Here is a 115,343-nt window from a genome sequence, read left to right as displayed (position 1 = left end):
CGCACCGACCTCGATGCGAAGGATCAGGCGCGTGTCACCGCCATCACCAGGCCGACCGCGGATTTCTCCAAGCCCGAGCGGTTCGAGTTGATGCAGGGTGGCGCCGGAACCTCGGAGAAGGACGTCAACCGCGACGCCTTCTCGCAATCGTCGGCCAACATCACCTTCGAGGAAGAAGGCACCTTCAAGCTCGGCAATGCGCTGTTCCGCAAGAACTGGGTGTCGTCGCCATCCTCGACGCAGGCCTCGGACGGGCTTGGCCCGCTGTTCAACGAACGCGCCTGCCAGAATTGCCATCTGAAGGATGGCCGCGGCCGCCCGCCGCAAGGCGACCTTGGCAGCACCTCGATGTTCCTGCGCTTGGCCCGAGACGCCAGCAGCGCGGAAGAGAAGGCCGCCCTTGCCGACCACCAGGTGCTCAACTTCCCCGACCCGGTCTACGGCACGCAGCTGCAGGAACTAGCGGTGCCCGGCCTGCGCGGCGAAGGCAGGATGCATGTCGACTATCAGGAACGTAAAGTAGAGCTGACGGATGGCACCGTGGTTTCCCTGCGCAAGCCCAGCTATTCGGTCACCGATCCCGCCTATGGGCCGCTTGATCCGCGCACGACATTGTCGCCGCGCCTGACGCCGCCGATGATCGGGCTTGGCCTGATCGAGCAGATCGCGCCGGCCGACATTCTGGCCCATGCCGATCCGCAAGACCATGACGGCGACGGCATTTCCGGCAGGCCGAACATCGTGCGCGACGGCCAGGGCGGGGAACTGACGCTTGGCCGTTTCGGCTGGAAGGCGCAGACCGCATCGATCCGCCAGCAGGCGGCCGATGCCTTTGCCGGTGACATCGGCATCTCGACGCCTGAAGAATCGAAACACTGGGGTGACTGCACTATAGCGCAGGCAAAATGCCTTGCTATGCCGAACGGCGTCCAGCAGCGTCTTGGTTCCGCCGAAGCGCCGCCACCGGTGATGGATCTCGTCACCTTCTATTCGCGGAACCTGGCCGTGCCCGCACGCCGCGACCGCGACGCGCCCGATGTGCTCGCCGGCAAGAAGGTCTTCTACGACATCGGCTGCGTTTCCTGTCACGCGCCGAAATTCGTCACCCGCCGTGATGCCCCTGACAAGGCGCAGGCCTTCCAGCTGATCTGGCCCTATTCCGACTTCCTGCTGCACGACATGGGGCCTGATCTTGCCGACGGACAGGCCGTGGGTGAGGCCACGGGCAACGAATGGCGCACCCCGCCGCTGTGGGGCATCGGCCTTACCGGGACCGTCAACGGCAATTCCTTCTTTCTGCATGACGGACGCGCGCGCAGCCTGACCGAGGCGATCCTGTGGCATGGTGGCGAGGGCCAGAAGGCGCGCGACCGTTTTGCCGCCGCCAACGCCGCTGAGCGCAGTGCGCTGCTCAAATTCCTGGAGTCACTTTGATGCTGAAGCGTTCCGCGCTGTTTCTCGTTCTTCCGCTAGCCCTGCTGGGGGCCTTGCCCGCATCGGCGGCGGTGAAGGCCTCCGATGTCATCCAACGCGCGATCGACGGCTTTGTCCGCCCGGCCTACGCCGGCCTGCATGAGCGCACGCAAACCCTGGCGAAGGCGATGCACAAGCTGTGCGAAGCGCCTTCGCCAGGGGAACTCGACGCGGCGCGGACCGAATTTTCGGCCACGGTCTATGCCTGGTCCTCGGCCGAGATCATTGGGTTGGGGCCGATCAAGGAAAACAACCGCCTGGAGCGCATGCTGTTCTGGCCGGACCGCAAGAGCATCGGGCTGAAGCAGGTGCAGGCGGCATTGTCGGCCAAGGATCCGACCGCGACCGATCCGGCACAGCTGGCCGGCAAGAGTGTTGCGATGCAAGGGTTGGGCGCGCTGGAATTTGTGCTTTTCGGCGACGGCGCCGACGTGTTGGCGGGCAAGGATGATCCCTACCGCTGCGCCTACGGCGCGGCGGTAGCGGGCAACATCGAGACCATGGCCGGAGACGTCAGCGCCGCCTGGAGCAAGCCGGACGGCTTTGCCGCGCTTTGGGCCAATCCAGGGCCGCAAAACCCGCTCTACCGCGACGGCAACGAAGCCGTGACCGAACTGGTCGGCGTCTTCATCAACGAGCTGGAAATGGTTCGCGATGTCCGCCTGAAGGGGTTTCTGGGTGGCAAGCCCGAGGCCGACAAGCCGAAACAGGCGATCTACTGGCGCTCGCAAAACACCGGCAATTCGCTGGCCGGAAACCTGGACGGCATCGATCGGCTGTTCCAGGTCTCGAAGCTTGGCGACGCATTGCCTGAAGATGCGCGCTGGATGGCGGAATCGATCCACATCCAGCTCGTCAACGGCGTCGCCACCGCGAAGTCGGTCCAGGGGCCGATCGACAAGGCGCTCGCCGATCCGGCGCTGCGCGGCAAGCTCGAGCATTTCGCGCTGATCACCTCCAGCCTGTCGACACTGATCGGCACCCGGCTGACCGCCGAATTCGGCCTGACCGCCGGCTTCTCGTCGCTGGATGGAGACTGATCCTTGAAAACGCCACTCATCGATCGCCGGGATTTCCTCAGGGCCGCGGGCATCGGCTTTGCCGCGGCGATGGCGCCGTCGGCGTGGGCCAGGACGCTTGCTGCGGACGCCGTCTTCGCCACCGCCTTCGTCAAGCGTGACGGCAGTTTTGGCGCCGCCGTCCTGTCCGAGGCCGGCAAGGTTCTGCACGCGATCGACCTGCCTGATCGCGGCCATGACGTCACCTTCGACCCGATGTCGAAGCGTTCGGTTGTCTTCGCCCGCCAGCCCGGCACCTTCGCTGTCGTCTTCGATCACACCGGGCGCGACGCCCCGCTGACCATCGCCAGCATCCCTGGCCGGCATTTCTTCGGCCATGGCGTGTTCTCGCCCGACGGCGCCTTGCTCTACGCCACCGAGAACGACTTCGACAACGCCGCCGGGGTCGTCGGCGTCTATGATGCGCGCGCGAAATTCAACCGTGTCGGCGAATTCCCGACTTATGGGATGGGGCCGCACGAGCTTCTGCTGCTGGACGACGGCCGGACGATCGCGGTTGCCAATGGCGGCATCGAGACCCATCCGGATTACGGCCGTGCCGAGCTCAACATCGCCACAATGAAGCCGTCCTATGTGCTGATCGATCGCGTCACCGGCGATCTCATCGAAAAGCACGAACTGCCGGCGGCTCTGCACCAGCTGTCGATCCGACATATGGACACCGACCAGGCCGGCACCGTCTGGTTCGGTTGCCAGTATAGGGGGGCGAGCACGGATCGTCCGCTGCTGGTCGGCCGTGCCACGCGCGGCAAGGACTTGCAGTTGCTCGACATGCCGGGGGACGTGCTGGCCGGCTTCCGCAACTATATCGGCTCGGTCGCCGCCAATCCTGGATCCGGCACCGTTGCCGTATCGTCGCCGGAAGGCAATTCGTTGGTCGTGATCGATGCTGCCAGCGGCCAGGTCCTCTCGAACAACGCGCTGGTCGAGGTCTGCGGCGTGGCGCCGGATGGGACTGGCTTCATGGCCACCACGGGTGCGGGCGAGATCATCGAAGGCAGCGGTGCGATGCGGTCCGAGCCGGACTATGTCTGGGACAACCACATGCTGCGCATCGAACAGGTCGCATAGCTCGCCCTTCGAAGCGAAGCCGCTTAACAAATTATGCTTGCGGTGGCGCGCCTTGGCGGGCACAGGGAGGTGTTTCTCGGAACCGGTTGTTTCATGAAAGTGCTTGCCATCGACTGTGCCGCCAGCCTCTGCGCCGCCTGCGTCTACGACGCGGCGGCTGGGCTGGAGCTTGGCCGCTCGGTGCTCGATCTCGGCAAAGGCCATGCCGAGCATCTGATGGCGGTCATCGCCGAGGCGCTGAAGGCGGGCGCGACCGACTATGCCGGTCTTGGCGCCATTGCCGTCTCCGTCGGCCCAGGTTCCTTCACCGGCCTGCGCGTCGGCGTCTCGACCGCGCGTGGTCTGGCGCTGGCGCTTAAGATTCCCGCGATCGGTGTGACGACGCTCGAGGCGCTGGCGGCTGAAGCAGCAGCGGCATTTCCTGGCCGCGCCGTGCTGGCGGCGCTCGATGCCGGGCGTGAAGAGATCCATGCCGCTCTCTATGATCAAATGTCAGTTTTGACTTACGGTCCGGCCGTGATCACGCTGGCTGAGGCCACTGGAATGGCGATCGAAAGCGCTGCGGTGCTGGCCGGCACCGCGGCAGCACAGATCGCCGCATCGGCCGGTCGTGGTTTCGATATCGGGCCTCGGACGGCCACCGCCGACATCCTCACCTACGCCCGGCTGGCCGCCGTCAAGGGCGCGGGCGAGAGGCCGAAACCGCTTTATCTGCGCGGTGCGGACGCCAAGCCGCAGGCCGGGTTCATTTTATCAAGGCAACAAAATTAATGCGCATTCCTTTCCTTCAGCCGCGCCGCCGGGACTATGCGCTCGAGCCGCTCAGGATCACCGACAGCCCGGCCGTCTCGCTGCTGCATCGCGAGGACTTCGTCCGCCCGTGGACCGATGGCGAGTTCGCCGCCTTGCTCGAACAGGACACCGTGTTCGGTTACGCCGCACGCGAAACCGGGCAGGGCGCCAAGCCGCCGGTCGGCTTCGTGCTGGCCCGGCTGGCCGCCGGCGAGGGCGAGATCCTGACAGTTGCGGTGGGGCGATCGCATCGTCGCCAGGGGCTTGGCTGGCAGTTGATGGATGCGGTGCTGCGTGAGCTGCACGCCCAGCGCGCCGAAGCGCTGTTCCTCGAGGTCGACGAGACGAATGTCGCCGCGATCGCCCTCTACCGGCGGCTGGGCTTCCGCGAGGTCGGCAAGCGCCCGGACTACTACAAGTCGCCCGATCGCGGACCCACCGGCGCGCTTGTCATGCGCCGCGATCTTCGCTAGCCAGAAGACCGGGGTAGGGCGATGATCAAGAAAATCAGGATTTTCCTGGCCCTGGGCCTCGTCGTCGCCGGTTCGCTGATCCTCGTGCCGTTGCAGATGCTGTCGATGAAAACCGGCTGGTGGCCGGAAACATTCATCCTCAAGATCTGGCATCGGCTGATCCTCAGGGCGCTCGGCATGCGCGTCCATGTCAAGGGGACGCTGGCCGACAAACGGCCCTTGCTGGTTGCTTCGAACCACATTTCCTGGACCGACATCATGGTTCTGGGCTCTTCTGCCGATGTAAAATTCATCGCCAGGGCCGATATGGAAGGCTGGCCGCTGATCGGCATGCTGTCGAAGCTGCAGCGCACCGTCTTCATCGAGCGCGAACGCAAGCGCTCCTCGGGCGACCAGGCGAGCGAGATCGCCAATCGCATGGCCAAGGGCGACGCCATGGTGCTGTTCGCCGAGGGCTCGACCGGTGACGGCAATGCCATCCTGCCCTTCAAGAGCACCCTGTTCGGCGCCGCCTCGATGGCGATTTCGGAGGGCGCTGCCGAGCAGGTCTTCATCCAGCCGGTGGCGATCGCCTATACCCGCCTGCACGGCGTGCCGCTCGGCCGCCGCCACCGGCCAATCTCGGCCTGGATCGGTGACGAGGATTTGATGCCGCATCTCAAGGTGCTGATGGCGGAAGGCGCACTCGATGTCGAAGTGCATTTCGGCGAGCCGATCGCGTTTTCCAAGGGTTCGAACCGCAAGGAAACGGCGAAGCTGATGGAAAGCCAGGTGCGCGAGATGATGATGGCGGCACTCGCCGATCCGCGCCCGAGCCGCTAATCCCGGCCCCGCGTCTGCGGGCGCAGGGCGAGAATCGTCTGTTTTTTGTCACGGAAAGGCGTTAGAAGCCGCCGGATGGACTTGAACACAATCGAAAGCGACGACATCGGCACGCTGGCTGGACAGCCGGCGGTGCACGCCGTGGCAACAAAAAAGGTCTTCATCAAGACCTATGGCTGCCAGATGAACGTCTATGATTCACAGCGCATGGCCGACGCGCTGGCCGCTGACGGCTATACCGCGACCGATGCTATCGGCGAGGCCGATCTGGTGCTGCTCAACACCTGCCATATCAGGGAAAAAGCCGCCGAGAAGGTCTATTCCGAACTCGGCCGCATCCGCGACATGAAGGCGGAGCGCGCCAGCGTCGGCCGCGAGATGTTGATCGGCGTTGCCGGCTGCGTGGCGCAGGCCGAAGGCGCCGAGATCATCCGCCGTTCGCCCGCCGTCGATCTGGTCATCGGGCCGCAGACCTATCATCGCCTGCCTGACGTGTTGGCGAGAGTGCGCGGCGGCGAGAAGATCGTCGAGACCGACTATGCCATCGAGGACAAGTTCGAGCATCTGCCGCAGCCGAAGCGCGCCGAGGTCATCAAGCGCGGCGTGACCGCCTTCCTCACCGTGCAGGAAGGCTGCGACAAGTTCTGCACCTTCTGCGTCGTGCCCTATACGAGAGGCTCCGAAGTCTCGCGGCCGGTGGCGCAGATCGTCGCCGAGGCCGAGCGCCTGGCCGAGGCCGGGGTGCGCGAGGTGACGCTGCTTGGCCAGAACGTCAATGCCTGGCACGGCCAGGGCGACACCAAGGGGGGCAGGACCGAGGAATGGGGCCTTGGCCGGCTGCTGCATCGGCTGGCCGAAATCCCGGGGCTGGCGCGGCTGCGCTACACCACCAGCCACCCGCGCGACATGGACGACGAACTGATCGCCGCCCACCGCGATCTGCCCTCGCTGATGCCTTATTTGCATCTGCCCGTGCAGTCCGGATCGGACCGCATCCTCAAGGCGATGAACCGCAGGCACACGGCCAGGGATTATCTGGCGCTGCTCGACCGCATCCGCGCTGCCCGGCCCGACATCGCGCTATCAGGCGATTTCATCGTCGGTTTCCCCGGCGAGACGGAAGCCGATTTCGAGGCGACCATGGAACTGGTGCGCAAGGTGAACTATGCCTCGGCCTTTTCGTTCAAATATTCGCCGCGTCCGGGCACGCCGGGCGCCGAAATGGCCGATCACGTGCCGGAAACGGTCAAGGACGAGCGCCTGCAGCGTCTGCAGGCACTGCTTCTCAAGCAGCAGCAGGATTTCGGTCTGAGCCTGATTGGCAGTACAATCGACACGCTGATCGAGAAGCCTGGCCGGCAGGCTGGCCAGAAGGTTGGCCGCTCGCCCTGGCTGCAGCCGGTTATTGTTGATGAAAAGGCCGGCGAAATCGGTGACATTATCCAGGTGCGAATCACGAAGACGGGCTACAACAGCCTGTTCGCCGAATTGGCCTGAGGGTCTCGGCAGATGAGGAGAGACGGTTGAGCGCAGCAGAGCTGAAGAACCTGCCCCCGGTACCGGCATCTGGGGCTTCTGATATGGCGCACATCGTTCTGACTTTCGACAACAACAAGCTTGCCAGCGCCCTTTACGGCCAGTTCGATGAAAACCTTGCCCGGCTCGAGCAAAAGCTCGGCGTCGACATACGCTCGCGCGGCAACCAGCTGACCATCAAGGGATCCGCTTCGGCCGCCGAGCAGGCACGCCGTGCCTTGGACAATCTCTACGGGATCCTCCAGAAGGGCGTCGATATCGGCCAGTCCGACGTCGATGGCGCCGTGCGCATGGCGGTCGCCGCCGACGATCAGCTGACGCTGCCGACGCTGGAGCGCAAGGGCAAGGTTTCCGCCGCCCAGATCGCCACCCGCAAGAAGACGATCTATGCCCGCTCGCTCAACCAGGACGCCTATATGCGGGCGCTGGAGCGGTCGGAACTGGTGTTCGGCATCGGTCCGGCCGGCACCGGCAAGACCTATCTGGCGGTGGCGCACGCGGCGATGCTGCTCGAACGCGGCATGGTCGAACGCATCATCCTGTCGCGGCCGGCCGTCGAGGCCGGCGAACGGCTGGGCTTCCTGCCGGGCGACATGAAGGAGAAGGTCGATCCCTATCTGCGGCCGCTCTATGACGCGCTCTACGACATGATGCCGGCCGACAAGGTCGAGCGTGCGATTGCCGCCGAAGTCATCGAAATCGCGCCGCTCGCCTTCATGCGCGGTCGCACGCTGGCGCATGCCGCCGTCATCCTCGACGAGGCGCAGAACACCACGCCGATGCAGATGAAGATGTTTCTCACCCGTCTCGGCGAGAACTCGCGCATGATCGTCACCGGCGATCCCACCCAGATCGACCTGCCACCGAGCACCAAATCGGGCCTGGTCGAGGCCTTGCGTGTGCTCGACGGCGTGGCCGGCGCGGTAACCGTGCGCTTCAACGATATCGACGTCGTTCGCCATCCGCTGGTGGCGGAAATCGTCAGGGCCTATGACCGCGACGCCAAGCTGGCGCGCGGCCTCGGTGCCGAGAATTGATCTGACGATGCGGCCTCATGCCTGAGGACAGCACATCCGTCGACGGGAGCCTTCCCGTCGAGATCGATATATCGATTGAAGCAGGCGACTGGCCCGCTGAGGCAAGCCTGGCGCGATTGGTCGATCGCGCTGTCACGGCTGCTTTCGCCGAAGCTGGTGCGGCAGGACATTCCGAACTCAGCATCGTTTTTTCCGACGATGCTCATATCCGCACCTTGAATGCGGACTGGCGCGGCAAGGACAAACCCACCAACGTCTTGTCTTTCCCGGCTTTTCCGCATGTGAAGGATGGTCCGCTGCCGCCGATGCTGGGCGACATCGTGCTCGCCGCCGAAACCGTGGCGCGCGAGGCGGCACTGGAAGACAAGCCCTTGGAGAACCATATCACCCATCTCGTGATCCACGGCCTGCTGCACCTCATGGGCTACGACCACGAGACCGACACCGAGGCCGAGGCGATGGAAGCCGTCGAACGCGCAGCGCTTGCAAGGCTTGCCATTCCCGATCCCTACGCGTAACTACAAAAGACCAATTGACCGGACGAAGATGAACGACAAACCAGAGACTGCCGCCCGCCCCGACGCCGGCAGTGCACCCAAGGCTTCCGATACGTCGGAAGAGGGATCAAGTCCGAGTACAGTTACCGGCAGCGTTGCCAGCGAAACTTCGCCTGCCGGCCCCTCCCTGTTCGAACGCGTGCTGGGTCTGTTCCGGCAACGCAACGGCACCAGCCTGCGCGAGGAAATCGCCGGCGCGCTGGCCGAGACGGCGAGTGATGCCGGCGCCTTTTCGCCTGGCGAACGCGCCATGCTCAACAACATCTTGCGCCTGCGCGAGGTGCGGGTCGAGGACGTCATGGTGCCGCGCACCGACATCCAGGGGGTCGAGATCACGACGACGCTCGGCGACCTCCTGGGCACGTTCGAACAATCCGGCCATTCCCGCATGCCGGTCTATTCCGAGACGCTCGACGACCCGCGCGGCATGGTGCATATCCGCGACGTGCTGGCCCACATCACGAAGCTCGCGCGCGTCAAGAAGGGCCGCACGACCAGGAAGACGCCCATCGCCACGCAGCTCGATCTTGCCCAGGTCGACCTTTCGCGCACCATCGGCGAGCTCAACCTGATCCGCCAGGTTCTGTTTGTGCCGCCATCGATGCTTGCCTCCGACCTGATGGGCCGCATGCAGACGACGCGCACGCAAATGGCGCTGGTCATTGACGAATATGGCGGCACGGATGGCCTTGTCTCGCTCGAGGACATCGTCGAAATGGTCGTCGGCGACATCGAGGACGAGCATGACGACGACGAGCCGATGATCACCCAGGCCGGTGACGGCGTGTTCGTCGTCGACGGCAAGGCCGAGATCGACGAAGTCGCCAAGATGATCGGCGAGGGTTTCGCCGCCGGCGAACATGGCGAATATGTCGACACCATCGGCGGCATGATCTTCAACACGCTCGGCCGCGTGCCGGCGCGCGGCGAGGTGGTGCAGGCCATCCCCGGTTTCGAGTTCCATGTGCTCGATGCCGATCCGCGCCGCGTCAAGCGCGTGCGCATCGTGCAGAGCCAGAAGGGCGAGCGCCGCCGGCGCGCCACGGCGCGCACCGAGCAGGCGTGAGCGTTTCGCGCGCTCGATGACGATCGACGACCCGTTCAAGCATGCGAGCCTGGGTTCCGGTGTCTTCTACAGGGATCCGCGTGCCGCGCTGGACTGGCTCGAAGCGGCTTTCGGCTTCGAGCGCAGCATGGTGGTCAGCGATGCCGAGGGCAAGCTCGTCCACGCCGAGATGCGGTTCGGCGATTGCACCATCATCGTCGATTCCGAATGGAGCGATTATGTCGCCAGCCCGGCTTCGGTCTCGGGCAAGAACACGCAGTCGGTCTATGTCAGGTTGAAGGACGGACTGGATGGCCATTGCGAGCAGGCGCGGGCGGCCGGTGCTGTAATAATCCAGGAGCCGGCGGACCAGTTCTACGGCGAACGCCAGTATCGGGCGCGCGATCCCGAAGGCCACGTCTGGACTTTCTCGCAGACCATCCGCGTCGTGTCCCGCGAGGAGGCCGAACGGCTTGGTGGCATGCGGATAGAGGGCTGGCACCGGTAGCCGCTTCGGTGGGAAACCATAGTCGACCGGCCAGCGTTTGGAGCGCGGACCGCGGCCTGTTAAATCTTCCTTCCTGATTCGCACGACTCGGAAGTATGCATGGTGCGCCTTGCCGGCCGGATAATTCTGCTTTGGGGTTGGCGGCGCGCGCTCGTGGCCTTTCTCGCAGGCGCCCTGGCGGTGCTTGGCCAGGCGCCATACGATTTCTTCGCCGCTTGCTTCATCTCGTTTCCGGTGCTGGTCTGGTTGCTCGACGGCGCGACCGGCGAAGCCTCCGGCAGCCTGTTTCGGCGCCTGCGGCCGGCTTTTGCCGTCGGCTGGTGGTTCGGCTTCGGCTATTTCCTCGCCGGTCTCTGGTGGATAGGTTCGGCGCTGCTGGTCGAGGCCGACAGCTTTGCCTGGGCGCTTCCGTTCGCGGTGATCGGCATTCCCTTCGCGCTCGCCTTTTTCTATGGCTTTGCAACAGTGATCGCCCGGCTCTTGTGGAGCAGCGATATCGGCCGCATCGCGGCACTCGCCTTCGGCTTCGCGCTGGCCGAGTGGCTGCGCGGCTTCCTGTTCACAGGTTTTCCCTGGAATGCGATCGGCTACGCGGCGATGCCCGTGCCCCTTCTGATGCAGAGCGTCTCGGTGACCGGCATGGTCGGCATGAACGCGCTCGCCGTGTTCCTCTTCGCGCTGCCGGCGCTGCTGGCGGCGCGCCGGCACCTGCGCCTTGGCGCGGCGCTGTTTGTCGCCCTCGCCGCCGCCCATGTCGGCTTCGGCTATGTCAGGCTCGCCGCTCCCGAAAAACCGGCGGAGCGCAGTTTGAATGTCCGCATCGTTCAGCCGGCCGTGGACCTGTCGGAGAAGTGGGACGCCTCGGTGCGCGATCGCATCTTCGCCACCTTGCTGGGCCTGTCCGCCAAGGCGCCGGACCCCGGTCACGACAGGCCGCAGCTGATCTTGTGGCCAGAAACCTCGGTGCCGTTCCTTTTCACCGAGCGCCCTGACGCGTTGACGGCGCTGGACGACATGCTGGGCGACGGCCAGATGCTGATCGCCGGCGTCGTTCGCGAGGAAGGCAGCTCGGCCGCCGGTGCCGACAGCCGCTACTATAATTCGGTGGTGGCGATCGACGACAAGGGCGAAATCGCCGACGCCGTCGACAAGGTCCATCTGGTGCCGTTTGGCGAATATCTGCCTTTCGCCGATCTGCTCAGCCGTTTCGGCATCGAACAACTCGTCGCCGGGCCGATGACGTTCACGGCCGGCAACGAGCGCCACGCCATCACGCTGCCGGGCGGCCTTCGTGCCCTGCCATTTATCTGCTACGAGGTGATCTTTCCCGACCTGGTGGCAGTTGACGCTACGTCAGCACAGCTTATTGTGAACGTTACCAATGATGCCTGGTTCGGCGACACGCCGGGGCCGTATCAGCATTTCAGGCAGGCTCAGATTCGCGCTGTGGAGAACGGGTTGCCCTTGTTGCGTGCCGCCAACAATGGCATCTCGGCCGTTGTCGACCCACGTGGCCGCATCGTCGATGCGCTGGCGATCGACGCGCGCGGGGCCATCGATGTGAAGGTGCCTATTGCCGAACAGGCAGTCGTTTCCGAGGGGCAGCGACGCATTAACGGAATGCTGATCATGTTGCTGTTTGCGCTGTGTGGGGCACTGTTGAACGTAAGGCAAAGGCTACGGGTGAATTGACAGTTGGCACATTAGAAACTCATACTGTACCGCCTGAAATTTCTCGAAGCCGGTGGATCATACTGTTGGGGCAGTCGCCTCCGGCTTTGTTTGGGCGAGAAAAAAATCACAAAGCCGAAAAAATTCGGCGAGGAAAAAATGACAGAAGAAAACAAGAAAAAGCCGAATCCCATAGACATCCACGTTGGAAGCCGCATCCGGCTTCGCCGCAATATGCTCGGAATGAGCCAGGAAAAGCTGGGCGAGAATCTCGGCATCACATTTCAACAGATCCAGAAATATGAAAAGGGCACCAACCGCGTCGGCGCCAGCCGCCTGCAGGCGATTGCTTCCATACTCGGCGTGCCCGTCGCCTTCTTTTTCGAGGATGCGCCAGGCCAGGAATCCTCAGCCAACCGCGGCTTTGCCGAGGATGCGTCGATGGCTTTCGCCGTCGAATTCTGCGGCAGTCCAGAAGGACTCCAGCTCAACCGTGCCTTTGTCAAGATCGCCGACGTCAAGGTGCGCCGCAGGATCATCGACCTTGTGAAGTCGCTCGCCGCCGACGATCTCGACTGATCCGCAATGCGCTTCGAACCGGCGGCACCGCGCCGCCGGTGGCATAAAATATCGGCTCCGACATTCATGCCAGGACGGCGGCGACGCTTGACGAGCGGCGCTTTGCCCCGCTAACACGTGGCGCGCCAAAATCGGCAGCCTGCCGATCGTTTTTCAAGAGGGGACACCCGTGACGCGGCAGAACTACTTCTTTACCTCGGAATCCGTTGCCGAGGGCCATCCCGACAAAGTCTGTGACCGAATCTCCGACGAGATTGTCGATCTGGTCTACCGTGAAGCCAAGAAGACCGGCATGGACCCATGGAAAGTCCGCGTCGCGTGCGAGACCCTGGCGACCACCAACCGCGTCGTCATCGCCGGCGAGGTGCGCGTTCCCGAGACGCTGCTGAAGAAGGACAAGGCCGGCAACGTCCTCATGGACGCGGCGGGCCACCCCGTCGTGAACCCGGCGAAGTTCAAATCTGTCGCCCGCAAGGCTATCCGCGAGATCGGCTACGAACAGGCCGGTTTCCACTGGAAGACGGCGAAGATCGAAGTCCTGCTGCATGGCCAGTCGCCTGACATCGGCCAGGGCGTCGACAACGCCGCCGATCGCCAGGGCGAAGAAGGTGCCGGCGACCAGGGCATCATGTTCGGCTATGCTTGCCGCGAAACGCCGGACCTGATGCCGGCGCCGATCTACTACAGCCACAAGATCCTCGAACTTCTGGCCGCCGCCCGTCACCAGAATAATGGCGAGGCCGGTAAGCTCGGGCCGGACGCCAAGAGCCAGGTCACCGTCCGCTACGTGGACGGCAAGGCCGCCGAGGCCACGCAGATCGTGCTGTCGACCCAGCATCTGGATTCAAGCTGGGATTCCAAGAAGGTCCGCAAGGTCGTCGAACCCTACATCCGCGAGGCGCTCGGCGACCTCAAGATCGCCGACGACTGCATGTGGTACATCAACCCTACCGGCAAGTTCGTCATTGGCGGACCGGACGGCGATGCCGGGCTGACCGGCCGCAAGATCATTGTCGATACCTATGGCGGTGCGGCACCGCACGGCGGCGGCGCCTTCTCCGGCAAGGACACCACCAAGGTCGACCGTTCGGCGGCCTACGCGGCGCGCTACCTGGCCAAGAATGTCGTGGCGGCCAAGCTTGCCGACCGCTGCACCATCCAGCTTTCCTACGCCATCGGCGTCGCCCAGCCCTTGTCGGTCTATGTCGACCTGCACGGCACCGGCAAGGTCGACGAGGCAAAGCTCGAGGATGCGCTGCGCACCGTGATGGACCTGTCGCCATCAGGCATCCGCCGTCATCTCGATCTCAACAAGCCGATCTATGCCAAGACGTCGTCTTACGGCCATTTCGGCCGCAAGGCTGGCCGTGACGGGTCCTTCTCCTGGGAGAAGACCGATCTCGCCAAGGCGCTCAAGGATGCTGTCGCGGCCTGAGCGCCCGACAGATCCTGCGGCACCAGATGAGCCCCGACGACAGGCCAAGCCGTGCGACCGAAGCCTTCTTCGGCCGTCGGCGTGGCAAGCCGGTCCGCCCGCAGCAGGCGGCTGCCCTGGAAAGCGGTCTCGGCATCTACCGACTCGATCTGACGGCTGAAGCGCCGTCAGAGCTGCGCACCCTGTTCGAAGCCGACGTCTCGGCCGTTCGCCTTGAGATCGGCTTTGGCGGCGGCGAACATCTTCTGCACCGCGCCATCGAGGCGCCGACAACCGGATTTGTCGGCGTCGAGCCCTTCGTCAACGGCATGGCCAAGATGATGATGGCGGTTAGGCAGCGGCCGCTGGCCAATCTGCGTGTCTTCGATGACGATGCCACCCGGCTGCTCGATTGGCTGCCGCCGGCCTCGCTCGACGGCATCGATCTTCTCTATCCGGACCCCTGGCCGAAGAAGAAGCACTGGAAACGGCGCTTCGTCAGTGCAGTCAATCTCGATCGCTTCGCGCGCGTTCTGAAGCCGGGCTCAAAGTTCCGCTTCGCGTCCGACATCGACACTTATGTGAATTGGACCTTGCTGCATTGCCGGGCGCATGGCGCCTTCGCATGGCAGGCGGCGGATGCCGGCGACTGGAACAACCCCTACGAGGGCTGGCCGGGTACGCGTTACGAGGCGAAGGCCATTCGCGAGGGCCGGCGGCCGGCTTATCTGACCTTTGTCAGGACATAGGCGCCCTCACGGCGCCTCTCGTCGGATTTTCAAAAACGGCCGATCCTGTTGAAGATAGCCGGGTCCATGTCCAGCTTGCGCAGGTCGTCGGCACGCGGCTTGCGGCCGGCTTCCACGGCGCGCGAGGCGGCGACCGCGCCGCCGAATGCGGTGAAGAGGTCGCCCAAGGCGGAAAGTAGTCTGCGGTTGCCCATGATTTTGTCCTTTCGCGCGCCACAGCGCCGCGTCCATTCGTGTCGTGGCTAATAAATAAGGACACCCTGCCGCCTTTCGCAGGGGGGTTGCCGCATGGGCGCCATGCGCCTGGAGCAATGCTGACGCCGTCAGGGCTTTTGCCGGCCTTGCACGGCGGGTTGTCACGGCGGGCTTGAAACACAGGCGGTGTTCGTTTATATCAGCCTCAAATTCTTGGTCGGTATGACGAAGAGTGGGTCCACCCGGTCCCGCTCTTTTTTATTACCTGCCGGGTGAATCGGACCGAAAAGTGCGAAGCGGTTTTCGGATGGTTCCGATGCGCAAACTAAAGAACTTGCGAAACGAACGACAGGCAATTGATGACTGCAATGACAAGCGAAGGTGACGACCGCATCATCCGCGAAAGCGGTATCGATGCGCGCATCGCGCTGATCATCCAGCCGGTGCTGCGCGGCATCGGCTTTCGCCTCGTGCGCGTGCATCTGTCCGGCCAGAACGGGCTGACGCTGCAGATCATGGCCGAGCGCGAGGACGGCACCATGACCGTCGAGGATTGCGAAGAGGTCAGCCGCGCGGTGTCGCCGGCGCTCGATGTCGACGATCCGATCGAGAAGGCGTACCATCTCGAAGTCTCTTCGCCCGGCATCGATCGGCCGCTGGTGCGCAAATCGGATTTCGTGACCTGGACCGGCCATTTGGTGAAGATGGAAACATCGGTCGTCGTCGCCGATCGCAAGCGTTTCAAGGGCAAGATCGCCGAGGCTGGTGAGAACGATGTGCTCATCGAGCGCGACAAGGCGGCCTATGGCGAGGAGCCGACGGTGCGCGTACCCTACGACGCCATTTCCGAGACCCGGTTGATCCTGACCGACGACCTCATCCGCGATGCGTTGTCGAAGGACAACAGGGCGCGCAAGGAAGCCAAGAAACGCCGCGGCGAGCCGGACGACGACGTGCCCGAGGGTACGGAAGCCGACGCCACGGAAGAACACGAACAGGAAAGTTGATTGAGCTGCCGGGCGTAAAAGCCCGGCTGACAGGCTCGGGAGAAAAAACATGGTTGTAAGCGCCAACAGACTTGAACTGCTGCAGATTGCCGACGCCGTCGCGCGTGAAAAGTCGATCGACAAGTCGATCGTCATCGCCGCCATGGCCGATGCGATCCAGAAGGCGGCGCGCTCGCGTTACGGCCAGGAGACCAACATCCGCGCCGACATCAATCCCAACACCGGTGAGATGAAGCTGCAGCGGCTGATGGAAGTGGTCGAGAAAGTCGATGACTACGCCACCCAGATCGCCATTTCCTCGGCGCGCGAGCGCAATCCCGATGCCCAGCTTGGCGACTTCATCGCCGAACAGCTGCCGCCGATGGATTTCGGCCGCATCGCGGCCCAGTCGGCCAAGCAGGTCATCGTGCAGAAGGTGCGCGAGGCCGAGCGCGACCGCCAGTATGACGAATACAAGGACCGCATCGGCGAGATCGTCAACGGTACCGTCAAGCGCGTCGAGTATGGCAACGTCATCGTCGATCTCGGCCGTGGCGAGGCGATCATCCGCCGCGACGAGCTGATCCCGCGCGAAAACTACAAATATGGCGACCGCGTCCGCGCCTATGTCTACGACGTGCGTCGCGAGCAGCGCGGCCCGCAGATCTTCCTGTCGCGCACCCATCCGCAGTTCATGGCCAAGCTCTTCACCATGGAAGTGCCGGAAATCTACGACGGCATCATCGAGATCAAGTCGGTCGCCCGCGACCCGGGCTCGCGCGCCAAGATCGCCGTCATCTCGCGTGACAGCTCGATCGATCCGGTCGGCGCCTGCGTCGGTATGCGCGGCAGCCGCGTCCAGGCCGTCGTCGGCGAACTGCAGGGCGAGAAGATCGACATCATTCCGTGGTCGCCCTCGGCCGCCTCCTTCATCGTCAACGCGCTGCAGCCGGCCGAAGTCGCCAAGGTCGTGCTCGACGAGGACGCGGAGCGCATCGAGGTGGTGGTTCCCGACGATCAGCTGTCGCTGGCCATCGGCCGCCGCGGCCAGAACGTGCGTCTCGCCTCGCAGCTCACCGGCTGGGATATCGACATCCTGACCGAGGCCGAGGAGTCCGAACGCCGCCAGAAGGAATTCGTCGAGCGCTCGGCGCTGTTCATGGAAGCTCTCGACGTCGACGAGATGGTCGGCCAGGTGTTGGCCTCGGAAGGCTTCACCAGCGTCGAGGAAGTCGCCTATGTCGATGCCGGCGAAATCGCCTCGATCGACGGCTTCGATGAGGACACCGCGTCGGAAATCCAGACCCGTGCCCGCGAATATCTCGAGAAGATCGAGGCCGAGCATGACGACAAGCGCAAGGCGCTGGGCGTCTCGGACGAGCTGCGTGAAATCCCCGGCATCACCACCGCCATGATGGTGACGCTCGGCGAGGACGGCGTGAAGACGATCGAGGATTTCGCCGGCTATGCCGCCGACGACCTGACAGGCTGGAAGGAACGCAAGGACGGCGAGACCAAGGTGTATCCCGGCGTTCTGGCCAATCATGGCGTTTCGCGCGCCGATGCCGAGCAGATGGTGCTGAATGCCCGTCTCAAGGCCGGCTGGATCACCGAAGACGAGCTTGCAGCCGAAGAAGCACCGGCTGACGAAGCCGTTGGTGCGTGAGGTGAAACCGCATCGCACACAACCCGCCCTTGGACGAGATGAACGATCGCACCTGCATCGTCACCCGCAAGCAGGCCGAACCGGATGAATTGATCCGGTTCGTCGTCGGCCCGGATTCGGCCGTCGTTCCGGATCTCAAGAGAAATCTGCCCGGCCGTGGTTGCTGGGTGAGCGCTGACCGCCTACATATCGAGAAGGCGGCGGCAAAGAACCTCTTTGCCCGCGCCTTTAAGGCACAGGTGGTCGTGCCGCCCGATCTGGGCGGCATGGTCGACGGGCTGCTTTCCAGATCCGCTCTGGGTATGCTGGGCCTCGCCCGCAAAGCAGGCGCGATTTCTCTTGGTGCCACCAAGGTCGAGAGCGCAGTGCGCGGTGGACTGGCACTTTTCGTGCTCCACGCGACCGAGGCGTCCGACGACGGCGTACGCAAGATCAGCCAGGCGCGGCGGGCGACCGTCCATATCGGCGGCCCCTCCATCCTTGCCTACAAACTTTTCTCCGAGGCCGAGTTGAGCTTGGCATTGGGGGGTACAAATGTGATACATGCTGCCGTCCTCGCGGGAGACGCGGGTAAGGCGGTCCAGAAGCGCATGGTTGCGCTTGACCGATATCGGGGCGGTACCCCGGACGATCTGGCAATGCTTGCGGCCGTTGCTGACGAAGATGATGCTGCAGAGGATATGGAATGAGCGATACGAAATCGGGCGACGACAAGACGTTGAGCGTTACGCCGAAGAAGACCTTGACGTTGAAGCGCCCCGGCATGGAACAGGGCACCGTGCGCCAGAACTTCTCGCATGGCCGTACCAAGTCGGTCGTGGTCGAGACCAAGAAGCGCAAGTTCTCGCTGCCCGGTGACAAGCCGGAGCCGGTTGCTGCTGCCCCTGCGCCCGTCTTCACGCCGAAGCCCGCGGCGGTCGTGGCCGCCCCACCCGTGGTGCAGGAAGCGCCCAAGGCGCCTCCGCCCCCGCCGCCTCCGGTCGAGCGCAGCGGCATGGTGCTGAACGAACTGTCGCGCTCCGAAATGGAAGCGCGTCGCAGGGCGCTTGAAGGCTCCAAGGTCCGCGAGGTCGAGGACCGTCAGCGCGCCGCCGAGGAAGCCAAGCGCCGCGCCGAGGACGAAGAGCGCCGCAAGCGTGAGCGTGAGGAATCCGCGCGCCGTCAGGCCGAGGAAGAGGCACGCCTGCAGACGGAAGCCGAATCCCGCCGTCGTGCCGAGGAAGAGGCGCGCCGCCGCGCGCCGCTGGCAGCCGAGTTGGCGACCGCCGACGAGGAGGAAGAGGTCAAGCCGAAGCGGACAGGTGCCGGTGCGCCGGTGCGCCGCCCGGTCACGCCCGAAGTGGCGCGGCCGGCCAAGCCGACCAAGGGCGAGGAAGACCGCCGCCGTGGCAAGCTGACGCTGAACTCCGCGCTTACCGACGAGGATGCGCGGGCCCGTTCGCTGTCGTCGATGCGCCGCCGCCAGGAAAAGTTCAAGCGCGCGATGCACAATGAGCCGCGCGAGAAAGTCATGCGCGAAGTGATCCTGCCCGAGACCATCACCATTCAGGAACTGGCGCAGCGCATGTCCGAACGTGCGGTCGATGTGGTCAAGTTCTTCATGAAGCAGGGCCAGATCCTGAAGCCCGGCGACGTCATCGACGCCGACACGGCCGAACTGGTCGCCACCGAATTCGGCCACACGGTCCGCCGCGTCGCCGAGTCCGACATCGAGGAAGGCCTGTTCAACATCGCCGACAATGCCGAGGACCTAGTGTCGCGTCCGCCGGTCGTGACCATCATGGGCCACGTCGATCACGGCAAGACCTCGCTGCTCGATGCCATCCGCAATGCCAATGTCGTCTCCGGCGAGGCCGGCGGCATCACCCAGCATATCGGCGCCTATCAGGTCGAGAAGAATGGTCAGAAGATCACCTTCATCGACACGCCCGGCCACGCCGCCTTCACGGCAATGCGCGCTCGCGGCGCCCAGGCCACCGACATCGCCATCCTGGTGGTGGCGGCCGACGACAGCGTGATGCCGCAGACGATCGAATCGATCAGCCATGCCAAGGCGGCCGGCGTTCCGATCATCGTGGCGATCAACAAGATCGACAAGCATGACGCCGATCCGCAGAAGGTTCGCTCCGAACTGCTGCGCCATGAGGTCTTCGTCGAATCCATGGGCGGTGAAGTGCTGGACGTCGAAGTGTCGGCGACCAAGGGCACCAATCTCGACAAGCTGCTCGAGGCGATCCTGCTGCAGGCCGAAATCCTCGACCTGAAGGCCAATCCGGACCGCACCGCCGAGGGCGTGGTCATCGAGGCGCAGCTCGACAAGGGCCGTGGTCCCGTCGCCACCGTTCTGGTGCAGACCGGCACCTTGATGCCGGGCGACATCCTCGTCGCCGGCAACGAATGGGGCCGGGTGCGCGCGCTGGTCAACGATCGCGGCGAGCAGATCAAGGAAGCGCCGCCGGCAATGCCGGTCGAGGTGCTCGGCCTTCAGGGCACGCCGCAGGCCGGCGACCGCTTCGCCGTGGTCAACAACGAGGCCCGCGCCCGCGAGATCACCGAGTATCGCCAGCGTCTGGCCCGCGAGAAGGCGGTCGCCAGGCATGCCGGCCAGCGCGGCTCGCTCGAACAGATGATGTCGCAGTTGCAGACAAGCGGGCTGAAGGAATTCCCGCTGGTCATCAAGGGCGACGTGCAGGGTTCGATCGAGGCGATCAACGCGGCATTGGACAAGCTCGGCACCGACGAGGTGCGTGCGCGCATCGTCCACGCCGGCGCCGGCGCCATCACCGAAAGCGACGTCTCGCTGGCGGAAACGTCGGGTGCGGCGATCATCGGCTTCAACGTCCGCGCCAATGTGCAGGCACGTGCCGCCGCCGCGGCCGCTGGCATCGAGATCCGCTACTACTCGATCATCTACAACCTCGTGGATGACGTGAAGGCGGCTCTGTCGGGTCTGCTGTCGCCGGAGCGCCGCGAAACTTTCATCGGCAATGCCGAGATCCTCGAGATCTTCGACATCACCAAGGTCGGCAAGATCGCCGGCTGCCGTGTCACCGAAGGCAAGGTCGAGCGCGGTGCGGGCGTGCGCCTGATCCGCGACAACGTCGTCATCCACGAAGGCACGCTGAAGACCCTCAAGCGCTTCAAGGACGAGGTTTCGGAAGTCCCAGGCGGCCAGGAATGCGGCATGGCCTTCCAGAACTACGAGGACATGCGGGTCGGCGATGTCATCGAGTGCTTCCGCGTCGAGATGGTGACCCGGACGCTCTGAGTTCGAGTGGCTTGTTAATATCGGGCGGTGGTCGAAAGGCCGCCGCCCTCAAGCCTGTTGAGATTGCCTGTTGAGAATGACTGTTGAGACATGAGGCACGGTCCTATCCCGAGCCTCACGCTTTCAGGATTGAGAAAAATGCCCCGTTCCACCACATCCGGCCCATCCCAGCGCATGCTGCGCGTCGGCGAGCAGGTACGCCATGCGCTCTCCGAAACGTTGCAGCGCGGCGACATCATCGACCCGCTGATCGAGAATTCGGTCGTTTCGGTCTCCGAAGTGCGTATGTCGCCCGATCTCAAGATCGCCACTGCCTTTGTTTCTCCGCTCGGCGCCAAGGATGCCGAGGCCGTGATCGAGGCGCTCAACAAGCATGCGAAATTTGTCCGCGGCCGTGTCTCCGGCGCGCTTCGGCAAATGAAATACATGCCGGAGTTCCGCTTCAGGCTGGACACCTCCTTCGACAATTTCGCCAGGATCAACGACCTGCTGAAGTCGCCCGAAGTGGCGCGTGATCTCGACGCGGACGACGACAAGGCCCAAGAAGACAAGGCCCAAGAAGACAGGGCCAAAGACGACAAGGCCAAAGAAGGCAAGGACAGCGAATAATGGCGCGCCGCGGCAAGAAGAAGGGCCGGCCGGTCTCCGGCTGGGTGGTGCTGGACAAGCCCGTCGGCATGGGCTCGACCGAGGCCGTCTCCAAGATCAAATGGCTGTTCCAGGCCGAAAAGGCCGGCCATGCCGGCACGCTGGACCCGCTGGCGTCCGGCATGCTGCCGATCGCGCTCGGCGAAGCCACCAAGACCGTTCCCTACGTGCAGGACGGCGCCAAGGTCTATCGCTTCACCGTGGCCTGGGGGCAGGAGCGCTCGACCGACGACCTCGAAGGGCCGGTGACGAAAGAGGCTGACCAGCGACCGTCGGAAGCCGAGGTCAGGGCGCTACTTTCCAAATACACCGGCGTCATCATGCAGACGCCGCCGCAATTCTCGGCCATCAAGATTGCGGGCGAACGCGCCTATGACCTTGCCCGCGAAGGCGAGACGGTCGATATTCCGGCCCGCGAAATCGAGATCGGCCGTCTCGACATCGTCGAGCACGGTGCCGATCAGACTGTTTTCGAAGTCGAATGCGGCAAGGGCACCTATGTGCGCTCGCTGGCCCGTGACATGGGCCGCGATCTCGGCTGCTTCGGCCATATCAGCGAATTGCGCCGGGTCGAGGTCGAGCCGTTCACACAGGAGGATTTCGTCACCGTCGCGGAACTCGAGGCGGCCCGCTTCGGTGTGCGGGGCGAAGACATGCTGGGCAAAGGCAAGTCGGAAGCGGCCGATGCCGTCGACGTTGTGGAAGCGCCGGTCGATTTCGGGGCGATCGATGCGCTTCTGGTCGATACGTCCGCCGCGCTCGATTGTCTGCCGCAGATCGCCATCAGCGACGACGCGGCGACCAAGATCCGCCTTGGCAATCCGGTCATCATCCGTGGCCGCGACGCGCCTGTCGAAGCCGAGGAAGCTTGCGCCACGGCACGCGGCAAGCTGGTCGCCATCGGCGCCATCGAGCAAGGCATGTTCAAGCCCAAGCGGGTCTTTGCCGGGTGACGGCTGTCGTCTAATCTCGGTTTCACTCTACGCTCGAGGGGCATATGGCAAAGGCCGAGGCGGTGAAAAAGCGGACGCCGGTGAAGACGCGGCGGCCACCGGTCGGGGCCTCGCCAGGCACGCTGATCGCCGATCCGGCGGCGCGCCGTTCGGAACTGCGGCTGACGATGATCTCGCCGCAGAAGTACAAGACCATCGAAAACGCCAGCATCGACGATGTCGAGGCCAATTGCCACAAATGGCCTGTCATCTGGCTCGACTGCACCGGTCTCGCCAACATCCAGCTGATCGAGGAGATCGGCCGCATCTTCAATCTGCATCCGCTGGCGCTGGAGGACGTCGTCAACACCGGCCAGCGGCCAAAGGTCGACTTCTTCGAGGACCATGCCTTCGTCGTCGTCCGCATGATCGACGATGTCACCTCGCACCGCTATGAACAGATTGGCCTCTTCGTCGGCGAGAACTTCGTCGTCACCTTCCAGGAGCGCGAGGGCGACCCGTTCGATCCCGTGCGCAAGCGCATCGAGAGTTCGGCGCCCAACCGGTTGCGGGCGCGCGGCGCCGATTATCTCGCCTATGCGCTGATCGACGCCATCGTCGACAGCTATTTCCCGCCGATCGAGGCGGCCGGCGATCTGGTCGACAGCATCGAGGATGAGATGCTGCACTCACCGCACAAGCATCAGATGCGGCAGCTGCACGAATTGCGGCGCGACGCCAATGTCCTCAAAGGCGTGCTGTGGCCGATGCGCGATGCGCTGGCGACGCTGATCCGCAACGACGTGCCTTATGTAAAGGCCGAAACCAAGGTTTTCCTCAACGATACGCTCGACCATTCGCTCAGGCTGATCGAGCTGGTCGAGACCCAGCGCGACATGCTGACCGGACTGATCGAGATGCATCTGTCGCTGAGCCAGGCCCGCACCAACGACGTCATCAGCTATCTCACCATCGTCTCGGTCATCTTCATGCCGCTCACCTTCCTGGTCGGCGTCTGGGGCATGAATTTCGATCCTGAATCCTCGCCATGGAACATGCCGGAGCTGAAGTCCTACTACGGCTATCCCGTATCGCTGCTGTTCATGGCAGTTGTGGCGGTCGGGTTGATTGCCTTCTTCAAATGGAAGAAATGGCTTTAGCAGCGACAAACTTGGCATTTGGGCTGGAAAAGCCGGCTTGTGAATTGGGCTGGTGTTTTCCGGGGAATTGCACTATATGCGCCGCAGCATAGCGCCACGACGCTTTGCTTGCACCGGCCCCGGCTGGACGACATCCCGGCTGAGGGCGACCCGTTTCCTCGAACAGATAAGGAAAAGCACGATGTCGATTACTGCCGAGCGCAAACAGGAATTGATGGGTGAATTCGCAACCGCCAAGGGCGATACCGGTTCGCCGGAAGTCCAGGTGGCCATCCTTTCCGAGCGCATCAAGAACCTGACCGACCACTTCAAGGACCACAAGAAGGATAACCATTCCCGCCGTGGTCTGCTCGCTCTCGTCTCCCAGCGCCGCAGCCTGCTTGATTATCTCAAGCGCAAGGACGACGCGCGCTACCAGACGTTGATCGAGAAGCTCGGTCTGCGCCGTTGACGAATTGACTGGCGGGCTTTCCTCGGAAAGCCCGCCAGTCGCGCATTCTGCCAGTCTTATAGATTGGCCAGACCCGGTTTCGAGCGCGCAGAGGGCCACTCGAAACCGCCCATGGACGGTCATGGGGCAGGATTGCAGGACGCTCGCGCGCTCACCGCGCTGAAACCACCCGAGCTTCCCGTTGTCTTGCCCGTGGCTGCCCGAGAAAGGAAGCCAGGGAAAGGGCATCCGCGCACCGTGAAACGGCGCGGCCCTTTCCGCTTATTAAGGACAAGATATGTTCAACCACCACAAAGTGGAAATCGAATGGGGCGGCCGTCCGCTCATCCTCGAAACCGGCAAGATCGCGCGCCAGGCTGATGGCGCCGTGCTCGCCACCTACGGCGAGACCAAGGTGCTGGCCACCGTCGTTTCGATGAAGGAGCCGAAGCCCGGCCTCGACTTCTTCCCGCTGACCGTCAACTACCAGGAAAAGACCTATGCCGCCGGCAAGATTCCGGGCGGCTATTTCAAGCGTGAGGGCCGTCCGAGCGAGAAGGAAACGCTGGTTTCCCGCCTCATCGATCGCCCGATCCGCCCGCTCTTCGCCGACGGTTACAAGAACGACACGCAGATCGTCGTCACCGTGGTCCAGCATGACCTCGAGAACGATCCGGACATCCTGTCCATCGTCGCCACCTCGGCCGCGCTGACCCTGTCGGGCGTTCCCTTCATGGGACCGGTTGGCGGTGCCCGTGTTGGTTACATCAACGGCGAATACGTTCTCAACCCGCACATCGACGAGATGCAGGAATCCAAGCTCGACCTCGTCGTCGCCGGCACTGCCGACGCCGTGCTGATGGTTGAGTCCGAAGCCAAGGAACTTGGCGAAGAGCTGATGCTCGGCGCCGTCATGTTCGGTCACAGGGGCTTCCAGCCGGTCATCGACGCCATCATCAAGCTGGCCGAGGTCGCCGCCAAGGAGCCGCGCGATTTCACGGCGCCGGACTATTCCGTGCTCGAAGCCGAGATGCTGAAGATCGTTGGTGACGAGCTCAGCAACGCCTACAAGAACGTCGACAAGCAGAAGCGCTACGCCGCCGTCGACGCCGTCAAGGCAAAGGTCAAGGCAGCCTTCGCTCCGGCCGAAGGCGACGAGGCCAAGTACACGTCCGAGCAGATCGGTTCGGTGTTCAAGGAACTGCAGGCCAAGGTCGTGCGCTGGAACATCCTCGACACCGGCTCGCGCATCGATGGCCGTGACTTGAAGACGGTTCGCAAGATCGTTTCCGAAGTCGGCGTGCTGCCGCGCACCCACGGTTCGGCGCTGTTCACCCGCGGCGAGACCCAGGCGCTGGTCGTTGCCACGCTCGGCACCGGCGAAGACGAGCAGTATGTCGATTCGCTGACCGGCATGTACAAGGAGAAGTTCCTCCTTCACTACAACTTCCCTCCCTATTCCGTCGGTGAGACCGGCCGCATGGGTTCGCCGGGCCGCCGTGAAATCGGCCACGGCAAGCTCGCCTGGCGCGCCATCCGCCCGATGCTGCCGAGCGCCGACCAGTTCCCCTACACGCTGCGCGTCGTCTCCGAGATCACCGAGTCCAACGGCTCGTCCTCGATGGCCACTGTCTGCGGCACCTCGCTGGCGCTGATGGATGCCGGCGTTCCGCTGGCCAAGCCCGTCGCCGGCATCGCCATGGGCCTGATCAAGGAAGGCGAGCGCTTCGCCGTTCTGTCCGACATCCTGGGTGACGAAGATCATCTCGGCGACATGGATTTCAAGGTCGCCGGCACCACCAGCGGCATCACCTCGCTGCAGATGGATATCAAGATCGAAGGCATCACCGAGGAGATCATGAAGATCGCGCTGGACCAGGCCAAGGATGGCCGCCAGCACATTCTCGGCGAAATGGCTCATGCCCTGACCGGTGCCCGTCCCGAACTCGGTGAGTTCGCGCCGCGCATCGAGGTCATGCACATCCCGACCGACAAGATCCGCGACGTCATCGGCTCGGGCGGCAAGGTCATCCGCGAGATCGTCGAGAAGACCGGCGCCAAGATCAACATCGAGGACGACGGCACGGTCAAGATCGCTTCCTCGAACGCCAAGGAGATCGAGGCGGCGAAGAAGTGGATCCACACCATCGTCGCCGAGCCGGAAGTCGGCGAGATCTACGAAGGCACGGTCGTCAAGACCGCTGACTTCGGCGCCTTCGTCAACTTCTTCGGTCCCCGCGACGGCCTGGTCCACATCTCGCAGCTCGCCAACGAGCGCGTTGCCAAGACCTCCGACGTCGTCAAGGAAGGCGACAAGGTCTGGGTCAAGCTGATGGGCTTCGACGAGCGCGGCAAGGTCCGCCTGTCGATGAAGGTCGTCGACCAGGCCTCCGGCAAGGAAATTGTCCGCGACAAGAAGTCCGAAGGCGAAGAAGACGCCGCCTGAGCGGTCTGACAGGAAATCGAAGCGGGCGCGGCTTATGTCGCGCCCGCTTTCGTTTATGGAGCAAAGGCATGTCCACTGAGGCGCTGAAGACGCTGTTCCATCCGTTCGAGGCCGAGGCTCTTCCCTTGCCGCGAAAGGATGAGCGCATGCTCTTTCTCGGCGCCGAGCCTGGCCTGCGGCTGCCGCAGGGTTTCGAGGCCGCGCTGCATGTCGTGCAGGGCTTCCGCCCGCATTTCCGCGCGTTGCAGGCGGCGAAATTCACGGTTACGCCGCAACCGGAGGGGGACCGTTTCGATGCCGCGCTGGTGCTCGCCGGCCGCCATCGCGGGCAGAACGAGTTGCGCATCGCGGAAGCGCTGGAGCGCGTGGTGCCGGGCGGATTGATCGTCGTTGCCGGCGGCAAGGATGACGGCATCGCCAGCCTGCGCAAGCGCATCGACGAGCTTGTGCCGCTCGACGGCCATATGCCGAAATATCACGGCATTGCCTTCTGGCTGCGCCGTCCTGCCGATCCGGCGGCCGCACAAGAGTTGCGTGCCGCCAATCCCGTCTTGCTGGTCGAAGGCCGGTTCCACACCGCGCCCGGCATGTTCTCCTTTGATCGGATCGACGCCGGCTCGAAACTGTTGGTGGATAACTTGCCCGGCGATCTGCGTGGCAACATCGCCGATTTCTGTGCCGGCTGGGGTTATGTGGCGGCGGAAGTCGCCTCACGGTCCCCTGGCATAACGGCGCTTGACCTCTATGAAGCGGATTTCGCGGGGCTGGAGGCGGCCAAGCGCAATCTCGGCGCGGCGGCCCTGGTGCCGGGCTTCTTCTGGCTCGATCTGCTCGCCGAACCTGTCGAGCGCCGTTATGACGCCGTCGTCATGAACCCGCCATTCCATCGCGCCCGCGCGGCTGAGCCGGAAATCGGCGCCGGCATGATCCACGCGGCAGGCAAGGCGTTGAAGCCGGGCGGGCGGCTGTTCATGGTCGCCAACCGTCAGTTGCCCTACGAGCCGGTTCTCAAGGCCGCCTTCTCAAGCCACGCGGAACTTGCCCGCGATGGCATGTTCAAGGTGTTGTCCGCGCGTCGCTGAGGTGATGCGTTCAATGCAGATTGGCGACGCGCCGGACTTCATCGGTGGCGTGGGCGTCAGTCACGCTGAACTTGAGCGGAGCCGGCCGGCCGAACAGGTAACCCTGCACCACTTCGCAGCCAGCCGCCCGCAGCAGCGTCGCCTGGCTCTCGGTCTCGACGCCTTCGGCGATGATGCTGACGCCGAGTGCACGCGAGAGCCCGACAATGGTCGAGACGACCGCGCCCGAGCTGGAATCGGTGTCGATGCGGCTGACGAAGGAACGGTCGATCTTGAGCTTGCCGAACGAGAAGTCGATGAGGTAGCTGAGGTTCGAATAGCCGGTGCCGAAATCATCGACGGCGACCGAGATGCCCATTTCGGCAAGCTCTTTCAGGATGGCGGCCGCACGGTCGCGATCCTGCATCATCGCCGTCTCGGTGACTTCCAGTTCCAGCCGTGACGGCTTGATGCCGGTGGCCCTCATCGCGTCGCGGACGATGCCGACGAAGTCCTTGGTCATGAACTGGACCGGCGAGATGTTGACGGCGACGAAGCAATCGTCCGGCAGATGGCGGGCGTCGCTGCAGGCTTTGCGCAGAACCCACTCGCCGATCGGATTGATCATCCCGGTTTCTTCGGCGATCTGGATGAACTCCATGGGCGGGATCATGCCGCGTTCGGGGTGGTTCCAGCGGATCAGGGCTTCATAGCCGACGATGCGGTCGGTCGGCAGGTCGAGCTGCGGCTGATAGTGAAGGTCGAAATCCCCGCGTTCGAAAGCAGTGTGCAACTCGGATTCGACCCATTGGCGATAATCGGCGACTCGCCCCATCTCGCTGTCGAAGACCGACCAGTTGCCGACGCCGCTGGCGCGCGCATTCTGCAGCGCCAGGTTGGAGCGGCGCAGGATAAGCACCGGATCGACGCCATCCTTGGGCATGGCCACGATACCCACCGACAGGCTCACCGATTGCTGATGGCTGCTGAGTTCATAGGGCTCCATCATCTCGTCGATGAGCCTCTCGACCATGCTTTCCATCGTTCCCGGGATCTGATGATCCGGCAGCAGCACCGCGAACTCGCCGGCGCCGATGCGCCCGATCAGCGCGCGTGCGGGCACGCAGCTCTGCAGCCGCTTGGTGAAGGCGCGGATCAGTTCGTCGCCCTGGGTATAGCCGATCGCGTCATTGATCTGCTTGAAGCGGTCGATGTCGATGTCGATCAGGAACACGGGTTCGCCGGTCCGGCTTGTCGTGCATGCCGCCTCGGCGATTTTGCCGACCATCGCCGGGCGCCCCAGCAGTCCTGTCAGCTTGTCGAAATGGGTTTCGTTGAAGACGAAATCCGCCGATTCATCGACGCCGGCGAAGAAGGACATTGCCGCAACCGACGCCGCCAGCGCGCAAAGCGCAGCCATGATCGCGACCATCATGTCCGCCGATATGCCGGCAAACCCACCGCCGAGGCCGTACTTGAGACCCCAGATGCCAAGGACGAAACTGCCAATACCCGAACTTGCTATCGTGAGCAGTCGGAACACTGGTGTTCGCTTCGGATTGCTGACGGCAGGCATTAAAAATCCCCAGACTGCGGGACTCTATAGCGGAAATCTTCTTAAAATGAGTTGCCGCGAATGCGTCCAATTTTACTGGAGAGCATCTTTTTTACTGAAAGGCACTTCGGACGCGGCTCAAGGCAAGACGACGCTTCAGTCGCGCGTGCCGTCCGTCTGCTTCAACTCGTCGAGCGTCGGCATCGAGACGATGTGGTAGCCTGAATCGACATAGTGGATTTCGCCGGTGACGCCCGAGGAGAGGTCCGACAACAGATAAAGCGCCGAGCCGCCGACCTCGTCGATGGTCACCGTGCGGCGCAGCGGCGAGTTGCGCTGCTGGTAGGAGAACATGTGGCGGGCGTCCGAAATGCCGGCGCCGGCGAGCGTGCGCACCGGTCCCGCCGAGATGCCGTTCACCCGGATGCCGCGCGGGCCGTAATCATTGGCGAGGTAGCGCACACTGGCCTCGAGTCCTGCCTTGGCGACACCCATGACATTGTAGTTCGGCATGACGCGGACCGAGCCGGCATAGGTCAGCGTGATCATCGACCCGCCATCGTTCATCAACGCGGCCGCATGGCGGGCGATCTCGGTAAAGGAATAGCAGGAGATCACCATGGTGCGGACGAAGTTGTCGCGGCTGGTGTCCGCATAGAGACCCTTAAGCTCATTCTTGTCCGAAAAGCCGATGGCATGGACGACGAAGTCGAGCCCGCCCCATTCCTTGTTAAGCGTCTCGAACGTGGCGGCGACCGAAGCGCTGTCCTCGACATCGCAGGGGACGACAAGTGCGGCGCCGAGCTTGTCGGCAAGCGGTTTGACCCGGCGGCCGAAGGCCTCGCCCTGGTAGGTGAAGGCGAGTTCCGCGCCATGCTCGGACAGCTTCTTGGCAATGCCCCAGGCGATCGAATGATCGTTGGCGACGCCCATGACAAGCCCGCGCTTGCCCTTCATCAGTCCGTTCATGGCCGCCAAATCCTTATTTAAAAATGCTGGCCTTGTACAAAAACAATGGCCCTATGCGGAATAGCGCTGGAAAACGAGCGTCGCGTTGGTGCCACCGAATCCGAAGGAATTCGAAAGAACGGTGTCGATCTTGGCATTGTCGATGCGCTTTCGCACGATCGGCATACCCTCGAATTCAGGATCGAGCGTCTCGATATGGGCGCTCTCACCGATGAAGCCGCCTTGCATCATAAGGATCGAATAGATGGATTCTTGCACACCGGCCGCGCCCAGCGAATGGCCGGTCAGCGATTTCGTCGAGGTGATGAACGGCATCTTCTCGCCGAACACTTCGCGGATCGCGCCCATTTCCTTGGAATCGCCCACCGGCGTCGAGGTGCCGTGGGTGTTGATGTAGTCGACCGGCGTGGAAATCGTCGACATCGCCTGGCGCATGCAGCGGATCGCGCCTTCGCCTGACGGCGCGACCATGTCGTAACCGTCAGAGGTCGCGCCGTAGCCGACGATCTCGGCGTAGATCTTGGCGCCGCGCGCCTTGGCGTGCTCCAGCTCTTCCAGCACCAGCACGCCGGCGCCGCCGGCAATGACGAAGCCATCGCGATTGACGTCATAAGCGCGCGAGGCGGTCGATGCCTTGTCGTTGAACTTGGACGACATGGCGCCCATGGCGTCGAACAGGTCCGACATCGTCCAGTCGAGATCCTCATGGCCGCCGGCAAAGACCATGTCCTGCTTGCCCCACTGGATCAGTTCGTAGCCATTGCCGATGCAATGCGCCGAGGTCGAGCAGGCCGACGAGATCGAATAGTTGACGCCGTGGATCTTGAACCAGGTGGCCAGGGTGGCCGACGCGGTCGACGACATCGCTTTCGGCACCGCGAACGGGCCGATGCGCTTGGGACTGCCGTTCTTGAGCGTTGTTTCGGCCGCCTCGACGATGGTGCGGGTGGAAGGCCCGCCCGAGCCCATGACAATGCCGGTGCGTTCATTGGTGACGTCGTCCTCGCCGAGGCCCGCATCCGCGATCGCCTGGTCCATGGCGACGTGGTTCCAGGCCGCGCCCTGCGACAGGAAGCGCATCGCGCGGCGGTCGATCATGGCGGACGGGTCGAGCGTCGGCGCTCCCCAGACCTGGCAGCGGAAGCCGTGCTCGGCGAAGGAATCGGAGAAGCTGATGCCGGATCTGGCGTCATGCAGCGAGGTCTGCACCTCGTTGGCATTGTTTCCGATCGACGACACGATGCCGATGCCTGTGACTACGACACGTCTCATTCGCAACTCCTTCCAGGGATGCTGGCCAGTGGATCGGCCAGGGCTGCGGTCAAGCGACCGCCGACTGCTTCGACAGACCGACTTTCAGGTCCGTCGCCGCATATATGGGCTCGCCATCCGCCTTCATCCAGCCATCGGCGATGCCCAGGACCAGCCTGCCGCGCATCACGCGCTTGAAATCGACGCCATATTCGACCTTCTTCACCGATGGGGTGACCATGCCCTTGAACTTGACCTCACCGGTCGACAGCGCCATTCCCTTGCCGGGTTCGCCGAGCCAGCCGAGGTAGAAGCCGGTCAACTGCCACAGGGCGTCGAGGCCGAGGCATCCAGGCATGATCGGATTGCCGATGAAGTGGCAGGCGAAGAACCAAAGATCCGGCTTGATGTCGAATTCCGCGCGGATGAAACCCTTGTCGAAGGCACCGCCCGTTTCACTGATCTCGGTGATGCGGTCGAACATCAGCATGGGCGGGTAGGGCAGCTGGGCATTGCCCTCTCCGAACAGCTCGCCGCGGGCGCAGGCCAGCAATTCGTCGTAGTCGTAGCTGGGTTTACCCGCCATCAATCTCATCCCCATTCGTCCGGGCGGTAACGCGCCCTTGTCGTCGGTGTCCTAACACAATCTGTTTCAGGCCGGAAACCGGCGTTTGCGCTTAACCCGCCAGTCTGCCCGGGTCAATGCGCGCTATTGATCGCATTCCGGCGACAGAATATATGTCAACAGGGGTCCGGTTTCGGCAGACATTCATTTTTTTGCCATTCTGGGCGTGTCTTGAAGCGGGACTGTGAGCTTGGAAGACCAGATGGACCGGGGCTGCCGGAAGGAAAATGTCGCTGTGGACAAGCGGGTACGTGAAGCCGGCCTGAGGTCGACGCGTCAGCGCATCGCGCTGGCCGACCTGCTCTTCGCCAAGGGCGACCGCCATTTGTCGGCCGAGGAACTGCATGAGGAGGCGCTGGCCGCCGGCGTGCCGGTGTCGCTGGCCACCGTCTACAACGCGCTTCACCAGTTTACCCAGGCGGGGCTGCTGCGCATCCTCGCCGTCGAGGGCGCGAAAACCTATTTCGACACCAACACTTCCGACCACCACCATTTCTACATCGAGGGCGAAAACCGGATTTTCGACATCGCCAACGGCCCGGTGACGGTCACCAACCTGCCTGACCCGCCCGAGGGCATGGAAATCGCCAATGTCGATATCGTGGTGAGGCTGCGTCCCAAGCGCCAGGAATCACCGGCAGGGCCAGAACAGTCGGCGAAGCCAGAATAATCCGCTTGGCCGGACAATCGGAATGAAACCCCTCGACCTGATAATCCGGCTCGAATGGGCCGTCGTGGCGGTGGCCGCTATTGTCTTCTACGCTTCGTCGGGCATTTCCTGGTGGCTCTTTGCCGTGCTTATCCTGGCGCCCGATCTGTCGATGCTCGGCTACCTCGGTGGGCCGCGCCTTGGCGCGATAACCTATAACGCCTTGCATATGCTGATCGCACCGGTGCTTCTGTTGCTCTCCGGCCACCTGCTAGGCAATGCGGCCGCCATCGCGGTCGCGCTGATCTGGATCGCCCACATCGCAATCGACCGTGCCTTAGGCTACGGCCTGAAGCTGTCGACCGGCTTTCAGGATACTCATCTCGGCCGCATCGGACGCAAACCGGGGGCGTTCAGTCCTTGACCCGCTCGCCGGGATAGGCACCCCACACCGTCGACTGGGCGAGCCAGCCGGTGTGGCCGCCGAGCGTCATTTCGCACCACTGGCCGTCGCAGGACTTGATCATGCCCATGACGCCCGGCTCGACGATCGCTATCACCCTGGCGTCCTTGTCCGGGCTGTTCAGAAGATTGATCTGGGCACCCTTGCCGCGCTGCCAGGGCGCAATGATCGCGGTGCGCCGGCCTGAAAGCAGCGACTGGTTGATCCAACCTTCCGAACCGTCGGCATCACGCACGCGGCGCCACGTATCGAATTCCTGGATGATCTCCATCGGCAGGCCGGCCTTCATATACATCCAGTCGACCGAGTAATTGGCCCCCGGGCCGACGCGCGAGTTGACGCGTCCGGATTTCAGGCTGACGAATCGCGGCAGCGGCAGGCCGCTCGGCCCCAGCGTGACGGCGCCCTGGGCAGGTGCGGCCGCGCCCTGCGCCGCCGCGAGCGGAGAATAGAGGAGGGTGCCGAGAAATGCTGCGCTGAGGACCAGGCGAAGCGACGCGAAACCAGACACTTTCGTTCCTTTCGGCGCCGGCCTGATGGCTGCTGCGCCCCTTTTTCTTTGTCTTCGGCGGCACCGCTTGTTACATGGGTAAATCGGCTACCGCGACCGGCTTTCAGTTTCGCCGGTCTTGGTTAAAGAGGTCTCAACGAGGGAAACAATGGCAGGCAAAAAGAAGCCTCTCGTGGTCATCACGCGAAAGCTGCCCGACCCGGTCGAGACCCGCATGCGCGAACTGTTCGACGCGAGGCTGAATGTCGAGGACCGGCCGATGACGCAGCCGGAGCTGGTTGCCGCGGTCAAGGAAGCCGACGTTCTGGTGCCGACCGTGACCGACCAGATCGACGCCGCACTGATCGCCCAGGCCGGCGACAACCTCAAACTGATCGCCAATTTCGGCAATGGCGTCGACAAGATCGACGTGGCGGCGGCGGCCAAGAAGGGCATCACCGTCACCAACACGCCCAACGTGCTCACCGAAGATACCGCCGACATGACCATGGCGCTGATGCTGGCGGTGCCGCGCCGGCTGGCGGAAGGCGCCAACGTGCTCACCGGCGACAGGAAATGGGCCGGCTGGTCGCCGACCTGGATGCTTGGCCGGCGCATCTGGGGCAAGCGGCTGGGCATTGTCGGCATGGGCCGCATCGGCACGGCTGTGGCGAGGCGGGCCAAGGCTTTCGGCCTTTCCATCCACTATCACAATCGCCATCGCGTGCTGCCGGCCGTCGAGGACGGGCTGGAGGCGACCTACTGGGAGAGCCTCGACCAGATGCTGGCCCGCATGGACATCATCTCGGTCAATTGTCCGTCGACGCCAGCCACCTTCCATCTCCTGTCGGCGCGGCGGCTGGCCTTGCTGCAGCCGACGGCCTACATCGTCAACACCGCGCGCGGCGACATCATCGATGAGGAAGCGCTGGTCAAGCTGATCCAGGACGGCAAGATCGCCGGCGCCGGCCTCGACGTCTACGAGCACGAGCCGGCGCTCAACGGCAAGCTGCTCAAGCTTGCCGCAAGGAACAAGGTCGTGCTGTTGCCGCATATGGGCTCGGCGACGCTGGAGGGCCGTATCGACATGGGCGAGAAGGTCATCATCAACATCCGGGCTTTCGTCGATGGCCATCGACCGCCGGATCGCGTGCTGCCGCTCAGGACCTGACGGCTCGCTGTCTTTCAAATGAAGCCAGGTCTTACAAAAGGGCTTTGCGCATGGTGATCGAGGTCGGCCTGCTGTAGCCCTCATGCGCTGTCCGTTCGGTCTCGTGAAAGCCGAGGCGGGCAAAGGCGGTGTGATTGGCGGTGAGCTCGATCCGTGTCTGGAGCTCCAGCGCCGCCTTGCCGCGGTCGAGCGCAAGAATTTCGACCGCCCGCATCAGCCGCCGGCCGATGCCTTGTCCTTGGCAGTCCGGCTCGACGGCGAGCTTGCCGACATAGAAGTCGTCAGCCCTTTCGATGGCAAAGACGCAGCCGACGATCCTGTCGCTGTCGAGAGCCACGAAGCCGCTCTCCAGGCGGGCCTTGTCGCGCAGGGAATCGACGGTGAGCCGGTGAGCCGATGACGGCGGATCGATGACGCCGTCCATGAAGGCGAAGGCGCGCATGATGAGTGCGAGCACGTCATCCCAGCGGTCGAAGTCGGCCGGGATTCGGGTAATCGAGGGCGCCGAGGTCCGCGCCAAGGTCAGCCTCTCTTGTAGCGGATCGTTTCGAAGCGCGCGGCGAGCGCATCGTAGAGCAGCAGCCGGCCGACGAGCGGCTCGCCGATGCCGGTGATCAGCTTGATCGCCTCCATTGCCTGCAGCGTGCCGACAACGCCGGTCAACGCGCCAAGCACCCCGGCCTCGGCGCAGGACGGCACCAGGCCCGGCGGCGGGGCTTCCGGGAACAGGTCGCGATAGCCGGGGTTCGGCTTGCCATCCTTGCCGTCCTCGAAAGGCTTCAGCACGGTCACCGAGCCGTCGAAACGACCGACGGCGGCATGCACCAAGGGCTTGCGCTCGCTCGCGCAGGCATCGGCCACCACGTAGCGGGTCTCGAAATTGTCGGAACCGTCGACGACCATGTCATAGCGAGCGACCAGCGCAGGGGCGTTGTCCGCGGTGAGCCGGAATGTGTGCGTCTCGACGTTGGTGTTGGGATTGATGCGGGCGATTGCGGCCTCGGCGCTATGGGTTTTCAGCACGCCGACCGCATCGGTGCCGTGAATGACCTGTCGCTGCAGGTTGGAGAGCGACACGGTGTCGTTGTCGACGATGCCGAGCGTGCCGACGCCGGCTGCCGCGAGATATTCAAGCACCGGCGCGCCCAGCCCGCCGGCGCCGATCACCAGCACACGCGCTTGCTTCAGCTTCTGCTGGCCGGCGCCGCCGACCTCCGGCAGCACGATGTGGCGGGCGTAGCGTTCGATCTCGTCGGCGGTGAGCGCATTGGTCATATCAGGACCATATAGCGGCCGAAAAATCTTGACGACATCCATGCAACAAAAATCTAGACGGTTGGCCCAACCATGCCATGGTCGACCGTCAGGAACTGCGCGCGGCCCTGCAGGCTGGAAAACAGCGCCGCATCGGTTCCCGTCATGAAAGCCTGGCAGTTCAACTCCTCGAGGATCGAAAACAGTGCCGCGCGCCGCCCGCCGTCGAGGTGTGCTGCGATCTCGTCGAGCAGCAGTATCGGTGTCATCCCGGACATCTCGCCGGTCAGCCGCGCGTGTGACAGAACGATGCCGACCAGCAATGCCTTCTGCTCGCCGGTCGAGCAGAGCTCGGCCGGCATCGCCTTGGGGCGATGCCGGACCAAGAGATCCGAACGGTGCGGGCCCTCGAGCGTGCGCCCGGCGGCGCGGTCGCGGTCACGGCCATCGGCAAGCGCCCGCCGGAACCGCTCCTCGACATCGACCGCCGGCGTGCCGGCGATCTCGGCTTCCAGATCGCCTGCAAGGCCGATATCGGCCTGCGGGAACGGCCCGCTGTCGGGCAGCCTGTCGATCATGGCGGCCAGCAGGCGCACCAGCTCGGCGCGTGCCGCGGCTATGGCGACCCCGGTCTCGGCCATCTGGATCTCGATCGCCTCGAACCAGCGGTCGTCTCGCGAATTTTCGGTAAGTAAACGGTTACGGCCACGCATCGCCTTCTCGTAGTCGAGCGCGCGCTGGCCATGGCCGGGATCGATCGCCAGCACCAATCGGTCGAGAAAGCGCCGGCGATCCGCGGCCGGCCCGGTGAACAATGCATCCATGGCCGGTGTCAGCCACACGACGCGCAGCCATTCCAGCATGTCCTCGGCAGACCGCGCGGTGGCGCCGTTGATACGCACCCGCCTGCCGCCCTCGCTGTCACCGCCGGAAATGCCGGTGCCGATCTCGACCTGGCCGTCGGGCCCGTCGAGCCTTGCGTGCAGTGCAAAGCCGCCGTCGCCGCCCGCGCGCGCGACATCGGCGTAGGGAGCGCGGCGCAGGCCACGCCCGGGCGTCAGAAAGGAAATTGCTTCGAGGAGATTGGTCTTGCCGGCACCGTTGTCGCCGGAAAAGACCACCGCGCCTGGCGCGAGGTCGATCGCCAGCGCCGCATAATTGCGGAAATTAGTAAGCGTTAGCTTACTTATATGGGTTTGTCCTGGCAACCGCTATCCGCCTACAGAAGTCGCCGCAACATAGCTTTCGCTGCCGGCCGTGCCGCGAGGCAACCGCCGCGCGGGCTATACCCGCATCGGCATCAGCACGTAAAGCGCGGTCTCGTCGGCCATGTCGTGGATCAGCGTCGGCGAACCGGCATCGGCCAGCATGAATTTCGCTTCCGTGCCGGTCAGCTGCGCGGCGACATCGAGCAGATACTTGGCATTGAAGCCGATCTCGATCGGGTCCGACGAATAGTCCGCCGCCAGTTCTTCCGTGGCGCTGCCGGAATCCGGGTTGTTGACCGCGAGCGTCACCTGGCCTTCGCTGATCGAAAGCTTCACCGCACGGCCGCGTTCGGAGGAAATGGTCGAGACCCGGTCGACCGCGGCGGCAAAGCTCTGGCGGTCGAGGATCAGCTTCTTGTCGTTGCCGGTCGGAATGACCCGCTGATAATCCGGGAAGGTGCCGTCGATCAGCTTCGAGGTCAGGACGACGCTGCCGATGGTGAAGCGGATCTTGGTGTCCGACAGTTCGGTGGTCACGGCGACATCCGGATCGTCGACCAGCTTCTGCAGCTCGCTCACCGTCTTGCGCGGAATGATGATGCCCGGCATGCCCTCGGAGCCAGCCGGCGCATCGATCTCGGCGCGTGCCAGGCGGTGGCCGTCGGTCGCCACCGAGCGCAGCTTCAGCTTGCCGCCGACCTCGTGCGTGTGCAGGTAGATGCCGTTGAGATAGTAGCGCGTCTCTTCGGTGGAAATGGCGAACTGCGTCTTCTCGATCAGTCCCTTCAGGGCAACCGAATCGAGGCGGAAGATATGCGAGAAGGATCCGGCCGATAGCTCGGGAAAATCGGATTGCGGCAGGCACTGCAGGCGGAAGCTTGAGCGTCCGGACGTCACCGTCATGGCGTTGCCGTCTTCATCCGTCTTCAACATCACCTCGGCGCCGTCGGAGAGCTTGCGCACGATATCGTAGAGCAGGTGCGCCGGAACCGTCGTCGCCCCGCCGCGCTCGACCTTGGCCGGCGTCGCTTCCGTCACCTCCAGGTCAAGGTCGGTGGCCTTCATTTCGAGGCTTGCGCCTTCGGCGCTGAGCAGCACGTTGGACAGGATCGGTATGGTGTTGCGCCGTTCGACCACACGGTGGACGTGGTTGAGCGACTTCAGGAGATTGGACCGTTCCAGGATAACACGCATGACGAAACAGGCTCGCTTGAAAGGATGAGCGGGTCTCCGGCTGGCGGCGCCCCGCGAAAGGTCTGAACAGGCTCAGAATCTGCGTAAACTGACAGGAAAAAGCCTGCAAACGCAAGCCCGCGCGACCGGTTCGGGCCGGCTGCACGGCCTTTCTGGGGATAAAGGGTACGAAGACCGCCAGCCGCTGGGCAGAATCGGGAATCCGGATCGTCTCCAGACAATGCCGCGAGCCCGTTCCGGGCCCATGGCATTGTAAGCAAGTCATTGAATTCCAGCGCGGTTCTGGCTTGCCTGTCCCGGATCGGTCAGGCTTGGTCGTTGATCAGGCGCCGCAGCAGCTCGAGTTCCTGCGCCAGCGTATTGTCGTTGCCGGACAGATCCTCGATCTTGCGCACGGCGTGCAGCACCGTGGTGTGGTCGCGGCCGCCGAAACGCCGTCCGATTTCGGGCAGCGAACGCGGCGTCATCACCTTTGACAGGTACATGGCGACCTGCCGCGGCTTGACGATGGTGCGCGTGCGCCGGTTGGACAGCAATTCGGTCTTCGACACGTTGTAGTGGCGCGCCACGATGCGCTGGATATCCTCGATCCGGACCCGCTTCGGTTCGCCGGTGCGATAGATGTGGCCGAGGATCTCGTCGATGCGGTCGATGGTGATCTGCGGCTCGAACGACTGACGGAACAGCAGCTGATTGAAGGCGCCTTCCAGTTCGCGGCCGCTGCCGGTCACGGTGCGGGCGACGTGGTTGAGGATTTCCTCCGAGATGTCGAGCGATGCGTCGTCGACCCTGGCGGTGGCCAGGCGCAGTTTGAGCATGCCGAGGCGCATGGCGAAATCGGGCGCCGACATTTCGAGCGCGACGCCGCCGTTGAGACGCGAGCGCACTCGCGGTTCGAGCGATTCCAGTTCCGACGGTGGCCGGTCGGCGGCAACGACCACTTGCTTGGCGCTGTCGAGCAGCATGTTGATCAGATGGCAGAATTCGTGCTGGATCGACTTGCCCTGCAGGAACTGCATGTCGTCGATGATCAAGAGATCGATGTCGCGCAACTGTTCCTTGAGCGTCAGTGCATTGTTGTCACGGATCGCGGTGGCAAAGCGCCACATGAAATACTCGGCCGTCAAATAGACGACGCGTGATTTGGGGTTCTGCTTCAGGGATTCCGCGGCGATTGCTTGCAGCAGATGGGTTTTGCCGAGCCCGACCGTCGCGTGCAGGAAAAGCGGATTGAAGCGCACCGCGCTCGACTGCGATTCCGCCACGGCCTTGGCGGCGGCGAAGGCCACCCGGTTCGACGGCCCCTCGATGAACGAGCCGAACGTGTAGCGCGGATCAAGCGGCGATCCCAGCACATTGTGGCGGAATTCGCTCTCGATCGCGGCGCCGGGGCGTGGCACCGGGGACCGCTCGATCCTGCCAGGGCTCACGGTGCCGGCGGCCAGAGCCGTCTGCGTCTGCCGCGTCATCTTGCGCACTGGCGCCAGTTCCGGCTCGGCATGGCTGCGCCCCTGGCGGGTGGCCGTGCGCACGATGATTTCGATCTTGAGGAGATCGGCATCTTCCTGCTTCCACAGTTCGGAGATCAGGTCGAGATAATGGCCGTTGATCCAGGAGCGCAAGAAGGCGGTGGGCACCGAGATGCGGACAATGCCCTTGGAGGCTTCCGCGACCTTCATGCGGCCGAACCAGCTCGAATAGACCTCGGCTCCCAGACGCGCTTTCAATTGGGCCTTGACCCGGTCGAACTTCTGTTCCGCGTCGCTGGAGACCGCCATGCCGTTTGCTCCAATCAAAGTTCCTGGAAATGGAAGGTCGCCCGTAAGCTCCCTTTCGACGCCGCTCTGCATGATCGAGTTCCTTGTCTTTTTGTACCTGTTTTCCGCCGGGAATGCGCCTCCTGCATCCGTGATCCGGCGACCTAAGTCTTTGCTACGATGCCCGCTGCCGCCGCCGGCAGATGAACGTCGCCCATTACCCGGGGAACCGGTGCCGGCCCTTGGAAGCCAGTCCGCGTTGGGTATGTCAGGGCAATACGCCACCGCCCGGCGAAAAGAGCGCCGGCGCGCCGTCTACCTGCCATGTCTTGTTACGCCAGTCCCCTACCGTATCAAAAAAAGACAAACCAAACCCGTTCGCGGACTTGATCCGCGTTGCAAATCCCGCCAATTTGCGCTGGCCGATTCGGGCTGGGTAAGGGCCAATGGCCCGTCCCTTTTTGATGAACCGACATTACCGAAATCGCTGTGGATAGGGCAAGGCCACCTCTAACGGATTTTTAAGGAATCTGGTTAGCACCGGCAGGTTGGTGCTCTATGGCGTAGTGGTATATTTTGACAAAGCCATTGTGATTCAAACCCTTTTCCGGCGAATATGAAAAAGCCGGGCCGGCGCGAAATTTTCTGAAATAATTCTCTTGACAGCCAGTTGTCCTCCCGTCGCCCCGACGCGCTGTGGACAAGTTGTGGATGACCATCACTAACTGGTTGAAAAATAAGGGCTATTTCTGAGGGGTGAGAATTTTTTAGGCGACGCTTTTCAAGCATGTCGACCTTCAACGGGCATGCATGTGCCGGCAAAACACTTTGAACCGTGCAATCCGTTCTTGACGCTGCTTGCGGGCATTCTTTTTAAGTACTTGCCGGCAAACGAAAAAACCCGGCGCGATCGGCCGGGTTCAAAGAAGATCAGCCTTGGAAGGCGATATCAGGCCGACAGCACCTTGAGACGCTGAGCCAGACGCGACACTTTGCGCGACGCGGTGTTCTTGTGGATGATGCCCTTGGTCGCGGCGCGCATCAATTCCGGCTCGGCGGCCTTGAAAGCGGCCTGCGCGGCGGCCTTGTCGCCGGAAGCGAGTGCCTCCTCGACCTGGCGGACGTAGGTGCGGACGCGCGAGCGGCGGTTCTTGTTGATCTCCGCACGGCGGGCGATCTTGCGCGTTGCCTTTTTGGCCGAGGATGTGTTGGCCATGATGCCTCTCTTCTGATCTGGTCGGCGCACGCGGCATGCCGCAGGGCGCAAAAAACAAACGGGCAGCCACGGGGCCGCCTCGGTTGGTGCGGCTTATAGTTCAGCTTTTCCGGCGCGTCAACGCTGCCTGGCGTTCTTTTTGGCCGATGCCGTGGGGTTTCGGTCGCGGCCGGCGAAGCTCTACCGGTTGGTGAAATTCGGCTTCCGCTTTTCGGCGAAGGCCGCCATGCCTTCCTTCTGGTCTTCGAGCGCGAAAAGCGAGTGGAACAGGCGGCGTTCGAACCGCAATCCCTCCGCCAGCGTCGTCTCGTAGGCGCGGTTGACGGCTTCCTTCGCCATCATCACCGACGGCAAGGAGAAATCGGCGATCTTGGCCGCCGCCTTGACGGCCTCCTCGACAAGCTCGCCGGCAGGCACCACCCGCGACACCAGGCCGGAGCGCTCGGCTTCCGCCGCGTCCATCATTCGTCCGGTCAGGCACATGTCCATGGCCTTCGATTTGCCGACGAACCGGGTCAGTCGTTGCGACCCGCCCATGCCGGGAATGACGCCAAGCGTGATTTCGGGCTGGCCGAATTTGGCCGTATCGGCGGCTATAATGAAATCGCACATCATCGCCAGTTCGCACCCGCCTCCCAGGGCATAGCCGGCCACCGCCGCGATGACAGGTTTTCTGACACGCGTGAATTCCTCCCAGCCGGCGAAGAAGTCCTGGCTGTAGGCGTCCACATAGGAGATGGCTTGCATCTCCTTGATGTCGGCACCGGCGGCAAAGGCCTTGTCGGAACCGGTAACGACCATGGCGCCGATACCAGGATCGGCGCCGAAAGCGTTCACCGCCACGACGAGTTCGGCGAGGATCTGGGAATTCAGCGCGTTGAGCGCCTTTGGCCGGTTCAGCGTGATCAGCCCGACCTTGCCGCGCGTCTCGGTGATGATCGTTTCATAGGCCATGGCTGCGCTCCTCGCTTGATCCGGTCTAACTCAGCTCTGACACGTCCGGCAATAGAAGGTCGAGCGCCCGCTCTGGACCACGCGTTCGACGTGGCCGCCGCAGCCGGGTTTCGCGCAAGGCTCACCCTCCCGGTCGTAGACGGCGAAGGAATGCTGGAAGTAGCCCAGCGATCCGTCCGCGTGCATATAGTCGCGCAGCGAAGATCCGCCAGCGGCGATGGCATCCGATATGACAGAGCGGATCGCCTCGGCGAGGCGTTCGCTCTGTTCCCTGGCCTTCTTGCCCGGTCTGGCGATGGTGCCTGTTTCGCGCAGCGGCGACAGGCCTGCGCGCCACAACGCTTCCGACACATAAATATTGCCAAGCCCCGCGATCAGCCTCTGGTCGAGAAGCGCTGCCTTCAGCGGCGATCTGCGGCCCTTCAGCAACGAGGCGAGCAGCACGCCGTCCAGCGCGTTGCCCGTGGGCTCGACGCCCAGCCCGGCCAGCATCGGATGCGTCTCCGGCGATCCTTCCGCAAACAGCATGAAGCCGAAGCGGCGCGGATCGTTGAAGATCACGCGGGACCGGGCACCGGCCGCGGAGGCGACATGGAACACGACATGGTCGTGCGCCGCGCTTTTCGGGCGTTCGTGGTGGAACACGCCCAGAGTCCCGTTGTCGTCGGTCTCGTTGTCGTCATCTGTCTCGATGCGAAAGGAGCCCGACATGCCGAGATGGCAGATCAGCACCGGACCGTCCTGCACGTGCATGGTCAGATATTTGGCGCGGCGGCCGAGCGCGGTGATTGTCCTGCCGGTCAGCCGCTCCGAAAACCGTTCGGGAAAGGGAAACCGCAAATCCGGTCGTCGCGTCTCGACACGGACAAGACGGGCACCTTCCATAACCGGCTGCAACCCGCGCCGGATCGTTTCGACTTCGGGCAATTCAGGCATGGCCACCAATCATTGGGCCGCCAATCGCCGGGCCGCCAATCGCTGGATAGAAAGAAGTGCCGTGACGGCCGTGCGCCAGTTCGAGATGTTCGGCCACGGTCTCGCCGATATCGGCGAATGTCGCCCGCAGCCCGATGTCGCCACCCCTGAGGCCCGGCCCGATGCCGATTATCGGGATACGCTCACGCGTGTGATCGGTTCCGCGCCAGGTCGGATCGTTGCCGTGATCGGCCGTCAGGATGAGCAGGTCGCCCTGCCTCAGCCTGGAGAATGCCTCCGGCAGCCGCCGGTCGAAGGCCTCGAGCGCGGCGGCATAGCCCGCCACATCGCGGCGATGGCCGAATTCGGTGTCGAAATCGACGAAATTGGCGAAAACGAGATCGCCGGCGCCGGCGTCGTCCATCGCGCCCAACGCCTTGTCGAACATGGCCATGTTGCCGGCGGCCTTGCGCACTTCCGAAATCCCGCGATGGGCGAAGATGTCGCCGATCTTGCCGACGGCGATGACACGGCTTCCCCGCGCCGTCAGGCGGTCGAGCAACGTCGGCTCCGGCGGCGGCACGGCGTAGTCGTGGCGGTTATACGTTCGCGTGAAGGTGGCGGCGGTTTCGCCGACGAAAGGTCGGGCGATCACGCGTCCGATCCTCAATGGATCAACCAGCCGCCGCACCACCTGACAGAATTCATAAAGCCGCTCCAGGCCGAAATGAACCTCATGCGCGGCAACCTGCAGGACAGAATCGACGGATGTGTAACAGATCGGCTTGCCGGTGCGGATATGGTCCTCGCCGAACCGTTCGATGATCTCGGTGCCGGGCGCATGACAATTGCCGAGAATGCCTGGAACCTTGCCCTCGCGGATGATCGCCTCGGTCAGTTCCGCCGGAAACGCGGGAACCGTGTCGGGGAAGTAACCCCAGTCGAAGCCCACCGGCAGGCCCGCCATCTCCCAGTGGCCGGAAGGCGTGTCCTTGCCGCTCGAAACCTCTTGCGCCGCACCGTGGAAGGCATAGGCGAGCAGGTCCGTCCCGAAATGGGCAAAGCCCAATCCCGTCGCGGTCTCGGCCGCCTTGCCAAGCCCGAGCGATGCCATGTTGGGGACAAACAGCGGACCTTGACGAAGCCCCTCGCGGTCCGCGCGCCCTTCCGCGCAGGCTTCGGCGATGTGGGCGAGGGTATTGGCACCGGCATCGCCATAGCGTTCGGCGTCGGCCGCGCCGCCGATGCCGAAGGAATCCAGGACGAAGAGGAAAGCACGCGCCATCGGATCATCGTTGCCAGTGTGAACGACCAGACATAGGGTCCCACGGTGGCATTGGCAATTCGGAAACCAAACGGCAACGCGGCGGGCGTGGACATGGATGGAATAGAACCCGGGACGGTCCTGTCATGAAGGCTGCGCCCAAGGCATTGGCTGCCCTTATGCTCGTGCATGGTGCGTTCTGGTGCGGGCCGGCGCAGGCCGACTGGCGCGACGATATCGGCACATTCCGCATCGGCGTCGTCGCCGAGCCTGGCGCCGGCAACACCGTTCCCGGGCTGGCGCAGTTGACGCAAGCCTTCACCAACGCGCTCGGCATGAAGGTGGAGTTCGTCGTCGCGCGCGATTATGCCGCCCTGATCGAGGCGCAGACCAACGCCCGGATCGAATACGCCATCTATTCGGCGACTGCCTACACCACGGCGCTGCAGCGTTGTGGATGCGTCGAGCCGCTTGTGGCTCCGGTCGATTCCGACGGTGCGGCCGGCATCCGTTCGGTGCTGCTCACCAGGGACGGCAAGCTATCAGGCCTGGCGGCGATGGAGAGCCACCGGATCGCCATGCCGCCATCGGACAGCGTCGGAGGTTCGCTTTTGCCGCTGGCGGGCTTGGCCGCCGAACACGTCAAGATCGCCGAAGATTCACCGTTTCTGATCCATGCCGTGACGGCGTCAGCGGCGGAGGCCATGCTCTTCGATGGCAGGGCCGACGCCTTGTTCGGCTGGGTAAGGGCTGCGGCCGACGGCCAGCCGCTGCTATCGGGCGGCACGCAGGCAAGGCTCGAGGCGGCCGGTCTTTCGCCGTCGGCTTTCCAGATCGTCTGGACGTCGGGGGTGCTCAGATACGGTCCCCACGCCGTACGCAGCGATCTTGACCCGGAAGCCAAGCGCCGGCTGACCGTGTTCCTCACCAACCTCAAGTCGACGACGCCGGATGTCTACGATCTCCTGGAATCGAAACATTCCGGTGGGTTTTTGACCGTGGCCCCGAAGGATTACGCGATGGCGGAAGCCATCGTGCGATTTGTATCAACCGATGGCGGGCAGCAGTAAGGCCTCAGCAATCGCTGCAGGGGATCGTCAGGCTTCTGCGGGGACGCAGATAGTAGGTTTCGCCCATCGGTATGGTGGTGCTGAGGGATTGGGTCAATCCGAGCTTTTGTTGGGTATCCGGCTGCCAGTTGATAATCGGCGAATAGCTGAGATTGCTCTGAACGCGGATGAGGAAGGTGCCGGCGACCTTGAGCGTTGTCGGAACCGTGGTGGTCGCGGGCAGGGTAGTGGCGATGCTGGAGACGCCATTGACCAGCTTGCGCGACCACACCACGTTCACCTTGGGCGGCGTATCGGTGGTGACCTGTATTGCCGTGATGATAATGCTGGGCGTCGACCGGTTATAGGGCTGAATGGTCGAGGTGCCGATCTTCATGATGGCATCGAGGTCCGCCGCGACGATGGTCGGCTGCTGCGTGACCAGGTCGGCGACCATGCTGCCGATACGGCTGACCTTCTTGCTGGTCTCGATGGCCTGCGAAGCCTCCATGGTCATGAAGTACATGACCAGCAGGATAGGCACGATGAGAGCGAACTCGACCGCGGCGACGCCACGGCGATTGGACCAGAACCCGACGGCCTTGCCGCGGATCCCTGCGATTTCCGGATGTGCCCCCGCACGCATCATGCCCTTGCCTTTTTTCTTGTGGTGTTTGCGAACTCAATTGTCGAACGGCTCGTTCTGCCAGGTCACTGACGCGAAGTGCAATGTCCGGCCACCGCTCAGATTGGCCATCGACTTGGCCATCAGATCGGTCATCACAGGCCATTTGTAAAAGACCCGCAGCATGTTTCTCGATTCCGCGAGGCCAGGCGTGGTCGCGAAGGCCTGTGAGTTGGTGCCTTGCATCAGCACGACGTCGCCGTTCTGGATCTTGAAGCTCGCCGAGGCCGCGTCGGCGAAAGTCGGATATTCGCGAAGATCCGCAAGCAACTGATTGGGGCAATCCGTGGAGACGATGATCTCCAGCCTGTCGCAGATCAGGGTCGTCAATTTGCCTCCCGCGACATCGGCCGGCCTCAGCTGGCCCGTGCGCAGCTGGCGCGCGACATCGTCGGTGATGTTGGCCATCACTTCCTGGCCGGCAAACGAGATGCAACTTTCAAGGATAGCGAAGACGAGGAGGGCGAACGGCATTGCCAGCAGCGCGAACTCCAGGGCCGTGCTGCCGCGCCGGTCGTGGAAGAAGCGCCTGAAGAAGCTGGAGCGCTCCACCTTGCGCTGACCTTTCGATGTGAATTCCTTGCCCATGCCCTGTTTCCTGCCACCCCTGGACGGTTCTGACAGGTGTTATTAGCGCAAACCAATTGAGGCCCGGTTTGAATGATTGCTAAAGTCGACGCACGCGTCTTAACCAGGCGGTAACCCGGATAGCGGCGGGCGCCGCCTATTTGCTGCCGCCGCCCATCTCTGCTTCGGAGGATTTTTCCGCCTCGCTCTTGTACGAGCTTTCACAGTAGGGCGTGCAGGACATGGTCTGCACTTCGGCGCGCCGGTAAATGCGCACCGAGGAGGCTGCCTGCCGAACGACTGTAACCTGCGCGTCGACGATCGGGCTGCCCTCCTGGTCGAGAACGACGAGATTGGTGACGCCGAATCCCTTGCCGGTGAGCACGATCGTCGAGGCGTCCTGGACCGAGGCATCGGCGATTGACGGGTTGCCGACGACGATCGTGTCGGCGGGGCGCGACAGCTTCACGATCTTGGCCTGGTTCATGGTGACCTCGATGCCGGTGCCGGCCCTGGCAGGCACGACGAGGCACGTTGCTGCAAGAAGCGCGGCAATCAGGATTGAGAATCTCGGCTCGGCCATTGAGGCGCTCCACGCAGCAAACTGTTCAACAGAACATGAACGAGATTGGTGAACCAACGGTTAAGTCTGCCTGCCCGGCATCGGAAGTCGCGATCGAGGGGGTGTCCGGCACGGCTGGATCTCAGCTTGGTCGCGAGCGTTCCCAGCCCTTGCCCTTTGCGGCATTGGCCTTGAAAATGGTATTTTAGCGGCCGCTTAGTATGGGGTTAACCACGCAATATGTTCGAGCCGGGAAAGGAATCGGTAAGGCTGTTTATTAAGCCGATCGAAAGAGCTTCTCCCTAGATTGGAAGCATCCGATCAACCATCACAGAAGTTGACGGAAGTGCTGTAACACGTGGAGTAGGAGCTCTCGAATGTCTAACCTTTTTGCACGTTTCGTGAAGGACGAATCCGGCGCGACCGCTATCGAATATGGTCTGATCGCCGCTCTCATCGCGCTCGCCATCATCACCGGCGCCGGCGCGCTCGGCAATGCAATCAATGCCAAGTTCACCACGATCGGAACCACCCTGAACTCCAGCGGCGCCTGATCCGCTGTATTGCTGGGTATCCAGATTGCGTATTGGAAAGGGGCTGCCGCGTGGCGGCCCTTTTTCTATATCCTAGCCAACACAGCCATCTTTCATTCCGGGTCTCATCAATCGTTAATCGAAGATGCCTAGATTGAACCCGGTGGAATTCGCACAATAGGCATAGCGCCGATGCTTGAAGCCCTGATCTTCGTCGTCTTTCCGTTCTGCATGCTGTTCGCGGCGATCTCCGACATGCTGTCAATGACGATTGCCAACCGCGTGTCGGTGCTGCTCGTTGTCGTCTTTGCACTGGTTGCGCCGCTGACGGGCATGGAATGGGCAACATACGGTTGGCATTTTGCCGCCGGCGCGCTGATCCTGGCCGTGACGTTCGGCCTGTTCGCGATGGGTGGCATGGGCGGAGGCGACGCCAAGCTGCTGGCCGCCACGGCCGTGTGGATGGGGCTCAACGTGCATCTCGTCGAGTACCTTGTTGTCTCGACGTTCATCGGCGGCCTGCTGACGCTCGCCATCGTGCTTTATCGCAAGTCGCCGCTGGCGGTAATTACCGGCCGCAATCCATTCCTGCGTCATTTCGCCGAAGAGTCGGCCGGTGTTCCATACGGGATCGCTCTCGGCCTGGGTGGGCTGCTGACCTATCCGGATTCGCCCTTGATGGTCTGGGCGCTGGCAAGGTTGGCGAGCTGAGTTCAGTCCTAATTTCTTTTCCTGATTTGTGTCGTTGGGCTTGGCCTTGAAGAGGGTCTGGCCGGCAGCATTGCTGGGCCGCGGCCCGATCCGTCTAATTTATGTAAACCTTAAATTAATCACGATCGTAAGCATTACATTAACCTTGTTTTGACGATTGCCGCTGCAAAGTCCGCCTTGGCTACGTGGTTTGCCAAGGGCGAGGGTTCGGACAGATGCCAGCATCCCGATTGATTATCTTAAGCGTGGCGGTAGCCGCGGCGGGTGGTGCTGGCTACGTCGCGAAGAACATGGTCGCCCCGCCACCCGCCCAGATCGTCGTCGATTCCGGCCCCAAGGCTCCCGCGGTGGCTCTGCAGGACGTGCTTGTGCTTTCAGGCGATGTCGCGATGGGTAACCAGCTCGAGAACAACATCGCCTGGCAGCCCTGGCCAGCCGACGGCATCAACCCGAACTTCATCACCAAGGCCACGGCTCCCGACGCGCTGGAGAAACTGAAGGGGTCGATAGCCCGTGTGGGGATGTACGCGGGCGAACCCGTGCGGCGTTCCAAACTGATCGGCGAGGGGCAAAGCTTCATGTCGTCGATCCTGCCTTCAGGGATGCGGGCGGTCGCCACGACCATATCGGCCGACACGTCGGCCGGCGGCTTCATCCTTCCCAATGATTTTGTCGACGTCATCATGACCCGCAGGGCGGACGCCAACAGCGGCAGCACCGGCTTCAACACCGAAACCATCCTCAAGAACATCCGCGTCCTGGCAATCGACCAGACCATCCAGGAGGACGAGGAAGGCAAGAAGACCAGGGTGGGCCAGACCGCCACGCTGGAGCTCACACCCAAGCAGGCGGAGATCATCACCGTCGCCCAGCAGATGGCGGATCGCCTGACACTGGCGTTGCGGGCGATCACGGACACCCAGGAAAAGAATGTGGACGAGGCCGACTATCTCGTTTCCGGCAATGGCCGCAAGGGAACGGTGAGACTGATCAAGTCGGGCGAAGTTTCCGAAGTAGGGGCAAGGAAATGAGGCTAAGCGGTAAACTGCCAGCGATCGTGGCCGCGGCATTCGGCCTCCTGCTCGTCGGGACGAATGTGCAGGGCGTTGTCGAGGCCAAGAGTACGCAGGTGACGGCCACCACGGCCTCCCAGCGTGTCAAGCTTGGCCTCAACAAGTCGGTGGTCATAGACCTGCCGAGCGATGCCTACGACATTCTCGTCGCCAACCCGTCCGTTGCCGATGCCGTGACCCGCACCGCAAGGCGTATCTACCTGTTCGGCAAGGCGGTCGGCGAGACCAACATCTTCGTCTTCGGTCCGAACGGCGAACAGATCGCCAGCCTGGATCTGGCCGTCGAACGCGACGTCGCCGGCCTGGAAGACTACATCAGGCGCTTTATTCCGACCTCGGATATCAAGGTGGAACTGCTGAACGACAACGTCGTCCTGACCGGAACGGTCGATACGCCGCTGGACTCGAAACGAGCCGTTGATCTGGCGACCATCTTCGTCTCGGGCGGTGAAGCAACGACAGGACAATATTCGCAGACCGCGGCCGGCGGCTCGGCCCAGAGCGGTGTCGACATCAACAACCCCGACCAGGAACGCCGCACCAGCAAGATCGTCAACCTCCTGCAGATCATCGGTGACGACCAGGTGACGCTGAAAGTGACCGTCGCTGAAGTCAGCCGCTCGGTGATGAAGCAGCTCGGTGTCAACATGGTTGGCAGCGGCGGCAGCAACGGCATCAGCTACGGCGCGCTCAGTGACCCTTTCACGGGTCTAGGCAAGCCGTTGTCGAATGCGGGCTTCAGTATCAATGCTTCGGGGCTGCAGGCCTATATCAACGCAATGGAGCAGTCGGGAGTCATGAAGACCCTGGCAGAGCCGACCTTGACCGCCGTGTCTGGAGAAAAGGCGACCTTCAAGGTTGGCGGTGAATACAACATGGTGACCGGCGTCTCCGCGAACGTGTCCGCCGACAACCAGACCGGCCTGAAGACCTATTCGGTCGACAAGATCGAGTACGGCATCGGCCTGGAATTCCAGCCGGTGGTTTTGTCGCCCGGTCGCATAAGCCTGAAAGTTAGAACCTCGGTTTCCGAACCGACAACCGAAGGATCCGTGTCGTCCTCCACGTCCAACACGAGTGTCGGCATGAATGCCCTGTCGCTGCGCAAGCGTCTTGCGGATACGACCGTCGAACTGCCCTCGGGCGGCTCCATGATGATCGCCGGCCTGGTGCGCGACGATGTCAGGCAAGCCGTCAACGGGTTGCCTGGATTGACGAAGATCCCGGTGCTCGGTGCGCTCTTCCGCAGCAGGGATTTCGTGCGCAACGAGACCGAGCTGGTGATCATCATCACTCCTTATCTGGTGAAGCCGGTGGCGCGCAACGATCTCGCCAAGCCGGATGACAATTTCAACGCTGCCAGCGATGGCGCCGCCATGTTCCTTGGCAAGGTCAATCGCGTCTACGGCACCATGCAGACCGACAAGCCCAACGGCCGGTACCACGGCGTTGTCGGCTACATCTACAAGTGAATGGGGAAGCGGACATGTCTCAGTCAGCGTTGAAGACAAGCATCGCCACGATGCGCCCTGGCCGTTCGCGGATCTGGCTGCGCGCCCTTCCGGTCCTGGCGGTGGCGGCAACGGCTCTGCTGGCCGGTTGCGCCCAGCGCGACAGTGTCACCGTCGGCGCCATTCCGGACGACTATCGCACCAACCATCCCATCGTCATCGCGGAAAAGAACCAGAAGATCGACCTGCCCGTCGGTGCCGGCGACCGCGGCATGACCGGCTCGCAACGCGATACGCTTCTGGGTTTCCTCGATGGCTATGACAAGAGTGCCGCTCCGGCGTTGACCATCCAGATTCCCAGCGGATCGGCCAACGAGGTTGCCGCAAGGGCGGCCGGCCGTGATTTCGCCAGGCTCGCGGTCGCCAGCGGCATCAAGCGCAACCGGATCGCCGTGGTCTCCTATCAGGCTGGGTCGAGCGAGGCATCGGCCCCGGTTCGCGTCTCCTTTATCGCGGTGAGGGCCCAGACCGACAAATGCGGACGCTGGCCCGAAGATCTGGTCGAGTCGTCCGAGAACAAGCACTACGCCGACTTCGGCTGCTCCTATCAGAACAATCTCGCCGCCCAGATGGCCAATCCGGCCGATCTGCTCGGACCGCGCAAGCAGACCACCATCGATGCGGAAAATCGTGGCGCGGTGATCGATGTCTACCGCAGCAGGGGCATTTCGGATGAGTTCCTCGGCAATTCGGAAGTGACCTACTGAGCCGCCCTCGGGAAAGAGAAGTCACGCAAGAACAGGCTACGCAAAGAACAGGCCACGGAAAGAGCATGACCATGAGCAACCTCGCCTATGACGCCACCGTGGATGGCGGCGATACCTCGCCGCAGGACATCGCCGCGATGCAGGCGTTGCGGCCGATACCGCGCATCTCGATCCAGGCATTCTGCGAGACGGAGGGCGTTGCCAATCCGGTCGAGCGGGCCGGCGAGGACCGCCGCATGACCAAGGCGCATCTCAAGGTCCACATGGGCGGCGTTCCCACCGCAATCGAGTTCTATCAGTCGGCGCCGACGCCCAATCTGATCCTGCTCGAGTCGCGCAGCGAACCCAAGCAACTGCTGGAGCAACTCGCCCAGCTCTCGGAGTACTGCGATCCGTCCTCGAAAGTGGTGGTGATCGGCCACTACAATGATGTCGGCCTCTATCGCGAACTCATCCGCTCCGGCATCTCCGAATATGTCATCGCGCCGGTCTCGATGGCCGACATCGTCAGTGTCGTGTCGTCGATTTTCGTCGATCCGGAGGCTGAACCGCTCGGCCGCTCGGTCGCCTTCATTGGCGCCAAGGGCGGCGTCGGCTCCTCGACGATCGCCCACAATGTAGCCTGGGCGATGTCTTCTCTCTTCAAATCCGAGGTCGTCGTTGCCGACCTCGACCTCGCCTTCGGCACCGCCAACATCAATTTCGACCAGGATCCGGCACAGGGCATCGCCGAAGCGGTGTTTTCGCCCGAGCGCATAGACGAAGTCTATCTCGACCGGCTGCTGACCCAGTGTGCCGAGCACCTGTCGCTGCTCGCGGCGCCTTCGACACTGGAACGCGTCTACGACTTCGATCCGGATGCCTTTGCGCAACTTGTCGATACCGCGCAGCGCAGCGTGCCGCTCCTAGTGCTCGACGTTCCCCATGTCTGGACCGGGTGGGCCAAGAACACGCTGGTCAAGGCCGACGAGATCGTCATCACGGCGACGCCGGAGCTTGCCAACCTGCGCAATACCAAAAACCTGGTCGACATGTTGAAGCGGCTTCGTCCCAATGACCCGCCGCCAAAGCTGATCATCAACCAGGCCGGGATCCCCAAGCGACCGGAGATTTCGCCTTCCGATTTCGCCGAGCCGCTCGGCCTGACGCCGATGTCGGTCATCGGCTTTGATCCGGTCCTATTCGGCAATGCCGCCAACAACGGGCGTATGCTCGGCGAGATGGATGCCAAGAACCCGGTTGTGGCCACGATCAACGAGATTGCTCATGTGCTGACCGGCCGCAGCGAGATCAAGACGAAAAAGAAGGCTGGCCTGGGCAGTCTGCTCGGCAAGCTGTCGCGCAACAAGAAGTGACGCAGTGGGATCGGTAGTCGATCATGTTTGGTAAACGAGGCAACGACGACGGCAACCGGTTCACGCCGGAATTTCGCCAGCCGGCACCTGCGCCGGCCGCACCGGCAGCCGCGGGTTCGGCTGACACGGCGGTTCTCGCACGGCCGGCGGCAGCGCCACAGCCGAGCGCGCCTGTTGCACCGACGGTTCGCCGCGCGGTCGAGGCGCCCCCCGTCGCGCCGGAGCCGAAGCGTGGCCGCGAAAAGAGCGAGACCTATTACGACACTAAGAGCCAGGTGTTCTCGGCGCTCATCGACACGATCGACCTGTCGCAGCTCGCCAAGCTCGATCCCGAAAGCGCGCGCGAGGAAATCCGCGACATTGTCAACGACATCATCGCGATCAAGAATTTCGCGATGTCGATCGCCGAGCAGGAGGAACTGCTCGAGGACATCTGCAACGACGTGCTTGGCTATGGGCCGCTCGAGCCATTGCTTGCCCGTGACGACATCGCCGACATCATGGTCAACGGCTCCAAGAACGTCTACATCGAAGTCAACGGCAAGGTCGAACAGACCCCGATCCGCTTTCGTGACAACCAGCAGCTTCTCAACATCTGCCAGCGCATCGTCAGCCAGGTCGGCCGCCGTGTCGATGAATCCAGCCCGATCTGCGACGCCCGCCTTCCCGACGGCTCCCGCGTCAACGTCATCGCGCCGCCGCTCGCCATCGATGGCACCGCGCTCACCATCCGCAAGTTCAAGAAGGACAAGCTGACGCTCGATCAGCTGGTCAAGTTCGGCGCCATCTCGCCACAGGGAGCCGAAGTCCTCAAGATCATCAGCCGTGTTCGCTGCAACATCGTCATCTCAGGGGGCACCGGCTCCGGCAAGACGACACTGCTCAACTGCCTGACCAACTACATCGACCGCGAGGAGCGCGTCATCACTTGCGAGGATTCGGCGGAACTGCAACTGCAGCAGCCGCATGTCGTGCGCCTGGAAACCCGTCCGCCCAACCTCGAAGGCGAGGGCGAGGTGACGATGCGCGATCTGGTCAAGAACTGCCTGCGCATGCGGCCCGAGCGCATCATCGTCGGCGAAGTGCGCGGACCCGAGGTGTTCGATCTTCTGCAGGCGATGAACACCGGCCACGACGGCTCGATGGGAACGATCCACTCGAACAGCCCGCGCGAATGCCTGAACCGTATCGAATCCATGATCGCCATGGGCGGTTACTCGCTGCCGCAGAAAACGGTGCGCGAAATCGTCGTCGGCTCCATCGACGTGATCATCCAGGCGGCCCGCCTGCGCGACGGTTCGCGTCGCATCACCCACATCACCGAGGTGATCGGGATGGAAGGCGACGTCGTCATCACGCAGGATATCGTCCTCTACAATATCAAGGGCGAGGACGCCAACGGCAGGCTGCTGGGAGAGCACGTCTCGACCGGCATCGGCCGTCCGCATTTCTGGGAACGGGCTCGTTACTACGGCGAGGAGCAGCGCCTCGCCATAGCGCTCGAGGCGATGGAGAAACGCGCTGACTGACGTACCCGCAGGCGTGAAGGTTCTGGTCGATGTTTGGAATTGACGGCACCGTATTGGCGTTTGTCGTGCTCGCCGGCTTCAGCGCCGGCGCGGTCGCCTATGCATTTCTGTTCAACCAGATCAGCAATGAGAGACAGACCGGCAAGCGGCTTGAAACGATCAAGGCCGCGGAGACGGACCGTTCCGTTGTCAAGGCCACGCGCGACCGCGCGACGGACGCGGCCAAGCGCCGCAAATCGGTCCAGGATTCGCTCAAGGAGCTCGACGAGAAGCAGAAATCCAAGGACAGCGCCATCAAGAAGCCGCCCCTGAAGGCCCAGCTTCGCCAGGCTGGGATGAAGGTTCCGATCGAGCGTTTCTATATCTATTCCGCCATATGCGGCATCGCGCTGACAGTGCTCGCGTTCGTGGCCGGGGCGCCGCTGATCGTCTTGCCCGGCGTGCTGCTGGCCGGTGCGCTCGGCCTGCCGCGCTGGTTCGTTTCATTTCGCCGCAGCCGGCGCGTCAAGGCGTTCCTCAACGAATTTCCAAACGCGCTCGACATCATCGTGCGCGCCGTCAAATCCGGCCTGCCGCTGAACGATGCAGTGCGCCTGATCGCCAACGAAGCCCCCGAGCCGGTGAAGACCGAGTTTCGCCGCATCGTCGATTCGCAGCAGATGGGCCTGTCGATCCCCGACGCAACCTTGCGCATGCCCGAAACCATGCCATGCACCGAGGCGAGCTTCTTCGGAATCGTCATCCAGATCCAGTCGCAGGCCGGTGGCAATCTCTCCGAGGCGTTGGGCAATCTTTCGCGGGTGCTTCGTGATCGCAAGAAAATGAAGGCCAAGGTCCAGGCGCTGTCGATGGAGGCAAAGGCGTCGGCCGCCATCATCGGCGCGCTGCCTTTCATCGTCGCGTTTCTCGTCTACCTGTCGAGCCCGAGCTACCTGATGCCGCTGTTCAACACCAGCGTTGGAAATCTCATCCTCGGCTGTTCGGCAGTCTGGATGTCAATCGGCATCCTGGTGATGCGCAAGATGATGAACTTCGAGGTCTAGGATCGCGACATGACCGATCAAGTCATCAAATCACTGACCGATCCGAGCCTCCTGATCGCGCTGCTCGTCGCCATCGCGGTGTTCGCGACCGTCTTTACACTGCTGCCGGCGTTCAGCGGAAACCAGCTCAAGTCGCGCATGAAATCGGTCGCGCTGGAGCGCGATGAGCTTCGCGCCAAGCAGCGCGCGCGGCTGGCCACCGAGGCCGATCGCCGGCGCAAGGGCTTGCGCGAAGAACAGTCGGTCGGCATGCGCAACATTGTCGACCGGCTCGATCTGCGCCGCGCCCTTGCCGACGAAAGCACCTTGCAGAAGCTCAAGGTTGCCGGCTTTCGCGGCCAGAATCCGCTGACGCGGTTTCTGTTCTTCCGTCTCGTGCTGCCTTTCGTCGGCTTGGCGTTGGCCCTGGTCTACATATTCGTGCTCGGAGGATTGCCCGATAAGCCATTGGTCATCCGGCTGTTCGTTTGCATCCTCGTTGCCTATGCCGGCTTCTATGCGCCGGTTGTCTATGTCAACAACCGCGCCACCAAGCGCAAGCAATCGATCCAGATGGCGTGGCCGGATGCACTCGACCTGATGCTGATCTGCGTGGAATCGGGCATGTCGGTCGAAGCCGCGCTCCGCAAGGTCGCCGACGAGATCGGCGCGCAATCGGTGGCACTGGCTGAAGAGTTCATCCTGACCAATGCGGAGCTTTCCTATCTGCAGGAACGCAAGCAGGCTTACGAGAATTTGGCCAGCCGCACCGGCCTGGAATCGGTCAGGTCGGTGTCGCAGGCACTCGTCCAGGCCGAGCGTTACGGCACGCCGGTGGCGCATGCGTTGCGCGTGCTTGCAGCCGAGAGCCGCGACCAGCGCATGAACGCCGCCGAGAAGAAGGCGGCAGCCCTGCCGCCAAAGCTCACCGTGCCGATGATCCTGTTCTTCCTGCCGGTGCTTTTCGCCATCATTCTGGGTCCCGCCGGCATTCAGGTCAGCCAGCGCGGCATCTTCGGCAGCGATCATGCGTCATCGACTGCCGAGTAACGGCGGCACATCCCTGCATGACATCTAGAAAAAGCCGCGCTGAACCAGGCGCGGCTTTTCATTCATGGTCGCAACGGATTTCGTCTCATGCATGTCGCCCAAAACTGCGCATGCATGAAATAGTGACTTGAGCGTGCCGGCTGAAATCAGCTTTCGGCGCGGCGCGGTCAGTTGGTCGCGGACTTCGACTTGTCCTTGTCCTGGTCCTTGAGCTGGCTCCAGGCATTCTGCTGCGCCAGCATGTGCCTGAGATAGGCGACATTGGCCTGAGCCTGCTCGGGCGAGAGCTCCTGCGAGGCGATCTTCTCGGCTTCGTCGAAGCGGCCTTGCAGGCCGACGACGAGCGCGAGGTTCTGGCGCACGCGGCTGTCGGCGGTGGGTTGCTGTGCGGCCGAACGCATGTAGGTCTCGGCGGTGCGCAGATCGCCTGCCAGCACATAGGACATGCCGAGATTGGAGAGAACCGAAGGCTCGTTCGGCTTGAGTTCGAGCGCCTTGCGATAGTCCTGGCGCGCCTGGTCCTTCTGGCCGAGTTGATCGAGGATGGCCGCTTCCGCCGACACCAGCCTCCAGTCGGGATATTCCGGCGTCTGCGCGCGCTGCACGGCGTCGAGCGCCGCTTCGAACTGGCCATTGGCGGCCAGCGCCTTGCCATACGAGGCGAGCACGTCGCGATCCTTGGGGTAGGCGATCGCCAGCTTGCGCATCACGGCAAGCGACTGGTCGGCATCGCCGTCCATCTGCAGCGCGGCCGCGAAATTGGTGGCGATTCGCTTGTCGTTGGGGTTCCTGGAGTAGGACTGGCCAAGGGAAGCGGTGGCATTGTGGAGTTCGCCCGCCGACATGGTCTCCAGCGGTTTGCCGCTGGTGGTGCGGCCGATCGAGCCGGTGGTGAGATTGCTGGTTCCACAGCCGGCGACACCCGCCGCGAGCGCCAGCATGAGGGCCGTGGTGATCAGCCGTTTTCCCCTGGCCTCGATCGTGCGGTTGGTCGGCATCGGCCTTGGGCCTCCATTCGTGCGCGCGGCCATTGCGTGGCCATCTTTCCTCCCGCAGAAATATTCTGTTAACCCTAACGGACGGTTAAGAAACGCCGACTCGCCAGGGGTCGGCAGGAGAACATCGGATGCCTGTCGAACTCGTCGAGAAGAAATTGCAGGGCGCGCTGCCGGTCCATCTGGTCGCCAGGGATGGCCTGGAGGCCGCGGGTCTTGCGCCGTCCATGGCCGCCTGGGCCAGGGTCAACGGCTTTTCCGGGGAGGCAGGCAGGACGCTGGCCGTGCCCGGCGAAAATGGCGCGCTCGCCGGTGCCTTGTTCGGTCATGGCGACGGCGATGGCGCGCTCGCGCTCGGGGCGCTGGCGAAAGCCCTGCCCGAAGGCGACTGGCATTTCGCCTCGGGGCCGGCCGATCCGCAGCTTGCGGCAATCGCGTTGGTGCTCGGCGGCTATGTCTTTACCCGTTATGGCAAGAAGCAGGGCAAGACGCTGCGCTTCGACCTGCCGGCCAGTGCCGATGCAGCGCGCGTTCGCCGCATCGCCGATGGTGTCTTCCTGACACGCGACCTGGTCAACACGCCGACCAGCGACATGGGGCCGGACGATCTGGAGGCGGCGGTGCGCACCCTGGCCGAGGTCCACAAGGCCGAAGTCTCGGTCATCAAGGGCGACGACCTGCTTGTGCGGAATTTCCCGATGATCCACGCCGTCGGCCGCGCATCCGTCGGCGCGCCGCGCCTGATCGACATGACATGGGGACGGCAAGGCGCACCGAAGGTGACGCTGGTCGGCAAGGGCGTCTGTTTCGACACCGGCGGTCTCGACATCAAGCCGTCATCCGGCATGCTGCTGATGAAGAAGGACATGGGCGGTGCGGCCAATGTGCTTGGCCTGGCCTCGATGATCATGGCAGCCCGGCTGAACGTGCGGCTGCGCGTGCTGATCCCGGCGGTCGAGAATTCCATCGCCGGCAACGCCTTCCGGCCGGGCGATGTGCTGGCGAGCCGCAAGGGCATCTCAGTCGAGATCGGCAACACGGACGCTGAAGGAAGGCTCGTGCTGGGGGACGCGCTGGCGCTGGCCGATGACGAGGAGCCTCAGCTGCTGATCGACATGGCAACGCTGACCGGAGCTGCCCGTGTCGCGCTCGGCCCTGATCTGCCGCCGTTCTACACCGGCGACGAGACGCTGGCTTCCGACCTGGCGGCGGCTTCCGCCGCGGTCGAGGATCCGCTGTGGCGCATGCCGCTGTGGCGGCCCTACGAGGCGAAACTGTCGTCGAAGATCGCCGACATCAACAATGTCACATCGGACGCTTTCGCCGGTTCGATCACGGCGGCGCTGTTCCTCAAGCGCTTTGTCGAAAGGACGGCGAGCTGGGCGCATTTCGATATCTTCGCCTGGAGCCCCGCCGACCGTCCGCATGGCCCCGCCGGCGGCGAGGCGCAGGGTATTCGGGCGTTGGAGCGGATCATCTCTAAACGCTTCGGCTAACGGATAGGATCATGGTTCAACAACAAGGTTGAGACTGAAACGGAACCGAAACAATTTGCCGTCATGCTGGACGGATGTCGATTGCACTGCGCCCGAGCCAGGCCTTGCGACTGTGGCAGCAAGTGATGCTGTCGCAGGTGCGCGACGATGCGCCCGACCTGACCATGCGCCAGACGGCGATCCTGTTCACCATCTATCTCGATCCGCCGCCGCACACGGTGCGCGGGCTCGCCGCCCGCCTCAACGTCACCAAACCGGTCATCACCCGCGCGCTCGATACGATGGGCGCGCTGAAGCTGGTGTCGCGCCATCGCGACGAGCTCGACAAACGCAATGTGCTGATCAAGCGTACGGTCGAGGGCGCGCTCTTTGTCGAGCGCTTCGGCGATGGTATCATTGCCAGAGCCCACGAACTGCCGATCTAACCAACCAACCTTGACCGAGTTGCTGATTTGACTGCCAGGGATGCCCGCCTTCACGCCTTTCGTTCCGACCTTGCCGATGCAAGATTGAAAGGAGAGGTTACCGCCGACCGCTTTGTCGCCGGCCGGCCGGCCCGGATCACCGCCTCCGTTGCCGATCTGCGCAAGGCGCCGCGTCCGGATGCCGGCATCAACACGCAGCTCCTGTTCGGTGATGATGTCCTCGTCTTCGAGGACAGGGAAGGCTGGGCCTGGGTCCAGGCCGAGCGCGACGGCTATGTCGGCTATATCGCCGACATGATGCTGGGCGGACGCGACCGCGCGCCCACCCATATCGTCTCGGTACCGCGCACCTTCCTCTACCCTGGTCCGGACCTGCGTTTCCCGATCGCCGGACAGCTGTCGATGGGATCGACGGTAACCGTGGCAGGTGCCGCCGAAACGAGGGGCACGCACTATGCTGTCCTGCCTTCCGGCGAGGCCGTCATATCAGGTCACCTTCGGCCGATCGGTGAGAGGGCGAGCGACTATGTTTCGGTGGCCGAGATGTTTCTCGGCACGCCCTATCTCTGGGGCGGTGTTTCCGGCTTCGGCATCGATTGCTCGGGCCTCGTGCAGCTGGCGATGCGCATGGTCGGCAAAAACGTGCTGCGCGATTCCGACATGCAGGCGGCAAGCATCGGCGAGCCGCTCGATTCGGGCGCTGATTTCTCAGAATTGCGGCGCGGCGACCTCGTCTTCTGGAAAGGCCATGTCGCCGTCATGACCGATGCCGGGACCATGATCCACGCCAATGGCCACACCATGCTGGTCTCGCGCGAAGGGCTGAAGGACGCCATCGCCCGCATCGGCTATCTCTATGGCGGGCCGACCGGGTTCAGGAGGCCGTAGCACTGATCTTCCCTTCTCCCCTTGTGGGAGAAGGTGTCGCCGAAGGCGACGGATGAGGGGTGTTCCAGGGAACGCCAACGTCTCACTCCGCTGGAACACCCCTCAACCGTCTCGGCGCTGCGCGCCGATCCACCTTCTCCCGCAGGGGGAGAAGGAAGAACAGCTCGATCCCCTTTTGTTCCGATTTTCCTTGGCGTTGGCTCGCCGTCGCGCTACCTCTGGCGCGTGACAGAGCAGCCGCGCCTTGCCGACCAGAATGCCAGTGTGGCCCTGCCCGAACCATTCCTCGGATGGTTCGGCGGGAAAGGCTGGTCGCCGCGCGCCCATCAGATCGAACTCCTGGCGAAGGCCCAGGCCGGGCAATCGGTGCTGCTGATCGCGCCGACGGGCGCCGGCAAGACGCTGGCCGGGTTCATGCCGTCGCTGACCGAACTCGCCGTCAGGCCAAAGCGAAAGCCAGGGCAGGCGCATCGCGGCATCCACACGCTCTACATCTCGCCGCTGAAGGCGCTGGCTGTCGACATTGAGCGCAACCTCGGCAAGCCGGTGGAAGAGATCGGCCTGCCCATCACCATCGAGACGCGCACCGGCGACACGCCTTCCCACAAGCGCCAGCGGCAGAAGCTGGTGCCGCCCGACATTCTGCTCACCACACCCGAGCAGTTGGCATTGCTCATCGCCGCCTCCGACGCCCGGCGCTTCTTCGAGGATCTGCGCTATGTCGTGCTCGACGAATTGCACTCGCTCGTCACGTCGAAACGCGGTCATCTGCTGGCGCTCGGGCTGGCGCGGCTACGCGGCTACGTGCCCGGCCTGCAGACGATAGGCTTGTCGGCGACGGTCGCCGAGCCGGACGAATTGCGGCGCTGGCTGGTTAGCCAGAATCCACCCGGCGATATGTCCGAATTGATCGTTGTCACCGGTGGCGCGAAGCCTGAGATTTCCATCCTCGATTCCGAAGAGCGCGTGCCTTGGGCAGGACATTCGGCGCGCTACGCCACGCCGGAGATCTATCGCGAGATCAAGCGCCACAAGACGACGTTGCTGTTCGTCAACACCCGCAGCCAGGCGGAGCTACTGTTCCAGGAATTATGGCGGGTCAACGAGGACACCCTGCCGATCGCCCTGCATCACGGCTCGCTCGATGTCGCCCAGCGCCGGCGCGTCGAGAAGGCGATGGGCGAGAACGCACTGCGCGCCATCGTCGCCACCTCGACGCTCGATCTCGGCATTGACTGGGGCGACGTCGATCTGGTCGTGCATGTCGGTGCGCCGAAGGGGGCGAGCCGACTGGCGCAACGCATTGGCCGCGCCAACCATCGCATGGACGAGCCGTCGAAGGCGATCCTCATTCCGGCCAATCGTTTCGAGGTGCTGGAATGCCGGGCAGCGCTCGACGCCAACTATCTCGGCGCCCAGGATACACCGCCGCTGGTCGATGGCGGGCTCGATGTGCTGGCGCAGCACGTGCTCGGCTGCGCCTGTGGCGCGCCGTTCCGTGCCGATGATCTGTTCGAGGAAGTGCGAACGGCGGCGCCCTATGCCAGCCTCGACCGGCCCACCTTCGACCGCATCATCGATTTCGTCGCCACCGGCGGCTACGCGCTGAAAAATTATGAGCGCTACGCCCGCATCCGCCTCAACAAGGATGGGCTATGGCGCGTCTCCAATCCGCGCGTCGCCCAGCAATACAGGCTGAATGTCGGCACCATCATAGAAGTGCCGGCGCTCAACGTGCGCTACGTGCAGGCTGGCAGCAAGGGCTCGGCCTCACGCGGTGGCCGGGTTCTCGGTAAGATCGAGGAGGCTTTTCTCGAAACCTTGACGCATGGCGACACCTTCATGTTTGCCGGCAAGGTGCTACGCTTTGAAGGGATCCGCGAGAACGAATGCTTCGTCTCGAATGCGCCCGGCAGCGATGCCAAGGTACCCTACTATGGCGGCGGCAAGTTCCCGCTTTCGACCTACCTTGCCGAGCAGGTCCGCATCATGCTGGACGACCCGGGGCGCTGGAAGAAACTGCCCGAGCAGGTGGCCGACTGGCTGAGCTTCCAGGCCGACAAATCGGTGCTGCCAAAACGCGATGATCTGCTGATCGAGACCTTTCCGCGCGGCAATCGCCATTATCTGGTCGCCTATCCCTTTGAAGGCCGGCTGGCGCACCAGACGCTCGGCATGCTGCTTACCCGGCGTCTTGACCGGGCGGGAGCCAGACCACTCGGCTTCGTCGCCACCGACTACGCGCTGGCCATATGGTCGCTGGCTGATATGGGCGCGATGTTCAAGGCCCGGAAGCCCTCGCTCGGTGCGCTCTTCGACCAGGATATGCTTGGCGACGACCTCGAAGCCTGGCTGGCCGACAGCTGGCTTCTCAAGCGCACCTTCCGCAACTGCGCGCTGATTTCCGGACTGATCGAGAAACGCCACCCGGGCCAGGAGAAAAGCGGCCGCCAGGTCACGGTATCCACCGACCTGATCTACGATGTGCTGCGCAGCCACGAGCCCGACCATGTTCTGCTGCAGGCGACACGTGCCGATGCCGCGGCCGGCCTGCTCGATGTCAGCAGACTTGCCGACATGCTCTCGCGCATCCAAGGTCGAATCGTGCATAAGGATCTGGAACAGATTTCGCCGCTTGCCGTGCCGATCATGCTTGAGATCGGCACGATGCCCGTGAATGGCGAAGCCGATGAAACGCTGCTGATGGATGCCGCGACGCTGGTCGCAGAGGCCATGGGGCCGGAGATGGTCGAGGAATGAACTTTTCGCTGGCGCGGACATCGCTGATCGCCGAGGCCGACCTTGTCGGCATCGCCGGCGAGAGCGCGGTCTGCGATCCGCGCGGCGTGCTCTACTTTCCCGAGCTTCGGCTTCTGGCGGTATCGGACCTGCATCTCGAAAAAGGCTCGTCGCTGGCAAGGCGCGGCACGCTGATCCCGCCTTACGACACCGGCGCGACATTGCTGCGGCTGCAGGCTGTGATATCAGATTATCAACCCTCGATCGTCATCAGCCTGGGCGACAGCTTCCATGATGGCGGCGGCGCCGAGCGCATGCATGCGAGTTTTCGCGAGCGGCTGGAAGCGCTGATGGCAGGCCGCGACTGGTTCTGGGTCGCCGGCAATCATGATCCCGAAGCGCCGGCCGACCTGCCCGGCGAGACCGTGCGCGAACTGGCGATCGGCTCGCTGCTGTTCCGGCACGAGCCATCCAAGCTGCGCGTCGAGGGCGAGATATCGGGTCACTTGCATCCGTGCGCGCGCATCGTACAGCAGGGCCGCTCGGTGCGCAGGCGCTGCTTTGCCGGCGACGGTGGCCGCATGATCATGCCGGCCTTTGGCGCCTATACTGGTTCGCTCAACGTGCTCGACCGCGCCTATGCCGGGCTGTTCCGCCTGGAATCGCTGATGGCCTACATGCTTGGCGTCGACCGCATCTTCGCCATCTCCGGCTCGATGCTGCGCCCCGGCTGACCTCAACGTCCATAGTAGAGCGTGACCGTGTGCTTCGCCTCGGCGAAGAACAGCCAGCGCTCGACCAGCATGCCGGCGAACTGGACGATCGCGGCGAGCACCGACGGCACCGCTGCAAAGGGCCAGGGCAGGGCAAAGGTGACGGCGAGAAGCAGGACTGGCAAGGCAAAGGCCAGAGCTTGCGTGATCTGGCGCAGGCGTGCGCCATGCTTGCGCGCGATGCGAAAACCCATTTCCTTGAGCAGGTAATTTTCTTCGGTATGCGGCCACTCCAGCGATCGCACCGTGCCGCCGGCAAGGCCGGTCGCGGTGTTGGCGGTGGTCGGGATCTCCAGTCGGTCGTTGTAGCGCCATGTCGCCAGCTTCCAGCCCCAGCCGATCACGGTCAGCAGCACACAAGCCGTCAGAAGCGTCTTCGAACCGATATCAAAACTCTGCAGCAGCGCATTCAACAGCACGCTGCCGGTCATCGCCGAGAAGATGAGATAGCCGGGCAGGGTGAAGCGGCTGTGCCACTGGGCGATCGGCTTCAGCGACGCGTAGATCATGCCTGTGGTGCAGACGGTGACTACCGCGCAACAGGCCGTCAGAATTCCGGCAATGCCGACCCAGCCGTCCGTGCGGCCCAAGAACACCCAGCCGATGCCGAACAGCCCCGCCGGGATGAAGGTGATGACGGAGGCAACGCCTTCGCGCGACAGCCATGAACTGCGCCATTGCGAGAACGCCCGCCAGGCGCGTTCGGGCCTGCCGAGATGGCCGGTCGAAGACAACAGTCCAGCCGCGACCAAGCCGAGCGCCAGCCCCAGGCCGATGAGGCCGAGCCAGAAATCGGGCGGGATGATCTGGAGGCCTCCGAGCACGCCGAGCAGCGCCAGAAGGCCGTAGCCCGCGCCTGTAGCAGTGGTGAAGAAGACAACGGAAAAGGCTGGATGCATGTTCTAGTTCGAAAGCATGCGGTCGACCCAGCCGAGGAAGCCGCCCTCGGCCCGCACCGGCTCAAGCGCCTTCGCGGGCACCGATGCGGCGCGTTGCGTGTGGGCGCGTGGCGGCAGGTATTTGTTGGTCGGATGATAGCCGAGTTCCGGCATCAGGTCGACGCCGCCGCGCTCCGCCACCAGTTGCGAGACGGCCGACTGGGGATCGCCGAGATCGCCGAAATGCCGGGCGCTGGTCGGGCACGCGGCGACGCAGGACGGTACGCGGTCTTCTTCGGCCAGATTGTCATTGTAGATGCGGTCGACGCAGAGCGTGCACTTCTTCATCACCCCGACATCGGTGTCGAATTCGCGGGCCCCATAAGGGCAGGCCCAGCTGCACAGTTTGCAGCCGATGCACTTATCCTCGTCGATCAGCACGATGCCGTCCGAGGCCCGCTTGTAGGAGGCCCCGGTCGGGCAGACGGTGACGCAGGCCGGCGTCTCGCAATGCAGGCAGGAGCGTGGGAAGTTGACCGTGCGCCCGCCCATCTCGGTGGTGTGCTCGTAACTGTGCACGCGGTTGAACCAGACGCCGTCGGCATGGCCGCCATAGGGATCGATGTCGGTCAGCGGCGCCATGTGGCCGCCGGTGTTCCACTCCTTGCAAGCGGTGACGCAGGCCTGGCAACCGACGCAGGTGTCGAGGTCGATGACCAGGCCGAGCCTCTTGTCGGTGTGGGTGGGAAGGCAGGTCATCCGGTGGTTTCTCTTTTCGTGCGGAATTCGGCGCCGAAGCTCAATTTATCGGGCGCGGGCTCGAAATGCGGTGGCTGCTGGAAACGCTCGAATTGCGGTTCGGTGAAGCCGGATTCCTCATCAGCGCATTTGACGATGCGCACGCGCAGATCGAACCATGCCGCCTGGCCGGTGACCGGATCGGAGTTCGAATAGCGTTTGCCCTGCGCGTCCGCCGCGGTCTGGTCGCCGATGACATGGTTGAGCAGGAAGCCGCGATTGCTCTCGGCCGCGTCGTCCTTCAGCCCCCAGCTGCCGCGCCGCTTGCCGATCGCATTCCAGGTCCAGACCGTGCTTTCGTTGACGCCGTCGATCAGCTTGATCTGCCCCTTCACCTTGCCATTGACGCTTTCGATCCACACCCAGTCATCGTCGGCAAGACCGAGGCCGGCGGCGGTCCGGTGATGCACGAACAGCCGGTTCTGGCTGGTGATTTGCCTGAGCCACGCATTTTGCGAACCCCAGGAATGATACATGTGCATCGGCCGCTGCGTCAGCGCGTGCAGCGGGTATTTTTCGAGGTCGACGGCCGCTTCCTCGAACGGCATGTGCCAGAACGGCAGCGGGTCCATGTAGGTCTCGATGCGCTGGCGATCACCCTCTGGCGGCAAGACGCGGCCGTGGCCTCGCGCGGCGAGGCGGAAGCGCTGCAACGGCTCGGAATAGAGCTGGAAGACGATCGGCTCCGCCGTGGGGATGAAGCCCATCTGCACGGCGAAGTCGAGATAGGAGCGGTTGGCCATCTTGTAGTAGCGTTGGTCGTCAGCGAAGTCGTGGTGCCAGAAGCCGCCATTGTCGATGTAACGCTGCAACTGGTCCGGATTGGCCTCGCCCTTGCCGATCGACGTCCCGTCCTTGCCGCGCCAGCCGGCAAGCGGCCCGATGCCCGGCGTGCGCTCGTGGTTGACGATGTAGTCGGCATAGTCGGCATATCTGGCCGAGCCGTCGTCCTTGACGAAACCGGGCAGGCTGAGCCGTGCACCGAGTTCGATCAGCACCGACTGGAACGGCCTGACATCGCGGTCCGGCTCGACGACGGGATGGCGGATGGCATCGCCCGGCCCGTCGGCATGGCTGATCGGCCGGTCGAGCAGGCTGATGCAGTCATGCCGCTCGAGATAGGTGGTGTCCGGCAGCACGAGATCCGCGAACGGCACGGTCTCGGAATAGTAGGCGTCGGAATAGATGATGAAGGGGATCTTGTAGTTACCCGCATCATCGCTGTCGGTCAGCATGGCCATGGTCTCGACGGTGTTCATCGAGGAGTTCCACGCCATGTTCGACATATACATCATCAGCGTGTCGATCGGGTACGGATCGCCGGCCCAGGCATTGCGGATGACGGTGTGCATCAGGCCGTGCGCGGCCAGCGGCGCCTCCCACGAATAGGCCTTGTCGATGCGAAGCGGTGTGCCTGTTTCGTCGACCAGCAGATCGTCCGGCCCACAGACGAAGCCAAGCGGCATGCCGTCGAGGGGCGTCATTGCCTTGCTTGTCTTGCCGGCGGGTTTTGGGCCCGGCGGTGCCGATCTGGGGTAGGGCGGCTTGAAACGGAAGCCGCCGGGAACATCCACGGTTCCGAGCAGCACCTGGAGCAGATGGATGGCGCGGCAAGTGTGAAAGCCGTTCGAATGGGCGGAGATGCCGCGCATGGCATGCATCGAAATCGGCCGGCCCTTGATCGACTCGTGCCGGCGCCCGGCCCAATCGGTCCAGGCTATCGGCAATTCGATCGTCTGTTCGAAGGCGACATGGGCGAGCTCGGCCGCAATCCGGCGGATCGTATCGGCCGCAATGCCGCAACGCTCTGCCACCGCATCCGGCGCATGGCTCTCGTCAAGGTAGCGGCCGGCAATGAGCTGGAACACCGGCGTGCAGCGACGGCCGCCGACCTCGAAGCTGCCGGTCAGCGCCGGCTTCGCCTCCGGATCGGTTGCCTTGACGGAGGTCTTCGGCACCCTGTCCCAGGCCAGCGGATTGCCGTCGGCGTCGCGGACGAACAGACCGTCGTCGGCAGCACCTGGCTCCTGGACGACGAGGATATGGGCATTGGTGTAACGGAGCAAATAATCGAGATCGACGCGGCCGGCCTTCAGCAGTTCGTGGATGAGGGCGAAGACGAACAGGCCGTCGGTGCCCGGCCGGATGCCGATCCAGTCGTCGGCAATGGCATTGTAGCCGGTCCGGCACGGATTGATCGACACCACCTTGGCGCCGCGCGCCTTGAGCTGGCCCAGCCCGATCTTGATCGGGTTGGAATCATGATCCTCGGCAACGCCGAACAGCATGAAGTATCTGGTGTTGTCCCAGTCGGGCTCGCCGAACTCCCAGAACGAACCGCCGATCGAGTAGAGCCCGCCGGCCGCCATGTTGACCGAGCAGAAGCCGCCATGGGCGGCGAAATTCGGCGTGCCGAACTGGCTCGCCCACCAGCCGGTCAGGGATTGCGACTGGTCGCGGCCGGTGAAGAAGGCGAGTTTTTTCGGATCGGTCCGGCGGATGGCGGAGAGCCGTTCCGTGGCGATCACGAACGCTTCTTCCCACTCGATCTCGCGGAACTCGCCAGAGCCGCGCGGGCCGGTGCGCAACAGGGGCTTCTTCAGCCGGGCCGGGCTGTAGTGCTGCATGATGCCGGAGCTGCCCTTGCCGCAGATCACGCCGCGATTGACCGGATGGTCCTTGTTGCCGTTGATGTAGCGGACCTTGCCGTCCTTGATGTGCACGTCGATGCCGCAGCGGCAGGCGCACATGTAGCAGGTGGTCTTGGCGATGCTGTCGGAAACATCAGGCGAAGTGTCGACGCCGTCGCCTTCATCAGGCGCGCGCGTGTCCGCCAGCGGGAGCTGCGATGGTGCCGAATTCGCGCCGCGCGGTGGTCCGTGCATCATGATCCAGTGCGCGCGGATTTGGCCCGCGTCTTCGGCCCGGGGCCGCGCATGTAATGCTCTTCCGGGTGGTAGCGATCGCCGGTCAGCCGTCGCCTTATGCCACGGGCCCAATGGGCAAACAGGGATCTGAACCGCCCGATCATTTTATTCGCTGCGACCTGATGGCCAATTTTTTCTAACTTCGACTGAAAAAGTAGAATAAAGCTATCGATCCGTCTAATCAGTTGTTCTTGTAAATTCGATCGATATTGGTTCTTAATGCGCGCATGACCCTGGACCAGTTGCGCATTTTCGTCGCCGTCGCCGAGCGCGGCCACATGACCAAGGCAGCGGAGCTTTTGGGCATCTCCCAGTCGGCGGCATCGGCCGCCATCCGCGCGCTCGAAGAGCAGCACGGCGTGCACCTGTTCAACCGCGTCGGCCGCAACATCGAACTGGCCCAGACAGGCCATCGGTTCCTGCCGGAGGCGAAGGCCGTGCTCGAGCGGGCCGCCGCCGCCCGCAATGTGCTTGAACATGTCTCGCAGACGGTCGCGGGCAGTCTCTCGATCGCGGCCAGCCTGACCATCGCCAGCTACTGGCTGCCGCGCCGGCTGGCTTCCTTCCACGAAGCCTATCCGGCCGTGAGGCTGAGCGTCACCATCGGCAACACCAGGCAGGTCGAGGCCAGCGTGCTGGATGGAACCGCCGATCTCGGCCTGGTCGAGGGGCGCACCGAATCCGACATATTGCGCCGCGCCAAGGTCGATACCGACAGGCTGATGCTGGTCGTTGCCAGCTCCCACCCCGAGATCGCCGAAACCGCGCCCGGCCATCCCGACATCAGGGGCCTGCGCTGGATCATCCGCGAGGGCGGATCGGGCACGCGCGAGGTTCTGGAGGATCTGGCGCGGCGCGAGGGGATTTCGCTTGCCGACCTGCAGATATTTCTGGTGCTGCCCAGCAACGAGGCGGTTCGCCAGGCGGTCGAGGCAGGTGCCGGCGCCACCATCATTTCGGACCTGGTCGTCGGCCGCGCCGTTGCCGAAGGCAGCCTGCGGTCGGTGCCGCTCGAACTGCCGAAACGCGACTTCGCCATGATCACGCACCGCGATCGCCAGGCAAGCTTGGCCCAGATGGCGCTCAAGGCGCATCTCGGTGCCGAAACGACCGGATCTGCGCCAGCATAAGGTTCGTTGAGATTCAGGTCAGGCCGTGCCGAAAATGGTTGGTTCCGAGAACCGGAACGGAGCGTACGTTCGGGTACGCGAGTACCGGAAGCGCAGGAAACGGCCATTTGCAGGCCGGCATCACCTGAATATCAACGGACCGGTCAGCCGAACTTCCGCTGGGCATCGAGAGCCAGGCCAAGCCCGACCGAGCCGAACATGTCGCCCTCGATGACGGAAGCCTGCGGCACCAGCGACAGGATCTCCCGTCTTGCCAGCGGGATCGCGGTCGATCCGCCGGTCAGGAACACCGCGGTGATGTCGGATGGTTTGACCCCCGCGTCGCGGATGGTCTCGCCGACCGTTGCGGTGACCCGCTCGATGTCCCTGGCGATCGTGGCGTCCAGCCCGCCGCGCGTGATCTCGGCGGAGAAGTCCGCGCCCGGCAGCTTCACCGTCACCTCGGCGGATGATCTGTCCGTCAGCTCGATCTTGGCCTTTTCGACCAGAGCCGCCAGCGCGTGCCCATAACGATGCTCGACGATGTGGATGAAACTATCGACCAGGTCGGCGCGCACGGCCTCGTAGCGGATCTGGCGCAGATGCGTCATCGCCTTGGCGGTGTAGACCAGGTTGATGCGCTGCCATGTCGCGAGATCGATGAAATAGCTGGCCGGCAGATTGCGCTTGCCGTCCTTGGTCGGGGTCAGGTAGCCGAGCCGCGGCATCACATGGGCAATGCTCAGCAGCCGGTCGAAATCCGTGCCGCCGATATGAACGCCCCGGCTGGCCAGGATGTCGTCCTTGCGGTCCAGCGAGCGGGAGCGCTCCGGCGAGACGCGCACGACCGAGAAGTCGGACGTGCCGCCGCCCATGTCGATGATCAGCGCCAACTCCTCGCGCGTGACCCTCTGCTCGTAGTCGAGCGCAGCGGCGATCGGCTCGAACTGGAAAGCAATGTGCTTGAAGCCCTGGGCGTGGGCGGCCTTTTCGAGGTCGCCCTGCGCATTCGCATCGGCTACCGGATCGTCGTCGACGAACTGCACCGGCCGGCCGAGCACCACCGTCTCGACCACGTCGCCGGCGTCTTCTTCCAGCCTCTTCCTGAGATGTCCGAGGAACAGGCCGATGATTTCCATGAAGCCGATCGAGCGCGCCTTGATGCGCGTCTTTTCGTGCGCCAGCGAACTGCCGAGCACGCTCTTCAGCGAGCGCATCAGCCGGCCTTCGACGCTGTCGGTGTAGTTGGCGATGGCCTGGCGGCCAAAGCAGATGCGGCCGTCCTCGAAATTGAAGAACACCGCGCTCGGCAACGTGACCTGGCCGTTTTCAAGCCCGACGAGGCGCGGCTGCCCGTTGCGGACCACGCCAACCGTGGAGTTCGACGTGCCGAAGTCGATACCGGCGAATGCTGGTCGCAAGGCAGCCTCCTGTCATTGGTGGCAGGCAGCGGATCGGCGCTCGCGGAAGAAGCGTGCGCTGCGGTCCGGGCGACCGAACCACTCTGCCGGATTGACCACTCTGCCGAATTGAATTGTTACCCGTCGGGCGGGGGAGGTGCGGTCTACAGCATGATCCGGAAAAGGGGAACCCCTTTCAGATGCCTCAGTCCCTGCGGAAGACCAGCCTGCCGAGCCAGCCCGTCAGCATGGCCAGCGATATGGCGAAGACGCCGTAGAGGAAGGCATATTCGTGGGCGACGCGGAAGATCGACTGTTCGAAGCCGGACTTGCGGATTTCGAGCTGGGCCGAGCTCTCCTTGATGAACAGGCCGCTCTTGAACAGGAACGCGCGGGCTTTATGGGTGCCGACCGGCACGTTCGGCGCCAGCCTGACGGTGGCGCGGAACAGGTTCTGCGACAGGAACTGCACGCCGCCGACATTCTCGCTGTAGAGGCCGGCTGCCGCCTTGCGCTCGCGCAGGGCGGCGGTGAATTCCTCGATCGTCGCCGGGCTGTCGCCGGCATCGGCGGGCTGCATGTAGAGGTTGGAGGCGCCGAGCGACAGCTGCTTATAGCTGTTCGGTTCGGTGATGTCCTGCAGCGGCCGTGTCGTCGCCACCGAATAGGAGACCGGCACGTTCTCGAAGGTTTCCGATTCCAGATTGACCCAGACGCCGAGCACCCGGTCCTTGCGGCGCACCACCACAGGCTTGGGCGGCCCTTCGAGCACGACGATGACATCGTAGCGGCCCTGGCGGGCAACCAGCGGGTCGGGGTTCTCCAGCGAACCGAAAATGGTCAGGTCGGCACCGGAAAAGCCGGCGGTGATCGAGACATTGTCTGTGGAGAGCCCGATCTGGATGCCTTCCGTCAGCGGCGTCTGTGCCTTCGCCGGCAAGGCGGCCACGAGCAAGGACAGGAGAATGGCGGTTGCGAATGCGTTAGGGCCCGCCATCAGTTGAGACCCGCGCCGGACAGCGAATATAGGTTGGGCGGCGTGACGAACAGGCCGATGGCAAGCCTTATCGCCACTGCCAGGACCAGCAATGCCAGGAGCGCCCTTAATTGCTCGCCGCGCAGCCTCTGGCCGGCCTTGGCGCCATATTGCGCGCCGGCCACGCCACCCGCCATCAGCAGGAAAGCCAGCATCACGTCGACGGTCTGGTTGGTGCTGGCGTGAACCAGCGTCGTGTAGGCGGAGGTGAAGATGATCTGGAACAGCGACGTGCCGATAACCACATTGGTCGGCACTTTGAGCAGATAGATCAGCGCCGGCACCATGATAAAGCCGCCGCCGACGCCCATGATGGACGACAGGAAACCGATGCCGGCGCCAAGGCCTAGCACCGGGATGACGCTGACGAACAGTTTCGAGGCCCTGAAGCGCATCTTCAGCGGCAAGCGGTGGATCCAGTTGTGCTGGCCGGATTTCTTCATAACCGGTGCCGCACCGCTGCGCGTCGCGCGCAGCGCATTGACGCTTTCGACCAGCATCAGTCCGCCCACGGTGCCGAGCAGCACGACGTAAAGCAGTGAGATGAACAGGTCGAGCTGGCCGAGCCTGCGCAGGAAAGCGAACACGAAGATGCCGCCGGTCGAACCGACAACGCCGCCGGCCAGAAGCACCCCGCCGAGCTTGAAGTCGAGCGTACCCCGCTTCATGTGCGACAGCGCACCGGAGAAGGAGGAGGCGATAACCTGATTGGCGCCCGTGGCGACCGCGATCGCTGGCGGAATGTTGTAGAAGATCAGGAGCGGGGTGATGAGGAAGCCGCCGCCGACGCCGAACATGCCCGACAGGAATCCCACCGCGGCGCCCATGGCCAGCAGCACGAAGACGTTGACGGAAATTTCCGCAATCGGGAGATAGATGCCCACCCGTCAGTCTCGATCAGTTTGCCTGTCGGCGAATACAGCCGTTGCGGACAGTCTCGCATCGAAAAGCCAATTTTTTCTTGCGCCGACGCGGCGGCGGGGAAAAACCCCGTCACCGGGCCGAAACAAAAAACATCTCAATCAGTTAACAGGCAAATGTGTGGCAAGGGCGTCGTGGAAGCGACGCATCTGCCGTTATTTGCGCGCCAGCAGTGCCTTGACCAGTTTCTCGTCGACCGCGCCGGTGGCCGGCATCTTGTTGTCGGTCTGGAAAGCCATGATCGCGGTCTTCGTCTTCTGGCCCATCTTGCCGTCGGCACCACCGGCGTCGTAGCCATTCTTGTTGAGAATGCGCTGGATGTTCTGGACCGCTTTTTTCATGTCGATGCTGGCGGTGGTCTGCGGCGTGCCTTCCTGCCAGGCATCGGGAATGTCGACCGAATTGGCTGCCACGTTGAGCGGCTTGGCCTTCCACAATTCGGTCGCGGCACGGGCGCGCTCGAGCTGTTCGGGCCGCAGCGCATTGGCAATCTCGTCGCGCTTGGCGGCCGCGTCCTTGTCCCCGGTCTTGGCGACGAGCGCGAACCATTTGTAGGATTCCTCGAGGTTCTGCTTCATGCCGACGCCCTTGGCGGCGAGAATGCCGAGATTGAACTGGCTGTCCTTGACGCCGAGGTCGGCGGCCTCCTGGAACCAGTGGGCGGCCGATTCATTGTCGGTCACGCCGTCGGCGGCCATGGCGAACAGCACGGCCAGATTGTGCATAGCGCTGGCGTTGCCCTGCTCGGCGGCCATCTGGTACCAGGTCTTCGACTTCTTGATGTCGCGCGCGACGCCGATGCCCTTCTCGTAGAAATTGCCGATACGGTATTCGGCCGGCGCGAAGCCGAGTTCCGCCGATTTCTCATACCATTTGGCCGCTGTCGCCATGTCTTCCTTGACGCCGCGCGACTCCGCGTAGCGCGAACCGATCTCGAACAGCGCCTTGGCATCGCCGCCGGCGGCGGCATCGCGGAGCGCGGCCGGGCCGGCCTCGGCCGGAATGTCGAACTTGGCCGCGGCTGTCGGGGCGGATGTATCCGTCGACGCCACCGCGCCAGTGGTGTCGTTGCCCTTGGTGTCGTTGGTCGCGGTTGGCGCGGCCATGGTCGGCTGGGCATCGCTGGCCGTCGCCTGCGCGCCACCGGTGATGGCTGCCGGCGTTGACGTCGTCGGGGCTGTCGAAGTGGGCGCCGTCGGCGCGGCCGGAGCCATTGCTTCGGAGGCGGCGCCTGCGCCGGAAGCGCCGGCCGTAGCCGTGGATCCCGATGTAGCCGGTGCCGTATCCGCCATCGCATCGCTGTCCGATGGCATCGCCATGGCGGTCTGGTTGACCATGTCGTCCTTGGCCATCGGCGCGGATGATTCGGCCTGCCTGACGGCGTGGGCCGGCGCGTTGTCCGTTGCCGCCGGCTGGGCCTCCGGCTTCGGCGGGCTGGCCGTGTCGACGGATGCCGTTTGAACCGGCTGCGAGGCCACGATTGGTGCCGCGTCGTTGCTCGCCACCTGGGCCGGATCGGAGAGGAATGCCTTGCCGAGCTGCAGGCCGGCAAGCGCCAGCATGATCGCGGCCGCCGCCATCAGGATCGGCTTGCGCCGCGCCTTGAGCAGGTCGCCGATCCTGAGCGCCTTCACCGGCCCTTTCATCGTCGACTGGCGCTTCAAGGCATCGGCTTCGGCCGCGGCGGCCTGCGCCGCGCGCCGCGCCGCCGCGATGAAGTCCGATTTGGAGGCATCGCTGTCGCTGAGCTTTGCCGGCTGGCCCCGCTCGTCGCGCACGCGTTTCATGATGGCATTGAGGTCGGGGGCGCCCGAGCCGGGCTCCAGCGGCCGGTTGGCCATTTTCGGGTCGAGCGGCTCGTCGAGATCGACGCTCGGGATATCGGCGCTCGGCGCCGAGCCGGCCAGGGGCGGAATATCCGCCGCCTTCTTGCCCTTGAAGGCGCGTGCCAGCCCGCCGAACATCGATTTGCGGCCGGCCGGCTGGTCCTTCTCGGCAATGGTGTCGGAACCGAGTGCGGCCATGGCGGCCGCAGCAGCGGCTTCCGCCGGCGAGCGTGTGCCTCCCGGCTCGTTGCGCATTATGGCAGCGGCACGGCCGTCGAGATCGGCCATGTCGCCCGTCAGCGGCATTGGCGCGTCGATATCCATCGACGGAGCCTCGACAGCCATCTTGGCCGTGCGTGCGCGGCGTTTGCCGACCGCTTCGTCCGGGCGCGCGTCCAAAAGCTCGCTCACCGCCTCGGACGGATCGCTGGTTTCCAGCGAGCCCAGCCTGTCGACGATCTTGAGCAGCGTGTCGTGGATGGCCTCGAAGGTCCTCGAATTGCGCTCGTCGGAACGGCGTGTCAGCGTCTCGAGCGTCTTCAGGTCCTGCGCGAGCCCCGAAACGGCGGCGGTATTGGCGCTCGACCCGGCGAGCGACTGCACTGCGTTTTCGGCCGCTTCGCGCGCCGCGCCGAGGATGGAATCGCGGGTCCCGGCCAGCGACTTCTCGATTTCGTTGAGGCGCGGACTGATGTCTTCGAATTCCGGCAACGGCGTGCCGGGCTTGGAAAGATGCGCGGACAAGCCGGTGACCTGCGCCTCCAGGCTGCGGATCAGCGCCGGGTCGATGCCGGCAACCTGCGCGGCCGATGCGTCGAGCCGGCTGGAAATGTCCTCAAGGCGGCTTTCCAGTCCGCGGATCGCCGCTTCGCCGGCGGGATCGGGAGCGCGCGTCTCGATGCGCTTGGCAAGCGCGGTGAAGCGGGCGTCGATGGCCTCCATGATACCGGCACTGTCGACCTGCGGCACGCGCTGGTCCAGCCGGTCGGCAACCTCGTCCAGCCGGCGCTCGAGATCGCGGAACAGCATGTTGCCCTGTTCGATGGCGTCGCCCTGGCGGCGTTCCATCATGCTCGACAGCACGTCGAAACGCTGCTCCAGCCCGTGGAAGATATAGTCGGCATCGGGCATGGCCGGCGCCTGGTCGATCTTGTCGGCGATGAGCGCGATCTGCTTGGCCAGCCGTTCCATCGCCTGTTCGGGCAGGTTGGCGCGGCCGGCGAGCTCGTCGACACGGCTCGACAGCGTGCTCAGGCGATCCATGACGGCATTGCCGGGGCGGTCCTGCGCCACTTCCTCGATCTGCCGGGCCAGAGAATCGATCCGCTTCTCGATGCGCTCGAAGGCTTCATGGTCGAGCGAATTGGCCTGCGCCGCGACAGTCGAGGCAACGATGGCACGGGAAATCTCGTCCAGCCGCTCGTCGATCATGGCCAGCGTGTCGCTGCCGCTATTGTCCTGCTGGCTGGCGAAGTGATCGACAGCGCCGGCCAGCGTGCGGACTTTTTCCTCCAGCGAACGCAGCGACAGCGATTCCGGCAGGTTGTTGACGGCATTGCTGATCTGCTCCAGCCGATCGGTCAGGGCGGCAAGCGCGGGCTCGTCGGAGCGCTTGCGCTGGTCGGCGTCGACGCGGTCTTCGAAGGCTGTCCAACGGCGATCGAAATCATCCCAGCGGCGATCGACCTTCTGCACGCTCTCCTCGCGCGCCAGCGTGTCGAGCGCGGCCTTGACCTGTTCGAGTTCCAGCCGCAGCAGGTTGACGCTTCTGTCGTCGCTCTTTTCCGACAGCGACTTGATGGCGCCGGAGAGCCGTTCGAATTCGACGCCGAGTTCGGCGCTGCCCTTGCCTGATGCGCCTGGGCCTGATGCGCCCGGCTTGGCGTTCGACTGGAAGGCGCGGTCGATATCCTTGCGCAGTGCTTCGAATTCGCGCTGCAGTCCTGATGTCATCTGGTGGCGCAGTTCCTCGCGCATGCCGCGCAGCTCGCCGGCGATCTTGCCGACCATGGCGACGCTGTCTTCCTGGCCGCGGACACGGTCGATGTCGCGGGCAATAGCTTGATAGCTCTGGTCGAAGGCGGGAGGCTGCGCCGGGGCCTTGGCGCGCGGTGCCGGCTGCGGATCCTCGTACCAGCGCTGCTGGCCGGCAGGCTGGGTGGCGGGATAGCGGGGATCGGCCGCGGGATAGCGCGGTTCGGCGCCATACTGTCGGGGAGCGGGACGTGCCATCGTGTCTTCGCGCGTCTGCCCCAGCCGCTGTTCCAGCGTCTCCAGCGAGCGGTTGAGCTGCTCGAGCGTGGTCTGCGGCCTACGCTGCCTGCCGGCGTTGAGTGTATCGAGATAGGACCGCTTGCTGTTCATCGGTGCGTCCGTCTTTCAGATTGGCCAGTTTGCGACCAGCTCCCCAAGTCCCTGCCGGAACGAGGCGACCGCGCTTCCATGCGGTGGAAGACAAGCTTCCCGGGGTTCACCCGCGCTCCGAAAAACCGTGAAAAATTCGATACAGGATAAACACGGGTAGCCGACATGCGCACATTTCGCCCAACGTGGTAAACAACGCGTTAACCAAGCTTAAGAAGTTGGAAGGAAGTTCGCTGCCGCGCTCGCGCCGCGGCATTGCACTTGCGCTGCGGCAAAAAGCACCGTTCGCGGAACACCCACAGAACGCCCTTGCGTCATGAGGCGGCTATCGGTATAGAATTGACGTAAACGTAAAAGGCGCATTGAGTGTGCTGTTTTGCGATTTGTTTGTCGAAACCACGGCCGGAAGCACGCCCCCGCTTCCAGTCAGGCGACGCATGGTCAAGGACCGCGACGCCACCAGACGGGGAAAGCCAGTGACCATGAAGCTTATTTCGGCCGGCGAGACCGCGGCCAATACCAACAATGTACCTGTCGAAGCCGGCGAGGATCTCGTCCGCATCGGCGAGATGGCCAAGAAGTACGGCGTGACTCTGCGCACGCTGCGTTTCTACGAAGACAAGGGCCTGCTCAATCCTCAGCGTGACGGTTCGACCCGCCTCTACACGCGCCGCGACAGGGCCCGGCTGAAGCTGATCCTGCTCGGCCGCAAGCTCGGCTTCTCGCTGCGCGACGTCAAGCAGATGATGGATCTCTACGATCCGACCGGGTCCAACACCAAGCAGCTGCGGCTGGCGCTCGACAAGTCGGAAAAGCAGCTTGCCCGCCTGCAGAAGCAGCGGGCGCTGATCGACGACGCCATCAATGAGCTGGGCGGCTCGATGACGGCGGTGCGCCAGATGCTGGCCGAGCGCTCGACGCCGCAGGCGAGCGTCGCGGGCTAAAAGCAACTTCCAGGAAAAGCGTGACGCGCTTTTCCATCGGCAAATGACGATCAAAGCCGCGTGGCCATGCCGCGCGGCTTTTTGCCGTCAGGCCTGCCAACGCCTTATCTTCGGCTTGCCGGGCACCGGCCGGCGCGCCGCCGTACCGCTAGGCTCCTCGCAAGCAGAGGGCGGAAATCTTGTCGCATCGAAGAAATTGACGTTTACGCAAACGTCAATTTTTGCTATCCCGCCTTCAACACAGGTCCGCATGCTGCCCTGACGCGAATTTGGGGGCTTCCGGACCAGGTTTGCAGGGTGGAGGAAAAGCATGCCGATCTACAGGGCACCGGTCCAGGATACGCTGTTCGTGTTGAACGAGGTGCTGGGCTACCAGCGCTATTCGAACCTTCCCGGATTTGCGGATGCCACGCCCGACGTGCTGGAGGCGATCCTCGCGGAAGGCGCCAAGCTTGCCGAAAACGTCATGCACCCGCTCAACCGTGTCGGCGATATGGAGGGCTGCGTCCGTCACGACGATGGCTCGGTGACGACGCCCAAGGGCTTCAAGGAAGCTTTCGACCAGTACCGCGAAGGCGGCTGGATGGGGCTAGCCGCACCGGTCGAGTTCGGCGGCCAGGGCTTGCCCTACGCCGTGCACACGGCGGTTGCCGAATACATGGTATCGGCCAACATGTCGCTGATGATGTATCCGGGCCTGACGCAGGGCGCGATCGCGGCGATCATCACCCATGGCACCGATGAGCAGAAGGCCAAATGGCTGCCCAGGATGGTCGAGGGCGCCTGGACCGGCACCATGAACCTGACCGAGCCGCATTGCGGCACCGATCTCGGCCTGCTGCGCACCAAGGCGGTGCCGAATGGCGATGGCACCTACAAGATCTCGGGCCAGAAGATATTCATCTCGGCCGGCGAGCACGACATGTCGGACAACATCGTCCATCTGGTGCTGGCCCGCATCGAGGGCGCGCCGGAAGGCGTCAAGGGCATCTCGCTGTTCATCGTGCCGAAGCACAAGCTCGATGCATCAGGCAATCCGGGCGAGCGCAACACCCTCTCCTGCGGTTCGATCGAGGAGAAGATGGGCATCCACGGCAATTCGACCTGCGTCATGAATTATGACGAGGCCGAAGGTACGTTGCTCGGCGAGGCCAATGGCGGTTTGAAGGCCATGTTCACGATGATGAACGAGGCACGGCTCGGTGTCGGCCTGCAGGGGCTGTCGCTCTCCGAGATCGCCTACCAGAACGCCGTCGCCTACGCCAAGGACCGTTTGCAGGGCCGCTCGCTGTCGGGGCCGAAGGCGCCCGACAAGAAGGCCGACCCGATCATCGTCCATCCCGACATCCGCCGCTCGCTGATGACCATGAGGGCCTTCAATGAGGCTGGCCGCGCGCTGGCGCTGTGGACGGCGATCAAATCCGATGTCGCCCACCGCTCGGGCGACGACAAGGATCGCCAGGCGGCTGACGACTACACCGGCCTGATGACACCGGTGGTCAAGGGCGTGCTCACCGACAAGGGTTTCGACCACGCCGTCATGGCGCAGCAGGTGTTCGGCGGCCACGGCTACATCGAGGAGCACGGCATGAGCCAGTTCGTGCGCGATGCCCGCATCGCCATGATCTATGAAGGTGCCAACGGCATCCAGGCGCTCGACCTCGTCGGCCGCAAGCTCGGCCTGAACGGCGGCCGCGCCGTGCAGGCTTTCTTCAAGGAAGTCGGCGAATTCTGCGAGGAAAACCGCGCCGACGAAAAGATGGCGCCCTTCACCAAGGCGTTGAAGAAGGGTCTCAACGATTTGCAGGCGGCGACCATGTGGCTGCTGCAGAACGGCATGGCCAAGCCTGACAATGCCGGAGCCGCCTCGACCGACTACATGCATCTCTTCGGCCTCGTGGCGCTGGGCTACATGTGGGCGCTGATGGCCAAGGCAGCACAGGGTAAGACCGGCGCCAACGGTTCCCAGTCCTTCTACGACAACAAGGTGGTGACGGCGCGCTTCTTCATGGAGCGGATCATGCCGGAGACATCGGCACATCTGGCCCGCATTTCCAGTGGTGCGGACACGCTAATGGCGCTGCCTGCGGAAGCGTTCTAGAAATGGCCGGCGTCCCCCTCCCCCTTGAGGGGAGGGTGGCCCGAAGGGCCGGGAGGGGTCCTGCGTGCAGTGCGCCGGCTGGTTGGCGCTTTGGGAGGAGAATGATCGCAATGCCCCAAACCCGCGTCAGTTTCGAAGATAAGGTCGAGCACGTCATCGGCGACCCCACCCGACCGCTTCGCGGCCACCCTCCCCTCGAGGGGGAGGGGGACGTCGGCGCGGGAGAAACGGCATGACAAATCCAGCTGAAGTGCTTTCTTTGCCGAAACCCGCCTGGGCGGCGGACGAGGTCGGCATGCTCTACGACATGGCGGTCCGCTTCATGTCGGAGGAGATCGCGCCGCGTTACGACGAGTTCGAGAAGAACGAGATGGTTGACCGCGAAAGCTGGCTGAAGGCGGGAGCCGCCGGTCTGCTCTGTGCCTCGATGCCGGAAGAGTATGGCGGCTCGGGCGGGACCTTCGCGCATGAAAGCGCCATCATCGAGGCCATCGGCCATGTCGGCGTCGACGGCTTCGGCATCGGCCTGCACAATTCGATCGTCGCCCCCTACATCCTCCACTACGGCTCGGAAGAGCAGAAGAAGAAGTGGCTGCCGAAGCTGGCGACCGGCGAACTGATCGGCGCTATCGCCATGACCGAACCGGGCGCCGGCTCCGACCTGCAAGGCGTCAAGACGCGGGCGCAGAAGGATGGCAACCAATACAAGATCAACGGTTCCAAGACCTTCATCACCAACGGCCAGCTCGCCAACTTCATCATCGTCGTCACCAAGACCGATCCGGAAAAGGGTGCCAAGGGCACCTCGCTGATCGTCGTCGAAACAGATGAAGTGGAAGGTTTCGAGCGCGGCCGAAACCTCGACAAGATCGGGCTGAAGGCCAACGACACGTCGGAGCTGTTCTTCAACGATGTGCGCGTGCCGACCTCCAACCTGCTTGGCCATGAGGAAGGGCAGGGCTTCATCCAGCTGATGCAGCAACTGCCGCAGGAGCGGCTGCAGATCGGCACCGGCGCCATCGCCATGATCGAGCGGGCGCTGGCGCTGACCATCGACTACGTCAAGGAGCGCAAAGCGTTCGGCAAGGCGATCATCGACTTCCAGAACACCCAGTTCAAGCTGGCCGAACTCAAGACCGAGGCCACCATCGGCCGCGTCTTCTACAATGATTGCGTCGCCCGCCACATCAATGGCGGCCTCGATCCGGTGACGGCGTCGATGGCCAAATACTGGCTCAGCGACCTGCAGGGAAAAGTCGTCGACGAATGCCTTCAATTGCATGGCGGCTATGGCTACATGAATGAATATCCGATCGCCCGCATGTTCCGCGACGCCCGTGTCCAGCGCATCTATGGCGGCACCAACGAGATCATGAAATTGCTGATCGGCCGCTCGCTCTGAGAGCGACGACCGGCGAACCCAAGGAGCAGAAAAATGGCTGACGCTTATGTCTATGACGCGGTGCGCACGCCGCGCGGCAAGGGCAAGAAGGACGGGTCGCTGCACGAGGTGCCGGCGGTACGGCTTGCCGCCAAGACGCTCGAGGCTTTGCGTGACCGCAATGGGCTGGATACCGGCAATGTCGACGACATCATCTTCGGCTGCGTCGACCCGGTCGGCGAGGCCGGCTCGGTCATTCCGCGCGCCGCCGCCTTCGAGGCCGGCTACGACGACAAGGCACCGGGCATGCAGATCTCGCGCTTCTGCGCCTCGGGCCTCGACGCCATCAATTTCGGCGCCGCCAAGATCGCCCAGGGCGCCGACGAGATCGTCGTCGCCGGCGGTGTCGAATCCATGTCGCGCGTCGGCATGGGCGCCTCGGGCGGCGCCTGGTTCATGGACCCCTCGGTCGGCCTGCCCGGCTGGTTCGTGCCGCAAGGCATCTCGGCCGACCTCATCGCCACCAAATACGGCTTCTCCCGTGACGACGTCGACGCCTACGCCGTCGAGAGCCAGAAGCGTGCCGCCAAATCCTGGGCCGATGGCCGCTTCAAGAACTCCGTCATCCCGATCAAGGACCAGAACGGCCTGACCATCCTCGACCATGACGAGCATATGCGGCCGTCGACGGACATGCAGTCGCTGGCCTCGCTCACTCCGTCCTTCGTCATGCCCGGCGAAATGGGCGGCTTCGATGCGGTCGCGGTGCAGAAGCATCCCGAGGTGGAAGAGGTCAACCACGTCCACCATGCCGGCAATTCGTCCGGCATCGTCGATGGCGCGGCGGCTGTGCTGCTCGGTTCGAAGAGGGCCGGGAAAACCATGGGGCTGAAGCCGCGCGCGCGCATCCGCACCTTCGCCAACATCGGCTCCGAGCCGGTGCTGATGCTGACCGGTCCGGTCGATGTCACCGAGAAGCTGTTGAAGCGCGCCAAGATGAAGCTGTCCGACATCGACCTGTTCGAACTCAACGAGGCTTTTGCCTCGGTGGTGCTGCGCTACATGCAGGCTTTCGACATCCCGCACGACAAGATCAACGTCAATGGCGGCGCCATCGCCATGGGCCATCCGCTCGGTGCCACCGGCGCGATGATCCTCGGCACGGTGCTGGACGAACTCGAGCGCCGTGACCTCAACACCGCGCTGGTGACCTTGTGCATCGGCGCCGGCATGGGCACGGCAACCATCATCGAACGCGTCTGACGGGGAGAGAGAAGATGAGCTACACCAATTTCACCCTCGACATCGACGCCGATGGCATCGCGCTGGTCACCTGGAACAGCCCGGACCGCTCGATGAACGTCTTCACCGAAGAGGTGATGCGCGAGTTGAACGCCATTGTCGATCATGTGGCCGGCGATGCCGCCATCAAGGGCGCGGTGATCACCTCCGGCAAGGACACGTTCTCCGGCGGCGCCGACATCACCATGCTGCAGAAGATGCTGGCGACTTTCGCCACGGACAAGGGCAAGGATGCCGAAATGGCGACCAAGACGCTGTTCGAGAATGCCGGTTATATGACCGGCCTGTTCCGCAAGCTGGAGACCTCAGGCAAGCCGTGGGTTTCGGCGATCAACGGCACCTGCATGGGTGGCGCTTTCGAGCTGTCGCTCGCCTGCCACGGCCGCGTAGCAGCCGACTCTGATAGGGTCAGGATGGCGCTTCCCGAGGTCAAGATCGGAATCTTCCCCGGCGCCGGCGGCACCCAGCGCGTGCCGCGGCTGACCGATCAGCAGCAGGCGCTGCAGATGCTGACCTCCGGCCAGACGCTGTCGCCGCAGAAGGCGAAGTCGATGGGCCTTATCCACGAGATCGCCGAGCCGGCCAGGCTGGTCGAGACCGCCAAGGCGATGATCAGGAACGGCCTCAAGCCGGTGGCGCCGTGGGACGAGAAGGGCTTCAAGCTGCCTGGCGGCCAGATCTATACACCCGCCGGCTTCAACCTGTGGCCGCCAGCCATCGCCATCCTGCGTCGCGAGACCTATGGCAATTATCCGGCAGCCGCCGCGATCCTGAAATGCGTCTATGAAGGCCTGCTGGTGCCGTTCGACACCGCGCTCAGGATCGAACAGCGCTATTTCACCGAGATCATGCAGACCAAGGAAGCGGCTGCGATGATCCGCTCGCTGTTCGTGTCGCTGCAGGAACTGAACAAGGGCGCCCGCCGCCCGGCCGGCGTGCCGGAAACCAAATTCAGGAAGATCGGCATTCTCGGCGCCGGCTTCATGGGCGCCGGCATCGCCTATGTCACGGCCAAGGCCGGCATCCCGGTGGTGCTGCTCGACCGCGATATGGAGTCGGCGCAGAAGGGCAAGGCGCATTCCGACAGCCTGGTCTCCGATCAGGTCAAGAAGGGTCGCGCCAAGCCCGAGGAGCGTGACAAGCTTTTGTCGCTGATCACGCCGACGGCCGACTATGCCGACCTTGCCGGCTGCGATCTGGTGGTCGAGGCGGTGTTCGAGGATTCCGCCGTCAAGAAGGCCGCCACCGAACAGGCGGAGGCGGTGCTGAAATCGTCGGCGATCTTCGCGTCCAACACCTCGACCATCCCGATCACCGGTCTGGCCAAGAATTCGGCGCGGCCGAAGAACTTCATCGGCATCCATTTCTTCTCGCCGGTCGACAAGATGATGCTGGTCGAGATCATCTTGGGCAAGAAGACCGGCGACAAGGCGCTGGCGACGGCGATCGACTTCGTCCGCGCCATCAAGAAGACGCCGATTGTCGTCAACGACACGCGCGGCTTCTACGTCAACCGCTGCGTGCTGCGCTACATGTCGGAAGCCTACAAGATGCTGATCGAAGGCGTGCCCGCGCCGATGATCGAGAATGCGGCCAAGGCAGCCGGCATGCCGGTTGGGCCGCTGGCGCTGACCGACGAGACGGCCATCGACCTTGCCCAGAAGATCATGAAGCAGACCATCAGGGATCTCGGCGACAAGGCTGTCGACCCCAAGCAGATGGCGCTGATCAACACCATGGTCGACGACCATGGCCGCTTCGGTCGCAAGAACGGCAAGGGCTTTTACGACTATCCGGCCAAGCCCGCCAAGAAGAAGCTGTGGCCGGGCCTCAAGGATCTCTATCCGCAGCTGGCACCCGAGAAGGTCGACTATGAGGAGCTGCAGCAACGTCTGCTCGTCACCATCGCGTTGGAAGCGGCGCGGGTGATGGAGGAGGGGATCGTCACCGATCCGCGCGAAGCCGATGTCGGCTCGATCCTGGCCTTCGGTTTCGCGCCCTACACCGGCGGCGCGCTGTCCTACATCGACGGCATTGGTGCCAAGGAATTCGTCAAGATCGCCAAGGGCCTGCAGAAGAAATACGGGGCCGAGTTCAAGGCGCCGAAGCTGCTGCTCGACATGGCAGAGAAGGGCGAAACCTTCTACGAACGCTTCGACCCCTACGCCAAGGGCGACGTGAAGCAGGCCGCCTGATGTAAGGGTATGTACGTCTGGGCGCGTATGGCGCGCATGCTGGCCACGACGCGAAGCCGTGGCCCCTACGTGATGGGCGGTGAAAGCCGGCTGGCCTTTCGCTGCCTGCCGACCGATATCGACTTCAACGTCCATCTCAACAATGCACGCTACATGATGCTGGCCGATCTCGGCCGCATCGACCTGTTCGTCCGTGCCGGCCTCATCAGACTGGCGCGGAAGAATGGCTGGGCGCCGATGATGGGCGGGCTGCAGGCGATCTATGCCCGCGAGATCAGGCTGTGGCGCCGTTTCGAGGTGGTGTCCTCGATCGAGACCTGGGAAGGCACCCAGGTCATCGGCAAGCACCGCTTCGTCCTCGACAATGGCGACACGGCCGCCTTGATCCTGACGACGGCCGGCGTCTACGACCGCAAAGCGCGACGCTTCCTCGACATTGACGAGGTTGTGATCGCACTTGGCCGTGCTGTAAATCCGCGACCGCCAACGCAGGAAGAGCGGATTTTCATGACATCGCACCAGGGTTTGCGCAGCCTTGCCAAGGCGGCTGATTAATCCCCGCAGTCGGAGTTTGCCCGGCCGACGGGAACGCGCGTCACGGCTGCACGCCGGTGGACAAACCGGCATTCGAAGACTAGAAGGAAAAGGCATTTTTTCCTGTTTCGAAGGAGAGCACGACATGCTCTCGCACGACCGTGTCTGGGCTGCCATCGATGCTCTTGCCGAGCGCTACTCGCTTTCGGCCTCGGGTCTGGCAAGGCGCGCAGGGCTCGATTCGACCGCCTTCAACAAGTCGAAACGCCTGTCGTCGGATGGCCGGCCCCGCTGGCCCTCGACCGAATCACTGGCCAAGATCATCGAGGCGACGGGGGCTTCGCTCGACGAATTCACCGGACTGATCGAAGGCAGGGCCGGACTTGTCCATGATGTCCGGGATGGCCGCAGACGGTCGGTGCCTTTGCTCGGTTTCGCCCAGGCCGGCGCCGGCGGCTTCTTCGACGATGCCGGCTTCCCGGCGGGACAGGGCTGGGATCTGGTCGAACTGCCGGCGCAATCGACCGAGAGCTCCTATGCGCTGCAGGTGCAGGGCGATTCCATGCTGCCGCTCTACCGCAATGGCGACGTCCTCATCGTCGAGCCGGGCGCGGCCACCCGCAAGGGCGATCGCGTCGTCGTCAAGACCACCGCCGGCGAGGTGATGGCCAAGGTGCTCGAACGCCAGACCGTCAAGTCGATTTCACTGGTCTCGCTCAATCCCGATCATCCCGACCGCGACATCTCCATGCGCGAGGTCGAGTGGGTGGCGCGGATTGTCTGGGCAAGCCAGTAGGTCCGGCCGATGCGGTTCCCTCATCTCGTCCTGGCGGTTCTGATGGTCCCGGTGATGGCGGCTCTGGTCGTCGTCGGCGGACGCACGCTAAAGGGAAGCGAAGGCACTGTTACGGTGGATCAGATCGATCCCGGCGCCGATACGATCGCTCAAGGTACAGGGCCCGAAGAGCCGGCCACCTCGGCTCTTCCCACGCCCTCGCAACCGTCAAAGCCGCCTTCGCCGCATTCGAGGGCTATCGATCCCGCCGTCGTCGCGCCACCGGAACTGCCCAGCGGGGAACTCGAGCGGATCGAACCGCGCGAACCGTTGAGCAAGCTGTCGCTTGCCACACCGCCCAAGCCGAAGATGCCTGACGACTGGAACGGCACGAAGCTGTTTCAGCCGGTCGCATCGGCCGCCGGCCTGATCGAGGCGAAGGGCTATTCGGTCGCGGTCTCCGGCATCGACGTTGTCGGGCAGGACGAGACCTGCAACACGGATGGCAAATCCTGGCCATGCGGCATCCGCGCCCGCACGGCGTTCCGCGCCTTCCTGCGCGGCCGCGCCGTGGTCTGCACCGTGCCCCCCGAGGGCGGCCGCGACCTGGTCGCGGCGGAATGCCGGATCGGCAAGCAGGATATCGGTCAATGGCTGGTCGAGAACGGCTGGGCGCGCGCCGCCAAGGGCGGACCCTATGTCGATGCCGGCGAAAAGGCCCGCATCGAAAAGAAGGGTATTTTCGGATCGGCGCCGAACCTTGCCGGCATCTCGGCGGTGCCGGCCGCGCCTGTCCCGGCGCCTCAGGCGCCGGGCTCGATCCTGGAAGAGGTCGACGGCGCCCTCAAGCCAGCTGTCCCGCCAACGCCTTCTGAATGAGCGCGCGGGTCTCGGCGACGCCGTAGAGCGCTGCGAACGACCCGAAGCGCGGGCCGCGCTCCTGGCCGATGAGCACCTGGTAGATCATCTGGAAGAAGGCACCCGAAACGCCCGGGCCGCCCTCCGGGCTCTGCTTGGAATGGTCCTGATAGCGCTCGATCTTGCGCGCCACGTTGAGCGAAGCGTTCTGGATCGCTTCGCCACCGGCGTCCGCCGGCAAGTCGCCAAGCGCTTTGTCGAGGGCCAGCAGCGCTTCGCGCTCGATCTCGTCGGCCGGGCGGAAGGTCTTCGTCGGCTTCACGAAATCGTCGAAATAGCGGATCGCATGGCCGACCAGTTGGTCCAGCTCCGGATGCGTCTTTGGCGTTACCCCCGTTGTATGGCGGGAAATGAAGCCCCACAGCACGTCCTTGTTCTGCGCATTGGAAGCGCTGACCAGATTGAGCAGCAGCGAGAACGGCACCGGCATGTCGATGGCCGGCGGGTTGCCGTCATGCATATGCCAGACCGGGTTGCCCAGCCGTTCCTTCCAGTCCTGGCGCGGGTAGGCGCCAAGGAAGGTGTAATACTCGTCCACCGCCCTCGGGATGACGTCGAAATAGAGCTTCTTCGCCTGCCGCGGCCGCTGGTACATGTAGAGCCCGAGGCTCTCGGTCGGCGCATAGGTCAGCCATTGGTCGATGGTCAGCCCGTTGCCCTTCGACTTGGAGATCTTCTGGCCGTTCTCGTCCAGGAACAGCTCGTAGACGAAATGCTCCGGCGCCCGCCCGCCCAGAATGTTGCAGATGCGGTCGTACACCACCGCATTGGTCTGGTGGTCCTTGCCGAACATCTCGAAATCGACGCCAAGCGCTGCCCAGCGCATGCCGAAGTCGGGCTTCCACTGTAGCTTCACCCGGCCGCCGGTGATCGAAAGCGTCGTCTCCGTGCCCTCGTCGTCGAAGGTGATGGTGCCGGCCTCGGCGTCGACATGCTTCATGGGCACGTAAAGTACGCGCCCGCTCTTCGGGGAAATCGGCAGGAACGGGCTGTAGGTCGCCTGCCGCTCCGGTCCGAGCGTCGGCAGCATCACCGCCATGATCTGGTCGTAGCGCTCGGCGGCGCGCTTGAGCATCGCGTCGAAACGGCCTGACTTGTAGTACTGCGTCGCACTGGCGAATTCGTAGTCGAAGCCGAACGTGTCCAGGAAGCGGCACAGCATCGCATTGTTGTGGTCGGCAAAGCTCGCATAGTCGCCGCCGAACGGATTGGGAACCGACGACAGTGGCTTGTGCAGATGCGGCTCGAGCGCCGACCGATCCGGTACGCTGTCGGGTATCTTGCGCATGCCGTCCATGTCGTCGGAAAAGCACAGCAGCTTGGTCGCGACCTTGTCCTGCGTCAGCACACGAAACGCATGCCGCACCATCGAGGTGCGCGCCACTTCGCCGAACGTGCCGATATGCGGCAGGCCGGATGGTCCGTAGCCGGTCTCGAACAGGATGGTTTCGGGAAAGTTGGCGCCCTTGTAGCGTTCGATGATCTTTTTGGCTTCCTCGAACGGCCATGCCTTGCTTTCGGCCGCCGCCGCCAGCAGTTCGGGATTGAGATCGATGATGTTTGATCCCGCCATGGTCCTGTTTTCCAATTATGCGCCGGCCAAATTCGCGATCTGGCCGCAAGTGTCGATTTTCAACCGGTCTCTAGGCGCGCGTGGCCGGAGCGTCAACGCGCGCGGCGCTTTTTCCTTGCGGCCCTTGGGGCACGTTCCTACCTTCGAAGCCCGTTCAAGGAGCAAACAATGCCATCGCCGTCCCCGCATGAAGCCCTGATCTACCTGATGGTCATCACCTCGGCCTCCGACCGTGACATGACCGATGTCGAACTGGCCAGGATCGGCGACGTAGTCCGCTCATGGCCGGTGTTCGAGGATTTCAATCAGGACCGGCTGGTTCCCGTCGCCCAGGCTTGCCAGAAACTGCTGCATGAAAAGGATGGTCTCGAGGGTGTGCTGGCCCAGGTTGGCGAGGCTTTGCCGGAGCGCCTGCGCGACACCGCCTACGCCGCCGCCTTCGAAGTGGCCGCCGTCGATCTCGAAATGCGCTTGGAAGAAGTGCGGGTGCTGCAGCTGATCCGGCGTGAGCTCGATCTCGACACGCTGACCGTCGCCGCCATCGGCCGCGCGGCCAAGGCACGGCTGCGCACACTGACCTGACGGCATTCCGTTCGGATTAGAAAAAACTGACCGGAACCGGATCAGAAAAAACTGACCGGAAAATAGCGCAGATAGAATTCGGCAAAGGTGCCTTTCATCGAAATTTCCTGCAGCGCGTAATCCAGCGCCGCCGCCAGCGCCGGATCGTCCGCCCGCGTGGCGATGGCCATGCCCGTGCCCAGATATTCGGGCGCCAGATAGGGGCCGCCGGCAAAGCGGCAGCAGCCTGCTGCGTCCGAGCCGCCCAGCCAGAAGGCGAAACGCATGCCGTCGCCGAAGGCGGCGTCGATCTTGCCCGCCTTGAGATTGCTGTAGAGGGCTTCGGGTCCGTCGAAGGTGACGACCTGGACCGTGCTGAAATAGTCGCGCAGCATGCGCTCATGTGCCGAGCCTGATATCACGCCGACGCGCTTGCCGCGCAGTTTGTCGAAGATAGGTTCCAGCAATGCCTTGCTCTTGGGCATGATGAAACGCGCCGGAAACTGCAGGTAGGAGCGCGAGAAGGCGTATGTCTGGCGCGACTGCGGCGTCGCGGCGATGCCGGCGATGATCGCTTCGCCTTCGCCTTTCTCGAGCGCCCCTTCGAGCTCGGTCCATGGCAAGGCCTGGATCTGGCATTTGTCGACGATGCCGAGTTCCGCGCAGATGGCGCGCGCCAGGTCGATGTGGAAACCGGACAATTTTCCCGAGCTGTCGAGGAAATTGAAAGGTGGAAAATCCGTGGTCGTCAGGAAGCGCAGCCGTGGCAGCGCGGAAAGGTCCGGCTTGGGCAGCCGCTCCTTGGCGTCCCACAGCACCGGCACCTGCGGTTCCGCCGCGCGCGCGCCAGCCAATGGCAGCACCGCGATCAGCATCGAGGCCAGGACCAGGAACCTCCGTTGGAACGCCACGATAGAACTCCGTCGCACTCGTCTTCGGAGCGGTTTTGGTACGAAAATGGTACAGGCACAATGGTTTTTGATTTCAACGCGCCGATTTCAGGATATGCTTTAGCGTGTTTGCAAACAGCGGTGGCTGCCCTGGTTGGGGGACCAGGGTCGAGAACCACAACCGGAAACGGGCGCGTTGCAATCGGCGGTCGGTGGCAAAGTGCAGACAATGCATGGACCATCGGTCTCAATGCATGAGGCAACATGGGGTTGATGTTGCGATGGGTCAATTTGATCGTACGCTGGAATACATAGACCAACTGCAGCACGCAGGAACGGCGGCGGCGGTCTGTGAGAAACTGTTGGGCATAACATCGGATTTCGGTTTGACCGCGCTGATGGCCGGAACCGTTCCGCAGCCAGGCACGCCTGCCGGGCAGCAAAAGCAGCACGTGCTGCTTTGCGACTGGCCTGTCGAATGGCTGGAGCGCTACGTCGCGCGCAACTATGTCGATCACGATCCCGTGGTCAGCCACATGAAGCAGTTGCAGGCACCTTTCCAGTGGCGCGAAGCCGCCCAGGACATTCGCATCGACAAGAGCAGCGGCGAAGTGATGGGCGATGCCGGCGCGTTCAAGCTGCGCGACGGGTTGGCCTTCCCGCTGATCACGCTCGACGGCCAGATCGTCATGGTGTCGCTGGGCGGCGAGGCCGTGGAGCTGTCGGCGGCCGAGTTCGGCCTGGTGTCGCTGGTCTCGACCTATGCGGTTGGCCGCGCCATGCAACTCCACACCATGTCCGGCAACACCATCGACCATGTCGAGTTGACGCCACGCGAACGCGAATGCCTGCAATGGGCCGCCGTCGGCAAGTCCGAATGGGAGATCTCGCAAATCCTCGGCATCTCCGAACACACGTCGGAGAAACATCTTCTTAACGCCAAAAGCAAACTCGGTGCCGTCAACAGAGTTCAGGCTGTCGCCGAAGCGATAAGACGCGGCTACATTAGTTAGGTCGGCCGTGCCGACCTAGAACTCCCGCCTACGTGATCGAACTCCCGCCTACGTGATCACGCAATTTTCTCATCAAAGCACGGCCGTATCATCCTTTGAACACAGGAGACGGCAGTATGCTTTTTTGTCTTACAACCCAGGAATTGATGGAACGCCCCGACCTTTGGGAGGCGGTCCATCGACTACGCTATCAGATTTTCGTCGAGGAGATGGGGTGGGAGGATCTGCGCCGCCCGGACGGATTCGAGGTCGACCAGTTCGATCATGACGAGGCGGTGCATCAGATCGTCATCCGAGGCAACGAAGTCGCGGGCTATCAGAGGATGCTGCCGACCACGCGGCCGCATCTGTTGACCGAGGTTTTGACCGACCTTTCCGAAGGCACGCCGCCATCGGGCCCGAACATCTGGGAATTGACCCGCTATGCGGTGGCTCCCGGATTTCGCGATGGCCGTCGTGGCGTCTCGACCGTCGGCACCGAACTGATAGCCGGCTTCGTCGAGTGGGGCCTGAAGCGCGGCGTCGACAAGGTGATCATCGAGTTTGAGCCGATGTGGGTGCTGCGCGCGTTGCAGCTGCATTTCCTGGCGACGCCGCTGGGTTATCAGCGCACCTACGGCAACCAGCAGGTCGTGGCGACGCTGCTCTCCTTCAACGAGCACACGCTGGACGTGGTGCGTTCGCGCCGCAATCACCATGCCCCGGTCATGGCCCGGGGATATCCCGACATGTTCGGGCAAAGGCGGGCGTCATGAGATCGGAAATCGCCATGCACCCGCAACCTGAACTGCGCAACCACACGCTGATCGTCACCGTGTCGTCGAATGACGGCCGTCCGGTGCTCGACAGACGAGCCTATGAAAGCCTTGCCAGGACGTTCCACGAAGCCGCCGACAATGACGAAGTGCGTGTCGTCGTGCTGCGTGGCCTCGCCGGCTGCTTCTGTCTCGGCGGCGATTTTTCAGAGTTCCTCGATGCCAGCAAGCATCAGAAACTGATCGCCGCGGTCACCGATATGTTCCGCACCCTGGCAACGTTTCCCAAACCGATCCTGGCCTGCGTCGACGGCGATGCCGTCGGCGTCGGCTGCACCATCCTGTTCCATTGCGACATGGTGATTGCTTCCGGCAAGAGCACGTTCCGGGTGCCGTTCGTCGATTTCGGCCTTGTGCCGGACGCTGCGACCAGCATCCTGGCGCCGCAGAAGCTCGGCTATGCTGGCGCCTTCCGCTTCTTCTGCCTCGGCGACACGCTCCGCGCCGAGGACGCCAGGGCGCTCGGCCTCGTCGCCGAGATCGTGCACGACGGCGTCGAGGAAGCGACACTTGGCCGGGCAAGGCAGCTCGCCAAGAAGCCGGTCGCCGCCTTGCTGCAGACGCGCGGCCTGCTCAAGGGCAACACCGGTGCGCTATGCGACCGCATCGACCAGGAGATATCGCTGTTTCAGCAGGCGCTGCAGGACGATGCCACGCTGCGGCGATTGCAGCGCATCGCCAGGCTGGCGGCCTGAGCAATTCCCGTAGCGTGAAACGCTCGCCAAGAATGCCGTGCCGCGTGGACGCCACGCGGCACGGCCTGAGGATCGCCAACAATGCCGTGCCGCGTGGACGTCACGCGGCACGGCAGGCATCAGCCTTCCTTGCCGAGGAATGACGGCCCTTCGCCGATGATCTTCTTGTCTTCCTTGCCGACGACATCGAGATCGCGCCCCTCATAGGGCAGCGACAACAGGATGCGCCGCATCACCGCCAGCCGCGCACGGCGCTTGTCATTGGCCCGCACGATGATCCACGGTGCGAATTCCTTGTGGGTGCGCTCGAACATGGTGTCGCGCGCCTTGGTGTAATCGTCCCATTTGGTAATGCCGGCAATGTCGATCGGCGAGAACTTCCAGCTCTTCAGCGGGCTGTAGCGGCGATCGTGAAAGCGCTCGAGCTGCGTTTCCCGGCCGATATTCAGCCAGAATTTGAAGAAGTGGATGTCGTCATTGACGATCATCCGCTCGAAATGCGGCGTCTCGTCGAGAAACTTCTCGTGCTGTTGCGGCGTGCAGAACCCCATCACCGGCTCGACGCCGGCGCGATTGTACCAGGAACGGTCGAAGGTGACGAATTCGCCCGCCGTCGGGAAATGGTCGACATAACGCTGGTAGTACCATTGTCCGAGCTCGGTGGGCGTGGGCTTGGTCAACGCCACGTTGCGCGCCGTGCGTGGGTTGAGGTACTGGCGCACCACGAAGATCGTGCCGCCCTTGCCGGCGGCGTCGCGGCCCTCGAACAGCGCCATCACCCGCTTGCCCGTTGCCTGCAGCCACGCCTGCGCCTTGACCAGCTCGATCTGCAATTTCTCGAGCGTCTCGTCATACTCATCGCTTTTCATTTTCTTGTCGTAGGGATAGCCGCCCGCGGTCAGCTTGTTGTCCTCGACCCAATCTGGAAGCTCGGGATTTTCGATATCGAACTCCCGCTCCTTGCCGCCGATCCTGATTTTCAGCGGACCCGAAGTCGGCGCGGCGGAGTCTTCGTTGGCTTTTTTCATCGAGACGAACCCTTTTAAGCATCCGGACTCATGCTATTGGGAGCCTCCGGAGCGGTCCAGCGGAAGTTTCCGTCGCCGCACGACCGGTGGGGACGGCATAGGCGCGGGCACGCGGGCGGATGACAGACCTGGACGCAGAGCAGAAAGGCATGGCGCGGACCCTGGCCGTCAGGCTGTGGAACAGCCGCTGGCTGCTTGCGGCCGGTGTCGTGGCGGTTCTGATCGCCTTCGCGGGTATTTCCGCTTACGTGCTGGTGCCGGCGCTGCTCCTGCTGCTCGCGGCCGCGATGTTGCCGACGGCTGGTGTCCGCCAATCCTTTGAGGGTGCGGCGTCGATCGAAGCGATCGGCCTGCAGCGGCTCTCCGGCGAATATCTGGCGGCGGCCGTCGCCGACCCGCTCATCATCTTCGACCATGCCGCCATCATCGTCCACGCCAACGCCGCTGCCTTCGCCGCCTTTGGCGGGATTGCACCGGGCATATCGCTATCGCTGAAATTCCGGGCGCCGGAAATGCAGGCCCTGCTGGACGGCGTGCTGTCGGGCAATGTCGCCTCGGATGTCGTCGACTATACCGAGAAACTGCCGGTCGAGCGCGCCTACCGGGTCAGCGCGTCCTCGGTCGGACACGGCACCGATCTTTATGTGCTCGTGTTCAAGGACCAGAGCGAAACGCGTCGCATCGACCGCATGCGCGCCGACTTCATCGCCAATGCCAGCCACGAATTGCGCACTCCGCTGGCCTCGATCTCCGGCTTCATCGAAACGCTGCGCGGACCGGCCCGCAACGATCCGGCGGCGCGCGAGCAATTCCTGCAGATCATGCAAAACCAGACTGGCCGCATGGCGCGCCTGATCGATGATCTCCTGTCGCTGTCGCGACTGGAGATGAAGCCTTATCTGAAGCCGGGAACCGAGGTCGATCTGCGCCAGACCGTCGACAGCGTCATCGATTCCCTGGCCCCTCTGGCCCGCGAAAACAACGTCGTCATCGAGCGCGATTTCGCCGACGGGCCGCTCGATGTGCCGGGCGACCGCGACGAGCTGTTCCAGGTTTTCGAGAACCTTCTGGAGAACGCCTGCAAATACGGCCAGTCGGGCGGCCGCGTCGTGGTGTCGATCGCGCCCGGTGACGACGGTTCCGAACCCGGTATCGACGTGACGATCAGGGATTTCGGCCCCGGCATCCCCGAGGAGCACATTCCGCGCATCACCGAGCGCTTCTACCGTATCGATGTCGAGACCAGCCGGACTCAGAAAGGCACAGGCCTCGGCCTGTCGATCGTCAAGCATATCCTGACGCGTCACAACGCCAGGCTGACGATCAGGTCGGAGGTCGGCAAGGGCGCCGCCTTCTCTGTTCATTTGCCGGCGCACTGATGCTGCCCTAGTTTTCCCAGAGGCCGTTTCTTTTTTCTGTCATCCGGTTAGCGTATCAGCGGGGATTCGAGGAAACGACTCAAGACATCCGTGGGAAGGCATTCGTCCATGCAGTCCGTGCACATAGTGAGCGCCTACGACGAGGAACTGAAATATCTGTCGAAGCGCATCGCGGCGATGGGCGGCCATGCCGAACGCATGGTCGAGCAGGCGGTCGCCGCCCTGGTCAACGCCGATCCGGGACTGGCCCAGAAGGTCATCCGCGATGACGCGGTGCTGGATGAGGGCCAGCGCGAGATCGACGACAAGGCGATCATCATCATCGCCAGGCGCCAGCCGATGGCGACGGACCTGCGCGAGATTGTCGGCGCCATCCGCATTTCCGCCGACCTCGAACGGGTCGGCGACCTCGGCAAGAACGTCGCCAAGCGCGTGGTCGCCGTCACCGACGGGCGCCAGCCGACCAGCCTGTTCCGTGGTCTGGAGGCCCTGGCCAATTTGGCGCTGACCCAGCTCAAGGAAGTTCTCGACGTCTACGCGTCGCGCTCGGTCGAGAAGATCGGTTTCGTGCGCGACCGCGACGACCAGATCGATGCCATGTACACGTCGCTGTTTCGCGAATTGCTGACCTACATGATGGAAGATCCGCGCAACATAACGCCCTGCACGCATCTCCTGTTCTGCGCCAAGAACATCGAGCGCATCGGCGACCACGCCACCAACATCGCCGAGACCATCTACTACATCGTCACCGGCGACCAGATGCCCGCGGACCGGCCGAAGGGCGACAAGACGGACAAGATCGGCCTTTCACCGCCACTGTCGGCGACGTGAATGCACTTTTGCTCGAACGCTTGATCATATTGCGCTAAACTATCCCGATGCCAGACGGGTTGGTTCCCCAGTGAAGGCAATGCTTTCGGGAGGCAGCGATGGAATATGTCCGGGAGTTCAAGCCCGCGCCGCCGCAGTCAGGCATCATCGCCTCCGGCGTCTACACCGCCGGGCGTCGCATTGCCGACATCCCGATCGAGGAAGCCGGCGAGTGGGCCAAGAAGTCGGGACACGTCGTCTGGATCGGGCTGCTTGAACCCGACCGGGAGCTCCTGTCGCGTGTCCAGGCGCAATTTCATCTGCACGAACTGGCGATCGAGGATGCCGAACATCCGCATCAGCGGCCCAAGATCGAACAGTATGGCGATGCGCTGTTCATCGTCGCCCGCACCGCGCAGCTGATCGAAGGACGTGTCACCTTCGGCGAGACGCATCTGTTCGTCGGCTCGGGCTACATCGTCAGCGTCAGGCACGGGCCTTCGACGTCCTATGCCGCCGTGCGCCAGCACTGGGAAAGCTGCCCGCATTCGCTGGCCAAGGGCGAGGATTTCGTCCTCTATGCCATTCTCGATTTCATCGTCGACAACTACATGCCGGTGCTCGAGCAGATCGAGGACGAGGTCGAGGCGATCGAGGACAAGGTCCTTTTGAAGCCGATGACCGGCCCCGACATCGAGCGCCTCTATATGCTGCGCCGCGATCTCTTGCGCCTGCGCAATGCAGCGCTGCCGCTGGTGGAAGTCTGCCGCCGGCTGACCAGTGCCGACCTGCCGCAGATCCATTCCGCCATGCACCCGCTGTTCCGCGACGTGACCGACCACATCCGGACCGTCCAGGAAAAGATCGACAGTCTGCGCGAGGTGCTGGCTTTCGCCTTCGAGGCGAGCCTGCTGGTCGGTCAGAGCCAGGAAACGGCGATCTCGAAGAAACTCGCCTCATGGGCGGCCATCCTGGCCGTGCCGACCGCCTTCGCCGGCATCTACGGCATGAACTTCACCGACATGCCGGAACTGAGGATGGAATATGGCTATCCGATGGTACTGGCCACCATCGCGCTGATCTGCGCGGTCCTGTACTGGCGGTTTCGCAAGAACGGGTGGCTGTGAAGAGAGCGAATAGGGAATAGCGAGTAGCGAATAGGGACAACAGACTTGCCTCTTCGCTAAAGCCTAGTTCGCCGCTATTCGCTATTCGCTATTCAGCGATTGCGCCTCCGCTCCGCCGCCGGCTGGAACGCGACGCGGGCGTGGTATTTGCAGTAAGGGCCGGTTTCGGCGGCTTCGTTGCCGCAGAAATTGAAGTCTTCCGAAAGCGGATCGCCGTTCGGCCACTTGCAGGTGCGCTCGGTCAGCTCGACGAGCTGCAGATGCCGTGAGATCGGTACCACGACGTTCTCGACCGGCCGGATGTAGTGCCGCGCCACCGGTTCGGCGTCGAACTGGGTCTGCAAGGCCGTGGCGCCGATCGATGTCGTGACGTGACGTGATGCGCTTGCGGCCCGCGCCACCGATTTCTGAACGGTCGATCCCTGCGCCGTCTTCTTCTGGCGTGCCGGCGCCGCAGTTGCGCGCCCGCGGCCCGACAGTTTCAGCCGGTGCACCTTGCCGATGACCGCATTGCGGCTGACCCCTCCGAGCTGCGCAGCAATCTGGCTTGCGCTCAGACCCTCCGACCACAGTTTTCTGAGAAGTTCGACCCGCTCGTCAGTCCAGTTCATGAGACCGCGCTCCTGCTAACCGTGCGGCAATCAGAATCCACTCCCGACCCAGCACCACTGCTGGGGCAGACACCACATATATCTGGTGATTAGGTCCGCCGCACGAAATCTAGTTATTTCTCGACTACAACTACTCTATGCGCTGACTCGGTGACAAGAGTCCCAAGTGCAACACGAATCGGTTTTTTCGGTTTTCCCCAACTTGCCGCTCTCTTATGAGCCGGCGTCCTGTCAGGGGGCTTGCCGCGTGCCACTACGCGACGTTTTCGTTGACTTCATGGCCGAAAAACACGATAAGCCGCAAAGGCCGCCGCTTTGGCGGCTTTTTTGATTTTCCGGCACCGGAGAAGCATATAATGAGCGGTTCGGCGCTTTTCGAGACCTTTTCTCGCGCACCCCTGGCTTTCGACCATGGGGAAGGCTCCTGGCTGGTTACCGACAAGGGAGAGCGATATCTCGATTTCGCCGGCGGCATCGCAGTCAATTCGCTTGGCCACGGCCATCCGCACCTGGTCGCGGCCCTCACCGAGCAGGCAGCCAAGCTCTGGCACGTTTCCAATCTTTACGAGATTCCCGGGCAGAGCCGGCTTGGCGAGCGGCTGGCCGATGCCACCTTCGCCGACAAGGTGTTCTTCACCAACTCCGGCGCCGAGGCGCTGGAATGCGCGATCAAGACGGCGCGGCGCTACCACTTTGTCAAGGGCCATCCCGAGCGCTTCCGCACCATCACCTTCGAGGGTGCTTTCCACGGCCGCACGCTGGCGACCATCGCGGCCGGTGGCCAGTACAAATACCTCGAGGGGTTCGGACCCAAGGTCGAAGGCTTCGACCAGGTCGGCTTCGACGACATCGATGCCGCCGAAAAGGCGATCACCCCGGAGACCGCCGCGATCCTGATCGAGCCGGTGCAGGGCGAGGGCGGCATCCGCCCGGTGCCTGCGCAATCGCTGAAGCGGCTGCGCCAGCTTTGCGACCAGCACGACCTGCTGCTGATCTATGACGAGGTCCAGTGCGGCATCGGCCGCACCGGCAAGCTGTTCGCGCATGAATGGTCAGGCGTCACGCCCGACATCATGGCCATTGCCAAGGGCATTGGCGGCGGCTTCCCGATGGGCGCCTGCCTTGCCACCGACGAAGCGGCCGTCGGCATGACCGCCGGTGTGCACGGCACCACCTTCGGCGGCAACCCGCTGGCCATGGCGGTCGGCAACGCCGTACTCGATGTTGTGCTCGAAGAGGGCTTCCTCGAGGACGTCCAGCGCAAGGCGCTGCTGATAAAGCAGGGACTTGCCGCCGTTGCCGACGAATTTCCCGAGGTCATCGAGGACATCAGGGGCACCGGGCTGATGCTCGGCCTCAAATGCGCCATGCCCAATGCCAAGGTGAACATGGCCTTGCGCGACCAGCACCTGCTGGCGGTTCCGGCCGGCGACAACGTCATCCGCCTGCTGCCGCCGCTCACAGTCACCGATAGCGAGATCCACGATGCGCTCGATCGCATCCGCGCCGGCGCCAAGGGCCTGGTGGAGGCGATCGCCTCCGCCGCCGCGAAGTAAATCCCGGAACCGTTGCCGATGTCACTTCGCCACTTCACCGATCTTTCCGCCGTTTCCGAAGGCGATTTGCGCTTCATGCTGACCGATGCGGTGGCGCGCAAGGAGCGCCTCAAGGCCGGCGAGCGCTCGAAGCCGCTCGAAGGCAAGGTGCTGGCCATGATCTTTGACAAGCCGTCGACGCGCACGCGGGTGTCCTTCGACGTCGGCATGCGCCAGCTTGGCGGCGAGACCATCATGCTGACCGGCACCGAGATGCAGCTCGGCCGCTCCGAGACCATCGCCGACACCGCCAAGGTGCTGTCGCGTTATGTCGACGCCATCATGATCCGCACCACCTCGCACGAACGGCTGCTGGAGCTGACCGAGAACGCCACCATTCCGGTCATCAACGGGCTGACCGACGATACCCATCCCTGCCAGCTGATGGCCGACATCATGACCTTCGAGGAGCATCGCGGTCCGGTTGCCGGCAAGACCATTGCCTGGACCGGCGACGGCAACAATGTGCTGCATTCGCTGCTCGAGGCGTCGGCGCGGTTCCGCTTCAACCTTAACGTCGCCGTGCCCGAAGGCAGCGAGCCGGCGCAGAAGCATATCGACTGGTCGCAGGCGAATGGCGGCAAGCTGCACTTCACCCGCTCGCCCGAGGAGGCCGTCGACCAGGCCGACTGCATCGTCACCGATTGCTGGGTGTCGATGGGGCAGGAGCATCGCGCCCGTGGCCACAACGTGTTCTCGCCCTATCAGGTCAATGCCAAGCTGATGGCCAGGGCGAATCCCGACGCATTGTTCATGCACTGCCTGCCTGCTCATCGCGGCGAGGAAGTGACCGACGAAGTCATCGACGGCCCGCATTCGGTGGTCTTCGACGAGGCCGAGAACAGGCTCCACGCCCAGAAGGCCGTGCTTGCCTGGTGTCTTGGCGCTTGAAGTGTCTCGGTGCTTGAAGTGTCTGGGCGCTTGATCTGCGGGGGCGCGATGCCTATCTGCGCCGCATCACGCAAATCAAGCGCGTTTGGACGCATGCTCCCGAGAGGACGGCATGGCCTTGCCCCGGAGCTTTGTCATGTTGGAAACGTATCAAGTGACTGAACACCACCCCAAACTCGGCGAGTTCGGCTACGCCGGCGACGATCACGTCGTGCCCTTCGAGGTCGGCCCGCTCGACGTGCGTGGCCGCACGGTCCAGCTCGGGCCGATGCTCGACGCCATCCTGAGCCGCCACGATTATCCCGAGCCGGTCGCGCGCCTGCTGGCGGAAGCCTGTGTGCTGACGGTGCTGCTCGGCACTTCGCTCAAGTTCGAGGGCAAGTTCATCCTGCAGACCCGCACCGATGGGCCGGTCGACATGCTGGTGGCGGACTTCTCCACGCCCTCGGCGCTGCGTGCCTATGCGCGCTTCGACGCCGATCGGCTCGAGGCTTTGGTCGCGGCCGGCGAGACATCGCAGCAGACGCTGCTCGGCAGCGGCGTTCTGGCGCTGACCATCGACCAGGGCGCCCACACGCAGCGCTACCAGGGCATCGTTCAGCTCGACGGCGAAACGCTGGAAGACGCCGCGCGCACCTATTTCCGCCAGTCGGAACAGATCCCGACCGATATCAGGCTGTCGGTGGCCAAGCTGTTGACGCCCGGCCCTGGCGGCGCGCGCGAGCAGTGGCGTGCCGGCGGCATCCTGGCGCAATTCCTGCCGCAATCGCCCGAGCGCATGCGCGTTCCGGACCTGCCCGGCGGCGATGGCGATCCGCGCGAGGAGATCCATGATCCGGCCGACAATTCCTGGCAGGAATTGCTGGCGCTGCTCGGCACCATCGAGCCGACCGAACTCATCGATCCGACGATCGGCGCCGAACGGCTGCTCTATCGCCTGTTCCATGAGCATGGCGTGCGCGTCTTCGGCGGCGTTCCCGTCGCCGACCAGTGCTCATGCTCGCGCGACAAGATCCGCGGCATCCTCGAGGGTTTTTCCGCGCAGGAGATCAAGGACAGCACCGAGGATGGCGGCATCCACGTCGCCTGCGAGTTCTGCTCGAAGCAATATGACTTCGACCCGGCGGAATTCGCGGCGCAATGAAGGAAGCGTCTTTCTCCCCGCAGGACGGGGAGAAAGACGCTAATTCACCGTCCGCCTGGTCCCCGGCAGGTCGAGCGAAAATGCCGGGATGGCGATGTCGAAGGTCTCGCCGCGCTTGTTGCGCATCGTGTAGCGGCCGACCATGATCCCTGATGGCGTCGAGAGCGGGCAGCCGGACGTATACTGATAGCTGTCGCCGGGATTGAGTTCGGGCTGGTCGCCGACGACGCCCGGCCCACTCACTTCCTCGACCCGGCCGGTGCCGTCGGTGATGTGCCAATAACGCGACACAAGCTGCACGAACTCGTCCGACTGGTTGTCGATCGTTATCTGATAGCCCCAGACATAGCGGTTCTCCGAAGGATCCGAGCGGTCCTCGAGATAGAACGGCCTGACCTGCACTTCGATGTTGCGCGTGACGGCGCTATACATGAGCGGCTCCAAAAGATCCGGTAATTTCGGCGCTCCCGGCGAGCAGGTCAACATGCGCGTCTTGTCGCGCCTGGTCTTGAAACGCAGGTGCCGGCAAAGAATGTCATTTAAGTGACACAGGACAATGGTGGTGTGCGCCAAGCGGGCGACTCGACGCTCTGTCGAACTGTTGAAAACGGCCATAAAGCCGGCCGTCTTTTCTGGAGTGACCAGATCTCGATGGAACTCGCTCTCATAGCCGCCTCGCTTTCGACTGCTCTCATCCTCTCAAACGCCGCCAGCATTTCGCTTGCCGCATCGCAGCTGAAGCGGCGAACCATGATCGCCCCGCCGGGCGGCAAATCGCAGCCGGTGTCGATTGTCGTGCCATCGCGTGGTGTCGAGCCGTTCACGCACGAGACACTGGAACGCGCCTTCTCGCTCGACTGGCCGCGCTACGAGCTGATCTTCTGCGTCGCCCATGCCGACGATCCGGTCGTCAAACTGATAAACAGGGCGATTGCCCGGTTTCCCAAAGTGCCGGCCCGGCTTTTGATCGGCGACGACCGCGTCAGCGCCAATCCCAAACTCAACAACTGCGTCAAAGGCTGGGAAGCGGCGCGCCACAACTGGGTCGTTCTTGCAGACTCCAACGTGCTGATGCCCAGGGACTACATCCAGCATTTGATGGCGGCGTGGCGGGCGGATACCGGTCTTGTCTGCTCGACGCCGATCGGCTCGCGTCCCGACGGTTTTTGGGCCGATGTCGAATGCGCCTTCCTCAACACGCTGCAGGCCCGCTGGCAATATGCCGGCGAGGCGCTCGGCCTCGGCTTCGCCCAGGGCAAGAGCATGCTGTGGAATAAGCCGATGCTGGACGCCAATGGCGGCATTCGCGCGCTGGCGGCCGAGATCGCCGAGGACGCCGCCGCGACCAAGCTGGTGAACGGCCTTGGCCTGCGCGTCAATCTCGTCGCTTCGCCCTTCGAGCAGCCGCTTGGCCGGCGCACGCTTGGCGAGATCTGGTCGCGCCAGGCCCGCTGGGCGCGCCTGCGCCGTGTCACCTTCCCGCTGTTCTTCGCGCCCGAAGTCCTGACTGGCGCTGTGGTGCCGCTGGCGCTTGCGCTGGTCGCGGCGGCGAGCGCCGGCTTCAGCCTCTGGGCGACCGCGCTTGCCGTGTTGGCGGCCTTCTATCTTCCGGAGTGCGCCCTGGCCTGGTCCAAGGGCTGGTACCTGTCGCCGCGCATGGTCGCGGCGATCATGGTGCGCGACCTGCTCCTGCCGGCGATGTGGACGCGTGGCTGGCTCGGCGGCGCCGTCGACTGGCGCGGCAATGCGATGACCATCCGCACCAAGGCGGCCGAACTGGAAGAGACGCCGTCGAGCGCCTGATCGCGCCTGCTCGACGGACCTACCGGACTGTCTTCCCTATTTGGCTGCCCTCAACGCCTGCGCGATGTCTTTCAGAAGGTCGTCGGTATCCTCCAGGCCGACCGACAGCCTGAGCGTACCTGGCCCGATGCCGAGTTCGGCGCGGGCCTCGTCGCTCAAATTCTTATGCGTCGTCGTCGCCGGATGGGTGATCAGGCTCTTGGCATCGCCGAGATTGTTCGAGATCAGCACGATGTCGAGCGCGTTCTGCAAGGCGAAGGCCGCCTGCTTGCCACCCTTGACGTCGAGGCAGATCAGCGTCGAGCCGCCCGACATCTGCTTCTTGACGATATCAGCCTGCGGGTGGTCGGCACGGCCGGGATAGATGACGCGGGCGATCTGCGGCTGCTCGGCGAGGAAATCGGCGATCCTGCCGGCACTTTCCGTCTGCTGGCGCACGCGCACCGGCAGCGTCTCCAGTCCCTTCAGCAGCGTCCAGGCATTGAACGGCGACAGGCTGGGGCCGGTGTGGCGGAAATAGTCATGCAGGTTCTCGTCGATCCACTTCTTGTCCGACAGGATCACGCCGCCCAGGCAGCGCCCCTGGCCGTCGATGTGCTTGGTGGCCGAATAGACGACGATGTGGGCGCCGAGCTGCAGCGGCTTCTGCTGCAGCGGCGTGGCGAAGACATTGTCGACGACAAGCCGCGCACCGATCGAATTGGCAAGCGCCGCGACGGCTGATATGTCGACCACTTCCAGCGTCGGGTTGGTCGGGCTTTCCAGGAAGAACAGCTTGGTGTTGGGCCTCACCGCCTTTTCCCAGTCGGCGATATCGGTGCCGTCGACCAGCGTCGCTTCGATGCCGTATCGCGGCGCCAGCGTCTCGACCACCCAGCGGCAGGAGCCGAACAGCGCGCGCGCCGCCACGATATGGTCGCCGGCCTTGACGCTGCACAAGAGCGCCGCCGTCACCGCCGCCATGCCCGACGCCGTGGCGCGCGCATCCTCGGCGCCTTCCAGCGCGCACATGCGCTTTTCGAACATGTCGACGGTCGGATTGGCGTAGCGCGAATAGATGAAGCCTGGTTCCTCGCCCTTGAAACGGGCCTCCGCCGCCTGCGCCGTCTCGTAGACATAGCCTTGGGTGAGGTACATTGCTTCCGACGTCTCGCCGAATTGGGAACGCAGGGTTCCGCCATGAACGAGGGCTGTCTGTGGCTTCCAGTCGCGCTTCTTGTTGCTCATTGCTTTGTTCCAGACACAAAAAAACCGGCCGCGAAAGTCGCAACCGGTCCATACGGCCTTGCGGCCAACGGTCCTTTAGCGACTTGTTTAACGTGGCTGCAAGCCGACCGGCCAAATCACCACGGGATAACGACCCTTTAGACCCGTCCCACGCTTGCGTCAATTGCCGGCTTCATTAAGAGGTTTGTGCGACAAGAAAATCGTCGGCCAGGAGCGCAGCCTTGCGGCAGACAGGCATTCTTCCCGATCAGGACATTGCGGCGCTGTTCCAGTCCGGCGCGCTGAAGTCGCCGCGCTCGCTCGATGCCGACCAAATCCAGCCGGCGAGCCTCGATCTCAGGCTCGGCGACAAGGCCTGGCGGGTGCGGGCTTCCTTCCTGCCCGGCCCCAACCACACGGTTTCGGAAAAGCTCGATCGCCTGAAGCTGCACGAGATCAATCTTGCCGAAGGCGCTGTGCTGGAAACCGGCTGCGTCTATATCGTGCCGCTGCTCGAAAGCCTGGCGCTGCCGGCGGACATTTCGGCCTCGGCCAACCCGAAGAGCTCGACCGGCCGGCTCGATATCTTTACACGTGTGATGACCGACCGTGGCCACGAGTTCGACAAAATCGCCGCCGGCTACAACGGTCCGCTCTATCTGGAAGTCAGCCCGCGCACCTTCCCGATCGTCGCGCGCACCGGCTCGCGCCTGTCGCAGATCCGCTTCCGCACCGGCAATGCGCTGCTCTCGGAAGCCGAATTGCATGAGCTGCACCGTGCCGAGATGCTGGTCGCCACCGAACCACCGAACATTTCCGGCGGCGGCATCGCACTGTCGATCGACCTCAACGGCGACAAGGATGGCCTGGTCGGCTATCGCGGCAAGCATCACACCGGTCTGGTCGACGTCGACAAGCGCGCCGCGCAGGATGTCGTCGACTTCTGGGAGCCGATCCACAAGAGCGGCGCCGGCGAACTGGTGCTCGATCCCGACGAATTCTACATCCTCGTCAGCCAGGAAGCGGTGCATGTGCCGCCCCTCTATGCAGCCGAGATGACGCCCTTCGATCCGCTCGTCGGTGAATTCCGTGTTCACTATGCTGGCTTCTTCGATCCGGGCTTCGGCCATTCGGCGTCCGGCGGCACCGGCAGCCGGGCGGTGCTCGAAGTGCGCAGCCACGAAGTGCCGTTCATCCTCGACCATGGCCAGATCGTCGGCCGGCTGGTCTACGAGCACATGCTGAAGCGGCCGCAGGCGCTCTACGGCATCGATCTCGGCTCCAACTACCAGGCGCAGGGCCTGAAGCTGTCCAAGCATTTCCGCCCTGCGGGCTGAGCTCTGACTACCGCCAGGCAAAATACTTGCCTGCGCTGGCACATCATGCTTGGCTGGCTTGTCGGTTGCCGGGATGCGGCGCTCAAGGGGAACAAAAATGCAGATTTCAAAATGGATCCTATCGGCGGCAGGCGCTGTCATGTTGGCGATGGCGGCGGGCTCTCTGTCGGCGCAGGCTGCCGAGAAATTGAAAATCGGCACCGAGGGCGCCTATCCGCCGTTCAACACCATCACCTCTGACGGCAAGGTTGTCGGCTTCGACATCGACATCGCCAATGCGCTGTGCGCGCAGATGAAGGTCGAGTGCGAAATCGTCACCCAGGACTGGGATGGCATCATCCCCGCCCTGCAGGCCAAGAAGTTCGACGCCATCATCGCCTCGATGAGCATCACCGAAGAGCGCAAGAAGCAGGTCGCCTTCACCAACAAATATTATACGACGCCGCTCGCCCTGGTCGCCTTGAAGGACAGCGACATCGCCTCCACCGAACCGGCGGCACTTGCCGGCAAGACGGTCGGCGCCCAGGCTGCGACCACGCAGGCCACCTATGACCAGGACGTCTATGGCAAGGCAGGCGCGGAGGCAAAACTCTACCCGACCCAGGAGGAAGCGATCACCGACCTGCAGAACGGCCGGCTTGACGCTGTGATCTCGGACAAGTTTGTGCTGATGGACTGGATGAAGAAGGCGAGCGACGGCTGCTGCAAGATGATTGGAGACGTCACGGGTACGGAGACGCAAGCCGGCATCGCCGTGCGCCTCGACGACACCGCACTGCGCGACAAGCTCAACGCGGCCATCGACGCCATCGTCGCCGACGGCACCTACAAGAAGATCCAGGCCAAATATTTCGACTTTGATATCTATTGAGGGATTGAGGCTGCCAATCTCCCCCCTCGTGGGGGAGATGCCCGGCAGGGCAGAGGGGGGCGCGAAGGATCGCGGCCTTTCTTCAAAATGCCGGGAATAGCCTGAAGGCAGAATTGTTTCGATTGAGACGCTGGCGGGACAGCGCCCCCTCTGGCCTGCCGGCCATCTCCCCCACAAGGGGGAAGATCACTCCATCACAAAGCCTTGACCGCCACCTTCACCGGCTGCTCAATCTCGAGCGGGTTGCGCAGCGGCAGGCCGAAATCCCCGGCCTCGATCTCGAACACGTCGCCGGCCTCGGTCTTGATGCCGTCGGCGAAGGACAGCGTCGCCGTGCCGAACATGTGCACATGCACGTCGCCCGGCTGACGGAAGGCCGAGTATTTGAAGTGGTGATGTTCGAGATTGCCGATGGTATGCGACATGTTCGCTTCGCCCGACAGGAACGGCTTTTCCCACAGCGTCTTGCCGTCGCGTACGATACGTGACGTGCCGCGGATGTCCGATGGCAGGTCTCCGATCAGGATCTCGGGTCCGAAGGAGGCGTTGCGCAGCTTGGAATGGGCGAGGAAGAGATAGTTGACGCGCTCGGTCACGTGGTCGGAAAACTCGTTCGACAGCGTGAAGCCGACGCGGAACGGGGCACCATCGTCGCCGATGACATAGATGCCTGCCACCTCGGGTTCCTCGCCGGCGTCCTTGGCGAAGGCCGGTGACAGCAGCGCGGCACCCGGCGCCACGGCCATCGTGCCGTTGCCCTTGTAGAACCATTCCGGCTGCACGCCGGTCTGGCCTTTCGCGGGCTTGCCGCCTTCCAGGCCCATGCGGAACATCTTCATGGAATCGGTGAGCTGCTCCTCACCGTCGGTGCTGAGCTTCTTGTGCATGGAATCGCGCGTCGCGGCCGAACCGAGATGGGTCAGCCCGGTGCCGGTCAGATGCAGGTGCGCCGGATCGGGGTGATTGATCGGCGACAGGAGCCGCCCCTTCTTGTAGGCGGCGTCGATATCGACCGTCTCGCCAAGTCCCTTGCGCTCGATCAGCGCGACGAGGCCGACGCCGGTGCGGGCAGCCTCCATCGCCAGCGAATAGACGCTGCGCGCCCCGTTGATGATCCGGGTCTTGCCGCCGCTGCGGGCAACGACACGAATGGTCTCGGCGTCGTCGAGAATCTGCGAGATCAGCATGATCAATCCTCTCTCATGTGTCTTGGCATGGCTGCCGGTGCGGCAAACCTTCCCAAGCGCGGCCGGAACGTCGTCCGTGCCACGGGTGAAATTCTCCGTTCGGATTGCGCTCGCGGGGCCTGGTTCCTGGAGGGAACTTCTTCATGCCGGCGGGTTGCCGGCAGCGCCGCGATGTGACCCGTATGCCTTCCTCGTTGCCCTTGCTGGAGCGGTTCGACCCGCTCCCAGTATTTTTGTTCCTACGCAATTCCTGTGGGAAAACCGCGACGCGCCTTTCCTGGAATTGCTCGTGTCAGGCCTTGTTCTTGTTGTAGACGTCGAAGATCACGGCGCCGAGCAGCACCAGGCCTTTGACCACCTGCTGCCAGTCAACATTGACGCCCATGATCGACATGCCGTTGTTCATCACGCCCATGATGAAGCCGCCGACCACGGCGCCGATGACCTGGCCGACGCCGCCCATCGCCGAGGCGCCGCCGATGAAGACGGCGGCGATGACGTCGAGCTCGCTGCCCAGGCCTGCCGCCGGCACGGCCTGGCCGAGGCGTGCCGCGATGATCAGGCCGCCGAGCGCCGACAGCACGCCCATATTGATGAACACCAGCAAAGTCAGCCGCTCGGTGTTGATGCCCGACAGCTGCGCCGCCTTGGGATTGCCGCCCATCGCGTAGATGCGGCGGCCGATGGTCATGCGCTTGGTGACGAAGACGAACAGCGTGATCAGCACGCCCATGACGAGCAGCACCACCGGCAGGCCCCGGTAGCTGGCGAACTCATAGACCAGGAACAGCGCCAGCGCGCTGGCGACCAGCGTCTTGATGACGAACAGCGGGAAGGGCTCGGCCTCGTAGCCGTGGCGTTCGCGCTTGCGCCGCGTCCTCACCCCGAAATAGGCATAGGCCAGCACGGCGATCAGGCCGAGCACGACCGTCGTCATGTGCAGGGTCACGCCGCTGCCCAGGATGGTCTTGCCGGCCGCGTTCACTACCGGCGGGACAAGCGTCAGCGGACCGATCACGTCCGGGATGAAGCCGGAGCTGAGCATTTTGAAGTCGCCCGGCAGTGGTCCCACCGAGGAGCCGCCACCCAGCAGCGCCTGGCAGATGCCGCGGAAGATCAGCATGCCGGCCAGCGTGACGATGAAGCTCGGTATCCGGTGATAGGCGATCCAATAGCCTTGCGCCGCGCCGATCAGGCCGCCCACGATCAGGCAGATGATCGAAACCACCAGCGGATTGCTGAGCGGTCCGAGCTGCCAGATAACCATCATGTTTGCCGCCAGCGCGCCGATGAAACCGGCGACCGACCCGACGCTGAGGTCGATATAGCCCGATACGATGACCAGCAGCATGCCAAGCGCCATCACGATGATGAACGAGTTCTGCTGCACCAGGTTGCTGAGGTTGACCGGCTTGAACAGCGTTCCCGAGGTGGTGAACTGGAAGAACAGCATGATGACGATCAGCGCGATAATCAGGCCGTATTCGCGTAAGTTCGTCGCCAGCGCCGACACGGCGATGCGTGGACGCTGTTCTTCGGCGATGTTGCCCTGTGGGGCGGGGGCGCTATCGGTGCTCATGCTGCTTTTCCTTCTCCCCGGACGATGGCGCGCATTATTTTTTCCTGGCTCGCGTCCGCCGCGGGCATTTCGCCCACGATGCGTCCTTCGTTCATGACGTAGATGCGGTCGGTAATCCCGAGCAATTCCGGCATTTCCGACGAGATGACCACGATCGCCTTACCTTCCGAGGCAAGCCGCGCGATGATCGTGTAGATTTCGTATTTGGCACCGACGTCGATGCCGCGCGTCGGTTCGTCGAGGATCAGCACGTCAGGGTCGGCGAACAGCCATTTCGACAGCACCACCTTCTGCTGGTTGCCACCGGAAAGGTTGCCGGTCAACTGATAGACACTGGACGCACGGATATTGGTCTTCTTGCGATAGTCGTTGGCAACGGCGAGCTCGCGCATGTCGTCAATGACGCTGTGGCGCGACACGCCGCCGAGATTGGCAAGCGTTATGTTGTGCTTGATATGGTCGATGAGGTTGAGACCGTATGTCTTGCGGTCCTCGGTGACGTAGGCAATGCCGTGTTGGACCGCCTTGCTTACCGAGGAGACATCGACCGGCTTGCCCTTGAGCAGCACCTCGCCGGTGATGCGGCGGCCATAGGAGCGGCCGAAAAGGCTCATGGCGAATTCGGTGCGCCCGGCGCCCATCAGCCCGGCAATGCCGACCACCTCGCCCTTGCGCACATTGATGTCGATGCCCTTGATCACCTGCCGTTCGGCATGGAGCGGGTGATAGACCGACCAGTTCTTCACCTCGAACACGACTTCGCCGATCTTGGGCTCGCGCGGCGGATAGCGGTCATCGAGCGAACGGCCGACCATCGAGGTGATGATACGATCTTCGCTGATATCTTTCTTGGCCAGCGTCTCGATGGTGCGTCCGTCACGGATGACCGTCACCTTGTCGGCGACCCGGTTGATCTCGTTGAGCTTGTGCGAGATCAGGATCGAGGTCATGCCTTGCCGCTTGAATTCGAGCAGAAGGTCGAGCAGCGCCTGGCTGTCTTTTTCGCTGAGCGACGCGGTCGGCTCGTCGAGGATCAAAAGCTTGACGTCCTTGCTCAGCGCCTTGGCAATTTCGACCAACTGCTGCTTGCCGACGCCGATATTGGTGATCAGTGTCTTGGGATCCTCCTTGAGGCCCACCTTCTTCAACAGGGCGGCGGTGCGCGCCTCGTTGGCATCCCAGTCGATGACGCCGTGGCGGGCGTGTTCGTTGCCGAGGAAGATATTTTCGGTGATCGACAGCATCGGTACCAGCGCAAGCTCCTGGTGGATGATGACGATGCCCTTGTGTTCGCTGTCATGGATGCCTTTGAACTGGCATTCCTGGCCCTGAAAGATGATCTGGCCGTCATAGGTGCCTGCCGGATAGACGCCCGACAGGACTTTCATCAGCGTCGACTTGCCGGCGCCGTTCTCTCCGACCACGGCGTGGATCTCGCCTTCCTCGACGCTGAGGTTGACGTTCGACAGCGCCTTCACGCCGGGGAACGTCTTGGTGATGTCGCGCATCTCCAAAATCGTCGAGGTCATGGGCAATAATTCTCCTGCGAGGTCCGCAACAATACCGGGGTCGCTGGTGAACGAAAAGGGGCCCTGCGTTGCGCAGGACCCCTGGCTTTGCAACCGAAATTACTTCAGGTCTTCGGCCTTGATGTAGCCGGAGTCGACGACCAGCTTCTGGTAGTTCGACTTGTCGACTTCGTGCGGCGTCAACAGGATCGAGGGAACGACCTTGACGTCGTTGTTGTAGGTCTTGGTGTCGAGGCCGTCAGGCTTGCCGCCCGAGAGCACCTTGTCGACCAGACCGACAGTGGCCTTGGCCAGATCGCGGGTGTCCTTGAACACGGTCGAGTACTGCTCGCCCGTGATGATCAGCTTGACCGAAGCGGTCTCGGCGTCCTGACCGGTCACGATCGGCCAAGGCTGTGCGTCCGTGCCGTAACCAACGGCGCGCAGCGAGGCGGTGATGCCGCGCGACAGGCCGTCATAGGGCGACAGAACGCCATCGACGCGGCTGCCGTCCGAATAGTTGGCCGACAGCAGGTTGTCCATGCGCGCCTGGGCGGTGGCGGCGAGCCAACGCAGCGTGCCGACCTTGTCCATGCCCATCTGGCCGGACTTGATCTTGATCGAGCCGTCGTCGATCAGCGGCTGCAGGACGGAGATCGCGCCATTGTAGAAGAAGAAGGCGTTGTTGTCGTCGGGCGAGCCGCCGAACAGTTCGACGTTCCACGGCTTGGTGTTCGGGAAGCGCTCCTTGAGGCCCTTGACCAGCGAATTCGCCTGGATCACGCCGACGCCGAAATTGTCGAAGGTGGTGTAGTAGTCGACATTGGCGGTCTTCTTGATCAGGCGGTCATAGGCGACGACGACGACGCCCGCGTCAGCGGCCTTCTGCAAGGCATCCGAGAGCGTGGTGCCGTCGATCGAGGCGATGATCAGCGCCTTCGGACCCTTGGTGATTTCGTTTTCCAGCTGGCTGAGCTGGTTGGGGATGTCGTCCTGCGCGTACTGCAGGTCAACGGTGTAGCCAAGAGCCTCGAGCTGGGACTTGACGGCGTCGCCGTCATTGATCCAGCGCTGCGAAGTCTTGGTCGGCATCAGCACGCCGACAAGACCCTTGTCGGCTGCGTGTGCCGAGTAGGTCATGGCAGCGATGCCAAGCGCCGCGACTGCGGCCAGTGTCTTGATGATTTTCACATAACTCTCCCTGTTTGATGGACGCGGCACCCCGGGGGTCGCGGGCCGCGCAATCGTGCAGAAGCGCCAAGGCACTGCTGCCGTCATATCGATCTCCGGTATCCTCCCATGGTCCCGAACCGCTGATTTCAATCGATACGATTTCATCGTCGGCGACTGTCACGTCTCGGAACGCGCGAAGGGTGTGGCTCTTTGCCATAACTGTCAAATGCGATCTTTGATGGTTGCTATACCGGGACTGATATATGTTGGATCCAGGAACACGATATTGGCGAGTTAGGGACATTCATGGCGACATTGCGCAATCCCGGTGGAATTTCAGAGGGTTACAACGAGCTGCCCGGTGACGGCGAGACCCTGCTGCGCAGCGGTCTCAGCCTGCGTCACATGCGCATGATCGTGGCCCTGGATGATCACGGTCGGGTGAGCGCGGCTGCCCAGGTCATGAACATCTCGCAACCGGCGGCTTCGCGCATGATCGCCGAGATGGAGGCGGTGCTGGAGGTCAAGCTGTGCGAAAGGCTGCCGCGCGGCGTCACGCTGACGCCTTACGGCAAGGCGCTGGCGAGGCGTGCGCGCTCGATCCTGCTGGAGATGCGCGAGGTCGATCGCGAGATCTCCGAGCTCAAGGCGGGCAAGGGCGGCTCGGTGTTCCTGGGTGCCGTGACGGCGCCGGCGATCGAATTGGCGGTGCCGGCGATTCGCGAAATTCGCCGCATCTATCCGCGCATCGAGATCACCATGCAGGTCGAGACCTCGAATGTACTGGCGCGCGAACTTATTGCCACGCGCCATGATTTCATCATTGCGCGCATTCCTGACGACCTGAACCCACGGCTGTTCGAATCCCGTGTCATCGGCGTCGAGAAAGCCTGCCTGATCGTGCGCCGCGGCCACCCGCTCACCAGGGCCAGCGTGGTGCGGCTGGAAGATACCGCCGCCTATGACTGGGTCTTCCAATCGGGCGGTTCGCCCTTGCGCCAGGCGATGGAGAGCAATTTCCTCAACCGCAACATCGCGCTTCCGGACCGCATCCTCAACACCAGCTCGCTGCTCTTGACGCTGGTCATGGTCGCGCAGTCCGACGCCATCGCCCCGGTCTCGATACAGGTCGCGAAATTCATCCAGAATCCCGACGGACTCGCCGGCGCCATCGACGTCGTCCAGACCGAGTTCGACATCGAGGTCAGGCCCTACAGCCTGATCACGGTCAAGAACCGCGTGCTGTCGCCGGCCGCCAAGATGCTGCACGATTTTATCCTGCGCGAAGTGGGATGATGGAACGCGAATCGAGCTCGCGCGTTCAATCCAGTCGGCATGCTTGCTGAAGCCCGTTTTGGGCGAGGGAACGAAGCAGAAGCACCGGCGGTCAACAATTCTGGAGGCTTTGATGGAACGTCGGTTATTTCTCACTGGAATGCTTGGCGTTGCGGGGGCAGTTGCGTTTGCGAGCGTAGCCGGACCCGGCCGCGCGGTTGCCGGTATTCCCCAAGGCAACGGTAACGGAATTCTCGATGAATTGGACAAGCCGGATCCGGCTGTCTTCGAAGGCGACGACCAGGTCGAAGTGGAGCAGGTCTCCCATCGTCGTTGGCATCGTCGCTACTATCGCCACCACCGCCGTGGTGGACGGCGTCGCGTCTGGAGAAGGGTGTGCCGTCGTTATTGGCGCCATGGCCGTCGCCGTGTCCGCTGCTGGCGTGAGCGCGTCTGGGTCGGCATCTGGCTGTAATGGACCGCGAGTTGAAGGCCGGCCACCGCTGCGGTGGCCGGGTGCCTTGTTGATTGGGGACGTATGCAGGGGCCAGACCTGTGTGTCGCACGCAGCGACGGAATTGGCCGGCCTGTTTAGCCTAAGACTGCTTAGCCTAAGATCGAATTGACGGAATCATATTAGAGATTACTAATTGACCTGTTGTTAGACGGAGGTGACCATGCCGAGGAGCCATCGAGGCGCAGAACCGTATCCCGCAATGCCGGCCATACGCTTACAGGCAGGGGGCAACCGGCACGCATGAAAGGTGTGGCGATACTGACCGAGGCCCGTAGCGGCTCCGAATGGCTTGGCAGCCTCGCAAACAGCACCGGATTGTTAGGCAACTCGGCCGAATGGCTCGACACGGCCAATCTGGGTTTCAAACCGAAATCCTTCGATGAACTCCTGTCTGCCGTCATTGATCGCGGGGGGACAGCGAATGGCAGGTTCGCCGTAAAACTGTTTCCACGCCACCTTCACTGGTCGCAGGCGAAACATGGAGCCGACTTCCTTGCCGAATGTATCCGGCGCCATACCATGGGTTTGATCCTGCTGGAGCGGCGGGACCGCCTTCGTCAGGCGATTTCCTACTGCCGGGCAAAGGCGTCTGGCGGTTGGAGAAGCACGATGGACCGCGCGGATCTGGTTCCGCAATACGACTTCGCCGGTATCTGCCGGGCCTATTTCCTGATCGAGCAGAGCTATGCCTTCTGGGAGGCCTACTTGCGCCTCGCCGATTTGCCACACGACCATTTCTTCTACGAAGATCTGCTGGATGATCCCCGTCCCTACGTCGCATCGGTTGCCCGGCAATTATCGGTTGAGATGCCCGACTGCGAGTTCAAGACGAATTTGCGGTTGCAGCGGGACACGCATACCGAAGAGTGGGTGGAGCGTTTCCAGGACGACGCCCGATCCGGAGACGTGCTGGCCCACCTCCCCGAACAGGTGGCGCCGCGCAACTTCGAGAACTTCACCCGGTTCCTTCTCAAGAAGCAGATGCGAATAGGCCAGGCTTAGACTTGCCGCGCACCCACTGGTTTTCGGATCCAAATCAGGCGCAAACCCTTGGGACATATGCTGGAGCGGGTAGCGGGAATCGAACCCGCGCGTTCAGCTTGGGAAGCTAGTGCTTTTCGTTGGCTTTCAATGCGTTGC

104 protein-coding genes and 1 riboswitch (1 of these 105 running past the window's edge) are annotated in these 115,343 nt (G+C 63.4%); of the genes, 67 read left to right on the top strand and 37 right to left on the bottom strand.

The features are described from left to right. From FJ978_RS03125 to FJ978_RS03055, 15 genes are all read left to right on the top strand, one after another. On the top strand, positions 1–1,434 hold the 3' portion of the coding sequence (locus FJ978_RS03125) for a di-heme oxidoredictase family protein (RefSeq protein WP_140570126.1). 168 nt of this gene lie to the left of the window's left edge; only the last 1,434 of its 1,602 coding nucleotides appear in the window; the start codon falls outside the window, past its left edge; it ends in the stop codon at positions 1,432–1,434. Continuing rightward, on the top strand, positions 1,434–2,513 hold the full coding sequence (locus FJ978_RS03120; protein ID WP_140570123.1) for an imelysin family protein: 1,080 nt from the start codon (positions 1,434–1,436) through the stop codon (positions 2,511–2,513). The genes FJ978_RS03125 and FJ978_RS03120 overlap by 1 nt, the downstream gene beginning before the upstream one ends. A gap of 3 nt (positions 2,514–2,516) precedes the next feature. Then, a complete protein-coding gene (locus FJ978_RS03115; protein ID WP_140570119.1) occupies positions 2,517–3,623 on the top strand; it encodes a DUF1513 domain-containing protein in 1,107 nt (368 codons plus the stop codon). Positions 3,624–3,716: 93 nt separating this feature from the next. Next, complete coding sequence (tsaB, locus tag FJ978_RS03110) at positions 3,717–4,394, top strand: tRNA (adenosine(37)-N6)-threonylcarbamoyltransferase complex dimerization subunit type 1 TsaB (RefSeq protein WP_140570115.1); 678 nt, start codon at positions 3,717–3,719, stop codon at positions 4,392–4,394. Further along, positions 4,394–4,888 carry a ribosomal protein S18-alanine N-acetyltransferase gene (gene rimI, locus FJ978_RS03105; RefSeq protein WP_023766990.1) on the top strand — a complete coding sequence of 165 codons (495 nt, stop codon included), beginning with the start codon at positions 4,394–4,396 and terminating at the stop codon, positions 4,886–4,888. The genes tsaB and rimI overlap by 1 nt, the downstream gene beginning before the upstream one ends. A 21-nt stretch (positions 4,889–4,909) precedes the next feature. Then, a complete protein-coding gene (locus FJ978_RS03100; protein WP_140570111.1) occupies positions 4,910–5,710 on the top strand; it encodes a lysophospholipid acyltransferase family protein in 801 nt (266 codons plus the stop codon). A gap of 75 nt (positions 5,711–5,785) precedes the next feature. Continuing rightward, positions 5,786–7,207 carry a tRNA (N6-isopentenyl adenosine(37)-C2)-methylthiotransferase MiaB gene (gene miaB, locus FJ978_RS03095; protein ID WP_140570106.1) on the top strand — a complete coding sequence of 474 codons (1,422 nt, stop codon included), beginning with the start codon at positions 5,786–5,788 and terminating at the stop codon, positions 7,205–7,207. A gap of 83 nt (positions 7,208–7,290) precedes the next feature. After that, positions 7,291–8,283, top strand: coding sequence for a PhoH family protein (locus tag FJ978_RS03090; protein ID WP_023766987.1), 993 nt, complete (start codon positions 7,291–7,293; stop codon positions 8,281–8,283). A gap of 17 nt (positions 8,284–8,300) precedes the next feature. After that, a complete protein-coding gene (gene ybeY / locus FJ978_RS03085; RefSeq protein WP_140570103.1) occupies positions 8,301–8,801 on the top strand; it encodes an rRNA maturation RNase YbeY in 501 nt (166 codons plus the stop codon). Positions 8,802–8,829: 28 nt separating this feature from the next. After that, positions 8,830–9,906, top strand: coding sequence for a hemolysin family protein (locus FJ978_RS03080; RefSeq protein ID WP_140570101.1), 1,077 nt, complete (start codon positions 8,830–8,832; stop codon positions 9,904–9,906). Between the two features lie 16 nt (positions 9,907–9,922). Further along, positions 9,923–10,393: a VOC family protein gene (locus tag FJ978_RS03075; RefSeq protein WP_013891276.1), complete on the top strand. Its 471-nt coding sequence runs from the start codon at positions 9,923–9,925 to the stop codon at positions 10,391–10,393. 99 nt (positions 10,394–10,492) lie between these two features. Then, positions 10,493–12,085, top strand: a complete 1,593-nt coding sequence (gene lnt / locus FJ978_RS03070; protein ID WP_140570098.1) for an apolipoprotein N-acyltransferase — start codon at positions 10,493–10,495, stop codon at positions 12,083–12,085. A gap of 138 nt (positions 12,086–12,223) precedes the next feature. Next, on the top strand, positions 12,224–12,643 hold the full coding sequence (locus tag FJ978_RS03065; protein WP_013891274.1) for a helix-turn-helix transcriptional regulator: 420 nt from the start codon (positions 12,224–12,226) through the stop codon (positions 12,641–12,643). 169 nt (positions 12,644–12,812) lie between these two features. Then, complete coding sequence (metK, locus tag FJ978_RS03060; RefSeq protein WP_013891273.1) at positions 12,813–14,078, top strand: methionine adenosyltransferase; 1,266 nt, start codon at positions 12,813–12,815, stop codon at positions 14,076–14,078. 26 nt (positions 14,079–14,104) lie between these two features. Further along, complete coding sequence (locus FJ978_RS03055; protein ID WP_140570094.1) at positions 14,105–14,806, top strand: tRNA (guanosine(46)-N(7))-methyltransferase TrmB; 702 nt, start codon at positions 14,105–14,107, stop codon at positions 14,804–14,806. Between the two features lie 29 nt (positions 14,807–14,835). Here the strand turns inward: FJ978_RS03055 and FJ978_RS32680 are convergent, their stop codons facing one another. After that, the gene (locus tag FJ978_RS32680; protein ID WP_181176681.1) at positions 14,836–15,000 is read right to left on the bottom strand and encodes a hypothetical protein; all 165 of its coding nucleotides are present in this window, start codon (positions 14,998–15,000) and stop codon (positions 14,836–14,838) included. 360 nt (positions 15,001–15,360) lie between these two features. On the opposite strand from FJ978_RS32680, the gene rimP reads away from it, so the two are divergent. The 10 genes from rimP (at position 15,361) to FJ978_RS03005 (ending at position 27,619) form a co-directional block, all read left to right on the top strand. Beyond that, the gene (gene rimP, locus FJ978_RS03050; protein WP_013891270.1) at positions 15,361–16,008 is read left to right on the top strand and encodes a ribosome maturation factor RimP; all 648 of its coding nucleotides are present in this window, start codon (positions 15,361–15,363) and stop codon (positions 16,006–16,008) included. A 49-nt stretch (positions 16,009–16,057) separates the two neighbouring features. Beyond that, positions 16,058–17,653 (top strand): transcription termination factor NusA, encoded by a 1,596-nt coding sequence (gene nusA / locus FJ978_RS03045; RefSeq protein ID WP_013891269.1) that lies wholly within the window; start codon positions 16,058–16,060, stop codon positions 17,651–17,653. A 38-nt stretch (positions 17,654–17,691) separates the two neighbouring features. Further along, the gene (locus FJ978_RS03040) at positions 17,692–18,342 is read left to right on the top strand and encodes an RNA-binding protein (protein WP_013891268.1); all 651 of its coding nucleotides are present in this window, start codon (positions 17,692–17,694) and stop codon (positions 18,340–18,342) included. Further along, positions 18,339–20,921, top strand: coding sequence for a translation initiation factor IF-2 (infB, locus tag FJ978_RS03035; protein WP_013891267.1), 2,583 nt, complete (start codon positions 18,339–18,341; stop codon positions 20,919–20,921). The genes FJ978_RS03040 and infB overlap by 4 nt, the downstream gene beginning before the upstream one ends. A gap of 138 nt (positions 20,922–21,059) precedes the next feature. Beyond that, positions 21,060–21,530, top strand: a complete 471-nt coding sequence (gene rbfA / locus FJ978_RS03030) for a 30S ribosome-binding factor RbfA (protein ID WP_013891266.1) — start codon at positions 21,060–21,062, stop codon at positions 21,528–21,530. Beyond that, positions 21,530–22,522: a tRNA pseudouridine(55) synthase TruB gene (gene truB, locus FJ978_RS03025; RefSeq protein WP_140570091.1), complete on the top strand. Its 993-nt coding sequence runs from the start codon at positions 21,530–21,532 to the stop codon at positions 22,520–22,522. Before rbfA ends, truB begins: the two co-directional genes overlap by 1 nt. Before the next feature lie 44 nt (positions 22,523–22,566). Beyond that, entirely contained in the window at positions 22,567–23,661 is a 1,095-nt protein-coding gene (corA, locus tag FJ978_RS03020; protein WP_013891264.1) for a magnesium/cobalt transporter CorA, read from the top strand. A 76-nt stretch (positions 23,662–23,737) separates the two neighbouring features. Further along, positions 23,738–24,112: a 30S ribosomal protein S15 gene (rpsO, locus tag FJ978_RS03015; protein ID WP_281405986.1), complete on the top strand. Its 375-nt coding sequence runs from the start codon at positions 23,738–23,740 to the stop codon at positions 24,110–24,112. A 277-nt stretch (positions 24,113–24,389) separates the two neighbouring features. Beyond that, positions 24,390–26,537: a polyribonucleotide nucleotidyltransferase gene (gene pnp / locus FJ978_RS03010; protein WP_013891263.1), complete on the top strand. Its 2,148-nt coding sequence runs from the start codon at positions 24,390–24,392 to the stop codon at positions 26,535–26,537. A 68-nt stretch (positions 26,538–26,605) separates the two neighbouring features. Continuing rightward, positions 26,606–27,619, top strand: a complete 1,014-nt coding sequence (locus FJ978_RS03005) for a class I SAM-dependent methyltransferase (RefSeq protein WP_140570087.1) — start codon at positions 26,606–26,608, stop codon at positions 27,617–27,619. Positions 27,620–27,629: 10 nt separating this feature from the next. On the opposite strand, the gene FJ978_RS03000 is transcribed toward FJ978_RS03005, so the two are convergent. The 4 genes from FJ978_RS03000 to fabA form a co-directional block, all read right to left on the bottom strand. Then, positions 27,630–29,174: a bifunctional diguanylate cyclase/phosphodiesterase gene (locus tag FJ978_RS03000; RefSeq protein ID WP_140570082.1), complete on the bottom strand. Its 1,545-nt coding sequence runs from the start codon at positions 29,172–29,174 to the stop codon at positions 27,630–27,632. Positions 29,175–29,309: 135 nt separating this feature from the next. Continuing rightward, positions 29,310–30,122, bottom strand: a complete 813-nt coding sequence (gene fabI / locus FJ978_RS02995) for an enoyl-ACP reductase FabI (RefSeq protein ID WP_023766969.1) — start codon at positions 30,120–30,122, stop codon at positions 29,310–29,312. Positions 30,123–30,173: 51 nt separating this feature from the next. Next, on the bottom strand, positions 30,174–31,394 hold the full coding sequence (gene fabB, locus FJ978_RS02990; RefSeq protein ID WP_013891259.1) for a beta-ketoacyl-ACP synthase I: 1,221 nt from the start codon (positions 31,392–31,394) through the stop codon (positions 30,174–30,176). Between the two features lie 49 nt (positions 31,395–31,443). Next, entirely contained in the window at positions 31,444–31,959 is a 516-nt protein-coding gene (gene fabA, locus FJ978_RS02985) for a 3-hydroxyacyl-[acyl-carrier-protein] dehydratase FabA (RefSeq protein WP_013891258.1), read from the bottom strand. A 241-nt stretch (positions 31,960–32,200) separates the two neighbouring features. On the opposite strand from fabA, the gene irrA reads away from it, so the two are divergent. Continuing rightward, positions 32,201–32,668, top strand: coding sequence for an iron response transcriptional regulator IrrA (irrA, locus tag FJ978_RS02980; protein WP_181176682.1), 468 nt, complete (start codon positions 32,201–32,203; stop codon positions 32,666–32,668). 22 nt (positions 32,669–32,690) lie between these two features. Then, a complete protein-coding gene (locus tag FJ978_RS02975) occupies positions 32,691–33,071 on the top strand; it encodes a DUF4260 domain-containing protein (protein WP_140570075.1) in 381 nt (126 codons plus the stop codon). Here FJ978_RS02975 and FJ978_RS02970 read toward each other — a convergent pair. After that, entirely contained in the window at positions 33,061–33,621 is a 561-nt protein-coding gene (locus tag FJ978_RS02970) for an SH3 domain-containing protein (protein WP_013891255.1), read from the bottom strand. The genes FJ978_RS02975 and FJ978_RS02970 overlap by 11 nt on opposite strands. A 148-nt stretch (positions 33,622–33,769) precedes the next feature. Between FJ978_RS02970 and FJ978_RS02965 the strand changes: the two genes are divergently transcribed. Next, on the top strand, positions 33,770–34,771 hold the full coding sequence (locus tag FJ978_RS02965) for a D-glycerate dehydrogenase (RefSeq protein WP_140570072.1): 1,002 nt from the start codon (positions 33,770–33,772) through the stop codon (positions 34,769–34,771). 31 nt (positions 34,772–34,802) lie between these two features. Here the strand turns inward: FJ978_RS02965 and FJ978_RS02960 are convergent, their stop codons facing one another. The 9 genes from FJ978_RS02960 to FJ978_RS02920 all read right to left on the bottom strand — a co-directional run bounded on the left by FJ978_RS02960 (position 34,803) and on the right by FJ978_RS02920 (position 44,554). Continuing rightward, on the bottom strand, positions 34,803–35,291 hold the full coding sequence (locus FJ978_RS02960) for a GNAT family N-acetyltransferase (protein WP_140570069.1): 489 nt from the start codon (positions 35,289–35,291) through the stop codon (positions 34,803–34,805). Positions 35,292–35,293: 2 nt separating this feature from the next. Then, positions 35,294–36,046: a molybdopterin-synthase adenylyltransferase MoeB gene (locus tag FJ978_RS02955; protein ID WP_140570066.1), complete on the bottom strand. Its 753-nt coding sequence runs from the start codon at positions 36,044–36,046 to the stop codon at positions 35,294–35,296. Between the two features lie 53 nt (positions 36,047–36,099). Beyond that, positions 36,100–37,233, bottom strand: coding sequence for a DNA replication/repair protein RecF (gene recF / locus FJ978_RS02950; RefSeq protein WP_140570063.1), 1,134 nt, complete (start codon positions 37,231–37,233; stop codon positions 36,100–36,102). A gap of 75 nt (positions 37,234–37,308) precedes the next feature. Then, positions 37,309–38,427 carry a DNA polymerase III subunit beta gene (dnaN, locus tag FJ978_RS02945; RefSeq protein WP_010913340.1) on the bottom strand — a complete coding sequence of 373 codons (1,119 nt, stop codon included), beginning with the start codon at positions 38,425–38,427 and terminating at the stop codon, positions 37,309–37,311. A 305-nt stretch (positions 38,428–38,732) separates the two neighbouring features. Beyond that, positions 38,733–40,277 carry a chromosomal replication initiator protein DnaA gene (gene dnaA / locus FJ978_RS02940; RefSeq protein WP_013891250.1) on the bottom strand — a complete coding sequence of 515 codons (1,545 nt, stop codon included), beginning with the start codon at positions 40,275–40,277 and terminating at the stop codon, positions 38,733–38,735. An 856-nt stretch (positions 40,278–41,133) separates the two neighbouring features. After that, positions 41,134–41,400, bottom strand: coding sequence for a 30S ribosomal protein S20 (gene rpsT / locus FJ978_RS02935; RefSeq protein WP_013897320.1), 267 nt, complete (start codon positions 41,398–41,400; stop codon positions 41,134–41,136). Positions 41,401–41,580: 180 nt separating this feature from the next. Next, positions 41,581–42,354 (bottom strand): enoyl-CoA hydratase, encoded by a 774-nt coding sequence (locus FJ978_RS02930; protein WP_140570059.1) that lies wholly within the window; start codon positions 42,352–42,354, stop codon positions 41,581–41,583. Between the two features lie 30 nt (positions 42,355–42,384). After that, the gene (mutM, locus tag FJ978_RS02925) at positions 42,385–43,290 is read right to left on the bottom strand and encodes a bifunctional DNA-formamidopyrimidine glycosylase/DNA-(apurinic or apyrimidinic site) lyase (protein ID WP_140570054.1); all 906 of its coding nucleotides are present in this window, start codon (positions 43,288–43,290) and stop codon (positions 42,385–42,387) included. Next, positions 43,283–44,554 carry a phosphopentomutase gene (locus tag FJ978_RS02920; RefSeq protein WP_140570050.1) on the bottom strand — a complete coding sequence of 424 codons (1,272 nt, stop codon included), beginning with the start codon at positions 44,552–44,554 and terminating at the stop codon, positions 43,283–43,285. Before FJ978_RS02920 ends, mutM begins: the two co-directional genes overlap by 8 nt. Before the next feature lie 125 nt (positions 44,555–44,679). On the opposite strand from FJ978_RS02920, the gene FJ978_RS02915 reads away from it, so the two are divergent. Beyond that, positions 44,680–45,603 (top strand): phosphate/phosphite/phosphonate ABC transporter substrate-binding protein, encoded by a 924-nt coding sequence (locus FJ978_RS02915; protein WP_140570047.1) that lies wholly within the window; start codon positions 44,680–44,682, stop codon positions 45,601–45,603. Positions 45,604–45,607: 4 nt separating this feature from the next. On the opposite strand, the gene FJ978_RS02910 is transcribed toward FJ978_RS02915, so the two are convergent. The 3 genes from FJ978_RS02910 to FJ978_RS02900 form a co-directional block, all read right to left on the bottom strand. After that, entirely contained in the window at positions 45,608–46,231 is a 624-nt protein-coding gene (locus tag FJ978_RS02910) for a TadE/TadG family type IV pilus assembly protein (RefSeq protein WP_140570045.1), read from the bottom strand. A gap of 33 nt (positions 46,232–46,264) precedes the next feature. Further along, positions 46,265–46,855 carry a TadE/TadG family type IV pilus assembly protein gene (locus FJ978_RS02905; RefSeq protein ID WP_013897314.1) on the bottom strand — a complete coding sequence of 197 codons (591 nt, stop codon included), beginning with the start codon at positions 46,853–46,855 and terminating at the stop codon, positions 46,265–46,267. Between the two features lie 136 nt (positions 46,856–46,991). Further along, positions 46,992–47,417 (bottom strand): pilus assembly protein N-terminal domain-containing protein, encoded by a 426-nt coding sequence (locus FJ978_RS02900; protein ID WP_013897313.1) that lies wholly within the window; start codon positions 47,415–47,417, stop codon positions 46,992–46,994. A gap of 356 nt (positions 47,418–47,773) precedes the next feature. Between FJ978_RS02900 and FJ978_RS02895 the strand changes: the two genes are divergently transcribed. From FJ978_RS02895 to FJ978_RS02855, 9 genes are all read left to right on the top strand, one after another. After that, positions 47,774–47,950, top strand: coding sequence for a Flp family type IVb pilin (locus FJ978_RS02895; protein WP_013897312.1), 177 nt, complete (start codon positions 47,774–47,776; stop codon positions 47,948–47,950). A gap of 171 nt (positions 47,951–48,121) precedes the next feature. Next, positions 48,122–48,640, top strand: coding sequence for a prepilin peptidase (locus FJ978_RS02890; RefSeq protein ID WP_023766949.1), 519 nt, complete (start codon positions 48,122–48,124; stop codon positions 48,638–48,640). Between the two features lie 215 nt (positions 48,641–48,855). Then, positions 48,856–49,671 (top strand): Flp pilus assembly protein CpaB, encoded by an 816-nt coding sequence (gene cpaB, locus FJ978_RS02885; RefSeq protein ID WP_013897310.1) that lies wholly within the window; start codon positions 48,856–48,858, stop codon positions 49,669–49,671. Continuing rightward, a complete protein-coding gene (locus FJ978_RS02880) occupies positions 49,668–51,185 on the top strand; it encodes a type II and III secretion system protein family protein (RefSeq protein ID WP_013897309.1) in 1,518 nt (505 codons plus the stop codon). The genes cpaB and FJ978_RS02880 overlap by 4 nt, the downstream gene beginning before the upstream one ends. A 14-nt stretch (positions 51,186–51,199) precedes the next feature. After that, a complete protein-coding gene (locus FJ978_RS02875; protein WP_013897308.1) occupies positions 51,200–51,931 on the top strand; it encodes a pilus assembly protein CpaD in 732 nt (243 codons plus the stop codon). Between the two features lie 65 nt (positions 51,932–51,996). Next, on the top strand, positions 51,997–53,286 hold the full coding sequence (locus tag FJ978_RS02870; RefSeq protein WP_032923236.1) for a CpaE family protein: 1,290 nt from the start codon (positions 51,997–51,999) through the stop codon (positions 53,284–53,286). 23 nt (positions 53,287–53,309) lie between these two features. Then, on the top strand, positions 53,310–54,815 hold the full coding sequence (locus FJ978_RS02865) for a CpaF family protein (RefSeq protein ID WP_140570042.1): 1,506 nt from the start codon (positions 53,310–53,312) through the stop codon (positions 54,813–54,815). Between the two features lie 29 nt (positions 54,816–54,844). Beyond that, positions 54,845–55,858 (top strand): type II secretion system F family protein, encoded by a 1,014-nt coding sequence (locus FJ978_RS02860; protein WP_140570039.1) that lies wholly within the window; start codon positions 54,845–54,847, stop codon positions 55,856–55,858. A 9-nt stretch (positions 55,859–55,867) separates the two neighbouring features. Continuing rightward, on the top strand, positions 55,868–56,887 hold the full coding sequence (locus tag FJ978_RS02855; protein ID WP_140570037.1) for a type II secretion system F family protein: 1,020 nt from the start codon (positions 55,868–55,870) through the stop codon (positions 56,885–56,887). A gap of 167 nt (positions 56,888–57,054) precedes the next feature. Here the strand turns inward: FJ978_RS02855 and FJ978_RS02850 are convergent, their stop codons facing one another. Beyond that, positions 57,055–57,885 carry a tetratricopeptide repeat protein gene (locus tag FJ978_RS02850; protein ID WP_140570035.1) on the bottom strand — a complete coding sequence of 277 codons (831 nt, stop codon included), beginning with the start codon at positions 57,883–57,885 and terminating at the stop codon, positions 57,055–57,057. A gap of 128 nt (positions 57,886–58,013) precedes the next feature. On the opposite strand from FJ978_RS02850, the gene FJ978_RS02845 reads away from it, so the two are divergent. The 5 genes from FJ978_RS02845 (at position 58,014) to pdeM (ending at position 64,164) form a co-directional block, all read left to right on the top strand. Then, complete coding sequence (locus tag FJ978_RS02845; protein WP_140570033.1) at positions 58,014–59,378, top strand: leucyl aminopeptidase family protein; 1,365 nt, start codon at positions 58,014–58,016, stop codon at positions 59,376–59,378. Between the two features lie 74 nt (positions 59,379–59,452). Next, a complete protein-coding gene (locus FJ978_RS02840) occupies positions 59,453–59,803 on the top strand; it encodes a MarR family winged helix-turn-helix transcriptional regulator (RefSeq protein WP_140570030.1) in 351 nt (116 codons plus the stop codon). Positions 59,804–59,830: 27 nt separating this feature from the next. After that, positions 59,831–60,691, top strand: a complete 861-nt coding sequence (locus tag FJ978_RS02835) for an NlpC/P60 family protein (RefSeq protein ID WP_140570026.1) — start codon at positions 59,831–59,833, stop codon at positions 60,689–60,691. Between the two features lie 225 nt (positions 60,692–60,916). Further along, positions 60,917–63,451: a ligase-associated DNA damage response DEXH box helicase gene (locus tag FJ978_RS02830; protein WP_140570022.1), complete on the top strand. Its 2,535-nt coding sequence runs from the start codon at positions 60,917–60,919 to the stop codon at positions 63,449–63,451. Continuing rightward, the gene (gene pdeM, locus FJ978_RS02825) at positions 63,448–64,164 is read left to right on the top strand and encodes a ligase-associated DNA damage response endonuclease PdeM (protein WP_013897299.1); all 717 of its coding nucleotides are present in this window, start codon (positions 63,448–63,450) and stop codon (positions 64,162–64,164) included. The genes FJ978_RS02830 and pdeM overlap by 4 nt, the downstream gene beginning before the upstream one ends. 2 nt (positions 64,165–64,166) lie before the next feature. Here pdeM and FJ978_RS02820 read toward each other — a convergent pair whose 3' ends face one another. From FJ978_RS02820 to FJ978_RS02810, 3 genes are read right to left on the bottom strand one after another with little or no spacing between them, the layout of a single operon-like run. After that, positions 64,167–65,102, bottom strand: coding sequence for a DmsC/YnfH family molybdoenzyme membrane anchor subunit (locus FJ978_RS02820; protein WP_013897298.1), 936 nt, complete (start codon positions 65,100–65,102; stop codon positions 64,167–64,169). A gap of 3 nt (positions 65,103–65,105) precedes the next feature. Continuing rightward, positions 65,106–65,840, bottom strand: a complete 735-nt coding sequence (locus FJ978_RS02815; protein WP_013897297.1) for a 4Fe-4S dicluster domain-containing protein — start codon at positions 65,838–65,840, stop codon at positions 65,106–65,108. Beyond that, a complete protein-coding gene (locus tag FJ978_RS02810; RefSeq protein WP_181176683.1) occupies positions 65,837–68,767 on the bottom strand; it encodes a molybdopterin oxidoreductase family protein in 2,931 nt (976 codons plus the stop codon). The genes FJ978_RS02815 and FJ978_RS02810 overlap by 4 nt, the downstream gene beginning before the upstream one ends. Before the next feature lie 266 nt (positions 68,768–69,033). Here FJ978_RS02810 and FJ978_RS02805 point away from each other — a divergent pair, with 266 nt between their 5' ends. Beyond that, complete coding sequence (locus FJ978_RS02805) at positions 69,034–69,936, top strand: LysR family transcriptional regulator (protein WP_140570019.1); 903 nt, start codon at positions 69,034–69,036, stop codon at positions 69,934–69,936. A 143-nt stretch (positions 69,937–70,079) separates the two neighbouring features. Here the strand turns inward: FJ978_RS02805 and FJ978_RS02800 are convergent, their stop codons facing one another. From FJ978_RS02800 to FJ978_RS02785, 4 genes are all read right to left on the bottom strand, one after another. After that, positions 70,080–71,336 (bottom strand): Hsp70 family protein, encoded by a 1,257-nt coding sequence (locus FJ978_RS02800; RefSeq protein ID WP_140570016.1) that lies wholly within the window; start codon positions 71,334–71,336, stop codon positions 70,080–70,082. Positions 71,337–71,520: 184 nt separating this feature from the next. Next, a complete protein-coding gene (locus FJ978_RS02795) occupies positions 71,521–72,312 on the bottom strand; it encodes a TIGR02186 family protein (protein WP_140570013.1) in 792 nt (263 codons plus the stop codon). After that, positions 72,312–73,235, bottom strand: a complete 924-nt coding sequence (locus tag FJ978_RS02790; RefSeq protein WP_140570009.1) for a sulfite exporter TauE/SafE family protein — start codon at positions 73,233–73,235, stop codon at positions 72,312–72,314. Before FJ978_RS02790 ends, FJ978_RS02795 begins: the two co-directional genes overlap by 1 nt. Positions 73,236–73,427: 192 nt before the next feature. Beyond that, positions 73,428–77,462 carry a peptidoglycan-binding protein gene (locus tag FJ978_RS02785; RefSeq protein WP_140570007.1) on the bottom strand — a complete coding sequence of 1,345 codons (4,035 nt, stop codon included), beginning with the start codon at positions 77,460–77,462 and terminating at the stop codon, positions 73,428–73,430. A gap of 482 nt (positions 77,463–77,944) precedes the next feature. On the opposite strand from FJ978_RS02785, the gene FJ978_RS02780 reads away from it, so the two are divergent. The 8 genes from FJ978_RS02780 (at position 77,945) to FJ978_RS02745 (ending at position 87,573) form a co-directional block, all read left to right on the top strand. Next, positions 77,945–78,406 carry a MerR family DNA-binding transcriptional regulator gene (locus FJ978_RS02780; RefSeq protein WP_140570003.1) on the top strand — a complete coding sequence of 154 codons (462 nt, stop codon included), beginning with the start codon at positions 77,945–77,947 and terminating at the stop codon, positions 78,404–78,406. A 310-nt stretch (positions 78,407–78,716) separates the two neighbouring features. Continuing rightward, complete coding sequence (locus tag FJ978_RS02775; RefSeq protein WP_140569999.1) at positions 78,717–80,507, top strand: acyl-CoA dehydrogenase; 1,791 nt, start codon at positions 78,717–78,719, stop codon at positions 80,505–80,507. A 232-nt stretch (positions 80,508–80,739) separates the two neighbouring features. Then, positions 80,740–81,909, top strand: a complete 1,170-nt coding sequence (locus FJ978_RS02770) for an acyl-CoA dehydrogenase family protein (protein WP_140569995.1) — start codon at positions 80,740–80,742, stop codon at positions 81,907–81,909. Between the two features lie 33 nt (positions 81,910–81,942). Further along, entirely contained in the window at positions 81,943–83,151 is a 1,209-nt protein-coding gene (locus FJ978_RS02765; RefSeq protein ID WP_140569992.1) for an acetyl-CoA C-acetyltransferase, read from the top strand. A gap of 14 nt (positions 83,152–83,165) precedes the next feature. Next, positions 83,166–85,385 (top strand): 3-hydroxyacyl-CoA dehydrogenase NAD-binding domain-containing protein, encoded by a 2,220-nt coding sequence (locus FJ978_RS02760; RefSeq protein WP_140569989.1) that lies wholly within the window; start codon positions 83,166–83,168, stop codon positions 85,383–85,385. 9 nt (positions 85,386–85,394) lie between these two features. Then, positions 85,395–85,940, top strand: a complete 546-nt coding sequence (locus FJ978_RS02755; protein WP_140569985.1) for a thioesterase family protein — start codon at positions 85,395–85,397, stop codon at positions 85,938–85,940. Between the two features lie 124 nt (positions 85,941–86,064). Continuing rightward, positions 86,065–86,715 (top strand): helix-turn-helix transcriptional regulator, encoded by a 651-nt coding sequence (locus tag FJ978_RS02750; RefSeq protein ID WP_140569983.1) that lies wholly within the window; start codon positions 86,065–86,067, stop codon positions 86,713–86,715. 9 nt (positions 86,716–86,724) lie between these two features. Beyond that, positions 86,725–87,573 (top strand): thermonuclease family protein, encoded by an 849-nt coding sequence (locus FJ978_RS02745; RefSeq protein ID WP_348640300.1) that lies wholly within the window; start codon positions 86,725–86,727, stop codon positions 87,571–87,573. Here the strand turns inward: FJ978_RS02745 and FJ978_RS02740 are convergent. Next, positions 87,539–89,185 carry a lysine--tRNA ligase gene (locus tag FJ978_RS02740; RefSeq protein WP_140569977.1) on the bottom strand — a complete coding sequence of 549 codons (1,647 nt, stop codon included), beginning with the start codon at positions 89,183–89,185 and terminating at the stop codon, positions 87,539–87,541. The two genes, FJ978_RS02745 and FJ978_RS02740, sit on opposite strands and share 35 nt — an antisense overlap. Before the next feature lie 168 nt (positions 89,186–89,353). Here FJ978_RS02740 and FJ978_RS02735 point away from each other — a divergent pair, with 168 nt between their 5' ends. Then, positions 89,354–89,767 carry a tellurite resistance TerB family protein gene (locus FJ978_RS02735; RefSeq protein WP_140569974.1) on the top strand — a complete coding sequence of 138 codons (414 nt, stop codon included), beginning with the start codon at positions 89,354–89,356 and terminating at the stop codon, positions 89,765–89,767. A 41-nt stretch (positions 89,768–89,808) separates the two neighbouring features. Here the strand turns inward: FJ978_RS02735 and FJ978_RS02730 are convergent, their stop codons facing one another. Continuing rightward, a complete protein-coding gene (locus FJ978_RS02730; protein ID WP_140569972.1) occupies positions 89,809–90,657 on the bottom strand; it encodes a transporter substrate-binding domain-containing protein in 849 nt (282 codons plus the stop codon). 260 nt (positions 90,658–90,917) lie between these two features. Between FJ978_RS02730 and FJ978_RS02725 the strand changes: the two genes are divergently transcribed. From FJ978_RS02725 to FJ978_RS02715, 3 genes are all read left to right on the top strand, one after another. After that, positions 90,918–91,649 (top strand): LuxR family transcriptional regulator, encoded by a 732-nt coding sequence (locus FJ978_RS02725; protein WP_013897278.1) that lies wholly within the window; start codon positions 90,918–90,920, stop codon positions 91,647–91,649. Positions 91,650–91,765: 116 nt separating this feature from the next. After that, the gene (locus FJ978_RS02720) at positions 91,766–92,404 is read left to right on the top strand and encodes an acyl-homoserine-lactone synthase (RefSeq protein WP_013897277.1); all 639 of its coding nucleotides are present in this window, start codon (positions 91,766–91,768) and stop codon (positions 92,402–92,404) included. Then, on the top strand, positions 92,401–93,159 hold the full coding sequence (locus FJ978_RS02715) for an enoyl-CoA hydratase-related protein (protein ID WP_013897276.1): 759 nt from the start codon (positions 92,401–92,403) through the stop codon (positions 93,157–93,159). Before FJ978_RS02720 ends, FJ978_RS02715 begins: the two co-directional genes overlap by 4 nt. A 119-nt stretch (positions 93,160–93,278) precedes the next feature. Here the strand turns inward: FJ978_RS02715 and ppk2 are convergent, their stop codons facing one another. Continuing rightward, the gene (gene ppk2 / locus FJ978_RS02710) at positions 93,279–94,187 is read right to left on the bottom strand and encodes a polyphosphate kinase 2 (RefSeq protein ID WP_140569969.1); all 909 of its coding nucleotides are present in this window, start codon (positions 94,185–94,187) and stop codon (positions 93,279–93,281) included. A gap of 119 nt (positions 94,188–94,306) precedes the next feature. On the opposite strand from ppk2, the gene FJ978_RS02705 reads away from it, so the two are divergent. From FJ978_RS02705 to FJ978_RS02695, 3 genes are all read left to right on the top strand, one after another. Next, entirely contained in the window at positions 94,307–95,566 is a 1,260-nt protein-coding gene (locus tag FJ978_RS02705) for an ATP-binding protein (protein WP_041164440.1), read from the top strand. Between the two features lie 108 nt (positions 95,567–95,674). Further along, positions 95,675–96,400, top strand: a complete 726-nt coding sequence (gene phoU / locus FJ978_RS02700) for a phosphate signaling complex protein PhoU (protein ID WP_140569966.1) — start codon at positions 95,675–95,677, stop codon at positions 96,398–96,400. A 98-nt stretch (positions 96,401–96,498) separates the two neighbouring features. Further along, on the top strand, positions 96,499–97,506 hold the full coding sequence (locus FJ978_RS02695; RefSeq protein ID WP_013897272.1) for a magnesium and cobalt transport protein CorA: 1,008 nt from the start codon (positions 96,499–96,501) through the stop codon (positions 97,504–97,506). Between the two features lie 92 nt (positions 97,507–97,598). On the opposite strand, the gene FJ978_RS02690 is transcribed toward FJ978_RS02695, so the two are convergent. Beyond that, positions 97,599–98,117, bottom strand: coding sequence for a GcrA family cell cycle regulator (locus FJ978_RS02690; protein ID WP_023777200.1), 519 nt, complete (start codon positions 98,115–98,117; stop codon positions 97,599–97,601). Positions 98,118–98,473: 356 nt separating this feature from the next. Between FJ978_RS02690 and FJ978_RS02685 the strand changes: the two genes are divergently transcribed. From FJ978_RS02685 to FJ978_RS02675, 3 genes are all read left to right on the top strand, one after another. Further along, entirely contained in the window at positions 98,474–99,673 is a 1,200-nt protein-coding gene (locus tag FJ978_RS02685; protein WP_140569963.1) for an aspartate aminotransferase family protein, read from the top strand. A gap of 18 nt (positions 99,674–99,691) precedes the next feature. Then, the gene (argF, locus tag FJ978_RS02680; RefSeq protein ID WP_140569960.1) at positions 99,692–100,603 is read left to right on the top strand and encodes an ornithine carbamoyltransferase; all 912 of its coding nucleotides are present in this window, start codon (positions 99,692–99,694) and stop codon (positions 100,601–100,603) included. Between the two features lie 112 nt (positions 100,604–100,715). Then, positions 100,716–101,747 (top strand): Hsp33 family molecular chaperone, encoded by a 1,032-nt coding sequence (locus tag FJ978_RS02675; protein WP_140569957.1) that lies wholly within the window; start codon positions 100,716–100,718, stop codon positions 101,745–101,747. A gap of 39 nt (positions 101,748–101,786) precedes the next feature. Here the strand turns inward: FJ978_RS02675 and apaG are convergent, their stop codons facing one another. Continuing rightward, positions 101,787–102,179: a Co2+/Mg2+ efflux protein ApaG gene (apaG, locus tag FJ978_RS02670; protein WP_140569954.1), complete on the bottom strand. Its 393-nt coding sequence runs from the start codon at positions 102,177–102,179 to the stop codon at positions 101,787–101,789. Between the two features lie 219 nt (positions 102,180–102,398). Here apaG and FJ978_RS02665 point away from each other — a divergent pair, with 219 nt between their 5' ends. Continuing rightward, positions 102,399–103,550, top strand: a complete 1,152-nt coding sequence (locus FJ978_RS02665) for a ceramide glucosyltransferase (protein ID WP_140569951.1) — start codon at positions 102,399–102,401, stop codon at positions 103,548–103,550. A 36-nt stretch (positions 103,551–103,586) separates the two neighbouring features. Here the strand turns inward: FJ978_RS02665 and FJ978_RS02660 are convergent, their stop codons facing one another. Continuing rightward, positions 103,587–104,777, bottom strand: coding sequence for an O-succinylhomoserine sulfhydrylase (locus tag FJ978_RS02660; protein WP_140569948.1), 1,191 nt, complete (start codon positions 104,775–104,777; stop codon positions 103,587–103,589). Between the two features lie 55 nt (positions 104,778–104,832). Then, a riboswitch (SAM riboswitch) is annotated at positions 104,833–104,910 on the bottom strand. An 88-nt stretch (positions 104,911–104,998) separates the two neighbouring features. On the opposite strand from FJ978_RS02660, the gene FJ978_RS02655 reads away from it, so the two are divergent. Both FJ978_RS02655 and FJ978_RS02650 read left to right on the top strand, forming a co-directional pair. Next, positions 104,999–106,093 (top strand): 2'-deoxycytidine 5'-triphosphate deaminase, encoded by a 1,095-nt coding sequence (locus tag FJ978_RS02655; protein ID WP_140569946.1) that lies wholly within the window; start codon positions 104,999–105,001, stop codon positions 106,091–106,093. A 97-nt stretch (positions 106,094–106,190) separates the two neighbouring features. After that, entirely contained in the window at positions 106,191–106,964 is a 774-nt protein-coding gene (locus FJ978_RS02650) for an ABC transporter substrate-binding protein (RefSeq protein ID WP_140569943.1), read from the top strand. A gap of 194 nt (positions 106,965–107,158) precedes the next feature. Here FJ978_RS02650 and araD1 read toward each other — a convergent pair whose 3' ends face one another. From araD1 to chvE, 4 genes are all read right to left on the bottom strand, one after another. After that, positions 107,159–108,151 carry an AraD1 family protein gene (gene araD1 / locus FJ978_RS02645; RefSeq protein ID WP_140569940.1) on the bottom strand — a complete coding sequence of 331 codons (993 nt, stop codon included), beginning with the start codon at positions 108,149–108,151 and terminating at the stop codon, positions 107,159–107,161. A gap of 292 nt (positions 108,152–108,443) precedes the next feature. Further along, positions 108,444–109,730 carry a multiple monosaccharide ABC transporter permease gene (gene mmsB / locus FJ978_RS02640; RefSeq protein ID WP_013897261.1) on the bottom strand — a complete coding sequence of 429 codons (1,287 nt, stop codon included), beginning with the start codon at positions 109,728–109,730 and terminating at the stop codon, positions 108,444–108,446. Next, positions 109,727–111,259, bottom strand: coding sequence for a multiple monosaccharide ABC transporter ATP-binding protein (mmsA, locus tag FJ978_RS02635; RefSeq protein ID WP_140569937.1), 1,533 nt, complete (start codon positions 111,257–111,259; stop codon positions 109,727–109,729). Before mmsA ends, mmsB begins: the two co-directional genes overlap by 4 nt. Positions 111,260–111,358: 99 nt before the next feature. Further along, positions 111,359–112,429, bottom strand: coding sequence for a multiple monosaccharide ABC transporter substrate-binding protein (chvE, locus tag FJ978_RS02630; RefSeq protein WP_023768349.1), 1,071 nt, complete (start codon positions 112,427–112,429; stop codon positions 111,359–111,361). A gap of 288 nt (positions 112,430–112,717) precedes the next feature. Here chvE and FJ978_RS02625 point away from each other — a divergent pair, with 288 nt between their 5' ends. Continuing rightward, complete coding sequence (locus tag FJ978_RS02625) at positions 112,718–113,707, top strand: LysR family transcriptional regulator (protein ID WP_013897258.1); 990 nt, start codon at positions 112,718–112,720, stop codon at positions 113,705–113,707. A 124-nt stretch (positions 113,708–113,831) separates the two neighbouring features. On the opposite strand, the gene FJ978_RS32675 is transcribed toward FJ978_RS02625, so the two are convergent. Next, complete coding sequence (locus tag FJ978_RS32675; RefSeq protein WP_181176684.1) at positions 113,832–114,104, bottom strand: hypothetical protein; 273 nt, start codon at positions 114,102–114,104, stop codon at positions 113,832–113,834. 339 nt (positions 114,105–114,443) lie between these two features. On the opposite strand from FJ978_RS32675, the gene FJ978_RS02615 reads away from it, so the two are divergent. Continuing rightward, positions 114,444–115,205, top strand: coding sequence for a Stf0 family sulfotransferase (locus tag FJ978_RS02615; protein WP_140569935.1), 762 nt, complete (start codon positions 114,444–114,446; stop codon positions 115,203–115,205). Positions 115,206–115,343 lie beyond the last annotated feature (138 nt).

It is taken from the genome of Mesorhizobium sp. B1-1-7 (assembly GCF_006442705.1).
In the GTDB taxonomy this organism is placed as follows: domain Bacteria; phylum Pseudomonadota; class Alphaproteobacteria; order Rhizobiales; family Rhizobiaceae; genus Mesorhizobium; species Mesorhizobium opportunistum.
The sequence above is the reverse complement of the archived record's forward strand: the minus strand, read 5'-3'. Positions and strand labels throughout refer to the sequence as shown.

Coding starts and splice junctions, on each gene's coding strand:
- FJ978_RS02905 (WP_013897314.1), bottom strand. CDS start 46,855: ATGGGCAAGGAATTCACATCGAAAGGTCAGCGCAAGGTGGAGCGCTCC.
- apaG (WP_140569954.1), bottom strand. CDS start 102,179: ATGTATAGCGCCGTCACGCGCAACATCGAAGTGCAGGTCAGGCCGTTC.
- FJ978_RS03005 (WP_140570087.1), top strand. CDS start 26,606: ATGTCCACTGAGGCGCTGAAGACGCTGTTCCATCCGTTCGAGGCCGAG.
- mutM (WP_140570054.1), bottom strand. CDS start 43,290: ATGCCTGAATTGCCCGAAGTCGAAACGATCCGGCGCGGGTTGCAGCCG.
- nusA (WP_013891269.1), top strand. CDS start 16,058: ATGGTTGTAAGCGCCAACAGACTTGAACTGCTGCAGATTGCCGACGCC.
- FJ978_RS02775 (WP_140569999.1), top strand. CDS start 78,717: ATGCCGATCTACAGGGCACCGGTCCAGGATACGCTGTTCGTGTTGAAC.
- FJ978_RS02850 (WP_140570035.1), bottom strand. CDS start 57,885: ATGCCGACCAACCGCACGATCGAGGCCAGGGGAAAACGGCTGATCACC.
- FJ978_RS02855 (WP_140570037.1), top strand. CDS start 55,868: ATGACCGATCAAGTCATCAAATCACTGACCGATCCGAGCCTCCTGATC.
- FJ978_RS02745 (WP_348640300.1), top strand. CDS start 86,725: ATGCGGTTCCCTCATCTCGTCCTGGCGGTTCTGATGGTCCCGGTGATG.
- mmsA (WP_140569937.1), bottom strand. CDS start 111,259: ATGACCTCGACGATTTTGGAGATGCGCGACATCACCAAGACGTTCCCC.
- infB (WP_013891267.1), top strand. CDS start 18,339: ATGAGCGATACGAAATCGGGCGACGACAAGACGTTGAGCGTTACGCCG.
- FJ978_RS02715 (WP_013897276.1), top strand. CDS start 92,401: ATGAGATCGGAAATCGCCATGCACCCGCAACCTGAACTGCGCAACCAC.
- FJ978_RS02820 (WP_013897298.1), bottom strand. CDS start 65,102: ATGCATCCAGCCTTTTCCGTTGTCTTCTTCACCACTGCTACAGGCGCG.
- rbfA (WP_013891266.1), top strand. CDS start 21,060: ATGCCCCGTTCCACCACATCCGGCCCATCCCAGCGCATGCTGCGCGTC.
- FJ978_RS02740 (WP_140569977.1), bottom strand. CDS start 89,185: ATGGCGGGATCAAACATCATCGATCTCAATCCCGAACTGCTGGCGGCG.
- FJ978_RS02765 (WP_140569992.1), top strand. CDS start 81,943: ATGGCTGACGCTTATGTCTATGACGCGGTGCGCACGCCGCGCGGCAAG.
- pdeM (WP_013897299.1), top strand. CDS start 63,448: ATGAACTTTTCGCTGGCGCGGACATCGCTGATCGCCGAGGCCGACCTT.
- FJ978_RS03065 (WP_013891274.1), top strand. CDS start 12,224: ATGACAGAAGAAAACAAGAAAAAGCCGAATCCCATAGACATCCACGTT.
- FJ978_RS03090 (WP_023766987.1), top strand. CDS start 7,291: ATGGCGCACATCGTTCTGACTTTCGACAACAACAAGCTTGCCAGCGCC.
- FJ978_RS03080 (WP_140570101.1), top strand. CDS start 8,830: ATGAACGACAAACCAGAGACTGCCGCCCGCCCCGACGCCGGCAGTGCA.
- FJ978_RS02795 (WP_140570013.1), bottom strand. CDS start 72,312: ATGGCGGGCCCTAACGCATTCGCAACCGCCATTCTCCTGTCCTTGCTC.
- phoU (WP_140569966.1), top strand. CDS start 95,675: ATGCAGTCCGTGCACATAGTGAGCGCCTACGACGAGGAACTGAAATAT.
- irrA (WP_181176682.1), top strand. CDS start 32,201: ATGGACCGGGGCTGCCGGAAGGAAAATGTCGCTGTGGACAAGCGGGTA.
- FJ978_RS02880 (WP_013897309.1), top strand. CDS start 49,668: ATGAGGCTAAGCGGTAAACTGCCAGCGATCGTGGCCGCGGCATTCGGC.
- corA (WP_013891264.1), top strand. CDS start 22,567: ATGGCAAAGGCCGAGGCGGTGAAAAAGCGGACGCCGGTGAAGACGCGG.
- FJ978_RS32675 (WP_181176684.1), bottom strand. CDS start 114,104: ATGGCGCCAATAACGACGGCACACCCTTCTCCAGACGCGACGCCGTCC.
- pnp (WP_013891263.1), top strand. CDS start 24,390: ATGTTCAACCACCACAAAGTGGAAATCGAATGGGGCGGCCGTCCGCTC.
- dnaN (WP_010913340.1), bottom strand. CDS start 38,427: ATGCGTGTTATCCTGGAACGGTCCAATCTCCTGAAGTCGCTCAACCAC.
- FJ978_RS03040 (WP_013891268.1), top strand. CDS start 17,692: ATGAACGATCGCACCTGCATCGTCACCCGCAAGCAGGCCGAACCGGAT.
- FJ978_RS02815 (WP_013897297.1), bottom strand. CDS start 65,840: ATGACCTGCCTTCCCACCCACACCGACAAGAGGCTCGGCCTGGTCATC.
- FJ978_RS02965 (WP_140570072.1), top strand. CDS start 33,770: ATGGCAGGCAAAAAGAAGCCTCTCGTGGTCATCACGCGAAAGCTGCCC.
- FJ978_RS02750 (WP_140569983.1), top strand. CDS start 86,065: ATGCTCTCGCACGACCGTGTCTGGGCTGCCATCGATGCTCTTGCCGAG.
- lnt (WP_140570098.1), top strand. CDS start 10,493: ATGGTGCGCCTTGCCGGCCGGATAATTCTGCTTTGGGGTTGGCGGCGC.
- FJ978_RS02895 (WP_013897312.1), top strand. CDS start 47,774: ATGTCTAACCTTTTTGCACGTTTCGTGAAGGACGAATCCGGCGCGACC.
- tsaB (WP_140570115.1), top strand. CDS start 3,717: ATGAAAGTGCTTGCCATCGACTGTGCCGCCAGCCTCTGCGCCGCCTGC.
- FJ978_RS02975 (WP_140570075.1), top strand. CDS start 32,691: ATGAAACCCCTCGACCTGATAATCCGGCTCGAATGGGCCGTCGTGGCG.
- rpsO (WP_281405986.1), top strand. CDS start 23,738: ATGCGCCGCAGCATAGCGCCACGACGCTTTGCTTGCACCGGCCCCGGC.
- FJ978_RS02725 (WP_013897278.1), top strand. CDS start 90,918: ATGGGTCAATTTGATCGTACGCTGGAATACATAGACCAACTGCAGCAC.
- FJ978_RS02720 (WP_013897277.1), top strand. CDS start 91,766: ATGCTTTTTTGTCTTACAACCCAGGAATTGATGGAACGCCCCGACCTT.
- FJ978_RS02890 (WP_023766949.1), top strand. CDS start 48,122: ATGCTTGAAGCCCTGATCTTCGTCGTCTTTCCGTTCTGCATGCTGTTC.
- cpaB (WP_013897310.1), top strand. CDS start 48,856: ATGCCAGCATCCCGATTGATTATCTTAAGCGTGGCGGTAGCCGCGGCG.
- FJ978_RS02675 (WP_140569957.1), top strand. CDS start 100,716: ATGGCCTTGCCCCGGAGCTTTGTCATGTTGGAAACGTATCAAGTGACT.
- FJ978_RS02665 (WP_140569951.1), top strand. CDS start 102,399: ATGGAACTCGCTCTCATAGCCGCCTCGCTTTCGACTGCTCTCATCCTC.
- FJ978_RS02845 (WP_140570033.1), top strand. CDS start 58,014: ATGCCTGTCGAACTCGTCGAGAAGAAATTGCAGGGCGCGCTGCCGGTC.
- FJ978_RS03055 (WP_140570094.1), top strand. CDS start 14,105: ATGAGCCCCGACGACAGGCCAAGCCGTGCGACCGAAGCCTTCTTCGGC.
- mmsB (WP_013897261.1), bottom strand. CDS start 109,730: ATGAGCACCGATAGCGCCCCCGCCCCACAGGGCAACATCGCCGAAGAA.
- FJ978_RS03120 (WP_140570123.1), top strand. CDS start 1,434: ATGCTGAAGCGTTCCGCGCTGTTTCTCGTTCTTCCGCTAGCCCTGCTG.
- FJ978_RS02870 (WP_032923236.1), top strand. CDS start 51,997: ATGACCATGAGCAACCTCGCCTATGACGCCACCGTGGATGGCGGCGAT.
- FJ978_RS02900 (WP_013897313.1), bottom strand. CDS start 47,417: ATGGCCGAGCCGAGATTCTCAATCCTGATTGCCGCGCTTCTTGCAGCA.
- fabB (WP_013891259.1), bottom strand. CDS start 31,394: ATGAGACGTGTCGTAGTCACAGGCATCGGCATCGTGTCGTCGATCGGA.
- FJ978_RS02955 (WP_140570066.1), bottom strand. CDS start 36,046: ATGACCAATGCGCTCACCGCCGACGAGATCGAACGCTACGCCCGCCAC.
- FJ978_RS02805 (WP_140570019.1), top strand. CDS start 69,034: ATGACCCTGGACCAGTTGCGCATTTTCGTCGCCGTCGCCGAGCGCGGC.
- FJ978_RS02755 (WP_140569985.1), top strand. CDS start 85,395: ATGTACGTCTGGGCGCGTATGGCGCGCATGCTGGCCACGACGCGAAGC.
- FJ978_RS02650 (WP_140569943.1), top strand. CDS start 106,191: ATGCAGATTTCAAAATGGATCCTATCGGCGGCAGGCGCTGTCATGTTG.
- FJ978_RS02840 (WP_140570030.1), top strand. CDS start 59,453: ATGTCGATTGCACTGCGCCCGAGCCAGGCCTTGCGACTGTGGCAGCAA.
- FJ978_RS02810 (WP_181176683.1), bottom strand. CDS start 68,767: ATGATGCACGGACCACCGCGCGGCGCGAATTCGGCACCATCGCAGCTC.
- FJ978_RS02930 (WP_140570059.1), bottom strand. CDS start 42,354: ATGGCCTATGAAACGATCATCACCGAGACGCGCGGCAAGGTCGGGCTG.
- FJ978_RS02625 (WP_013897258.1), top strand. CDS start 112,718: ATGGCGACATTGCGCAATCCCGGTGGAATTTCAGAGGGTTACAACGAG.
- rimP (WP_013891270.1), top strand. CDS start 15,361: ATGACTGCAATGACAAGCGAAGGTGACGACCGCATCATCCGCGAAAGC.
- FJ978_RS02780 (WP_140570003.1), top strand. CDS start 77,945: ATGAAGCTTATTTCGGCCGGCGAGACCGCGGCCAATACCAACAATGTA.
- FJ978_RS32680 (WP_181176681.1), bottom strand. CDS start 15,000: ATGGGCAACCGCAGACTACTTTCCGCCTTGGGCGACCTCTTCACCGCA.
- FJ978_RS03100 (WP_140570111.1), top strand. CDS start 4,910: ATGATCAAGAAAATCAGGATTTTCCTGGCCCTGGGCCTCGTCGTCGCC.
- rimI (WP_023766990.1), top strand. CDS start 4,394: ATGCGCATTCCTTTCCTTCAGCCGCGCCGCCGGGACTATGCGCTCGAG.
- fabA (WP_013891258.1), bottom strand. CDS start 31,959: ATGGCGGGTAAACCCAGCTACGACTACGACGAATTGCTGGCCTGCGCC.
- FJ978_RS02615 (WP_140569935.1), top strand. CDS start 114,444: ATGAAAGGTGTGGCGATACTGACCGAGGCCCGTAGCGGCTCCGAATGG.
- dnaA (WP_013891250.1), bottom strand. CDS start 40,277: ATGCAGAGCGGCGTCGAAAGGGAGCTTACGGGCGACCTTCCATTTCCA.
- FJ978_RS02910 (WP_140570045.1), bottom strand. CDS start 46,231: ATGATGCGTGCGGGGGCACATCCGGAAATCGCAGGGATCCGCGGCAAG.
- FJ978_RS02735 (WP_140569974.1), top strand. CDS start 89,354: ATGCCATCGCCGTCCCCGCATGAAGCCCTGATCTACCTGATGGTCATC.
- FJ978_RS02875 (WP_013897308.1), top strand. CDS start 51,200: ATGTCTCAGTCAGCGTTGAAGACAAGCATCGCCACGATGCGCCCTGGC.
- FJ978_RS02860 (WP_140570039.1), top strand. CDS start 54,845: ATGTTTGGAATTGACGGCACCGTATTGGCGTTTGTCGTGCTCGCCGGC.
- FJ978_RS02685 (WP_140569963.1), top strand. CDS start 98,474: ATGAGCGGTTCGGCGCTTTTCGAGACCTTTTCTCGCGCACCCCTGGCT.
- ppk2 (WP_140569969.1), bottom strand. CDS start 94,187: ATGAAAAAAGCCAACGAAGACTCCGCCGCGCCGACTTCGGGTCCGCTG.
- FJ978_RS02865 (WP_140570042.1), top strand. CDS start 53,310: ATGTTTGGTAAACGAGGCAACGACGACGGCAACCGGTTCACGCCGGAA.
- FJ978_RS02915 (WP_140570047.1), top strand. CDS start 44,680: ATGAAGGCTGCGCCCAAGGCATTGGCTGCCCTTATGCTCGTGCATGGT.
- FJ978_RS03000 (WP_140570082.1), bottom strand. CDS start 29,174: ATGCCTGCCGTCAGCAATCCGAAGCGAACACCAGTGTTCCGACTGCTC.
- FJ978_RS02690 (WP_023777200.1), bottom strand. CDS start 98,117: ATGAACTGGACTGACGAGCGGGTCGAACTTCTCAGAAAACTGTGGTCG.
- FJ978_RS02785 (WP_140570007.1), bottom strand. CDS start 77,462: ATGAACAGCAAGCGGTCCTATCTCGATACACTCAACGCCGGCAGGCAG.
- FJ978_RS02920 (WP_140570050.1), bottom strand. CDS start 44,554: ATGGCGCGTGCTTTCCTCTTCGTCCTGGATTCCTTCGGCATCGGCGGC.
- araD1 (WP_140569940.1), bottom strand. CDS start 108,151: ATGCTGATCTCGCAGATTCTCGACGACGCCGAGACCATTCGTGTCGTT.
- fabI (WP_023766969.1), bottom strand. CDS start 30,122: ATGAACGGACTGATGAAGGGCAAGCGCGGGCTTGTCATGGGCGTCGCC.
- FJ978_RS02770 (WP_140569995.1), top strand. CDS start 80,740: ATGACAAATCCAGCTGAAGTGCTTTCTTTGCCGAAACCCGCCTGGGCG.
- FJ978_RS03075 (WP_013891276.1), top strand. CDS start 9,923: ATGACGATCGACGACCCGTTCAAGCATGCGAGCCTGGGTTCCGGTGTC.
- argF (WP_140569960.1), top strand. CDS start 99,692: ATGTCACTTCGCCACTTCACCGATCTTTCCGCCGTTTCCGAAGGCGAT.
- FJ978_RS02660 (WP_140569948.1), bottom strand. CDS start 104,777: ATGAGCAACAAGAAGCGCGACTGGAAGCCACAGACAGCCCTCGTTCAT.
- truB (WP_140570091.1), top strand. CDS start 21,530: ATGGCGCGCCGCGGCAAGAAGAAGGGCCGGCCGGTCTCCGGCTGGGTG.
- rpsT (WP_013897320.1), bottom strand. CDS start 41,400: ATGGCCAACACATCCTCGGCCAAAAAGGCAACGCGCAAGATCGCCCGC.
- FJ978_RS02705 (WP_041164440.1), top strand. CDS start 94,307: ATGACAGACCTGGACGCAGAGCAGAAAGGCATGGCGCGGACCCTGGCC.
- FJ978_RS02760 (WP_140569989.1), top strand. CDS start 83,166: ATGAGCTACACCAATTTCACCCTCGACATCGACGCCGATGGCATCGCG.
- miaB (WP_140570106.1), top strand. CDS start 5,786: ATGGACTTGAACACAATCGAAAGCGACGACATCGGCACGCTGGCTGGA.
- FJ978_RS02695 (WP_013897272.1), top strand. CDS start 96,499: ATGGAATATGTCCGGGAGTTCAAGCCCGCGCCGCCGCAGTCAGGCATC.
- ybeY (WP_140570103.1), top strand. CDS start 8,301: ATGCCTGAGGACAGCACATCCGTCGACGGGAGCCTTCCCGTCGAGATC.